The organism is Parabacteroides sp. MSK.9.14 (assembly GCF_019041495.1).
GTDB classification, from domain to species: domain Bacteria; phylum Bacteroidota; class Bacteroidia; order Bacteroidales; family Tannerellaceae; genus Parabacteroides; species Parabacteroides merdae.
Window position 1 is genome coordinate 1 of record NZ_JAHPXO010000015.1, and the last position, 115,343, is coordinate 115,343.

Genomic DNA, 115,343 nt, shown 5'->3' on the forward strand with positions numbered 1-115,343 from the left:
TCTGCGCGATTTCAAGCGTCTGTTCCGCCGTGAAGCCGTGCTTGGCGTTGGCTTCTTTCTGGAGCGTGGTCAGGTCGTAGAGCAAGGGAGTTTCCTCCGTCTTCTCCTTGCGCTCGGCTTTCGTGACAGTGGCGCAACCTGCCGCCTTTACCTTATTATATAGTTCCATCGCCGGTTCTTTCTCTTTCCATTTCTCGGAGGATGAGAATTTCACGACTTCGCCGTCGCAACCGTCCGTTGCGATATGGAGCTGCCAGAATGCTTCGGACGTAAAGCGGCGGTTCTCCCAGTAGCGTTCACATACCATAGCCAACGTTGGTGTCTGCACCCGCCCCACGGAATACGTGCCGTGTCCGGCGGCGATGGATAACGCCTGTGTGCCGTTGATGCCCACGAGCCAGTCGGATTCGCTCCGCGCTTTGGCGGCGAGGTAGAGGTTGTCGTATTTGCTGCCGTCTTCGAGTTTCCGCAGTCCCTCGCGGATAGCTTTGTCGGTGAGAGAGCTGATCCACAGGCGCACGAAAGGAGTGGTGCAACCCGTATAGTGGTAGAGGTAGCGGAAGATAAGCTCTCCCTCGCGTCCGGCATCGGTCGCCACGATGATATGTTCGCTTGTGTCGAACAGTCTTTTGATGACTTTTATCTGCGACACCACGCCGCTGTCGGGCTTGTAACCTTTCTCCGTCCTGACCTGACGGGGGACGAGCGTGAATGTGTCGGGAATAATCGGGAGGTTGTCACGGACAAATCCGCGCACGCCGTAGCCGTCGGGCATGGCAAGCTGAACGAGGTGTCCGAATGCCCATGTCACGGCATAACCGCCTCCCTCGAAATATCCTTCCTCTCTCTTTGTCGCGCCCACGATGCGGGCGATTTCACGTGCCACGGAGGGCTTTTCTGCAATGATTGTCTTCATGTCTTCTTCTTTTTTGTTGATACTTTGGATTTTATTTTGGATTCAGTGGCGGACACGGGATTACATTTTCATGCCCTTGCCCGTTTTCTTCTGCGGCTTCTCCTGCTGCTGTTGCTGGCGGGCGTCCTTCGGGTTGGTCTGACCTTTCTGCAACGGCTCTCTCAGATTCTTTGTAGCCTCGTTGGTCTTGCCATCGTTGTTCACCGCCACCTGCGTGCGGCTCTCGTTGGACGGAGCAACCTGCTGTGCATTGTCAGGGTTCGTGTCGTAGCGGTACGGGCGTCCCTTCTCCGGGTTGAACTTGATATACATCGTGGCATGGAAGCCCTGCTTGTCGGTCACGTTCTCCAGCTTCACGGCTTTACCCGCCACATAGTCGGCTTTCTGCTGGTCGGTGAAGCTCACGCCGCTCCATTTGCTGATGGGGCGGATGCTGCCGTCCTCGTTCGTCCACGTGTTGCGGCGTTGCTCCTTCTTGGTCTGTGCGGCATTTTCCCCGCCCTGCGCCTGACTTTTCGATGTGTCGCCTTTGGTTTCCTGTGTCTGTGCGGTACGGGGCGACTTGCCGGTTCCCGGCACGAACTCCACGCCGCGCTGCTCCACGTTCACTTGCAGGGTGGTGACGAACTTTCTGCCGTCGTTGCGCTCGATGAGCTTGTCGCGTACGGGCAGTCCGGCGCGGAGCATGTCCCGCTCCTGCGTGGTGATTTCCGTCTTGCCGATGCGCTCCGGGATGCGCACCCTGCTTGCCGGAATGTCCGTGATTTCATTCGTCTTGCGGTCGATGCTGATGTAGGAGGGGATGATCTCGCCCGTTTCCCTGTCCACAATGTCCACGACCCTACCGAGATTGCCCGTTTCGCGGAGGTTCTTCCGGTCATTGTCGGAGAATTTGTGTTCCTTGTACTCATCCAGCTTCTGCTCCTTGCGGATGAAGTGCGGCACGAGGCTGATGTTTCCCTCACCGTCCTTCTTGAAGGAGAGGCGGGCGTCCAGCTCGAATGATTCGCCGCCGAAGGTCGGTTTGACCTTTACCAAGTCGGACTTGCCATAGTTGAGCATCTTCGTAAGGTCGCCGGACTTTTCAAGGTTGTCCCGCTTTACGCCCCATCTGTCCTCCAGCTCCTGCCAGTTGATTTTACTCTCGTCGATGGGCTGGTAGCCACGTTTGCCCTGCATCTGTTCGGATTTGTCCTGTTGCTGTTCTTTCCGTTGTTCCATGTTCTCCTGTTTTTGAGGTTCTTGTTTCTCTGTCTGTTGTGCTGCCATCTCTTCCTGCACCTTCTTCTCATAGTCGGAGGTGTCCACCTTGTGAGGGGCGAGCAGCTCCTTGTTCGCTTCGGGGTCTTTCAGCAGTTGCTTCATCACCTCTAAGAGATTTTCAGCTTGGTCTGCCGCAATGCGGTAGAAACCGAAGCGGCTGGGTTCCTTGCACTGCCGGAAGAAGTTCTTGAAGAAGTTGTCCAGCACGTCGCCATGTCGGTCGAATTGCAGGAAACTCTGCGCGTTCTCCGCTTTTGCGGGGGTGCGCTTGGGTGTGCCGTCCGCGTTCAGCCCGGCTACCACGCTGATCTCGCCTGTCTTCTCGTCACGGACTACCAGCACGTCCTTTTCGTCTTTTTTCTTTGCCATCTGAAAAATGTTTTAATGGGTTATTTATGAAAGAAATTATGGATACGAGCCTTGTAGAAGGCTATATCTTCCTTTTTGAAGTCCTTGATATGGTTGGAAAGGAATGTCAGCACGTCCTCCTCGCTGTAATAGGTCTTCTTGCCCAGCGTCTTGTAGGGCAATGCGCCTACGCTGCGGTAGCGTTGGAGGGTGCGTTTGCTTATCTGGAGCAACATGCACAAATCCTGATTGTCGAAAAGGCGGATGCTTTCCGTGATAGTGGGCTGTTTCCCCTCAGCCTTCATCGCCAGCAGCAGTTCGTCCTGACGGTCGAGCCGTTCCATCAGCTTCTGCATCCAGCCCTCGAAGTTGTTTCGTGTGAGCAGTTCCATGACCTATGTCCTCCTTCCTTTTGGTTTGCCGCCCGTGCGCAGCGTGTGGTTGTGGAACAGGGTGTCTATTGTCCCTTCCTCGTTCCTTACTGTGTTGTCCTCCAATAGCCGCAGTATCTCGGAAAGGCGGTAGCGGCAGCTTCCGCGTACCACCACATACTCGATACGGTGGTCGGTGCGCATACGCTGCATGGTGCGCTTGCTCACGTTGAGCATCTTCGCCGCCTGTGCCGTGTCAAGCAGCTTGTCTTCGGTTTCCCGCTTCCGTTTCTTCTCGTCCCTTGCCTCGCGGATGTACCCTGCGATGTTCGCAATCTGCGCCATCATCTCCTTGTAGGCGGAACTTTCCATTGTTATCACTTTCATGTTCAGTCCTTTCTTTTTGTTTCTGCGACAAAATTCGGCAATAAACAAAAGGGGCTTTAACAACTCACTACGTGACTCACGTAAGATTTTTGCGGAAGATGGCTCCGTAACCCGGTCAAACGGCGCAACAGGCAGCCTTTCAGCGGAAAACGATACGTCTTGTATGCCGTTTCGTTACCTTTGCGGCAAACTCTAAATGACATGAATATGGAAATAGTATCTATCGAGAAAAAGACTTTCGAGATGATGGTGGCGGCATTCGGCGCACTCTCGGAGAAGGTCGCCGCCCTGAGGCGCAAAAGCGACACGGGGCGCATGGAAAGATGGCTCACGGGCGAGGAGGTCTGCGGGCAGTTGAGAATAAGCCCGCGCACGTTGCAGACGCTGCGTGACAGGCGGCTTATCGGCTACTCGCAGATAAACCGCAGGTTCTATTACAAGCCAGAGGAGGTGAAGCGGCTGATACCGCTTGTCGGCACGCTCTATCCGCACGGCAGATGATTTGATTTATTCACCCACTGAATCCGAAGTTATGATGAACGAGAACAACGATGTTTTTACGATGGAAGACGAGCCGATAGCCTCTGTGGTGCAGGATATGCGCAAAGGCTCGAAATGGCTGTCCGCATTTCTGGAAAGCTACCGTCCTCCGCTGGACGGGGAACGTTACCTGACGGACGGCGAGGTGTCGGAACTGCTCCGTGTGAGCCGGCGCACCTTGCAGGAATACCGCAACAACCGCGTGTTGCCCTTCATACTTTTGGGAGGGAAGGTGCTTTACCCGGAAACGGGGCTGCGCGGGGTACTGGAAGCGAACTACCGCAAGCCGCTGGAGTGAGGCGGTTTCATGAAAAAGTAAACGGGTGACACCTTTTGTGGTGCTACCCGTTTACTTGTCTTATGGGGTATGTGCAATCAGCAATACCCGGCTTTTCCGTTCTGTATGAACATCACGTATGTCTGCCGTTTCTCTTGTGAGAGTGCCTTTCCCACCAGCCATGTGCGGAACAGGTGGGTGTTGTAGGTATTCACCCTGAAAGCGACCGGGATGATGATTTCAAGGGCGTACACGTCCGCGTGCAGCCCGTTTTCAAGCTGCATGTAGCGGCACACCTCGTAGTCGTTCAGCACGTCCGACTTGCGGACGGCTCTGATGGCGGCGTTCACTGCCGGGACGGTCGTATGGAACAATCCGGCTATTTCGGTGGCGGTCATCCACACGTCGTTACCGGTTACGCTGACTGCCTTGTCCTCGATGATGATTGTGTCACGTTTCATGGCTTTTCTTTTTAGATGGTGCAACCTGCAAATTCCTCGACGCCGTTCAATCTTGCGGCAAGGTTCTCCATGTCCTGATTGAGCTTCTCTTTGGTTATCTTTGCGTAAATCTGCGTCGTCTTTATGCTCTTGTGTCCGAGCATGGAGCTGACCGTTTCGATGGGAACACCGTTGGAGAGGAATATCGTCGTGGCTGCCGTGTGGCGGCTCTGATGCCACGTGATATGCTTGGTGATGCCGCAACGCTTGGCGACGGCACGGATACCGGCAAGGCACGTGTTATAATGCGGAACGGGAAATATCCTGCCGTCCCCGCACAGTCCCCGGTATTTGCCGATTATGCGGTTGGCGATGTCGAGCAGGCGGATGTTGGACACCACGCCCGTTTTCTGGCGGTTGATGTTTATCCACTCGTGTTCGTCGAAGTAGGTGCGGATATTCTCTTCCGTAAGGTTGCGCATATCCGCGAACGACAGCCCCGTGAAGGCGCAGAACAGGTAGAGGTCGCGGTACAATTCCTGTTTGGCGTTTTTCAGTTTCCCCTCCATCAGCAGGCGGATCTCATCTTTGGTCAGGAAACTGCGTGTTGTTTCCTCCTTCTTGATTTCATACTCGCGGAACGGGTCGCGCGTCAGCCACTCGTTGTTGATGGCGATGAATACCATCGTCCGTAACGGGCAGACGTACAGCCACACGGTATTGGTGCAGCAGTGCTTGTCCGTGCGCAGGAACATCTCGAAGTCGGAGATGAAAGCCGGGGTAAGCTCTTTTAGGGCGATGTCCTTCACATGGTAGCGGATGTCGAGGAACTCTTGCATGTGCTTGTAAACGGTGCGGTACTTCAGCAGCGTGCCTTTGGCTTTCATGCCTGCCTCCACCTGCTTCTCGTAGTCCTCGTTGTGCTGGCGGAACACCTGCATCAGCGTGTGGTAGCGGTGTTCCAGTCCGAGAAAGGCGTTCTTCACCTTCTCCGCCGTGACGAAGTTGTCACGCTCCATGATTTCCTGATAATGCCTGTTGATGCGTACCCGCATCTTGTCAAGCATACGGTTCGTTTCGAGTGCCGCCGTGCTTCTGCCCGTGACACGTCCACCTTTGGTGTCCCACAGTTTCGGATCGACAGTCAGTTTGCAGCTGAACTGTGTCTGGCTGCCGTCCACCGTGATGCGTCCCATGACGGGAACTGTCCCGTCCTTTTTCACTACCTGACGCTTGAGGTAGTAGATTACTGAAAATGTACTCTTCATTGTCCTTAATTTTTGGGTTTCAAAATTAGTTGGTGAAGAGTCCGGTGTTGGTACGCAAAACGGGGAGGAACGGCGCAATCTTTTTCCGTAACCTGATTTTTCGCATGAGTTATGGATAACTCACTATTCCTTAGAGCCTTGTTTCGCTATTCGTACCCGTTTGTCGCATTTTCGGGCATGGTTACGAACAAGTAACGTAGCGGCGTCAGGATTTGGCTTCGGCAGGGATTGTAATGGCTTCACGGATTATCGCCACTTCAACCAAAACCCTTGTAACTCAATTCTATCACTATATCTTTCCGCATTTCACTTTTTTGTAGTAACTTTGCTTTTTATAAAACAACAAATTCATGTCAGGAGAGATCTATGTTCAGGATTTTGCAGCCTTGGAAACACTGTTCAAGCGTTTCTACAAACCTTTGCGGGCGTATGCTTTCCGTTTTGTGAATGATAAGGATTTGTCGGAAGATATTGTTCAGGATGTTTTTTATGAACTTTGGAAGCGGCGTGAAAGTATCCGTTTTGAGGATGAATCTGTAAAGTCTTATCTTTTCAAAGCCGTATATACGCATGCTCTGAATGCGTTGGATAAGAAACAACAGGATGTATACCCTTTGAAACCTGAGAGAGAGACGGATATATTGGATCAGTACGTTTCCTCTTATATGCAAAATTCCGAGCAGAGCTTGTTATTGAAAGAACTGGAAGAAGAAATCATGTCTTATATAAACACGCTTCCCCCTCAATGCCATAAAATATTTATGTTAAGCCGGAGCTATGGATTGAAGAACCGTGAGATTGCGGAACAACTGAATATTAGTATCAAAGCGGTTGAAAAGCAGATTAGCAAGGCTCTTTCTGGGTTGAAAGAATATCTTATCCAAAGGGACTTATTCCCTTTGTTAGTGTTGGCTGTCACTTGTCTTTCTCTTTAGACAGCCAGAGGGTGGAACGAAAGTTTCATGCCGGAGAATAAAAAGAAACGTTAATTCTTTGTAGGATGGAGGTAGGGTAAAACTACCTTTTTTTGTATTACTAATAAATGAATCTGTAATGAAAGAAGAAACACACGATATCAACGAAATCATAATCCGTTATCTGGATGGCTCGGCTGAACTGGAAGAGAAGAGGCTATTGCTTCGATGGCTGAAACAATCGGATGATAATCGGGATGATTTTATTGCAACTCGTGACCTGTGGCTGTCTTGTAATGTCGCTGCCGGAAACGAGCTGGAGATCGATATCGCTTTGGGGAAACTGAAAAACCGTATCTTGTTGGAGCAGGGACGGATGGAGAGGGACTTGCCTGCGAAGAGAAATACATTATCGGTGGTTTTGCGTTGGACGCGGGTTGCTGCCGTCTTGTTGCTTTTGCTGGGAATCGGTTATGGTATCGGCAGTTGGAGGGAGCATTCCGCTCCTGATGTCATCGTGCAAAACCAACTGATTACGGCAAAAGGAAGCAAAGGCCGGTTCACGTTGCCTGACGGATCGGTGGTTTGGCTGAATTCGGAAACTAAACTGACTTATCCGAATCAATTTGCCGATGACAGACGGTTGGTCTCTTTGGAGGGAGAAGCATATTTCGAGGTGGCGAAAGATGCGAAAAAGCCTTTTGTCGTACAGGCGGGAGAGATAGATGTAGAGGTCTTGGGGACCTGCTTCGATCTCGATAGCTATTCTTCCGGTGAATTTGTAAAGACCGCTTTGCTGAGCGGTAGTGTAAAGATATCGGGAAAAGCCATGAAAGATCCGGTTTACTTGAAACCGGATGAACTGTTCAGATACCGTAAGTCGGATCAGATCGCCTCTGTCGAAGAAGCCAAAGTCGGTTTATATACCGATTGGATCAAAGACCGCCTGGTATTTGACAACGACTGTCTGGCTGATATCTTAATCAGTATGGAGGGACGCTATAATATGGACATTGAATGCCCGAAGCAGTTTGCCGCTGCCACTCGTCTTTCTTTCACAATCCGGCAGGAGAGCATCGAAGAGGTGATGGAGGCGATGAGTCTGATTGCTCCGATTAGGTATGAGATAAAGAAAAATAAAGTATATATAACTCCTCGAAAATAAATGTTTAACTTTAAAAACAGATTGCTTATGGGAATAGACAAATGATGTTATTGTGAAAAAAGAGGATAGGTGTATGTGGGTTGCATTCGTCTGTCGAAAAAAATAATTAATCTATCGTCCGGTATTTGGTTTCGGCGATAAAGTTTAACTGAAAATCTATATAGAATATGATTTATTTTAACCGAAAGGGTCTTTTGTATTCTTTTATTCAAAAAGAAACCAGGGTGATGAATTTAGCCCTGTTTATGTTAACTTTCATGTTAAGTGGGCTTTATGCTACAGAGTCTTATTCTCAGACTGTCCGGATTAGCCTCAATATGAAAAACTCAACAGTCAAAGAGGTATTAAAGAAAATTGAAAATTGCAGTGAGTTTACGTTCTTTTATAATGACGAAATAATAGACGTGGACAAACGTGTCACATTGAATGCTGAGGATCTCAGTATATCAGATATACTGACTACAATTCTCCCGAATTGTAGTCAGTATATCAGATATACTGACTACAATTCTCCCGAATTGTAGTTATACGATATCGAATAAAAACATTATCATAACTGTCAAGGAGGCTGGCGTTCACCAGCAGGGAAAGATTGTCACCGGAGTTGTCCGCGATGTTAATGGCGAACCGGTTGTCGGAGCGAATGTTTCGGTAAAGGGCACTACCAACGGAACAATAACCGATATGGACGGGAAATTTACGCTGGAAGGCGTTTCTGCCGATTCTAAACTTTCGGTATCCTATATCGGTTACATGGCCCAAGAGATTGTAGTGGGTAATAAAGGGGCTTTCGAAATCGTATTGAAAGATGACACCCAAGCTCTTGAAGAAGTTGTTGTTGTCGGTTATGCTGCTCAGAAGAAGGTGAATTTGACCGGATCTGTAGCCAGTCTAAATTTTACGGATGAGAAGCTGAGCCGTCCGGTTACCACGATCGCCGCATCGTTGTCAGGTATGGCGGCTGGTGTCAATGTGATGAATACTAGTAGCCAGCCGAATGCCGAAGGTTCTTCCATCTTGATCCGTGGTGTGGGTACGATGAACGATGCTGGCCCACTGATCCTTGTGGACGGAATGGAGATGAGCCTCAATGAAGTGAATCCAAATGATGTGGCTTCGATCTCCATCTTGAAAGATGCCGCTTCTTGTGCCATTTACGGTAACAGAGGGGCTAATGGGGTAATCTTGGTTACGACGAAACGTGGTTCGGATGGAAAAATCAATGTGACCTATTCGGGCAAGTTTTCTTACCAGACTCCGGCCAAGCTGATTCGTCAGGTAACGGATTATGCGGATTATATGGAGTTTGTCAACGAAGGTTATCTCAACACGAACCAGGCGGCCAAGTTCTCCCAGTCGACGATCAATGAGTGGCGTGAAGCAGCTAATAACCCGAACGCGACGAATGTCGCTGGCATACCGAATTATGTGACGCATCCGAATACGGATTGGTATGATGTCGTTTATGACCCGAAATGGATGCAGGAACATACTATCAGCTTGACTGGTGCGGAAAAGCGTACTAACTATGCGATTTCGGGTACTTACCTGAATAATCCAGGTTTGGTTATCGAGTCGGGGGTAAAGAAATATTATTTGCGTAGTGACATCGAGTCGAGAGTAACCGATTTCCTGACTGTAGGAATGCGTGCTTGGGGGTATAACGCCGATCAGGATCGCAATAATCTGGGCGATATGTGGGGATTGAACATGCAGAAGGTGACCCCAGGTGTTTATCCTTATTATGACGGCAAATATGGTGGAATCGAAACTAACGAAGAAGACGGGCAGGCAGGAAACCCATTGCTGAATATGAGTAACTCGTATGGTTACTACAAGCAGAACAAATATTTCGTGAACCCGTATATAGAAGTGAAGTTCTTGAAAGACTTCAAGTTTACAGCCAACTTTTATTATGATCAGTTTACAAACCATCACAGATGGCAACCTTCTGATTATAAAGAACAGTACAGTTTCAACCGTACAATGACTTTGAGTACGCCTCCGACTTCTACGGATATGGCTACTTATAAGGTGTATGATTGGGAAAGACGTGAAAAGTACTGGAAAACCAATATGCTGGTGAGTTGGGCGCATACTTATGGAAAGCACGATGTGGGTGCATTGATCGGTTATGAAGAATCGCGTAACTGGGGAGACGAAGTGGATATTTGTAAGGAAGGTATGTCAAGTGTCAATTTGACAGACTTTGATGCCATGACGGATCCTTATTATATTAAGGGTTCTTCATACGAATATTCTTCTCGTTCTTGGTTCGGTCGCATCAATTATGCATTTGACAATCGTTACTTGTTCGAAATGAACATGCGTTATGATGGTTCTTCTCGTTTTTCTCCCGATTCTCGTTGGGGTCTGTTTCCTTCTTTCTCTGCCGGTTGGCGTATATCTGAAGAGGAATTTATGAAAGATATAGATTGGTTGAGTAATTTGAAGCTGCGTGCATCTTGGGGGAAGTTGGGTAATAATTCCATTGGTAATTACGAGTGGCAGGCACTTTACGGTTCAGGCTACAACTATGCGTTCAATAGCAATAAATCCAATGGTTTAGCCATGACTACTTTCTCCAACTACGCTTTGGAATGGGAGGAAACGGCTATTACCAATATAGGTCTTGATTTCGGTGTTTTGAACAACCGTTTGAACGGAACGATCGAAGTATATGACAAAAAAACGGATGGAATCTTATATCGCCCGACGCTTCCGGAATCTCTGAACCAATTTACTTCTCCGCTCCAGAATCTGGCAGGTGTTAACAACAAAGGGCTTGAAATTACTTTGGGTTGGAATGACCGTGTCGGAGATATCTCTTACTCAGTTTCAGGAAACTTTACTTATAATAAGAATAAAGTGACGAAATATAAAGGGGAGTTGGTCCGCGAATGGCGTACGGATGCCAACGGCAATAAAGTGTGGTATCAGAATGTTGGTACGGTAGCAAACGGTTCGTCCAACTTGATCGTGGAAGGCCACGAGATGAATGAATATTATATGATGAATCCATACAAAGGTAACGGTTCTTATTTCAATAGTGATGGGACAGTGAATATTAATGGGGGACCGAAAGACGGAATGATCCGTACTGAGGCTGATATGAAATGGTTGCAGGCGATGTTTGATGCTGGTTATAAGTTTTACCCAAACCAAGCGATCGGCAAAGATAAGATTTGGTATGGGGATATGATTTATGCTGACTATAACGGAGATGGTATTTATGGTAATGATGACGATCGCGATTTTCAAAGTGTTTCTTGGAGACCGAAATACTACTTCGGCTTGCAGGCAAGCATGACATGGAAGGGCTTTGACCTATCGATGAACTGGGCGGGAGCAGCCGGATTCAAGATCGATTATTACAAACAAACGCAAAACAGCGTCAGTGTTACGCACGGATATGGTCTCGGATATGACATTGCTTATGATCACTATTTCTTCGATCCTGAAAATCCGAATGATCCGCGTACGAACATTTATTCCGAAACGCCACGTCTCGTTGGTTATCAGAACAGCGGTCAGGCAAGTGCTACCAGTTCTTGGCATCTGAAGAATGGTAACTACATAAAGCTGAAAAACCTGACGATAGGCTATACCTTTCCGAAAGAATGGATGAAAGTAGCCTTCATTCAGAATGCACGAGTTTATCTGTCTGGCGAAAATTTACTGACAATCACTAAGTTCGAAGGTAGCGATCCGGAACGTATGGCCGGTGACGGTTATATGCCGATCCGCCAGTATACGGTTGGTGTTAATGTGACATTCTAATTAAATTGTGAAAAAAAGTATGGACAAGAATAATTTGGGAATTATAAAAGACATGGCAAAACTTTTTTCAGCAACAATTTTGTCAGGTTTGTTCTTTACAGGTTGTGTAGATATGGATTTGACTCCGAAAAACCAGCCGAGTGAAGGAGAGGTATGGGCAGATGCCACGATGGCTGAACAGACTGTTACCGGCTTATACAATGGATTGAACCATTTGTATAATGATAACTATAATATGTGGTTCGATTGCTTTTCGGCAGTGATGGATCGCGATGCGAACTGGCGTAACTTTGGTATGCTGTTTGGCAACCAGACGACATCAGGAGATGGTCCGAGTTGGATTTGGCATGACAACTATAAGTTTATCATCCGTTGCAATGATGTGATTGCTAATATGCCGGATGTGGTAGGGCTTCCGGAAGCGAAGAAAGCACGTTTGATTGCTGAAGCCAAATTTCTCCGTAGCTATTGGTATTATGAATTGAACTTGCTGTTTGGTGGTGTTCCTTATTATACAGAGCCAATCAAGAACATCGAAGAAGCGAAGGGTAGCCGTCTTTCTATGACGGATCTCTGGAATGAGTTGATTAAGGATTTGACTGATTGCATCAACGAGCCAAATTTGCCGGATAAATACAACAGCGGCGACAATGATTATGGTCACATTACGAAAGGTGCAGCGTATGCGCTCAGAGGCAAGATATACCTGTGGTTGGAGAACTGGGGGGCTGCTGAAGCTGACTTCAAAAAGGTCGGTGATTGTGGTTATCGCCTGTTTACTTCCGGTGCGAATGCCTATAAGATGTTGTTCAAGGAGGTCAATGAGCAGTGTGATGAGATGATCTTCTCTGTCCAGTGCATCGAAGAGGATGGTTATTGGAATTCTAAGAACCGGGGATTTGGTAATCGTTGTACTTATGGTTCCATGTGGAATAACTATTTGGTCAATCCGGATTTCGTTGATACCTATGAGTGTGCGGATGGAAGCAAGTTCGACTGGTCGAAGATCATTCCCGAGTATTATAAGTTGACGGTCAATGAACGCCGTGTCTTTTTCTTGCGTGATAACTTGACGGAATCAGAAATCGCAAATGCGAAAGAGCAGGGGGCCAATATGGATTATTATCTGCCGAGTGGCAATGAAGCTCGTATTCGCAAGGCCTACGAACAGCGTGATCCGCGTTTAGAAATGAGTGTCATTACGCCGTATGCCACCTATTTAGGAGGTGACGGAGGTGCTGATAATTACTTTACAAACCGCTATCCGTTCCGTAGCCAGTGGATAGAAACACAAAATGCGGATGGTACGATTACGCGTGAAGCGAGTGATTTGCGTACTGATACGCAGGCGATGTTTTATTATCTGAACCGTAAATTCGTGACGGAAGGAGTCGGTGAAGGTAGCCAAAAAGGTACTGGTATTGATATGCCGAAAATCCGGTATGCTGATGTTCTGTTGAACCTTGCTGAGGCATTGAACGAACAGGGCAAGATAGACGAAGCGGTTACTGTTGTCAATCAGGTACGTGCTCGTGCCGGTGCCCAATTGCTCAACTCCAATGTCCCAACGACCGTGATGGGCCAAGCTGATATGCGTGAACGTATCCGGAACGAACGGTATTGGGAATTGCTTGGTGAAGACCTGATTTACTTTGACGAACTTCGTTGGAAGACTTGGAAGGACAAAAAGTTTGCCACATATGACGACAACGGCAAACAGGTGGTGAACGGTCTGCGACAGGTTTGGGGACAGGCAACTTATCATTATGCGTGGGGGGGAGACCATTATTGGTTATATCCGATTCCGTATAACGAAACGCAGATGAACCCGAATATGGAACAGAATCCGGGTTGGAAGTAATGATTTTGTAAAGAAGAAGCTGTTGCAAAAGTTTATATTTTTGATATGTACTATTGTAATAGCTTCTTCATAAAAATAGATAGAAAATGAAGAATGTAAAAAAATTTTTCTTGTTGTCTTGTGCTATTTATTGCACTGCTTGTAGTGGAAATGGTAATACTGGAAATTCGGATGGGCAGGATATTCCGAAAGTTGATGATTCACAACTAGCTTATCATAATCCGGTGATACGGATTGCTGCACCTGATCCGACTGCCATGCGAGCAAAAGATGGTTATTTTTATTTATATGCGACTGAAGATATCCGTAACTTGCCGATTTTTCGATCAAGAGATATGGTGGAATGGGAAGAGATAGGAACTGCCTTCACTGATGAGACTCGTCCAGACTTCTTGCCCGACAACAAGGATGTCAAAGAACGTGCTCATCTTTGGGCCCCGGAGATTCGCTATGTGAAAGGCAAATATGTTCTTTTCTATTCTTTGGCGCAATGGGGTAATCATTGGGTTAGCACCGTTGGTTATGCCGTTTCCGATTCTCCCGAAGGTCCGTTCACACCGAAAGGCAAAGTATTTGACAGCCGTGAAGTGAATGTAGAGAACTCCATCGACCAGTATTTCTATGAGGAAGACGGCAAGTATTATATGCTTTGGGGGAGCTTCTTCGGAATTTATATCATGGAACTGGATGTGACAGATGATGTGATGATCACGCCTAAACTTGACACCAAGCGCCAGATCGCTGGCAACGCTTACGAAGGAATCAACCTGTGGAAACGCGACGGGTACTACTACCTCATCGGCTCTATCGGCTCTTGTTGCGAAGGACAGAAAAGCACCTACACCACAGTTGTGGCGCGTTCGAAAGACCTTTTCGGCCCGTATGTCGATAAACAGGGAGGACAAATGTTGGATAACAAGCATGAAGTAATCCTGCATAAGAATGACCGCTTTGTTGGGACCGGCCACAATTCCACCCTTCTCGAAGATGACGAAAAGAACACGTGGATGCTTTACCATGCTTTTGAACTGGAACGTTTGGATGCGCAACGGCAAGTTTTGTTGGACCGCATTTTGTGGGATGAAGACGGCTGGCCTTACGTTGATAAATTGGAGCCTTCTTACGGTGCGTTTCGTCCTGTTATTAAATAATTAAACTGATGATTTTATGAATAAGAAATGGATTACTTTATTGTTTTCGTTCTCCCTTTGTTTTTGCATGAGTTGTTCGGATTCCGAATCCGATAAAAAGGAAGAAGGAAAAGTAGAAGAAGAAAAGCCGGTAACTGTCTTGTCCAAGACGGTCCCTCTGGCTGATCCTTACATCTTGGTACATGACAGCCTCTACTATATTTACGGGACGAATGTCGGAACCGGTTTTGACGTCTATTACTCCAAAGACCTCGAATACTGGGAACGTGCCTCGGCTTTGTCGCTTAGCCATGCGAACTCGTACGGCGAATCGATGTTCTGGGCGCCGGAAGTCTATTATGTTGAAAAAGATAAGAAGTTCTACATGTTCTATTCGACGGAAGAGCATATTTGTGTTGCTACGGCAGATTCTCCTTTGGGTCCGTTCAAGCAGGACGAGCATAAGCCGATCCGCGAGGAAAAGAGCATCGATACTTCCGTCTTTTTTGACGAAGACGGAAAAGCCTATCTATATTTCGTTCGTTTCAACGACGGCAATGTCATCTGGTGCGCAGAGCTGAAAGAGAACCTGAAAGAGATCAAGGAAGAAACATTGACACAATGTTTCAAGGCCGAAGAACCGTGGGAATTGGTTCTTCCCAAAGTAGTGGAAGGTCCTTCCGTCTTTAAACAGAATGGCGTCTATTATCTGATTTATTCGGCAAACGGCTATACAAGCCAGGACTATGCGGTAGGCTTTGCCACATCGGATTCGCCTTTCGGCCCGTGGAAAAAGTACGAAGGCAATCCCGTGTTGCATAAGTGCGATGGGCTAGTTGGCGTCGGTCACGGTGCTCCTTTTGTCGATATGAAAGGTAAGATGCGCTATGTCTTCCATGCGCACAAAAGTGAGTCTGAGATACATCCTCGCAATTCGTTTGTCGTAGATATGTTTGTCAAGGATAGTATTGTTTCGTTAGGAGGAAATATTGTCCGTCCGATGGTGGTAGACAGGCTGCCATCCGGTAAATAAGGTATAGAAAGTAAGGCATCGCTTTACAAGTGCTAACCCTATGAGTTAGGATGGCTAATGCATAAGGTTAGCCATCGTAATGCAATTGATGCAAAATCCGGGTTATAATTCCCTTCTTATCCTGATCTGGGAAGGGAGTTATTGTATAACATTGTTTCGTTAACAACAAAACACATTCGTTTACTATAGGCAATTCTCCGGGAGTTCAGCTTTTCCACAATGTTAGGATATTCTGTTTTTTGAGCATAAAGGGATTTTGTTTTTCGATTTCCTGCTGTGCTCGTTTTGCTGGTTGCTTATTAATTCGGGTATAAAAGAGAAAAATGTCAGACACGGATTGCTTGGGTTTTCAATCCAAACAGTAAAACGTCCCAATAAGGGTTGTTGTTTGTTTTGCTAACATAGCTTATCCTCTTTTTTATGGCAAGCTTTTGAACCTTTCAAGATTATAACTCTCCGATGTAATAATGGGTATATCGGATATCTTTTCCGTTAAAAAAGGCCGAAATGGATAATATTTAAGTATATTAGCCCTTTGAGCATTGTATGCCTTGAATTAATTTTGGAGTTATGAATAGATTAAAGCTGTTAACGATTTGTATGTTTGTTTCCGGAGCCGTCTTTTCCCAAGAATGGAAGCCGCAAACATGGCCGGTTCTGAAACAATATGACCGGGAACATCTTTACCAGGTGGCATTGCCTTTGGGAGGAATCGGGACTGGAACGGTCTCTTTGGGAGGCCGGGGAGAGTTGCGGGATTGGGAGATTATGAATGTCCCTGGTAAGAAATATAGTACGGTGACGACCGGCAATAATGCACCTTTCTTTGCAATTTATGCAAAACCGCAGACGGGAGAGGCTATGACTACCCTGCTTGCAGGTCCTTTATATCCGCAGGAGTATTTGCATTATGAGGGGCGGCCGGTGAACCATCACGGTATGCCGCGTTTTGCCGATGCTACTTTCGAGGCGGCTTATCCGTTCGGACAAGTGCATCTTTCCGACCGGCAATTGCCGGTGAAAGTGACGGTCAAAGGATTCAATCCGTTGGTACCGGGAGACGCAGATGCCAGTGGCATGCCGATTGCCGTGTTGGCTTATGAGGTGACAAATACGACCGACCGTCCTTTGGAGGTAGCCGTTTGTGGTTCGATGCGCAATTTTATCGGGAAGGACGGCAGTAAGTTCAGGACTGACTGGAAAGGAGATTACATTCCGACAGGCGCGAAAGACAATAAAAACCAGTTTCGTAAAAAGAACGGCTTGCAAGGCCTCTACCTATATTCGGACGGGGTAGATAAGAATGATCCGGCTTATGGAACGGTGGCCTTGACCACTCAGGCAGTAGAAGGGGTCACCTACCGGACTTCTTCGCGGGCGGATAATTGGAATAATGGTATTCTTAACTTTTGGGATGATTTTAGTGCTGATGGCGAACTGACGGAGCGGGACAGACAGGAGGATGAAGACCCGATGGCTTCGCTGGCGGTAAAGAAGACAGTGGGACCTGGCAGTACGGAAACGTTTACTTTCTACCTGACTTGGAATTTCCCGAACCGGAAAGCTTGGTCGGAAACAATTGTCGGGAACTATTACAGCACTCGGTTCCCGGATGCCTGGGAAGCGGCCGAGGCAATCGTACCTCAGATTCCGGAAATGGAAAGGCAGACGCTCTCTTTTGTGCATGCCTTCCTGAAATCGACTTATCCTGATGTTGTCAAAGAGGCTGCTTTGTTTAATCTGGCAACATTGCGTTCGCAAACGGTCTTTCGTTTACCTAGCGGACATTTGATGGGATGGGAAGGCGTGATGGATCGTTTCGGTTCTTGTGCCGGCAGCTGCACGCATGTTTGGAACTACGAGGTGGCGACACCGTTTCTTTTCGGTGAATTGGCAAAGACGATGCGTGATGTGGAATTCAACTATGCGACGAAAGAAAACGGGCTGATGAATTTCCGGGCTTCCTTGCCTTTATCGGAAGCAGCGAAAGGTAATTCGGCTGCGGCGGACGGCCAGATGGGATGTGTCATGAAGATTTACCGGGATTGGCAGTTGTCGGGAGACGATGAGTTCCTGCAAAAGAATTGGGGGCAAGTAAAGAAAGTGCTTGCTTATGCCTGGACCGACAAAGGTTGGGATGGCAATCAGGACGGCATCATGGAAGGTTCGCAGCATAACACGATGGATGTGAACTATTTCGGTCCGAATCCTCAAATGGGCTTCTGGTATATGGGAGCCTTAAAGGCGGCTGAGAAAATGGCTTTAGCCATGAAGGATAAGACGTTTGCCAAGAAATGCAATACTTTGTTCCGGCAGGGAAGCATCTGGATGGATGCCAATCTGTTTAACGGGGAATATTATGAACATAAGATAACCGATCCCGAAACATTTGAATATCTGGATATGCGGAATCCGGACGTGAAGGTTCCGCCGTTTCAATTGGGAAAAGGTTGCCTGGTCGATCAGTTGGTCGGACAGTATATGGCCCATATATGCGGTTTGGGATATCTGGGAGATAAGGAGCATATCCGTACGACATTGGGAAGTATCATGAAATATAATTATGTGAAGGATTTCAGCCGTTACTTTAATAATATGCGTTCGTATGTGATGGGAGATGAGTCCGGTCTGCTGATGGCCTCCTGGCCGAAAGGACGACTGGAAGTCCCTTTCCCTTACTTTGCCGAAGTGATGACCGGTTTCGAATATTGTGCCGCTGTCGGCATGATATACGAAAGTATGGAAAAGGAGGCCTTGACTTGCATCCGTGCGATTCGTGACCGTCATGACGGGGCGAAGCGGAATCCGTTCAGCGAGGCGGAGTGCGGACATCACTATGCCCGTTCGATGGCAAGTTGGGCAGCAGTAATCGCGTTGAGCGATTTCCAATATTCAGGAGTGGATCGACGGATGCATTTCACGGACCGGCCGGGATGTTATTTCTGGAGCAACGGTTATGCCTGGGGTACTTGTACCGTTACAGATGATACTGCTACGATCGAAGTCCTGAAAGGTTCTTTACAGTTGGACAAGTTGGTTATTGGAGATAAAGAGAAGCGGTTGAAGAATTTCAGACTTGCTTCAGGGGAAAATCGTATAATAAAATTATCATGAAAAATTCAAGAAGAACATTTTTCAAGCAGGGGCTTGCAGGTGCGTTGGCTTTAGGTTCGGCCTCTCTTCCCATTCCTGCTGCTGCTATGACGGATGGGGTTGGCAAAGCGAAAGCCAAGCGTGTGGTCCTGATATCTCTCGATGGTATTTGTGTGGAAGGATTTCTGAAAGCAAGAACTCCGAATTTGGATGCCTTGCTGGCTGATGGTTCCCTTTCGCTTGATACGCGGGTGGTTATGCCTTCGGTGACTTTGCCCAATTGGACAAGCCATTTGACGGGAAGTGGTCCGGAACAGCATGGAGTTGTTGACAACAGTTGGGAAATATCCAAATTCAAGCTGCCTGCCATCCATACGGACAGTGATGGTTATTATCCATCGGTATTTAAAATCCTTAAGGATGCAGTTCCGCAGATGAAGACGGCTTTTTATTATAACTGGATAAATCTGTTCTATCCGTATAACAAGAAGTATTTGGATGAAGTCAGCTATTTGGAACAGGATGCTTATGTCCCGAATTATGAAAAGGCATTTTCTTTTCTGAAGGCTAATGAAGGTAATCCCACTTTGGTATTTCTTTATTCCGTGCATACCGATCATGCCGGGCATAAACATAAATGGATGTCTCCGGAATATATCAAGTCTATTGAAGAAGCGGATGTCGAGATCGGGAAATTTCTTGAAAAGATGAAACGGGACGGCTTGTATAAAGACACTCATTTTATGTTCCTGACGGATCACGGAGGTATTGAATACGGACATGGCGGAGTCAGCACGAATGAGATGATTGTTCCCTGGGGGATCACCGGTCCCGGAATACGCAAAGGGTTCAAGATCACGGAACCCAATAATACCGTGAATACGGCAGCTACGATCCTCCGTTTGTTTGATGTGGAGAAACCTTTACCTTGGACAGGGGAGGTATTAAGTTCTATATTCAAGTAAACAGTATTCGTAAGTAAGCCTAAATAAAAAGAGAGTATCTGGAAAAACCGGATACTCTCTTTTTTATGAATAAATAGTCTGTTTTTTAGTTCTGTTCCTTCAAGATCACGTCATGCGCTCCGCCTTCCACGATACTGGTTGAGGAAACCAATGTGATTTTGGCGTTCTTCTGCAAATCGGGAATGGTGATAGCTCCGCAGCTGCACATCGTGGCGATTATTTTGCCTAATGTGAGGTTGAGGTTGTCTTTCATCTTTCCAGCGTATGGCACATAGCTGTCGACACCTTCTTCGAACTTAAGTGCTTCGCTGCCGCCCATGTCGTAACGCTGCCAGTTCTTGGCGCGGTTCGAACCTTCGCCCCAGTATTCCTTTACGAAATTGTTACCGATCTTCATCTTCTTCGTCGGAGATTCGTCGAAGCGGGCGAAATAACGTCCCATCATCAGGAAGTCCGCACCCATCGCCAAAGCAAGAACCATGTGATAGTCATGCACCAGACCGCCGTCGCTGCAAATGGGCACATAGATACCTGTCTTTTTCATATATTCGTCGCGTGCCTGTGCCACGTCGATCAATGCGGTAGCCTGTCCGCGGCCGATACCTTTCTGTTCACGGGTGATACAGATGGAACCGCCACCGATACCTACCTTGATGAAATCGGCTCCGGCTTCGACCAGGTAGTCGAAACCTTCCTTATCGACAACATTTCCGGCACCGACCAGCACCTTGTCACCATACGTTTTCTTGATCCATTGCAGTGTTGCCTGCTGCCATTCGGAATAGCCGTCGGACGAGTCGATACACAATACGTCGACACCCGCTTCAACCAGCGCAGGAACACGTTCCATATAGTCGCGTGTGTTAATCCCCGCGCCTACGAGCAGTTTCTTATCGCTGCCGGACAACTCTTTCGGATTGTCGCGGTGGCTGTCGTAGTCTTTGCGGAAGACGAAATATTGCAAGTTCTGTTCCTTGTCGATGATCGGCAACGTGTTCAGTTTGTGATCCCAGATGATCTGGTTGGCTTCACTCAATGTCATGCCCAGTTCGCCGACGATCAGTTTGGAGAACGGAGTCATGAATTCTTTCACCTTCTTGTCGGGAGAATCCTTTTCGGCACGATAGTCGCGACTGGTCACCATACCCAGCAATTTACCGTTAGGAGTACCGTCGTCCGTCACACCGATCGTAGAGTGTTCGGTGCGCTGTACTAGAGCGATTACATCTGCCAACGTATTTTCAGGCGTCAGATTGGAGTCGCTGATTACAAAACCGGCTTTGAACTTCTTTACTTTCCGGACCATTTCGGCTTGGCTGTCGATAGGTTGTGAACCGAAGATGAAAGACAGTCCTCCGTTGCGGGCCAGTTCGATGGCCAACTTGGGACCGGACACGGATTGCATGATCGCTGAAACAAAAGGAATGTTTAGTTCGATCGCAGGCTTTTCGCCCACTTTGTGTTTCACAAGCGGAGTTTTCAGCGAAACGTTGGTTGGCACACATTGTTTGGTTGTTAAACCTGGAATAAGCAAGTATTCGCCGAATGTTCTTGATACATCGTTTAAGTAAACTGCCATAGTGTTTATATTTACGGGATGATTTTATTAGGGTACAAAAGTACTCAATTCTCTTGTATCATGTATTGTCGAGACTAAAGAAAATTATGTTTTTGCCTATTTTCTCTCTTTCGTGTATGGGGAAGTCAAGAATATCCGGACATCGGTGCCAGCCCGTATCAGCAACTTTTCCATAATCCGGAGTGTTATATGGATGAAATTAACAAAGGAGGATTATTTATGAAAACAGTAGTGGATAAAGCCAATACTCGCGGGTATGCAAATCATGGATGGCTGAAGACCCATCACACTTTTAGTTTTGCCAATTACTACAACCCGAAGCGAGTACATTTTGGCATGCTTCGGGTCCTGAATGACGACTCTGTCGCTCCGGGAGAGGGCTTCGATACACATCCACATAAGAATATGGAAGTCATCTCTATTCCGTTGAAAGGATATTTGCGTCACGGCGACAGTATCCGGAACAGCGAAGTGATTACTCCGGGCGATATCCAGGTGATGAGTGCAGGTACGGGGATTTTCCATAGCGAGTTCAATGATAGCGGTGAAGAGCAGCTGGATTTCCTCCAGATCTGGGTGTTCCCGCGTGAGGAGAATACAGCACCTCATTATAAGAGCTATGATATCCGCCCTGTTCTGAAGAAGAATGAGCTGGGAATGATGATTGCGCCGGACGGCTCCGCCCCGGCTTCCATCAACCAGGATGCCTGGTTCTCGATGGGTACGTTGGATGCGGGACTGGTGAAGGAATACAAACTGCATGGCAAGAAGAACGGCGTTTACCTGTTCGTGATCGAAGGCGAAGTGGAGGTTGCCAACACAGTCCTTTCCAAACGTGACGGTGCCGGTTTCTGGGACACCGACAGCATTGCCATAGAGGTATTGAAACATGCGACCGTGCTTTTGATGGAAGTTCCGATGGTATGATCTTTGTCAAAATGACAAAACGTCAAACAGGCTCCGGTTTTTATTGGCTGTAGCCGGGATAAGGATCGGACGGCTGTGTTTATCGTATTCTCGCGGAGATAAGGATTTCCGTTCTGCCACCGGAATGGAGTCATATGAATCTTTTTGTCTGCTGAAAGGATGCCAATCAGCTTATGTCTGCCGGCCGTGATAGAAATAGTCGAGGATAGCAGGCAAAATGATTGTCCGGAACTATCCGTCCGGCAAATGCTTCCAGACAAAATAGAACGTTTCCGGCAATGTTTTTTCTCAAAATAGGGGACCGGATCTTATAAAAGTGCCGACTTTCTTGCATGAAGGTCGGCACTTTTGTTGTAAAAGGTCCTTATCTTTCTGTCTGTATGTGCCTATGTATGCTCGAATACATGCTTATGAAACCTGGAACATATGCCTATGGAGCAGGGAATACATGCAAATGTAGCTTGATTTACCTTGCGGGAGAGTCTGTAAGGGCGGACTTGCTATATTGAAGTGTCAGCCTAATTGTTTGAATCGGTAATAAAATGTCCGGTAAGATAGAGACGGGGTGTTATTTTGATTTATCAGAATACTTGTGCTGGCAGAAGTACAGAAAAGCCTTTTCATCCCTTTATAAAAAATCAATCGGAGAAACTTCTTGTTGGAAAGAAAAGAACTACAGTCTTAATAGAACTACGGTATTTTTACAAACCTACCGTGTATTGTGATTGAAAATTCATTAAAAACACATTACCAAACTCTTACCTCGGATATGTTTTAACAATACCATTCTGTTGGGCGTAAAATTAAACAAAAATATCCAAATAAAAAGATTGATTTCCAAAAAGTTTCAAAGGAAGAGACATTGGAAAGTTCTCAAACTGCTTATAATGTACTACTGCAGATATACTTATTTATTTGAAAAACTTCGTTTGAGGGGATGAAAAGTAAGACCTATATCCACTTCTGTTAATATTCAAACCATATCATAAAATCCGAAAACAAATACCGTAGTTCTATTAAGACTATAGTCATTTTAACTGCCTGTATTAATTAAAAATAGTTTATATGGACAACTTAAATATATAGGCCTATGAGATAGGAATAGAGAAAACTGACAGAAAGACTTTAAGTCTTGTTTAGAGTGTGATAAGCCTCAGGCTTAGATCGATTTATTATTAACCTTTTTATAATAATACAGAAAATGCAACAAAAACAGAATTGTGGCCATCCTCTAAGAAGGAAAGGTTCAATATCTCGAGTATCGAAAGTCACTTGCGGACTGCTCTTTTGTCTGACGACAGGAGTATTTGCGGCTGGTGAGAATGTTGAATTGTTAACCTCGGATCGGATAGAGAATGCAGTGCCTGATCAAGTAGGAAAGACCGTGACAATTATGGTTCAGGATGAAATGGGACCGGTAGCGGGAGCTAATGTTGTTGTGAAAGGAACTACGAACGGAAATATCTCGGATATGGACGGAAAGGTCGTTTTGCAGAATGTTCCCAACAACTCGACTTTAGTGATTTCCTTTATCGGTTATACAACCCAGGAAGTGAAGGTCAGCAACCAGGCAACCATCCATGTGAAGCTGGTTGAAGATGCCAAAGCATTGGAAGAAGTTGTGGTGATCGGCTATGGTTCTTTGGACAAGAAGCAGGTGACCAGCGCCATCACCTCGTTGAAGGCCGATGACCTGATGGTCGGTGTGAGCGGGGCGGATATCTCGGCGTCCTTGCAAGGCAAGATCGGCGGTTTGGTGATGAACAACTTGGGAAGTGCCAATTCCGGTACGACATTCCAGCTTCGCGGTATGACTTCCATCAATTCAGGAAAAGCTCCTCTTATCGTGATCGATGGTTTTCCTGGTGGCGATATCCGTTCGTTGACGCAGGATGATATCAAGTCTATCGATGTGTTGAAAGATGCTTCTGCCGGTGCTATCTACGGAACACGTGCAGCCGCCGGTGTGATCCTGATTACGACCAAGAGCGGCTCGGATACGAACGGGAAAGTGAGACTCACGTACAGCAACGAGTTTACGAAAAAACAAAACTACAATGCTCCCGAAATGTTGTCCGGCCGTGAATATGCCGAACATAATATCGGTACGGATTACGGTTCCGATACAAACTGGTGGGATGAGTTGATTAATAAGGGCAACTTCTCCCAAAAACACCATCTTGCATTGGAAATGGGTACGGAAAAGGCACAGGTTTATACTTCTTTCTTCTATGAAAAGAACCAGGGTATCGCGTTGCAGGACGAACGTCAGGATTATGGCGGACGTGTGAACGCATCTTTCAAGTTGTTCGATGATTGGCTGGAAGTCCGTCCGGCCGTGGATTATCGCCAGGCTGCCCGTAACAACCACTATCCGAATTTCCAGCAAGCCATGCGTAACAACCCTACCCGCTCGCCGTACGATCCGGATAGCGAAACAGGCTATAACGTGTGGATCAACGAATCGTTGGACTATAACGTCGTTGCGGATGCCATGCTGGAAGATTACTACGGATTGGATAAATGGTTCAAGCCGGAAGTAAACCTGAAGTTGAATATCAAGCCTATTCCGGGTTTGAATTACCAGCAGGTTGTCGGGTATGAAAACCGTCAATGGGAATTGCACCAATATTGGCCCAGCACACACCGAAGCGAGATTGACAATTCGCGTAAGGGGCATGCCCACCTGGCTTTCAGCAAGACGGAAAACCTGACTTCAGAAGGATATTTCTCCTATGTAAAAGACTTTAAAGGAGGACATAATCTGAATGCAACGGCCGGTTATTCTTATTTTGAAGTCAACGGAGAAAACTTCGGTATGGATAACTATAATTTCTCGGTCGATGGCATCAAGTACTGGGATATAGGCCAAGGCAGCTACCTGACGGATGGCAAGGCCGGCATGAGCTCCGGCAAATCGGTTACGGAACGTCTGTTCTCTTTCTTTGCCCGTGCCAATTATTCCTACCAGGATAAATATATGCTTTCCGCATCTATCCGGCATGAGGGCTCTTCCAAGTTTGCGGCCGACAACCGTTGGGCGAACTTCTGGTCTGCAACGGCAGGATGGCGTATCTCGAACGAAGAGTTCATGAAAGACTTTGACTGGCTGGACGACTTGAAGATCCGTTTCGGTTACGGTGTGACCGGTAATAATGACTTTAGTGCGACTTATATGGCCAATATGTTAGGCTCGGACACGAACTGGATGATGCCGAACGGAACATGGGCGTACTCATACGGTAAATCGCAAAATGTCAATCCTAATTTGGGATGGGAAGAAAAGAAGGAGTGGAACTTGGGTGTCGATTACTCTTTCTTCGAAGGACGCTTGTATGGCAAGTTCGACTACTATCGGCGTGAGGTGGATAACCTTCTGTTCAGTGTGAAGGTCCCGCAACCACCTTATACGCAGGGCAGCCAGATGCAGAATATCGGTAGTATGGAAAGTAAAGGTTGGGAGTTCGAAGTCGGTGGCGACATTATTCGTACAAAAGATTTCACTTGGTCTTCCAGCATGAACCTGAGCCATAATACCGGAAAGATCCTGACGTTGGAGGGTGACAACTCCTATCATAACGGTAATGGTTTCGTGGCTCCGGGAACTCCGGGCGATGCAGCCCGTATGGAAGCCGGTTCGACAATCGGTTCTTTCTATATGTGGAAGTTCGCAGGGTTCGATGACGAGGGCAGTTTCTTGCTGTATAACAAGGATGGCGAGGTGATCCCGGCTGCACAGAAAACGGAGAACGACAAACAGTATATAGGCAACTATACTCCGAAACTGATTATCGGGTGGAGCCATACCTTGACTTATAAGAACTTCGATTTAGGCATCAACCTGCGTAGCTGGATCGATTTCGACGTGTATAATACGATCAATATGTATTACGGCATCCAGGGACAGGGCAACCTGAATGTTTTGAAAGACGCTTACGGCAAGTTCAACCACATCAAGGGCGAAAAGCAGATTTGCGACTATTTCCTGGAAGACGGTACATTCCTGAAAATCGATGCGATCACGCTGGGTTATACGCTTCCGATGAAGAAGTACACGAACAACCTGATCGACCGGATCCGTATTTATGGTACGGTGGGTAACGTTTGCACGATCACCGGCTATAGCGGCATGAACCCGGAGGTGGATATCACGGGCTGGGATAAAGGAACGGAAAAGTTCTGGAGCGATTTTTATCCGGTCGTCCGTACTTGGACATTAGGTATGCAGTTTAACTTCTAATACAAGATTGTAAGATGAAAAAGAAAAATATATTCCAATTGTTTTTATCCGGAGTGATCTGCCTGCTATGCACTACTTCCTGTAGTGTCGAACCTGATTTTTATTCGCAGGTGGTCCCGGAGACTTTTTATAGCTCACAAGATGCCGTATGGCAACGTTTCAACCGTCCGTTTACTCACTGGCGCTGGTACATTGCCCACGACAGTCCGCGTTGGTTGTTGCAGGAACTGGGGACGGACGAGTTCTGTCTGCCTACGCGTGGTAGCGACTGGTATGACGGGGCCGTCTATCAGAAATTCCATCATCATGAGTATACGGAAGACATGACGCGTGTCGAGACGGGCTGGACCAACTTTGCGATGGGAGTCGCTTTGGCTTGGGATGCATTGGAAGATTTGGAAAATGTCGATTTCGATGCATTGGGCTTTGAAGAGGGTACGCGCGAATCCATGTTGAACCAGCAACGTACGCTGGCAGCGTCCTTCTATTTGGACGGTTTGGACTTCTTCGGAGGGGTGCCTTTGTACACGACGACACAGAGCGAAGTGAAAGGACGTTCGACGGATGTCGAGACATTTAACTTCATCGATTCCTTATTGAAAATAGCCGTTCCGAATCTTCCGATCAAAGAAGAACTGGGAGGGATGGAAACCGGTTCGATCCATCGTGCAGCCGGTGCAGCCTTGCAGGCTCGTTTGTATTTCAATGCCAAGTCTTATATCGGCAAGGAGATGTTTACCGAAGCCGCCCAGATCTGTCAGGACATTATCGACGGTAAGTACGGACAGTATGCATTGGAAACGGATTGGACGAACATATTCGGATTTGACAACGAACGTTGTCCTGAGCTGATCTGGTCCGTACCCAGTCAGAATGCAAAGACCGAGACGGATGCCATGTATTGGGGTATGATGGTTCCTTACAACTATAAGAACTACCTGGGTGGACTGGAAGGTTCCGGTTCGGACAATGCCCTCGGACTGGTGCCGAGTCTCGATCCTACGGGTAAGCGTTATCCATATAAGCTGGGTGGAGCGTACGCGAAGTTCAATGATAAGGATATCCGTAAGCAACCTTATGTATATGAAGGCAATGGCAAATATCGCGGTATGTTTATCGTTGGCGAATTGGTGAATCCGTTGAATCCGGAATGGGTTTGTACGGGTACGCGCGAGTATGCCGGAGAGGTGATCACGGTTGTCGACCAGATCGCTCATTTTGCCAAGGTCGGAAAAGATCCGCTTTATCCGGATGTGGCTTCGTTACCTTCGACGGTTGCGACGGCAGAAGAAAACTCCGGGGTACGTGTGACGAAACGCAGTCCGCGTCCGACTCAGGAAGAGTTCAAGCGGAAAGGCGATCCGGACGTACCTGTGATCCGTCTGGCCGAGATCTATTATATGCTGGCCGAATGCAAGATGCGTGCCGGTGACAAACAGGGGGCTGCCGATCTGATCAATACAGTCCGCAAGCGTTATTTCGAAGACGGAGTCGATCCCGATCCTGTAACGGCTGCTAATCTGGACAAATACCGTATGCTGGACGAATGGCAATTGGAATTCTTGGCCGAAGGGCGCCGCCGTACGGACTTGATCCGTTGGGATGCCTATGTGACGGAAGACTGGTGGGATCATAAGGCGACGAACAATCCGAACCTGAATCGTTTCCCGATCCATTACAGTCTGATCGGTGCTAATAACCTGCTGGAACAGAACCCGGGTTACGGCAGTAAGTAGAATGTGAAAGACTATAAAGTATAATTTTACTCTTTAGACCGGGGGAGAGAGGAACAGTCGTCAAAAGGCGACTTCCTCTCTTCTTTTGTTTCATTTCCTTTTAACGAAAACGATGAGATTATGACTGGGAGGACGCTTGTATTTTGGCTGTTCGTATTTATCGGACTTTGGTTTTTCTTTTGGTCGTTCGGGACTTCCACGTTCCAACGGCAGGAAGAGGTGCAGTTGTTTATTCCCGAATGGGTGGTTATCCGGGATATGCTGTCTGTCCCCGGTGGCTTTTGTACGGTGGTCGGGCAGGCTTTGGTTCAATATTATACTGCTTCCCTGTTTGTCTTGTGTGTTAACAGTATTTTCTTGTGTGTGGCCGGTTTCTTGTGTTATCTACTTTTACAGGAAATCGCACCGCGCGGATATAATTTGTTGCTTGCCCTGTTTCCTGTTTTAGGATTGCTGAAGGTCCATACGAGCTCTTTTTACGTGTTGGACGGGACGGTCGGGCTGATCCTGCTTCTGCTATTCTCTTATGTTTTTATCCGTATACGGAGAATGAAGGTGCAGTTGTTTTATGGTGTGGTGAGTGTGTTTCTCGTCTATGGTTTGACTGGCCAGTTGGCGGCACTTTACGGTCTGGTCGTGGTTTGCATGAGTCTTTTGTGCCGAAGGAGGAAATGGTCTGGTTCGCTTGCTGTGTTTTTGGCTGGGGTGTTGTTGACTTATATCGGTATTCGTTTGGCTACCGGTATTCCGTTGACAGACGGGATTTATTCGGAAAGGTATCAGGAGTCTCAGTTGCAGCCGGACTCTTATGTCTATTTTATCTGGATTCGTTTTGTCGTCTTGCTTTTGACTCTATTGGTGGCGGCCTTCGCGATGAAGTTTCTTCCCAGAGGAAAGCGTTCGGTCGGAGTTGTCGTTACAGGCAGTTTGTTGGTCGTCCTGTTTTGCTTTTCCGCATTTTGTCTGCCCGGACCGTATGAAGTCCGGAACAACCGGATGAACGAGTTATCCGTTTGGGAGCAAAGGAATGACTGGGACACGATTATCCGCGAACATCCGGAGAAGGAGGTGACGGATTATGTCAGCCTTAACTATTTGAATATGGCATTGGCTCAAAAGGGCGCTTTGGGCGACCGGTTGTTCCATTATGACCAGAAAGGGCCGCAAAGCCTTCTGGCTTCCTGGGACCGGACTTATTATATGAGTTGCCTGTTGAGTGATATCCATTATATGATCGGGGATATCAGCCTTTCGGAAGGATATGCGATGGAAGGCCTGACACTTGCCAAGCGGGGAGGAAGCCCTCGTATGCTTCAACGATTGGTGAAGATTAGCTTGATACGGAGAGATTTTGCTTTGGCGGATAAGTATCTGGGTATACTCGGCCGGTTGCCGGGATATCGGCGTTGGGCGGAAAAATATACCGGCTATGTTCGTCATTCCGAAAGGATCGGGCAGGATGGAGAGCTTGCCGCGAAGACAATACCGGCCTTCCAGCCGGACAATTTGCTTTGCCTGACCGGCATCGACAGCCTTTGGGTTGGACATCTTTCGGAACCAGGCGTAAACCGGGTTGCATGGGAATATTTAGGTTGTTCCTATCTGCTGGCGAAGGAAATGGAGAAGTTCAAGATATTCCTGTCCCATGCCGGTAGATTTTTGCCGGGACAGTCCCTTCCTGTTCATTTTCAGGAGGCGGCATTGGTTTTGGCGACTGAGGACCTTTCTGTCCTTGACTGGGTTTCCATCCGGCCTGAGATAGTGCAACGCTATAAACAATTCCAGAAAGATATTCTGAAGATCAAGAATGGCGCAGACGGGCTGCCTTGGCTTTACCGGCAATATGGAGACACTTTTTGGTTTTATTATTATTGTAAGAATTTGAATGGATAGTCTATGAAGTATTTATATTCTCTGTTGTGGCTTTGTACGGTTTTCTTTTTCTCTTGCAATGGTGGATTGCCCGATGCGGAGGAAACGGAAGGTGAAATAGAAATCTTTCCCGATTATAAAGGGGTCGCAGTCCCTTGTAATATCGCTCCGCTGAACTTCAAACTGAAAGAACCTTGCGAAGCAATCGCCCTATTCTCCGGCAAAGATCAGCAAATACGGGTGGATTCGGATAACGGTTCTTTCCAAATCCCGGAGAAGAAGTGGCGCCGGCTGTTGGACGCATCGGTTGGAGGGAACCTTACGGTCGGGATCTATATATGCAAAGATGACAGATGGTTTCGATATCCTCCTTTTTCCATTCAAGTAATCAAAGATAAAATCGATCCCTATTTGGTCTATCGCCGTATCGCACCAGGCTACCGGATGTGGAACAGGATGGGGATTTACCAGCGTTGCCTGGAGGATTTTACGGAAGAAACCTTTCTCGACAATAAGCAGACGAATAATAATTGTATGAACTGCCATTCCTTCTGTATGCAGAATCCGGATCGGATGCTTTTCCACCAACGTGCGCTACATGCCGGGACCTACATACTGACGGATGGTGATATCGAGAAGCTGGATACGAAGACCGAACGGACTATTTCCGCTTTGGTCTATCCCGCCTGGCATCCGTCCGGGCGATATGTTGCATTCTCGACGAATGATACGAAACAGGATTTTCACCTTTCGGATGCGAACCGGGTGGAAGTGTTCGACAATCGATCGGATGTCGTGGTCTATGATGTGGAGAAACATGAAATCGTAACAGCTCCCCATTTATCTTCGGAGGAGAATATGGAGACTTTTCCGGCATTCTCTTCGGATGGCAGACGGTTGTATTTCTGTTCCGCACCGGCGTGCCGGATGCCTGAGTCATATCGGGAAATCCGCTACAACCTGCAAAGCATAGCTTTCGATCCGGAAAAACGGAGTTTCGGCCAGACGATAGATACGCTTTACAACGCTAATGAGGAAGGACGGAGCGCGAAGCTGCCGAGAGTATCTCCCGATGGCCGTTTTCTGATGTACACGGTTTCGGATTATGGCAACTTCTCGATCTGGCACAAGGATGCGGATTTGCGACTATTGGACATGTTGACAGGTAAAACAGATTCCCTTCTCCAAGTGAACAGCAACGATGTCGAAAGCTATCATTCCTGGAGCAGCAACAGCCGGTGGTTCGTTTTCAGCAGTCGTCGGGATGACGGGCTGTATACACGGCCTTACATTTGTTATCTGGGTGCAAATGGTGTTCCCGGCAAACCTTTCCTGTTGCCTCAGAAAGAGACGGACTATTATGAACGTTCTCTCTTCTCTTTCAATATTCCCGAATTCATTCGCGGTAAAATCAAGGTCGATACTTATAAATTGATCGATATTAGCAAATATGGGGAAGCGGTACGGTTAAAATAATTATATCTTATAATGAATTTTCCCGTAGCAGACACTTCGTCTCCTCGGTGAAAGATGACAGATAATCAATCATGGCGTTTTTCAACACTCCCGTTCGAAAAGACATTCGACACGAGAAAAGACCACCATAAAGCTATGCTTTGGCATCCGTAACCCATAGCTTTACAGAGGCTAAAGCTATGGGTTACGGTTTGCTGGGCGCCTATAGATTTTATTACTTGTCTGTCAAGAAATCGACCATCTGAAGAATGGCTCGTGAGCAAGCCGGACAGAATGGGGCGTAGTCGCGCATCATACAGTGATCCATCGGGCGATAAATGCCTTTCGACAGGTAACCGCCTCCTTCGAACACGCCGGCTCTGTCCTTATGTCCGGCATCGAGTGGGGTAGGAATAGGAGTGTCTGCGGGCAATAAGTCTTTCCATTTGCTGCCGAAATCGACTAAAGTTGTGATATTCGGTTCCCACGGTTCGTATTTCAGGTTATAGAAATCCTGGTAGGCGACTTCCGAAGAAAAATATTCGTCTGCCAGGCCGGCGAAGCTATGTCCGAACTCATGTGTAAAGACGACAGGTGTCCGTGGGTTGTCGGCTGTCCCGCAGGCATAGAAGTTGTACATGCCGCCACCGCCGTACATATCTGTGTTTATCAGCAGGAATATTGCATCACATGGTACGTTCCAGACGGCATCGCGGATCGATTTCATATCCGGTGTTGTCAGATAACGGTCTACACCGAATGTATAATAACCGGAATTGAGGGCAGTGTTCTTGAAGATACCTTTACCCGAAACATCCGTGCCCGATTCTTCCGATACCAGGCAGACAGCCCATACGTTGAAGTCGTTTCGACGTGTCGTGAAAGGAGGAGTCGCGAACAAGGCTTCTGTAAACCTGTTTGCATCTGCTACGAATTTCTCCTGTTCATCCGCCGTGTATCCTTCAGCAATAAAAACAAGGTCCACTTTTTCTGTCGAGTCGCCGCTTTTCTGTATCTGATGCACTTTATTGGCTTTCAGTTTTCCCCGGTCGATGAAGATACTTTTGGGATCGATCTCTTGTTTCAGCAACGGATGGAATTGCATGTCGGCCTTGTCGCGTGCCGTGATCTCGACATAGATAGGTACTTTCGGGAAAGGAACGGAAGCGCTGTTTGTCCACGATTGTGTTTCTGTCTTAGCCTGTTCTGTCGAGCGCCATTCTTCGAACAACGTATTGAAGCCGCGTGAGTAAATCAGCTTATTCGTAGCTTTGTCATAGACATTAATATAATAACCTCCGTAATTGAACTTATCGATCAGGTTCTTGACCGGACCTCCCCATACCGGTTCTTCACGCAACCCTTGGATAGCAGCCGATTGTGACTTTAGATTACCGCTCAAGGCAAAATCCACCCGGAGACTTTTCTTTTCGAAATATTTGTCGAAGTCACTCTGGGCAAATACGGAGAAGTTGCATAGAATGGCAAGAAGTAAAAGTGAAATCTTTGTTTTCATATTAGTATGCGTTATTATGTGTAATTCTTACTCGCAAATATAAGACTTTTTGTAGATTCACCGGTCGATATCGTTTAAATATGTAGCTTTTTTGTTCCTTCTGTTTTCTGCCTGTAACGTAATTGTAAAAAGAATGAAGTGTTGCTGTTATCCGCACCTTCTACTTTTGCGGCGGAAAAGAAAAACAAATAATGAAGCAATTACTACTCGTTTTATTTTTGACTTTGACTCCGGCTGCTTATCTGACCGCTGCGACAGTTAAAGGTTGGGTTAAGGATGCGCAGACCGGCGAAGAACTGATCGGTGCTGCTGTGTATGTGAAAGAAAATCCGGCGATGGGAACGACAGCCGGGCTGGACGGGACATTCGTCCTGAAAGATGTGCCGGAAGGAAAAAACATCACGTTGGTTTGCAGTTATATCAGCTATGAGACACAGGAACAGAACGTAAACACGCTGTCCGGCCGGGATGTACTGTTTAACATGAAGCCTTCGGCCATGAACCTGGAAGGTGTCACGATCATAGCCGCCAATCCGGGACGTACCGAAGCCGGTGCCCGCGGGATTGAGAAGCAGGCGATGAATGTGGTCAACGTCATGAGTGCGAAAGCGATCGAGCTGTCACCGGATATTACGGTTGCCAATGTGATCCAGCGTATGTCCGGCGTGACGGTCGAGCGTAACAGTAGCGGAGAAGGTCAGTATGCCATTTTACGGGGTATGGACAAACGGTATAACTATACGTTGGTGAACGGTGTGAAGATTCCGAGTCCCGATAATAAGAACCGCTTTGTGCCGCTTGATATCTTCCCCTCCGAGATGCTGGACCGTCTGGAGGTGACCAAATCCTTGACGGCGAATATGGAGGGAGACGGCATTGGTGGCGCTGTCAATCTGATCATGAAAGATGCTCCTTCCGAACGCCAATTTACGGCCAACTTGTCTACCGGTTATAACGCGATGTATTTCGGTCGTGACTTCCAATCGTTCAACCGGGGCGGTATCGTAAAGAAATCTCCTTACGAAGCGTTGGGGAAACCGGAAGATTACAAAGTGACGATGGAAGACTTTACGACTTCGAACCTACGGATGAAATGGAAGAAACCGCTGCCGGACCTGACTGCCGGACTTTCGTATGGCGACCGCTTTTTTGATGATAAATTGGGCGTCATGTTGGCGGGGAGTTTTCTGAGTACCAGCCGGGGAAAGGAAAGTCGGCTCTATTATCAACCGGGAACGAGCCATAACGGGATAGAATACCGTAATTATTCATCGGAACAGACACGTATCGGTGTGCATGCCAAACTGGATTACTCCTTGAACGACAACCATAAGCTGACTTGGTATAACGGTTATATGGATATGAGCGAAGCCGAAGTGCGCGATGGGGAAGATGAAAAGGAACGGGCTGTCCGTATGCGTTGGAACCACCAGTATATCATCAATTCGACCTTAAAAGGCGAACATTTGTTTCTGTCTGGCGGAGCGTTGCGGTTGAACTGGTCGGCTGTCTTGTCCAAAGCATTCAGCGAAACGCCCGATAATGCGGAAATATATCTGTTGGGTTCCCACGTGTCTACTACGGATGCGGCCAAACGTCGTTGGGAACATAACTCGGATAAGGACAAAGCCGGATATGTCGATCTGGTATATAAGTTGAAATTGGATGGCGGGGCGATCCTGGATTTCTCGGCCGGAGGTATGTACCGGGATAAGAAGCGTGACAGTTTCTTTAATGAATATACGTTCAACTCGGCTACCGGTTCCAAGAATCCGCAATATATCAATAAGGACTGGTTTAATTTTGACGAGATACAGTTCGTCCCCCGTCCTTATGGCAACATAGGGGACCCTCTGAATTACGATGCAACGGAAAAGATCGGTGCCGGATATGGAATGGTGAAGTATACCTTGAAGGAATGGGAATTGATCGCCGGGGTGCGTGTCGAGCATACGAATCAGGGATATGTACTGAAATTTCCCCGCGATGTTGATCCGGAAGGAAACCAGGACTATACGGATGTATTGCCGAGTTTCCATGCCAAATACGGTATCCATCGAAATGCCAACCTGCGTTTCTCGTATGCGCGTGCCATCAATCGTCCGAGCTTTTTCGAGATCGTGCCTTACAGCATCATTAATGAAGATTATAAGGAAAAGGGAAATCCGGACTTGAAGCATACGGTTGCCGACAATATCGATTTACGTTATGAATTTTTTCCAAAGTCTTCCGAGCAGTTTATGGTCGGCCTGTTCTATAAGAATATCCAGGACCCTATCGAATACGGGTTGTTGAACGAAGGCCAGGATACCTATTATAAACCGATGAACTTCGGTGACGCCAAGAATCTGGGGATGGAAGTCGATGTGATGAAATACTTCAACTGGTTCGGTATTAAGGCAAACTATACCTATACACATTCGAAGGTCACGACAGACAAGCGTATCATGGAAGGATCGGAAGTGAAGTCGGTGCGCCAGTCCCGTCCACTGTTCGGACAGGCGGCCCATGTGGCAAATCTCTCCCTGCTTTTCAAAGAGACCAGGCACGGCTGGGAGGGCCAGGTGTCTGCCAGCTATACGGGAAAACGTCTGAGCGACATTTCGAACTGGTATGAAGATGATATATGGGAGGACGGCTACGCCCAGCTGGATGCTTCGATAGAAAAAAGTTTCAAGAACGGCATCAGTATCTTTGGCAAGGCCTCCAACCTGTTGGATATCCCGCTCTTGCGCTACATTCAGAAAGGACCGCATACGGAGAGTGTGGATTCAGACCGGCATAATGGGAATGTGATCGAACGGAAAGAATGGCACGGTCAGTCATTTATGCTCGGCATCCGGTATAAACTTTAACATAGCAATTATATTAATATTTACATTAAGCATTTATTTTATGAAATTCAATGCATTATTAGTGAGTGCAGCCATGATGGTCATGACTTTGGCTGCTTGTGGTGACGATGATCCTGTTAATCCGGATAATAATCAGGGTGGAAATGAAGATACGGAGACTGTGGAGGGGGATGTCGAGGGGACTTGGAAAGCCAATTCCATCATATTGGTATCAGGCCATATCACAGTACCGGCCGGTAAATCCCTGACAATAGAGGAAGGTGTGCAGGTTATCTTTGATGACAAAGGTGTCGGAGCCAACCATGTCCCTGTTGAATTTACGGTAGACGGCAATCTTTACTGTAAGGGAACAGCTGAAAATCCGGTCCTTTTCTCCGTAGCTGAGGAAAATCGCACGAAAGAGAATACGTTTGCCGGCTTATGGGGTGGTATCGTCGCTTCGAACAGTTGCGAGGAAATGTTGATCGACCATACCGTTATCGAATATACGGGTGGCCAAGTGGTGGAAGGTTCTCCGGCTGCGGCCAACGGTGTATATACGGCCGGTGACGACGCTTATCCGCAGATCACGACTAACAATATCAAGGGGAAATATGTCATCACTAATTCTGTTCTTCGTAATGGCTGGTCTGACGGTATTTATTTGATGGGCGGACAGGCAATCATAGCTGGCAATACGTTTGCTGCCAACGGATATGACGGGGCGGAAGCTGTCAATGTAAAAGCCGGATGTACGGTGGATGTCGCCGGTAATATCATGTTCAGCCCGAACACTAACGGATTGAAACTGTCCAGTTCAGGCCAGAGCGAAACGCGCGGCCAGGCTAAGGTTCAGGCCTACAATAATACAATCGTCAATGCCGGTTGGCGTCGCGACGGTGAGAAGGGTGGTTGTGTATATGCTGAAAAGAATGTGTTGGCGAATGTTTTCAACAACTTGATGGTAAATTGCAAGTTCCGTGCCATGACCCCGAGCTTCAAGAACCCGAACGACCCTGAAGAGGGTTATAGCGACCAGTCTGTGATCGATTATAATTTTTATGCTTCCGGCAGCCAGAAAAGCGATATTGTATATGAAGAGGAAAGCGGTGTCGCCTATGCATGGGCCGGTTATAACTACGAACATAAGAATTACAACTCCGGAGTAGTGGATGTGCATAGCATTATCGCTACTGAAAATGATTTGAAGGACCCGCTGTTCGAAAACTTTGCCGTTAACGAAGTCGCTTTGACCGAATATGTATATGATGAAGGATGGGATTTCCATGTCAAATCCGGTTCTCCGGTATTGGCAGGCGCTAATAGCGGAACAGATGCCAACTTAGTTCCCTACTTTTCGACAAACGGGCTTTCCGTAAATGGTGTCACTTACCATTCGCCGGCGGTGAAAGCACAATTCGGAGCTTTCGGTTTAAAATAAAAGAACATGATGAATAGAAGAATTTATTTACAGACCTTATCGGCTTTGTTCGCAGTCTCCGCTTTCGGGGGCTGCACTTCTGCCGGTAAGCAGAAAGGAGCGTCGAATTCGGAAACGGATATTGCCGGTCCTGCTTTAGCAGGGGAGGCATTCGACGTTCCGGCCGTATCGGAAGAAAGCAAAAATTTTTATCTGGTCAGCGACTTGGGACGGAACGGTTATTACGAACAAAAGACGATTGCCGAGTTGATGGGAAATCTGGCGGAAAAGATAGACATCGAATTTATTGTCGCGGCCGGGGATACTCATCATTTCGAGGGGGTAGCCAGTGTCGACGATCCGTTGTGGATGACAAACTACGAGCTTGTTTACAGCCATCCTGAGCTGATGCTGGAGTGGTTTGCCGTCAACGGGAACCATGAGTATCGCGGTAATACGCAAGCGGTATTGGATTACGGCAAGAAAAGCCGTCGTTGGATCGTCCCTTCCCGTTATTACTCAAAAGTCGTGGAGGCGGGTGAAAATGAGAAAGCCTTGTTGGTATTTATAGATACTTCGCCTCTGATTGACAAATACCGTGAAGATACGGAGAAATATCCCGATGCCGGCAGACAGGATATGGAAGAGCAGCTTCAATGGATCGAAAAAACGCTTGCCTCTTCTGCTGAGAAATGGAAGATCGTAATCGGCCATCATCCTGTCTATGCCGATACGCCGAAAGAGGAAAGTGAACGTGCCGATATGCGTAAACGTTTGGAGCCTCTGTTGGACAGATATGGTGTCGATATGTATTTTTGTGGTCATATTCATAACTTCCAGCACATCCAGCCTGCTGACAGCAAGGTTGACTATCTGGTAAATACATCCGGTTCACTTTCCCGTAAGGTAAAGACTGTCGAGGGTACGAAGTTCTGTAATCCGGAAGCCGGGTTCACTGTAGTCAGCATGGAAGATAGTAAGTTATCCTTTTATCTGATGAATGGAAAAGGGAAAATACTGTACGAGTACAGCCGAACAAGATAATACCATCGAAAAAGAACATATTTATTCCTTGTTAGTCCGGAAATCTCCTTGTATTTCATATGCAAGGCGATTCCGGACATTTCCTTTTGATCGAAAATATGAATGATTGATTCTTTTGATTTTGTTGTTTTATTGTTTGATTATAAGTGATTTATTATACTAATAAAGACGAGCGAAAAACCGAACTTATTGTCTTTTTTAAACTAAACGCGTTTTTCCCTGTTTATTAAATAGACACCACATGCCCGGTCCTGGGAATTACTTCTAAACATGACCAAATATAATTTTTAAAATATGACGAAAATAGAAATAAAAGACTTATCGATTCTTTTCGGACCTGAGAAGGCCAAAGCGAAAAAGATGGTTAAGCAAGGTAAGAGCAAACAGGAAATTTTAAAAGAAACAGGCTGTACCATAGCTGTCCGTAATGCCAATCTGGAAATAAAGGAAGGAGAGATGTTCGTGATAATGGGGCTCTCCGGTAGTGGTAAGTCGACGTTGGTGCGTTGCATTAACCGGCTGAACGAACCCTCTATGGGAGAGATATGGCTGAGCGGTAGGAACATCACATCTCTGTCGGATAAGGAACTGTTGCAAATACGCCGTAAGGAGATGGCGATGGTATTCCAGCATTTTGGACTGTTGCCTCACCGGACTGTATTGAGCAATATAGCTTTCGGGCTTGAATTGCAGGGAGTGCCTAAAGAAGAGCGCGAAAAGAAAGCATATGAAAGCATAGCCGTTGTAGGATTGAAAGGATATGAGAACCAGCGTGTGGACGAACTCTCCGGAGGTATGCAGCAGCGCGTCGGGCTGGCACGTGCTTTGGCGAACGACCCGGAAGTCCTGTTGATGGACGAGGCTTTTTCTGCCCTTGACCCACTTATCCGCGAACAGATGCAGGACGAGTTGCTGGACTTGCAGGAGAAGATGAAACGTACCATTGTCTTTATCACACATGATCTGGACGAGGCCATCAAATTAGGCGACCGTATTGCCATTATGAAGGATGGCGAAGTCGTACAGGTCGGGACGCCCGAAGAGATATTGACCGATCCGGCGAACGACTATGTCACCCGTTTTACCGAGAGTGTGGATCGTGGGCGTGTCGTTACGGCCTCTTCCATCATGCTGACTCAACCGATCGTTGTCCGTATCCGCAAAGATGGTCCGGAGGCCATAATCCGCAAGATGAGGGAAAAACGTTTGTATGCATTGCCCGTGATCGGTGCGGACGAGCAGTTCCTTGGTGAAATACGGTTGAAAGATGTGCTGCGGTTGCGTAAGGAAGGGGCGCGGGATATCAGTTCGATTGTCATGAAAGAGGTCCCTTCCGTATTGGAGAGTATGACAGTCGAAGATATGTTGCCCCTCTTGCCGAAAGTCCAGCAGGCTTTGCCGGTGGTCGATGAGAATAACCGTTTGAAAGGTGTCGTATCGACTTCAGCCATCATTATCGAGATGACCGGAAAAGATCAGAAAGAAATAGAAGAAATCATTCAAAACGCAATAGATTTATGATAAATATCGGAAAATATATAGAAATGGCCATTAATTGGCTGACAGAAAACTTTGCTGGCCTTTTTGATGTAATCAACCACATCGTAGGCGGCTTTATCGACGGCTTCCAGGGAATACTGATGTGGGTCCCGTTCTACCTGATGATTGCGGGAATAGCAGCTTTGGCTTGGTGGAAAGCCGGAAAGGGAACTGCTGTCCTGACCTTGCTCGGTTTACTTTTGATTTGGGGGATGGGGTTTTGGGTACAGACCATGCAGACTGTGGCGCTTGTCTTGTCGTCGACGATCATCGCCTTGTTGTTCGGTGTCCCGCTGGGAATCTGGACCGGGCGAAACGATAAGGCGGCTAAGGTGATCCGTCCGGTTTTGGATCTGATGCAGACGATGCCCGCTTTTGTCTATTTGATTCCGGCTGTCCTGTTTTTCGGACTAGGACCTGTTCCGGGCGCTTTTGCCACCGTGATATTTGCCATGCCTCCGGTTGTCCGTCTTACCGACTTGGGAATCCGTCAGGTTCCGGAAGATATTGTAGAGGCGACCCGTTCGTTCGGGGCCACTTCGGGACAGCTTCTTTTTAAAGTACAGCTCCCGTTGGCTTTACCTACCATTATGGCAGGAGTGAACCAGACAATCATGATGGCTCTCTCTATGGTTGTGATTGCGGCCATGATCTCGGCTGGCGGATTAGGTGAGATCGTATTGAAAGGAATCACACAAATGAAAATCGGACTTGGTTTTGAAGGCGGCATAGCCGTCGTGATTCTAGCGATCGTTTTGGATCGTATTACACAGGGCTTTGTCCGTAGAAAGTAAAACAGATAAAAAGAAAAGTATTTATGAGAAGATTGATTATCATTATAAATTTATCCCTTATTGTAGCCTTCATGATGATGTTCGCTGATTGCAGCGATTCCTCGAATGGCAGGAAACAGGTTTCGATCGGTTATGTAAACTGGTCGGAAGGCATAGCCATGAGCTATCTGGCGAAAGTCATGCTTGAGAGCAAGGGGTATGATGTGATGCTGCGAAATGCGGATATTGCACCGGTCTTTGTCTCGATGGCGGCCGGTAAAGTCGATGTTTTTATGGATGCATGGCTTCCGGCTACACATGCCGATTATATAAGGAAATATGGCGATAACTTGGAAGCGTTAGGAGTAGCCTATAAAAATGCCAGGATGGGGCTGGTAGTCCCTTCGTATGTCACGATCCGTTCCATAGAAGAATTGAATGAGCATAAAGAGAAGTTCCGTAACGAGATCATCGGTATCGATGTCGGGGCCGGCTTGATGAATGAGACTGAGCGTGTCATCCGGGAATATCCGGTCGAGCTGACGTTAAAACCTTCGAGCGGTGCGACAATGGTCGCATTTCTCCAGAAATCGATTGAGAACAAAGAGTGGATCGTGGTAACCGGCTGGACTCCCCACTGGATGTTCTCCCGCTACGACCTTAAATTTCTAGATGATCCGCAAAAACAGTACGGCGATGCCGAACAGATTCAGATTATGGCAACCAAAGGCTTTTCTGACAAAGATCCGTATGCAGCCGCTTTTTTCCGGAACTTTTCTCTCGATAATGACCAATTGAGCGAATTGATGGATTTGGTGGAGGCTTATCCGATGCACGAGGAAGAAGGTGCTAAAATTTGGTTATCGGAACATCCGGAAGTGAATGAATTTTTTCCTACATTCGCAGAAAAGTAGAAAAATTGAATTATGAAGGATATCCGGAAAGTTATAGGTTTATTGTTGTGTATGACAATCTGTTGTTATATGACGGGCGAGGAAAAGAAAAATCTGAATATAGTATTTATCGGAAACAGCATAACGCAAGGCGCTTTGTTGGAAAATCCGAGACATGAGGCTCCCCCTGTGAAGGCCGCTTTGTATCTGCGCAGGCAGCCGTCTGTCGGAACTGTCCGCTATTCCAACCAGGGGGTAAGTGGAAGTACGACTTTTGATTTTCTGCCTCAAACCGATTTGCTATTCCCGAAGGTGGTCCGGGTCGCCGACCAGTTCAAAGATGAAACTTGGGCGACTTTGATCTTTTCTATTATGCTTGGGACGAACGACAGCGCTATTACAGGACCGAACGGAGCTCCGGCCTCACCTGCCAAGTATTATGAGAATATGAAAACGATTATCGATAAGTTGCTGGCACTCTATCCGGAATGCAAGATCGTATTACACCGGCCGGTATGGTACAGCCCGAATACATACAACGGAGCCAAATACCTGGAAGAGGGATTGAATCGTCTGCAAAGTTATTATCCTGAATTACAGGCGTTGGTTCTCGATTATTCCAAACATTTTCCCGGACAGGTCTTTATGGGAGATACGGATGGTTTCGATTATTTCAAGACGCATTATAAAAACGAACTCTTCCCCGAAAAGGGAAATGCAGGAACTTTCTATCTACATCCTAACCGGAAAGGGGCTTCTGCTTTGGGAGAGCTGTGGGGGAAAGCGATACTTGGGGCAATTGACAATTGACAATTAATAAGAATGTGTCAACTAATTGTCAATTGTCCATTATCAATTGTCCATTGTTTTTATCTTTTGCCCAATCTGTGGTCAAGGATACCAACATGGCATTCGCCATAGTTCTTCAACTGTTCTACGATTTCTTTAGCTGTAGATTCTTCTTCAACCTGCTCGCGAACGAACCCAAAGAGGAAGTCTCTTGATGCATGGTCTTTATCTTCTTCTGCGATATCGACCATTTTGTCGATCAGTTCGGAAACGTAGCATTCGTGTTTGTAAACATGTTCGAATAATTCTGTGACGCTGCCCCATGCAGTAGGAACGACATTGATCTGCCCGATTGTGATATCACCGCCGCGGTCGATAGTGAAGTCGATCATTTTGTGGGCATGCTCCATTTCTTCTTCTGCTTGCTTTTTCATCCAGTGGGCGAAACCGTTTAATCCCAGTTTCTGGAAGTGCACGGACATGGACAGATACAAGTTGGATGACCACATTTCTGCATTAACCTGTGCGTTAAATGCTTCGGATAATTTCTTGCTTAAAATCATAATTTTATTTCCTTTCTTTCAATTAGATTTATAATACGATACAATGTTTATATAGGCAAAGATATAGATAAAAAGATAATGGTTTGCTTTAACCGGATAATATTTTTCCAATAAAACAAACCATTATAGCCTTTAGTTTATATGAGACAACAGATTATTTGATTTCGATAATCTTTTCAGCTTTCTTGGCTGCTTCCTCGCTCATTTTCGGGATGATGATGTTCAACACGCCATTCTCGACTTTTGCTTCGATCTTTTCTTTCTCTGCGTTTTCGGGAAGAACCATTGTCTGCTGGAATTTGCTATAGGAGAATTCGCGTCTCAGATAGCGTCCTTCTTTTTTGTCTTCATTCTTTTCTTCTTTTTTCTCCATCGATACGACCAGATTGTCGTTCTCGTCGATGCGGATGTTGAAATCGTCTTTTGTCATACCAGGAGCAGCAACTTCTACCCGATAGTCCTTTTCCGATTCAATCACGTTGATGGCGGGAGCTGTAGAGTTCGCTTTAATCATCCAGTCGTTGTCAAATAAATCATTGAATACATACGGTAACCAATTTTGACTTCTTCTCATCGGTGTCATAATACAGTCCTCCAATTATTTAGTTAAACATTTATATTCTTTTTCGCTCTCGTCTCTTCTAACCCGAAAGCACTATACCAACTTCAAAAGACATGCCAAAACAATATGTCCGGCGTTAATATGAATAAAGGATGATAAACGAAGTTGAAAATCCTTTCCGGAGGCCATGATTTTAGGTAAACAGGCTTACTCGTATGGATATATGTGTTTGAAAATGGGATTGTTAATGGAGAGTGTCTGTAGGAAAATTTGGCAGAAAAGGAACCATTTTGGCATGTAAATAGTGGCAGAAAAGCAATAACGCTTATCTTTATGGCCTAATTATAAATATTGAAGGTATGAAAAAGAAAATAGAGGCTCTTCTCAAACGTTTACAGATAGCAGTGCGGCACAATCCGGCCGAAGTAGTTCTGTCTGTTTTATTTTGCTGTTTCGGTTGCGCGCTGTATGAGACATCTTGGGCAAGACTGGCTGTTGTCGTTTATTACTTCCCGGTCTTATTCCTGATTACCTGTACATTGAATTCGATGACGGAAGGATCGCGCTGGCGTTTTGCCTATTATCTGTCTGTGTTGTTCTTTATTCCGTTTTTCTGGAAGGAGAAAGATTTCTGGTCTGTTTTCTATTGGGTGACGCTCGTAGTAGTGCAACTGCTATATCTGGTGTGCGACTGGAGACGGGATAACGATAGGTTTGTCAGGAAAGGGCTTTGTTACCTTCGGGCGATGCTTTCTGCCGGATTGCTGGCCGGGATTGCCTGGCTGCTTTCTATCTCCATCTATTATTCGATCCAGTATATTTTTGAGATATGGCAATATGGGGAACGGCGGTTTATGGCCTATTCGTCCAGTATCGCATTTGCAGGGATATTGCCGTTGTTGTTCCTTTTGTTTAACCGGGAGAAAGAGGAGGAGGAAGGCGTGAACAAACTGTTCGATGTATTGCTGAATTACGTCCTTTCGCCGGCCTTGCTGATATATGCGGTTATCTTGTATCTCTATTTTGTCAAAGTGGCCGTTTTGTGGTCCTTGCCCAAAGGTGCGGTTGCTTATATTGTCGTTAGTTTTATTTCGGCTACATTCATTCTGAAAAGTTGCCAGCCGTTCCTGGAGAGAAGATATTATGATTGGTTTTACCGCTATTCCGGTTGGGCTGTACTTCCGGCGTTGGTCATGTATTGGGTGGGAACTTTCTACCGGATCAACCAGTACGGATATACGGAAGCGCGGGTGTATCTGGTGGTGGTAGGCGCTATCCTGACGGGGACTGTCCTGCTGTTCTTTTTCCGACGGACCGCACATTATTTGTATGCGGTTGTGCTTGCCGTCGTTTTGTTGTCCTTTGTCACGTATATACCGTGCATAACAGCGAGGGACATAGAACGGATCTCGCAGGAAAAGCGCGACAATTATCCGATTCCGGCAAATCCGGGCAATTATTATGAATATGTAACCATTACCGATTATTCACCTTTGGATATTACGGGATATGAAACGCTCCAGGCTGTCGGCCGCTATGACGAAGGCCCGATAAACAGCATGATACAGATGGACACCTTCTATTTATGCGATAAAAACTCACTAATTCTTTTTGAAGCAGAAAGAGATTCTTTGCTTTTCCGCCAGATGGAGAAGGTTGGGTTGGCTCCGTCCGATTCGATCCCGGATGATTTATATCCGGATATTCTCCGGCTGGATCTGGATTCGGCTCTGTATGTGTTCGGCGAGATTTCTGTCTACCGCAGTTCGCCGGATTCGGCTTATACGGTCTCTTATATGGGAGGAGGGTATTATCTGAAAAAAAGAGTATCTTTGCCGACTCGTAATAAATAGCAAGCATGAAAAAGAATAATCAGAAAACTTTGTTTTCCGCTCCCGGAGGGAAGTCTTATCTTGTCCCGTTTATATTGATCACCAGCCTGTTCTTGTTGTGGGGTTTTGCTCATGGTCTGTTGGACGTATTGAATAAGCATTTTCAAGGTGTCTTTACGATGACGAAGGCGGAGAGCGGCCTTGTGCAGTTCTCCACTTATATCGCTTATTTCCTGATGGCGCTCCCTGCCGGTATGTTCATGAAGCGGTTCGGGTATAAGAAAGGGATTATTTTAGGGTTATGCCTGTTTGCTGTTGGTGCGTTCGCTTTTATTCCGGCGGCTTATTTGCATTCGGCATCTCCATTCCTGATCGCCCTTTTTGTGATTGCCTGTGGGCTTTGTATTCTGGAAACGGCAGCCAACCCTTATTCCACGATTTTAGGGCCGGAGGAATCGGGGGCGCAACGCCTGAATTTGTCTCAATCGTTTAACGGGTTAGGTTGGATATTAGGCCCGCTGGTCGGTGGCATGCTGATATTCGGTGGCGAGGAGAGCGATCCGTTTACGCTGACGAAACCATATATCCTGGTTGGCTCGGTTGTTTTACTGGTAGCCATTCTTTTCATCTTTACCAAGCTACCCGAAGTACAGGTGGAAGAAGATACGGATGCGGAAGAAAAAGAATATGTACCCGCATCCGGTACTGCCTCCATGTGGAGACATCCGCAGTTTGTCCGGGCTATTATTGCACAGTTTTGCTATTGTGCTGCCCAGACGGGAATTTTCAGTTTCTTCATTAATTATGTGACGGAAGTCGATACTTCGATGACGAATATTGAGGCTTCGCGTATCTTGGCTTTCGGAGGAATGGCTTTGTTTATGATCGGCCGTCTGTCCGGCAGTTTTACGATGAAGTGGATGTCTCCGGCCCGTCTCCTGACATGGTTCGCTTTGGCGGATGCTGTCTGTATGGCGTTGGTCGTCGTGTCTGTCGGTACGGTTTCTTTGTATGCGCTCTATCTTTCTTTTTTCTTCATGTCCATTATGTTCCCGACAATCTTTGCACTCGGCCTGGAAGGTATGGGTTCTTCTACAAAGAAAGCATCATCCTATATCGTTATGGGAGTAGCAGGCGGAGCCTTTGCCCCAATGCTGATGGGATATATCGGGGCCGATAACATGGCGATTGGGTTTGTGATTCCGTTGTTGTCTTTCCTGTATATCCTGTATTTTGCTTTGCGGTGCAAGAAGAAATAACATAAAAAAAATCTCTATTTATACTGTCATACTATCATACTTTGCCTTCTGCCGATTGAATATTAAGGTGTACAAAAAATGATAGGAGGCATGATGGTTGTTTTTCCACTATCATATTATCATAAAGACAAGCACATTTTTTATCAAAGCATATAGCTTATTTTTAAGTAACTACCTATCTATTCTTTTTGAGACCCGGATCTCGGTTCCTCTGATACCTGGGTCTCGATACCGTGCAGATGGGGGTCGGAATCCTGCTGGAATAAGGGTTTTCACGAGAAAACTTGCTTGCTTTTTGTTAAATTTGTCCGTTACTTTTGAAAGAAACAAAGGTAACGGACAAATCGCGGTAGCTGCCTTCCTATGAGTGCTATTGGTTCAACATTTGATATAACTTATCCAGCTTCGGAGCCATGATGATTTCGGTACGGCGGTTTTTAGCACGGCCGTCGGCTGTCTCATTGTCGGCAACAGGCATGAATTCGCCGCGGCCGCAAGGTTGTATCTGCAAAGGTTTGACACCGTAGTCCTTTGTCAGGATGCGGACGACCGAAGTGGCGCGGATGACACTGAGATCCCAGTTGTCTTTAAACTGGGCGGTGTTGATCGGCTTGCTATCGGTGTGCCCTTCGATATAAACGTCGATGTCGGATTGTTTGTTAAGGACTTCGGCGAGTTTGGCCAAAGCCTCCTTGCCACGCTTGTCGACACGGGCGCTTCCCGATTCGAAAAGAAGTTTGTCTGACATGGCAACGTAGACTTTTCCGTCTTTTTCGCGGACGGTCAGTTCGTCGCTACTGAAACCCAGGAGGGCATCCTTTACACTGTTGAGCAAGTTCTGTACCCGTTCAGTCTGTGCATTGATCATATCCTGTAGTTCGTTGATCGTCCGTTCGCGTTCATCCAGTTCGTTCATCTTCTGGCTCAGGAGTGAATTCAATTTTTCCTGCTCCGTCATGTTGGTGTTGAGCATGCTTTGATAGTTGCGGATGTTCTTGCCCATGCGGGTGGTATCCCGTTCAAGTGAAGCAAGACGTGAAGTGAGGCCGTCGTTGTTGTCACGGCAGTTTACAAGCTGATTCTGCAGGTCGTCTCCCCGGGCAATGGCTTCCAGGCGTCCGTTTTCGGCTAGCAGATACTTTTTTTTCGTTACACAAGAAGTGCAGACAAGCAGTACGGAGACTGCAACTAATAGAACTTTTTTCATTTTGTAGACAATTTTAGCGAATGTAATATTTATTACACATAACTAGTACTGGGTTTAGAATATTTGCAAATAATTAAACTATAATTAAGGTAGTATGAAAGTAGGGGAAATAATGGACACCTCTGAATAATATGCTATATTTGCTTCCTCATAGCAGAATAAGAAGATGGGAAAAGTATTGATTATCGATGATGAGAAGCAAATTTTAAGCCTCCTGTCCCGTATTATCGGGCTGGAAGGTTATGAAGTGTTCCAAGCAACCAACTGCAAAGTAGGTATCAAGCAGCTCGAACAGAACGATCCCGAAGTGGTGCTCTGTGATGTTTGCCTGCCAGACGGGAGCGGTGTGGAGCTTGTCTCTGAACTGAAACGCCTGCGTCCCCTTTCGGAAGTGATCTTGCTTACGGCCCACGGTAATATCCCCGACGGAGTACAAGCTATCAAGAACGGTGCGTTTGACTATATCACCAAAGGTGACGACAACAATAAAATCCTTCCCTTGATTGCAAAGGCGATGGAAAAGGCTACCGTTGCCTACAGCCAGCAGAAGGCTGTAGGCAAACAGTATTCGTTTGCCACTGTCATCGGCCGTTCGCCTGCTATAGAGGAGGCTGTTTCTTTGGCACGCAAGGTTGCCGCCACGGATGTTCCCGTCTTGCTCACCGGAGAGACCGGGACTGGCAAAGAAGTGTTTGCACAGTCCATCCACCAGCACAGTTCCCGCAGTGATAAAGCCTTTGTCGCTATCAACTGCTCCTCTTTCAGTCGCGACCTGTTGGAAAGCGAGATGTTCGGGCATAAGGCGGGAGCTTTCACCGGTGCACTCAAAGAGACGAAAGGACTGTTTGAGGAAGCGGACAACGGCACGATCTTTCTCGACGAGATCGGTGAGATGGCGTTCGATCTTCAGGCCAAGTTGCTCCGTATTCTCGAAACCGGTGAATTCCTCAAGATTGGAGACACGAAACCTGTCAAAGTGAATGTGCGTGTGATAGCCGCCACCAACCGTGACTTAGCAAAAGAAATTGCCGACGGTCATTTTCGTGAGGACTTGTTTTACAGGCTTTCTGTTTTCCATATTCACCTGCCGCCGCTCCGCGAACGGGTGGACGACATTCCTCTGCATGTCGAGGCGTTTGTTTCCGCACTGTCTTCCAAGATAGGAAAGACCATCCGCACGATCTCGCCGGACTATGTCCGTATCTTGAAACGGTATCCTTGGAAAGGGAATGTCCGTGAACTGCGCAATGTCGTGGAGCGCAGCCTCATTATCTCCGATGGAGACACCTTGACTGCAGACACCTTGCCGCTCACAATACAGAACCCTCAAGATAATACCGACAGCAGCTATTCCGGCTTCGACCTTGACGGCGTAGAGAAGATGCATATTCAAAAGGTATTGAAGTATACCAACGGCAACAAGACGGAAACCTCCCGCCTGTTAGGTATCGGCTTGACGACCCTCTACAGGAAGATCGAAGAATATGGCCTTTGATTGTGAAATAGAATTGGCGGTAGGGCGAAAAGGCGCTGGTGTGTTGAGAGTGTCGAATGCATTTTGGAATCCCCGGTTGGAAGATGCATATTCAAAGTCTGCATCGGTATGACTGCCGGTGTAGACGAGTCGTACCGGGTGCTGTCGGTTTTCTGATACAGGATGTTGCTGGACAGTTTGTTGCAGTTGAATATTGACCTGATAATAATAGCATAAGCGTATGGATAAGTTCTTAAGACTGAAAATAAAAACGAAACTGACCTTCGGGATCGGCCTTTTGTTTACGATGATCGTTCTGCTGGGCGGGCTGGCTGTGCAGAATATTACGGATATGTCTTCCGACACGCAGAATATCTTGGCGGATAATTATAATTCGCTTCTTTATTCTCGCCGGATGCTGGATGCTCTCGAACGGATCAAGAACGATCCGCAGGCACGTGCGGAGTTTGAAAAGAACTTGGATTTGCAGCAGAAGAATATCACGGAGATCGACGAGAATGTGGCGACGGCGCATCTGGTCGCACAATACGAGGCGATGCACCGGGACCTGAACGATACGACTATACAGCGTGTCAGGATGGCACTCAACGATATCATGAGTCTGAATATGGCGACGATCTACCGGAAAAGCAAGGTAGCCGAGCGTACGGCGGACCAAGCATTGTTATGGATTTGCATTATCGCGGTGGCTTGTGTCCTGATTGCTTTTGCTTTCCTGATCCGCTTGCCCCGTTCCATTACGTCGCCGATCCGTAAACTGACCGACGGGATCTTGGAGATTGCCAACCACAATTACGAAAAGAGACTCGACTTGGGCGATAACCAGGAGTTTGCCGAAGTTGCCTCCTCGTTCAACCGGATGGCGGAACGCTTGACGGAATACAGGAAGAGCACGTTGGCTGACATTATCCAGGCCAAAAAATATATTGAAGCGATTGTCAACAGCATCACTGAACCGATAATCGGGCTCGATCGGGACCGTTCCATTCTTTTTGCTAATGATGAGGCGCTCACCATCCTGAATCTGAAACGTGAGAACGTGATGGGAAAGTCTGCTACCGAACTGGCGTTGAAAAACGACTTGCTGCGCCGGCTGGTACGCGAACTGATACAGCACGACAAGAAAAAGGAGCCTTTAAAGATCTATGCAGATGATAAGGAAAGCTATTTTCAGGCCAAATATATCCCGATCCATGTGATGGATGGTGATGGACGTGAGACAGAGTATGCGGGCGATGTGATCCTCCTGAAAAATATTACCGAGTTCAAAGAGTTAGACTCTGCCAAGACGACTTTTATCTCTACTATCTCCCATGAATTGAAAACCCCGATCTCTGCTATTCTTATGAGTCTCAAATTGTTGGAGGATAAACGTATAGGAGATATGAACGATGAGCAGATCGCGCTTGCCGGAAGTATTCGAGAAAGCAGCGACCGCCTGCTCGAAATTACCGGTGAATTGTTGAAAATGACACAGGTGGAGGCAGGCAAGTTGCAACTGAATCCGAAGATCACGAAGCCGATTGAACTGATCGATTATGCGATCAAGGCGAACCGTGTGCAGGCGGAGCGCTTCAATTGCCATATCGAAGTGGAGTATCCTGAAAAAATATCCAAGCTCTTTGTAGACAGTGAGAAGATCGCCTGGGTACTCACGAACCTCCTTTCCAACGCCATCCACTACACGCCGGAGAATGGCCGTATCGTTATCGGTGCGCATCAGGTGGACAAGAAAGTGGAAATATTCGTGCAGGACTTTGGGAAAGGAATTGACCCGCGTTACCATCAGAGTATCTTTGACCGTTATTTCCGCGTTCCCGGCACGAAAGTACAGGGAAGCGGCCTCGGTCTTGCCATCAGTAAAGACTTTGTCGAAGCCCACGGCGGCACGATTCGTGTGGACAGCGAAGTCGGCAAGGGAAGTACTTTTGTCATAACCTTTGATGTTTGATATCGCTTGGAAGTGACAAAAGATCTCTACATTAAAACAACTGGATCATCAACAGTCCCAACGCCACCGACACTCCGGTAGCGACCAGTCCCGGCATCATGAACGAATGGTTTAGGACATATTTGCCGATATGCGTCGTTCCAGTACGGTCGAAGTTGATGGCGGCGACCACGGTCGGATAGTTGGGAATGAAGAAGTAGCCATTGACTGCCGGGAAAAGGGCGATTAGCATATAAGGAGAGATTCCGAGGGCGATTCCTAACGGCAACATGGCACGGATGGTTGCTGCCTGGCTGAACAAAAGTATGGACATCACGAACAGGGCCAGACCGAAAAGCCATGGCATTTCTGTTACGATATGTTCGATCGAGCCTTTCAGTTCCGCCATGTTCCCACCGATAAAGGTATCACCCATCCAGGCGATACCGAAAATCGCGACGACTGCTTGCATACCGGCGGAGAAGACGGAACCTTGTACGGCTTTTATCCCGTCTGTCCGGGTGACGAGCAGGATAAGGGCGGCAGCCGAGAGCATCAGAATCTCGATGATATGCGCCATCTGCATTTGTCGGAGACTGCCATCGGGCAGGCTGAACCAAGGGCGCAGTTCTGTCATCGAGCCGAACAAGACGATACCGATTGTCGCTGCTATGAATATAATCACCGACAGGAGGGCTGCATGATGGTTTTCGACTCCTTTCGCCCTATATTTGTCACTTGTGAATTCCTCGTTTGCGACACGGCGCAGGTATTCGGGGTCTTCCGCCAGTTCCTTTCCGACATGTAGCGAGCAGAATGCTCCTACCAGGACACCGATCAACGTGCAGGGAACGGAGATCATCAGAATGTCCATCAATGATATATTATGTCCCGACAACATACTGAGCAATGCTACGGTTGCCGCCGAGATCGGGCTGGCCGTAATTGCCTGCTGAGACGCGATCACAGCAATCCCCAACGGCCGTTCGGGACGTATCTTTGTTTCCGTTGCCACTTCCGCTATCACGGGAAGGACCGAATAAGCCACATGTCCCGTTCCCGCAATAAATGTGAAGATATAAGTAACCAACGGGCTTAGGAGCGTAATCTTGGAGGGATTCTTGCGCAGCAATTTTTCCGCCCACTTCACCATCAGGTCCAGTCCGCCGGCTGCCTGCATGCAACTGGCAGCGGCGATGACGGCAACGATCATCAGCATTACATCGATGGGAGGGGAAGTCGGTTCCAAGCCGAATACGAAAGTGAGGATGGCCAGTCCTAAGCCACCTAATACTCCTAAACCGATACCGCCGAGACGGGCTCCGATGATAATTGCAATTAAAACGAATAGTAATTGTAACAACATGTCTTGTAAAATGCAGATTTAGTTTGTAAAGGTTGCAAATTTAATTATTTTTGTTGCGCTAAGTACTACAAAAAACAATTAATACGAATGAAAAGAATCTATTTTGCAGCTTTGGTAGGCTTGTTTGGGTGCGTGTCGGCATTGTCGGCACAAGGACGGAGTGAGCTTCTGTTGGAAAAAAACTGGAAGTTCACCCGCGAAGACAACAATGAGTTTATAAAGCCAGCTTTCGATGACAGTAAGTGGCAGTCCGTGACTGTCCCCCATGATTGGGCGATCTACGGCCCTTTCAGTTCCCTGAACGACAAACAGGAGGTCGCTATCTCGCAGGACGGCCAGAAGGAAGCGATGGAGCATGCAGGACGTACCGGCGGGTTGCCGTTTGTCGGTGTGGGTTGGTATCGCACCGAGTTCGACGTTCCGCAGTTTCAGGCAGGCAAGCGGGCAACGATCCTGTTTGACGGGGCGATGAGCCATGCCAATGTCTATATCAATGGACAAAAGGTCGGTTATTGGCCGTATGGTTACAACTCCTTCCACTTCGATATCACGAAATATCTGAAGCCGGGCGAGAAGAACACGTTGGCTGTACGTTTGGAAAACCTGCCGGAATCTTCCCGCTGGTATCCAGGTGCCGGACTTTACCGGAATGTTCATCTGATCATTACCGAAGACGCCTATATTCCGGTTTGGGGTACCTATATCACGACTCCTTCGGTAAATGAGAAGTTTGCTAAAGTGAACGTGCGCACCAAAGTGGTGCTTCCCGAAGGCGCCGATCCCGCCAAATATAGCGTGGAAACCAGCGTGTGGAATCCGAACAAGCAGAAGCTGACGGCTGTCCGCACTTCTCTTGCGCAGATGAAATATAACAACAATCAGGCAGAGCAGGAGTTTGTCATCCAAGCCCCGTCTTTATGGTCTCCTGAAATGCCTGCATTGTATTCTGCGGAAACCCGTCTGTATGAAGGCGACAAGCTGAAGGATATTTATACAACTCCTTTCGGTATCCGCTCGATTGAGATAATCCCGGATAAGGGTTTCTTCCTAAATGGTAAGCGTACTGTCTTTAAGGGCGTTTGCAATCACCACGATCTCGGTCCGTTGGGGGCGGCCGTCAACGATGCTGCTATCCGTCGCCAGATACGGATCCTGAAAGACATGGGGTGTAATGCGATCCGTACTTCCCACAATATGCCTGCTCCTGAATTGATAAGGGCTTGTGACGAAATGGGTATGATGATCATGGCGGAGAGTTTTGACGAATGGAATGTGGCTAAATGCAAGAACGGTTATAATCTGCTCTTCGATGAATGGGCGGAGAAAGACCTTGTGAACCTGCTTCATAATTTTCGCAACAACCCGAGCGTTGTCATGTGGTGTATCGGTAACGAAGTGCCCAACCAGTGGAACGAAGGGGATTGCAAGATTGCCAAATGGTTGCAGGATATCTGCCATCGTGAAGATCCGACACGTCCGGTAACTCAGGGAATGGATGCTCCTGATGCCGTGGTCAACAATAATTTTGCAGCCGTGATGGATGTGGCCGGTTTCAACTATCGTCCTTTCAAGTACAAGATAAACTATAAGAAGTTGCCGCAGCGGATCGTTTTAGGCAGCGAAACAGCCTCGACAGTAAGTTCCCGCGGCGTTTATAAATTCCCGGTCGAACGCAAGGCGATGGCGAAATACGATGACCACCAAGCTTCCTCTTACGACGTGGAACATTGCGGCTGGTCCAATCTTCCGGAAGACGACTTTATCCAGCATGAAGATTTACCGTATTGTATCGGTGAGTTTGTGTGGACTGGCTTCGACTATTTGGGTGAACCGACTCCTTATTATACGGATTGGCCAAGTCATAGTTCCCTGTTCGGCATCATTGACCTTGCGGGTATTCCGAAGGATCGTTTCTATCTGTATCGTAGCCATTGGAACAAAACGGCACGTACGTTGCATATCCTGCCTCATTGGACCTGGCCGGGACGTGAAGGGGAGGTGACGCCTGTATTTGTGTACACGAATTACCCTTCTGCCGAGCTGTTTATCAACGGTAAGAGTCAAGGAAAACGTACGAAAGATCTGAGTGTTGAATTGGACAGCAGCTATACGGAGGCCGCCCAAAAGAGCTTCGAGCGCCAGAAACGTTACCGCCTGATGTGGATGGATACGAAATACGAGCCGGGAACCTTGAAAGTGGTTGCTTATGACAAGGATGGCAATGCTGTTGCCGAAGAGGAAGTTCATACAGCCGGCAAGCCTCATCATATCGAACTGACTGCTGACCGCGACCGCCTGAAAGCCGATGGCAAGGATCTCTCTTTTATCAATGTCCGTGTTGTCGACAAGAACGGTAACCTTTGTCCCGACGCCACCCACAAGGTGAAGTTCAACGTCCGCGGTTCCGGTTCTTATCGTGCGGCCGCTAACGGTGATCCTTCGTCACTCGAATCTTTCCAAGCTCCGCAGATGTCCCTTTTCAAAGGACAGCTGACGGCAGTCGTACAGACAGAAGAAACACCGGGTGTCATTGTCTTCGAAGCCTCTGCTTCGGGTGTGAAAAGTGCAAAAATAGAACTGATCAGCGAATAAGTCGAATTTCGTGATCATCCCGATAAAAGCGAATAGGCATCGGATTGGAAACGGGCAGGTATCCGTTATGAATCCGATGCCTATCTGTTTTTTATTTGTTGGTAACGATATTTCCAAACACATCGAACTCGACCGTTACGGCCTGCCCGTTGTGGATGACATTGAATTTGTGGAATGCACCGTTGGCATCGGTAAACATGTAAATGGATTCCACTTGGTCATTTCCGTATTCGGAAGCCTTGAATGCATCCATGATAACTGTCGGGACTTCCTGCTCTGAAACTTTCCAGGTCGTACTTTTCCATGTATATATCTGGGTTAATTCGACAATCTTTAAAGTCTTCCCGTCGAGGATTGCCAACTGTACACCGAAAGTCGTGTTTTCTATATCCAGCAACTCAGCTCCCTGGAAGGTCAGTTCCATCAGGTCGGCCACTTTTTCGGGGACGGAGATAGGTCGGTCAACATCATCTTTAGCATTATCGACCGCTTTGATCAGGTCGCCGTATAAAGTGTAATACAGGTCGGTCTCCTGTTCTGCCTTTTCTACTTCTACTTTATATACGGTTCCCATTCCGGCTCTGCCGATGGTATCGGCTTCCTCGATCTTCCAACCGGCATATTTGCCTTGTTTGATATCGTTCGAGATAGCCGTAGGCAACTGGTTAAGCGGCAAGTCCGTCTTAATCATGGCCCATACTCCGAGATGGTCGAACCAGGCGGTGTTATCGAGCGAGTTGTTTTCAAAGTCAATTACATAATAATCGTCATTGACTGTCCATTCTGTGTCGCGGGCATCCGGATATTTGGCATTGAAAGCGTCCAGGATGGTTTTAGGAGGTTCGATGCCGCCCGGTATGTTTTCGTCGTCTTTGCTACAGCCGGCAAAGAGCAGGGCGAACCCCACGAAGATCGTAAAGACTGAAATTTTAGTGTTCATAATTTATCGTTTTAATTTGTTACGAATAAACAACAACCGGGATGGAAAAGTTTTCTCAAAACCGAACACACTGTCCGATATTGAACACTTGTTTTGAAGTGTATTCCCATATAATCAATGATTTATGTTTTTGGCACGGAGTTTGTCCTGTGAAAGCCGTCAAGGTAGAAATGCCGGGAAAAGAAGAATTAAAGCAATATTAAATATGGACAGAGAGATTTCAAAAGAAGTACAGAGAAAGGAGCAACGTAAACAGTTTATCAGGATAGGGACAGCTGTCGGCGGTTTTATCGTCCTGATCGTAGTCGTGATCTCCATGCTTCAGACCAGCCTTAAACGGAAAGACCTCAATATTTCGACAGTCGATAAGGGAGTGATAGAAGTTTCGGTCAGTGCGTCTGGCAAAGTGATCCCCGCGTTTGAGGAAATCATCAATTCACCGATCAACTCTCGTATTGTGGAGGTGTATAAGCGAGGCGGGGATTCGGTCGATGTCGGCACGCCTATCCTGAAACTGGATTTGCAGAGCGCCGAGACGGAATATAACAAGCAGTTGGACGAGGAACAGATGAAGAGCCTGCAACTGGAACAGCAACGCGTGACGAACCACAACAAACTTTCGGAAATGGAAATGAACCTGAAAGTCTCCCGCATGGAGCTGGATCGTAAAGCGGTCGAACTCCGTAACGAACGCTATTTAGACAGCTTGGGAGCCGGTACGACCGATAAAGTCCGCCAGGTGGAACTCGATTATAATGTGAGTATCCTCAAACTGAAGGAAGACGAGCAGAAATATAAGAACGAACAGGCGCTGGCCGAAGCGGATCTGAAAGTAAAAGAGCTGGAACTGAATATCTTCCGTAAAAGCCTTGCCGAAACTCGGCGTACGTTGGAAGATGCCCAAATCCGTTCACCTCGTAAGGCGATCCTGACCTATGTGAACAACGAGATCGGCTCGCAGATAGGCCAGGGAGCGAAGGTGGCAATCGTTTCCGACTTGTCTCATTTCAAGATCGAAGGTGAGATTGCCGATACCTACGGAGACCGTATTGCTGCCGGCAGTAAGGCGGTTATCAAGATCGGCAGTGAAAAACTGGACGGGACGGTCAGCGATGTTACTCCTTTGTCGAAGAACGGCGTGATCTCTTTCACGGTCCAATTGGAGGAAGACAATCATAAGCGTCTTCGTTCCGGTTTAAAGACCGATGTCTATGTGATGAATGCTGTGAAAGACGATGTGCTCCGCATTGCCAACTCTTCTTATTATGTGGGAAAAGGAGAATACGAACTCTTTGTCGTAAACGGAAACCAGTTGTTGAAACGCAAAGTGCAGTTGGGAGACAGTAATTTCGAATATGTAGAAGTGGTTAGTGGCCTGCAGGAAGGTGAGCAGGTCATTGTCTCGGACATGAACGCTTATAAAGACAAGAACAAATTGAAAATAGAAGATTAACGTGTAATAGTAAGTTTTATGATCAAGCAATATATCAAGCAATCCATTCAGATGCTGAAGGAGAATCGTCTTGTCAGTGTCATTTCCATAGCGGGTACAGCCATCTCCATTGCTATGATTATGGTGGTAGTCCTGGTGTTCCAGATACAGTTCGCCAATTTTTATCCGGAGAACAACCGCGACCGGATGATGTATGTGGATAGTGGGACGGAAGTGAAGACCAGTAATGGATGGAACCGGGGAAACATGTCTCCTGAAGCAGTGAAGGAATGTTTCTATTCATTGGAGATACCGGAAGCGGTTTCTGGTTATGCCATGCAGTTGAAGCCTTTATCCATACCAGGGAAACGGATGTATAAAGGATATCAGATCAAATATACGGACACCGGTTTCTGGAAAGTCTTTTCTTTCCGTTTTCTGACCGGTAAACCATTTACGCAAGCGGATTTTGATTCGGGGATTACACAAGCAGTCGTGTCCGAGAGTGTGGCCCGGAAATTATACGGAACGACAGACGTTGTAGGAAAAACTGTGATAATCGATTTGACAACCTATACGGTTTGCGGTGTGGTGAAAGACGTCAGCCGTGCCGCCGATACGGCTTTCGGTGACGTGTGGGTCCCCTATACGACCGACCGTATCCTGATGACGAATACCAGTTCCGAAAATATGGCCGGCTGGTTTTCTATCTGCCTGTTGGCAAAGGACAGCCGTGATTTCGAAGCGATCCGGCATGAATTGTTGAAGCAGATAGAACGTTATAACGGGATGAAGCAGGATGCGAAGATTAATTTCTTCGAGAATCCTATTACACGTTTTGACATAGCGATCGGTTCGATCGGGCAACGTAAGGTGGATGTGAAAGATTATCTTTTGGAAACTGGTAGCCTTTTGTTGTTTCTGCTGCTTGTGCCTGCTTTGAACCTGTTGGGTGTAACACAGTCTGCCGTGCAAAAACGACGTGCGGAGATGGGAGTGCGTAAAGCATTTGGAGCGACTTACGGCGTGTTGGTTCGCCAGATATTGTACGAGAACAGTGTGATTACGTTGATCGGCGGTCTGGTTGGTCTGCTCCTTTCCCTGTTGCTTTTGCCTGTTTGCAAAGATTTTTTGCTACAAAGCCGTGATACGGCTTTAAGCGGGGATATGATTTTCCAGCCGGCTGTGTTTTTATTGGCTTTGTTTTTCAGCTTACTGCTGAATCTGCTTTCGGCAGGCATACCGGCGATGCGCATTGCCCGTCAGAAAATTGTCATATCCCTGAAAGACGGAGAATAGTTTAACTTATAAATTAAGAAGACGATGATCAAGCACATATTGAAAATAATCTGGCATCAACGGCGGAATAACGGTTGGATATTTGTGGAACTATTATTGGTTTTTGCCGTGTTATGTATTATGATGGATTCTTTGTTAGTGAATCTGTATACCTATTACAAGCCGTTGGGTTTCGATATAACGAATGTTTATAAGGTGAATATCGGCAAGATGAGCCCTGAAATACCGGGATATGTCCCGGATTCGTTGCTTACGACTACCGATGGAGAAGATCTGGTCCGTTTGGTTGACAACATCCGTCGGGCTTCGCAGGTGGATGAAATATGTTTGGCGATGAATTCTTGTCCGTATACCTGGTCGAACAGTTGGTCCCAGTTGGTACGGGCGGATGCTGATACAAGCGTAAAGGCCAATTATTACCAGATGTTTAATGTGACTGTTTCTTATTTCGATGTCTTGCGGATTAGTGACAGGGAGGGCCGTCCGATACGTCCGATCGTGGAGGAAAGTACAGGCGATATTGTCATATCGGGGGATATGGAGACTGATTTCTTCCAAGGGCAGTCCGGCAAAGGTAAGCAGGTGAAATGGGGTTCCAAGAGTACGACTTCCGAAACGGTTGCTGCCGTTACCTCTCCCATCCGTCAGAACGAATATGTGAAAAGCGAACCTTGCTTCTATTATTTGATGAGGACTGACGAAGATATTGCCAAATCAGCTTCCGATGCAAAGCCTCAAAATATGGACTGTCTGGTCCGCATGAGAAACGGGTTTCGTATGGAAGATATGGATAGTTTCCTGGAGAAAATGGGTGAACGGCTGTCAGTGAATAACCTGTATGTATCGAGTGTCATCCCGTTGGAGGAACAACGTCCGGTTATACTGAAAAGCAGTATAGACAATCTGAAGAAGAAAATAGCTCTTGTCGGTTTTATGCTGGTGAATGTCTTTTTCGGTATTGTCGGCACATTTTGGCTCCGTACGCAGTATCGCCGCGGTGAAATGGGACTTCGTTCGGCTCTTGGTGCTTCCCGTGGCACATTGAAATGTTTTTTGAACGTAGAAGGTCTTTTCTTGCTGATCTTTACGATTCCGGTGGTTTTGGTGTTTATATTCAATATGCTTTATTTCGATTTGCCGGACACAGACCGATTGGCTTACACCTGGTGGCGTTTTCTTGTCACTTTCGGAAGCAGTTGCCTGTTGCTGGCCGGTATGATCTGGCTCGGTATCTGGTTCCCGGCACGCAGGATTGCAAAGATGAATCCGGCGGAGGCTTTGCATTATGAATGAAAAGATTTATGGGATGTTCATCATTGGCCATAAGCAAGAAATCATAAATTATAAATCGTAAATATCTTTTCTCATGTTCAGACAGTATTTTAAACAAGCTATCCAGATGTTGAAGGAGAATCGCCTTACCAGTGTGATCTCGATTCTTGGAACGGCACTTTCGATTGCGATGATACTGGTGGTGATTCTCCAGTTCCAAATCAAGCTGGTCGGTTTTCGACCGGAGTCGAACCGGGACAGGATGCTTTATATCATGGGGATACGGGCAGATTCACGGGATAGTGAAACCCGGAATTCGACCGCCATGTCCGATGGTGTCGTGAAGGAATGTCTTTATCCGCTTCAAACCCCCGAAGCGGTGACGGCGATAGCGAGTGGCAAGGTGATCGTCTCGCTGTCGGACCGCCAGCTGTTCGAGGAGTATGTGATAAAGTATACCGATCCCGGTTTCTGGAAGGTCTTTGATTTCCGCTTCATTTCCGGCAAACCGTTTACGGAGGCGGATTTCATTTCCGGCTTGCCTCGTGTGGTCATTACGAATACGTTGGCCCGCAAGCTTTTCGGATCGGAAGACCCGATCGGAAAAGAGGTGTTGATGGGCTATGTGCCGTATGCCGTTACGGGAGTGGTGGAAGCTCCGACGCGGGCAGCCAACAGTGCTTATGCGGATGTTTGGGTTCCCTATACCAGCAATACGAATTATGTGAACGGTAGGTCGTGCGGTGGTGTCTGCGGTAGTTTCCAAGGGGTTATCCTAGCTTATTCGGCAAGTGATTTCGAGGCGATCCGTGCGGAAATCAAACAAGCGGTCAGCCGTTATAATGCTGCCGGCCGTGAGTTTGTCTTAGGAATGAACTTCGTGTTTTCCCGCTTGGACGTAGCGTTGGGATCGAATGATATGGACGGAGGTATCCGGAGGGGATGGAAAGAATATCTGACGCAAACGGCTCCTTTGTTGTTGTTCCTGTTGTTGGTGCCGACATTGAACCTGACAGGTGTCGTCCAATCGTCCGTTCAAAAACGCCGCTCCGAGGTGGGGCTTCGTAAAGCGTTCGGGGCAACGAAAGGACGTCTGTTGACGCAGGTCTTATGCGAGAATCTGATTATCACTCTGATCGGGGGCTTGATCGGAATCGTCCTGTCTGTTATCTTGCTCCAACTCGGCAAGTCGTTCCTTTTGACAAAGGATACAGTGGTTACTTTCGAGATGCTTTTCAAGCCTGTCCTGTTTGCTGCCGCCCTTTTCTTCACTCTGCTGTTGAATCTGCTGAGCGCCGGCCTTCCGGCAATCCGGATCTCCCGTGAACAAATTGTGGAAGCATTGAACAATAAATAAATCCAATACAATGATCAGACATATTTTAAAGATAATGTGGAACCAGCGCCGCAGCAACGGCTGGATATTTGCAGAGTTGGCGGTGGTGGCTGCAGTGCTCTGGATGATGATAGATACGTTCTGGGTGGATTACCGGACATATCATGCTCCTTTAGGCTTCGATATCGGAAACGTATGGCGTTTTAAGTTAAGCGATTTGGATGCAAAGGCGCCGGGCTACATGCCTGATTCTCTCTATCATTCGTCCGATCCGGAAGATTTGACGCGGTTGATGACTCAGATCCGTCAGAACCCGGAAGTGGAGGATGTTTGTGTCACTTTCTATTCTTGTCCCTATTCGAACGGCAATTCCTGGAGGGAAGTCAAGCCGGTGGATGGCGACACGATCTATGCGGCCCATATGGAGTCGTTCCAAATGCGCAATGTCACACCGGAATATTTCCGCCTTTTCCGTATCCGGACGGTCGACGGAGAACCGGTCTACGACAAGGTTGCCGGACGGCATAACGTGATTGTGATCACACCGGAAATGGCGGAAGGTTTCTATCACGGTGCCCCGAATATTGTCGGTCGTCGCGTGTATCATGGCGGTCATGATCTGTCATCCGAGATCGCTGCGGTTTCCACTTCCATCCGCACGAACGAATACGAACGTCCGGAAGCCTCTTATTTCCAGTGCTTGGAAGGTGAAACTTACAATTCAACTGTCAGTAGCTTCGGTGCCAGCAGCGCAGAGTTCTGTGTTCGGATGAAACGTCCTTATACGCAGAACGAGATGAACCTGTTCCTGGACGGAATGGGAGAGAGGCTGAAGGTCAACAATCTTTATGTCTACGGCATTACCCCGATCTCCTCTTTCCGTGAACAGCAATTGAGTCAGAAAGAACGGGAGGCGAATAACAAAATCTCCTTGATGGTCTTTATGTTGGTAAATGTCTTCTTTGGTATCATCGGCACTTTCTGGCTTCGTATGCAGAACCGCAAAGGAGAGATCGGGCTCCGGATGGCTTTGGGGGCTCACCGTATCACGTTGGAACGCTATATGTATACCGAGGGACTTTGTTTGCTTGCCTTTACATTGCCCTTGTTGATCATCTTTGCCTTTAATATGGTTTATATGGACCAGCTCGATTCTTACCGCCAACCGCTTACATTTATGCGTTTTCTCATGACTTTCGGTTTTACCTATCTTCTGATGGGGGTCATGATCTGTATAGGTATCTGGTTCCCGGTACGCAAGGCGGTACGGTTGGCTCCGGCGGAGGCGTTGCATTATGAGTGATTTACTCCTTTTGATACGCAATTTGCCGATTGGAAGCATATACGAAAGAATATAATAACAACGGGCAGTCTCTTAACCCTGTCCACAACAAACAATAACGATTATGATAACACTTACAAATCTTGAGAAGATCTACCGGACGAAAGAAATCGAGACGGTTGCCCTGGAGAACGTGAACCTGACGGTCAATAAGGGAGAATTCCTGAGTATCATGGGGCCTTCCGGTTGTGGTAAATCTACGTTGCTGAACATCATCGGGCTACTGGACGCTCCGACTTCCGGCACGGTCGAGATTGCCGGAATCAATACGATCAATATGAATGACAAGCAACTGGCTGAGTTCCGTAACCAGAAGTTAGGTTTCGTCTTCCAGTCTTTCCATCTGATCAATTCGCTGAACGTACTCGATAATGTCGAACTGCCCCTTCTTTACCGTAAGGTCAGCGCCAAGGAACGCCGTGAAGCCGCCGTCGCCGTGCTCGAAAAGGTCGGTCTCTCGCACCGCATGCGCCACTTCCCGACGCAGCTCTCCGGCGGCCAGTGCCAGCGTGTCGCCATCGCCCGTGCCATCGTCGGCAACCCCGATATCATCCTTGCCGACGAGCCGACCGGTAACCTGGACTCCAAGATGGGAGCCGAAGTCATGGAATTGCTCCACAAATTGAACAAGGAAGACGGACGCACCATCGTCATGGTCACCCATAACGAAGAGCAGGCGCGCCAGACCTCACGCACCGTGCGCTTCTTCGATGGGCGGCAGGTGATGTAAAGAGCGCAAAGTGTTGCGCAGTTCTCTGAACACAGATATCTTGCAGGCTCGATGGTTACCTGCATCCGACATGCCTCATTGCTATGAGGTGATAAACCTCAAACCTGTGAGGTGTGTAGCCTCAAACCTATGAGGTAATAAGCCTCATAACTATGAGGCATACTCAATGCAGGTAACCATCGAGGTGTCACACAACGGTAAAGGTGAGATAGCCGTAACGTTCCTTCTTATATAAATGATAAGTAGGAGTGTACTGGCTACCAATGATCGCTTCCCATTCACCGGGCGTAAAATCGATGTCGGTGGGGAAGCAAAGGCGGTTCACCGAGTTGACGGACATCTTGCTGGAGGGATAGAAATATTCTTCATCGGTAGCGACGCACCGGAGCCTGACGCCGACGCCGGGCAGGCCGCCCATCAGCGTCAGGCGGCTGCCGTAGATCGAGATGAACGGATGGCGTCCGGCAGGAAGCTGATTGTAAGGTTCGGTGCTGTCAGCAGTGCGAGGTTCGATCTTGAGGCTGACATAGGCCGGACGCGGAGCATTGGCGAACGTTTCCTGCGTGATGTTTTCGACCGGGATGCGTGCCGTGCGCTGCTTCAGTTGAGGCGAAGGACGGAGACAAGGCGTGAGGGTATGTTTCTTGCGGTTGAACTTCTCGCCCAGGCTTTCGAAGCTACCGCTTGCAGTGATCTCCGTACGGCCGAAACCGAAGTCGACGTTAAAGCCTTCTTCGATGGCCTCATAGATTTCGTTTTTGATTATATTGAAAGCCGTGACAAGGGTTTCTTTACCGTATACGTTTCTTTTCTTGACAATACGTTCGGCGATCGTTTCAATGCCGATCGTACTGCGGAAGATGACACTGGCTTTATAGCCTTTGTAGCCAGGTAGATTACTTTTGCTGACGCGGATATACGACTTGGGAGGCTTGATGCCTAATGCTGATTCAGGTAATTCTTTATCCATAATCGTTTGGATTTCAAAAGCTCAAGGCTTAATATGGCTCACTGTTTGTATGAAAAAGCCCGGCTTTATGATCTCTGTGAAGCCGGGCTTAATTTTCTAAAATGTCATGGAAGCATATATGCCGAAGTGTTTATCACTCGCAACAGGGCTGATAGACAGGTTATGCTTCGTGGCAAACGGACGGGTAAAAATGTAAGCGCTTCCGGCTCCGAGAGCGGCTCCCGCCACAACGTCCCACCAGTCGTGCTTTTTGGCATACGTCCGGCTCCATCCGACATACGAGGCAATCGCATAGGCCGGAATTCCCCATTTCCAGCCATAACGCCGTTGGATGAATGCAGCTCCCGTAAATGAAACTGAGGTGTGCATGGAAGGAAACGAATGTTTGTCGCTACCGTCCGGTCGCTCTTTCTTGATCAGATATTTCAGGGCGTATGTCATACCTATAGTAGAAACTCCTGCCAAAGCGCCTTGCTTCAATCCTTTCCAATCCTGCAACACCAATACGGTGGTCAAACTCGCTACAGGCGTTACAAACGCCAACACGTCACCTGACGTACGGACAGCCTTGCGGCTTCCGCTTATCTCAACCTCCTGCGCCTTTCCCGATAAACAAACGAATAATATGAAAATCAGGGTAAGAATTCGTTTCATTTATAGATATGTCTTATTTGCGTTTATTTGCTTTTTTCAAGAATAAGGCGGCTGATACGTGCCTGTACTTGCATTAGTGTTACAACGTCGATATTTTCAAAGTCAATGTCAATGAGTTTGATTTTGTCTTTTTTAGACATTCTGTGTGGAGAATGTCCCATTTCCTTTACTAAATCATCAATCATTTCTTTAATTTTTTCCGCTCTTTTCGGATAATTTACTGTGCGTGCCATAATCTCCTGTTTTAATGTTTAATTAATAATGGCACAAATATAGGAAAAGAGAATTGTAAAACAATGAAATAAAGGACTATTCTTTTAAATAGTCATTCAGAATCCCAGTTTAGGGAAAAAAATAATCGATCCGACTATGGCGGCTGCTATTGCCATAATTAAGACGGCTCCTGCCGCGAGGTCTTTCGTTTTTTTTATTATTTCGTTGTATTCGGGTGAGACTAAATCTGCCAATGATTCGATGGATGAATTGATTGCTTCTGCCGATAATACGGCTCCGATTACGATCACGACCGCTATCCATTCTGTCTGGGATAAACCGAAGAAAAAGCCGGCAATAACCACACAAATAGCCGCAAAACAATGTATCCACGCATTGTGCTCTTTTTGTATCAATAAACGGATGCCGTTAAAAGCATACCGGAAACTGGCTAGTCGTTTACGGAAAGTGAAGCCGTTGTTTTTCATATTATTTATTGTTTTGAGAGAACGAGACAAAGATACTAATAATACTTCGAAAACGGACACTATGTTCATTTTCGGACACTGTTGTTTGGAACATGTTGCAGATAATCAGTTATATATCTTTTTGGCATAGCTTTTGCCAATGGTGGGGCAAAACATTTATTACGATGAAAAAGATCTATATAGCCATCATTTCTCTCCTGTTATCGGATGTCGGATTGCAGGCACAGGAACAAGATACTGTCAGGCTGACCCTCAAAGAAGCGATTAACTTGGCGCAAATGCAATCGGTGGATGCTGCAGTTGCCTTAAACGAGTTGAAAACTGCCTATTGGGAATACCGTACACATGTTGCCGACCAGTTACCGGAGATAAACTTCAAAGGGACGCTTCCAGCTTATAGTAAACAGTATACCAAATACCAGCAGTCCGATGGTTCGTACACTTTTGTCCAAAATAATTCGCTCGGCTTGAACGGAGAGATTTCGATTGATCAGAATATAGCTTTGACAGGTGGTAAGATATCGTTGAACTCTTCTCTCGATTTCAACCGGCAGTTGGGGAAAGGGGCTTTCAACGAATATATGAGCGTGCCTATCGGGTTGACGCTTACGCAACCGATTTTCGGTGTGAACGATCAGAAATGGAAAAGGCGTATTGAGCCTGTACGCTATCAGGAAGCGAAAGCCGCTTATATCGAGAGTGTGGAAGGGGTGACGATCAACACGATCGGTTATTTTTTCAATTTGTTGCTGGCGAATGAGAACTTGCATATTGCCAGGCAGAACCTTGAAAATGCCGATAAATTGTACGAGATAGCTGTTGCCAAGCGTAAGATCGGTCATATCTCCGAGAGTGAACTGATGCAGCTGAAGTTGTCTGCCTTGCAGATGAAAGGGAAGTTGACTGAGGCGCAGTCCGGTCTCAATGCCAATATGTTTCAGCTCCGTGCTTTTTTGGGGTTGAGCGAACAGGAAGTGATCGAGCCGATCCTGCCGGAGTCCGCTCCTTCTCTACGGATGATTTATGAGGTTGTGTTACAGAAAGCACAGGAAAACAATTCGTTCGCCAAGAATATTCGTCGTCGTCAGCTGGAAGCCGATTACGAGGTCGCGGCTGCCAAAGGAAACCGCCGCAGTATCAACCTTTTTGCCACGATCGGTTATACCGGAAAAGACCATACGTTCGATGCTGCCTATCACCGGTTAAAGGGAAACCAGGTGGTGGAAGTCGGCATGACGATCCCGATTCTCGACTGGGGTAAGCGCCGGGGCAAAGTGAAGGTTGCCGAATCTAACCGCGATGTGACATTGTCCAAGATTCGCCAGGAGGAAATCAGTTTCAATCAGGATATTTTCCTGTTGGTGGAAAACTTTAATAACCAGGCTGCCCAATTGGAGATCGCTCAGGAAGCTGATGTGATTGCCGAGAAGCGCTACAAGACTTCTATCGAGACATTCATGATCGGAAAGATCAATATTCTGGACCTGAACGATGCGCAACAATCTAAGGATGAGGCTAAACAGAAGCATATCCAGGAATTGTACGACTATTGGAACTACTATTACAATATACGCAGTGTCACTCTTTATGATTTCATTAATGACCAGACTCTTGATGCGGAATTTGAGAAGATCGTGAGGCGATGATTGATTTAATTCTATAAATTTGCAAATCATAAATCATAAATTTGAAATCATAAATCAATGATCTTGATAATAGACGATGATGCTGCCGTTCGTTCTTCGCTAACTTTCTTGTTGAAACGAGCCGGGTTCGAACCGGAAGCTGTTCCGGGGCCGGAAGAGGCGTTGGTTGTCGTACGCCAGACGACGTTGCAGCTTATCCTGATGGATATGAACTTTACACTGACTACAACCGGTGAAGAGGGTATACAACTACTGAAGCAGGTGAAGGTATTCCAGCCCGATGTCCCGGTTATTCTGATGACGGCATGGGGATCTATTTCGCTTGCCGTACAGGGAATGCAAGCAGGAGCTTTCGATTTTGTGACTAAACCTTGGAATAATCTCGTACTGCTGAAATCTATCCGTACGGCGATCGAACTAAGTGAACAGAAGAAGGAGCAGAAAATGCCATTGAACCGCCTGGATGCCGATAATAAATTTCATTTTGACAAGATCATAGGCCAGAGCGCTCCGTTGATGGATGTGCTGGGGACGGTTTCCCGGATTGCTCCGACCAACGCTTCAGTCCTGATAACCGGAGAGAGTGGAACGGGCAAAGAACTGATTGCCGAGGCGATTCATACGAACAGTTCACGTGCGAAGGAGCCGTTCGTAAAGGTCAACCTTGGCGGACTTTCGCAAAGCCTTTTCGAGAGTGAGATGTTCGGGCATAAGAAAGGAGCGTTTACCGATGCTTATATCGATCGTACCGGACGTTTCGAGATGGCAAATAAAGGGACGATCTTTCTCGATGAAATCGGCGATCTCGAACTGTCTTGTCAGGTGAAGTTGTTACGTGTTCTGCAAGACCAGACGTTCGAGGTTTTGGGCGATAGCCGTCCTCGCAAAGTCGATATCCGTGTGGTTAGCGCGACAAACCGTAACCTGCGTGAAATGGTGGTAGAGCGCATGTTTCGGGAAGATTTGTTTTATCGCATCAACTTGATAACCGTCCACCTACCTGCGCTTCGTGAGCGTAAAGACGATATTCCTCTGTTGGTACGCTATTTTGCCGACAAACAATCGGAGATAAACGGCTTGCCTACCGTCCGCTTTTCGTCGGAAGCCTTGACCTTCCTGCAAAAGCTGCCTTATCCTGGTAATATCCGTGAGTTGAAGAATTTGGTGGAACGGACGATATTGGTATCAGGCAAGGCTGTTTTGGAAGCCTCTGACTTCGAGAGCCAGTGCTTCCATACGATGCTGTCGGCAAAGGCTGAGGCTGCTTCTTCGCTTGAAGGCCTGACGTTGGACGAGTTGGAAAAGCAAACGATTCTCCAGGCACTGAAGACACATGCCGGTAATCTTTCACACGTTGCTACGGCGCTCGGCATCAGTCGGGCAGCTCTGTATCGTCGTCTAGAGAAATATGATATACCTGTAGACAAGTAAATCGTCCCGGCTGATGAGAATAAAAGGACTGTTTTGGATATTGACTGCATTGCTGTTGTCTGTATTGGCAATCATTACCTATCATGCTTTCTATACGGAATCGGTTTCCCTGTTCTTCTTGGTGGAAGGACTCGTACTTCTGACGGTTCTCTATTTGTCTGTGTTCTATCGCCGTATCATCAAGCCGCTTCATATCATTGGGAACGGTATGGAGCTGTTGAAGGAACAGGATTTCAGTTCCCGTCTGAGCCGTGTGGGACAGAAGGAGGCAGATCGTATTGTCGATATATTCAACAAGATGATGGAACAGTTGAAGAACGAACGACTGCATTTAAGGGAACAGAATCATTTTCTGGATCTGCTGATCAATGCTTCACCGATGGGAGTGATTATGTTGAATCTCGATAAGGAAGTCCTTTCGGTTAATCCGGCGGCTCGTAAGATGTTGGGGATCTCTTCCTTGCCGGATATTGTGGGTAAGCGTCTGTCGGAATTGGATTCACCTTTGGCGGCAGAGCTGGAGCCGATCCCCTTGTATGATTCGCAGACAGTTCGCCTGAACGATGCCAATATCTATAAATGTACGCATTCATCGTTTGTGGACCGTGGCTTCCATCATTCGTTCTATCTGGTGGAAATGTTGACGCAGGAGGTCTTCAAGGCCGAAAAGAAAGCGTATGAAAAGGTGATCCGCATGATTGCCCATGAGGTGAATAACACGACTGCCGGCATTACTTCTACATTGGATACGCTTGAAGCGACCTTCAGCGAGATGCAGGATACGGAAGATATTTGTGAAGTTTTGCGCGTTTCGATAGAGCGTTGTTACAGTATGAGCCATTTTATCACGAATTTTGCAGATGTGGTCCGCATACCGGAGCCGCAAACCAAGACACAGCCGCTGAATGCAGTTGTCTTTTCTTGCAAACGTTTTATGGAAACGATCTGTCTGAACCGGAATATCCGGATCGTGATGGAGCTGGACTCCGTCTCGCCGATTGTCAATCTGGACAATTCACTCTTCGAACAGGTATTGGTCAACATCATCAAGAACGCCTCCGAGGCGATCGGCCACGATGGCGAGATTTATATCCGTACCTCCCGTAATCCGGTTTGCCTGGAGATTGCCGACACTGGTAAAGGCATTGATAAGGAAACGGAGGCCAAGTTGTTCAGCCCTTTCTTTTCCACCAAACGCGGTGGTCAGGGCATCGGCTTGATCTTTATCCGCGAAGTGCTTCAAAAACACAACTGTTCTTTTTCTCTTAGGACGTATGCGGACGGATTGACGAGGTTTAGAATTTTGTTCGAGTAGTATCGGACTTACAGGCTTGACCGGACGGAATGATAATAAGTAACTGTAATAAAATATAGATAAACCTACATTTATGATTGAAAATATGACTACTGAACTGACTATGCTCGGAACAGGTAATGCTACCGTTACAAAATGTTATAACACCTGTTTCACGATTAAGACCGGAAAGAACATCTTACTGGTCGACGCCGGAGGTGGCAACGGTATATTGGGACAGTTGGAGAAAGCGGGAATCGCGATAAGCGAGATACATGATATGTTTGTGACACATGCTCATACCGACCATATATTGGGGGCTGTCTGGATGGTCCGTATCGTTATGCAGAAAATGCTGTCCGGACAATATACGGGCACTTTCCGGGTGTATGGACATGATAAGGTGTTGGAAGTGCTGGATTGGATCTGCCGGAAATTGCTGCCGGCAAAGATCGTCGCATTGATCGGGAGCGCAGTCGAGTTTCGTGAGGTGAAGGATGGAGAGACCTTTGAAGCCGGAGGTTTATGCCTGCAATGTTTCGATATCGCATCCACCAAAGAAAAACAGTTCGGATTTCGAACGCAGCTGCCGGACGGACAGTCGTTTGTCTGTCTGGGAGACGAACCTTATAATGTGATAAACCGCTCTTATGTGGAAAATGCGGACTGGCTTTTATGCGAAGCCTTTTGCTTGTATGAGGATCGGGAAGTTTTCCAACCTTATAAGAAGCACCACAGTACGGCATTGGACGCCGGGAGATTGGCTGCGGAATTGGGAGTGAAGAATTTGGTCTTATATCACACCGAAGACCGTAACTTGGATACCCGCAAGCAATCTTATATGCGTGAAGCTGCACAAGCATTCTCCGGAACCGTTTATGTACCGGACGATTTGGAAAGGATTAACATTTGAATAAACACCGGTCGATAGTTGTTCCGAGTGTGGCTGATATTATGCCGGATCTCTGTCGTACGGATTTATATGATTCGCTTTTTGTATAAATAAAAAAAGAGGACCGAAGTCCTCTTTTTAATTATTGCGTTATATTTTATTTTGCAGCAGCATTGATAGCATCCAGAATCTTTTTGGAATTAGCATCGGCTGCGTTCAAAGCGACTGCCTGTTCCAGATAACCTTTTGCTTTTGCCATTTGAGCATCTGCTTTTTTCTTTTCAGCAGCGTATTTGTCTGGATCGGATGTTGCGATCGGGTTGGCATCGGCCAGAATTTTTGCACCTGCATTGTAGAACATAACGCCAAGGCTGTACAGAGCATTGCCTTTATATTTGGCGTTACTTACAACTAATACGTCTTTGAACAGTTCTTCTGCTTCTTCTGTCTTACCTGCTTTCTGGGCTGCTTGTCCTTTCTTCATGCAATAAGCATACAGAAGTTTTTCGAGGTTTGCGTTTTGGGCATTTGCTTTCAGACCAGCTTCAACTGTTGCTGTAAAATCAGCAGCTTTGTCCTGACTACGCAAAGACATCGCTTTGCCTACATAGGCGTCGTCCGCTTTATAGCCCTTTTGAATGGCCATGTCGTAGAACTTGATGGCATCGTCATACTTTTTGGCATTGTAAGCTGCAAATGCACAGTTAAAGATACGGCTTTCATCTTCATAGTTTGTAAGTTTCAAGTATTCGCTGTACTTTGCTACAACTTCGGGATAGTTTTTTGCAGTCATGGCTGCGTCTCCTTCTTCACGCAGTTTGTCTGCGTTCGCATCTTGTGCGAATAAATTGCCTACACTCAGGCAAAAAGCCAGTAATAAGATAATTTTCTTCATGGTGATTAAATGTAATATTTAAATTAGTTCGACTAAGGTAGTAAGTGTAATGTAAGAGACAAAAGGATTTTATGTTTTTTTAGATTTATAAAGAAAACAAAGGCGACCTTCAGAGCCGCCTTTGTTTTGATCTTACAGGATAGGATTATAAACCTTGCCCGTGGCAATTCTTATATTTCTTACCGCTTCCGCAAGGACAGGGGTCGTTGCGACCTACGCGTTTTTCGGCGCGAACTGGTTCCTGGCGCGGTTGTTGCTGGGCACGTTCTTCCGGATTGTTGTTACCGGAGATATCGGTCTTCTCAGTACGATATTTGCTCATGTCCTGGTGGCGCTCGGCTTCAGCTCTTTGGATAGCGATACGCTGACGGGCAGCCTCTTCCATAGCTGCTTGACGGGCAGCCATAGCCTGCTTTTCTTCTTCGGTCGGTTCTTCGCGAACAGGGATCTGCCCGCGCATCAGGACAGCAGCAGTCTTACGGTTCATCATATCCACCATGTTCTTGAACAGGTTGTAAGACTCTAACTTGTAGATCAACAGGGGATCTTTATTTTCGTAACTGGCGTTTTGTACCGAGTGACGCAGTTCGTCCATTTCACGCAAATGTTCTTTCCAAGCTTCATCGATAGTATGCAGGACGATCGATTTTTGGAATGCTTTCGTGATAGCTTTGCTTTCTGTTTCGTAAGCTTCTTTCAAGTTGCAGGAAACATTATACATACGTTTACCGTCCGTAATAGGGATCATGATGTTTTCATACATCGCACCCTGATGTTCGTAAACTTGTTTGATCACCGGATTGGCAACCTGAGTCATACGTTCCATGCGGCGTTTGAACAGCTGCAACGCTTCATCGAACAGTTTATCGGCCAGCTTGTCGGCTTTGCCGTTCTTGAATTCTTCTTCCGTGAACGGACATTCCATTGCGAAAGTCTTGAACAGTTCCAGCTTGAAACCTTCGTAGTCACCATCGGCATGCTGGTCGACGATTGCAACGGATGTATCATAAATTGTATTTAATACGTCCAGACCGATACGTTCTCCCATCAGAGCATGACGACGGCGGGTATAGATTACGTTACGTTGCGAGTTCATCACATCGTCATATTCCAACAGACGTTTACGAATACCGAAGTTGTTTTCTTCCACCTTCTTCTGAGCACGTTCAACAGATTTGCTCAGCATGCTGTGTTCCAACACTTCACCTTCCTTGAACCCTAATTTGTCCATCAATCCGGCTATCTTTTCAGATGCGAACAGACGCATCAAATCGTCTTCCAGAGAAACAAAGAATACGGAAGAACCCGGGTCACCTTGACGTCCGGCACGACCACGTAACTGACGGTCTACACGGCGGCTTTCGTGACGTTCCGTACCGATGATGGCCAAACCGCCGGCTGCTTTTACTTCCTGCGATAGCTTGATGTCAGTACCACGACCGGCCATGTTGGTGGCGATCGTCACCGTACTGCTCTGTCCGGCAGTCGCTACGATTTCAGCTTCTTTCTGGTGCAATTTCGCGTTCAGGACGTTATGTTTGATCTTACGCATAGTAAGCATACGGCTCAACAATTCGGAGATTTCGACGGATGTCGTACCGACCAGTACCGGACGTCCTGCTTCGGTCAACCGGACGATCTCTTCGATTACGGCGTTATATTTTTCGCGTTTCGTCTTGTAGATGCGGTCGTTCATGTCGTTACGGGCGATCGGGCGGTTTGTCGGGATTACGACAACATCCAGTTTGTAGATGTCCCAGAATTCACCGGCTTCCGTTTCTGCCGTACCGGTCATACCTGACAGCTTGTGATACATGCGGAAGTAGTTCTGCAGGGTGATTGTTGCAAATGTCTGTGTTGCAGCTTCCACTTTCACACGTTCTTTTGCTTCGATAGCCTGATGCAGACCGTCGGAGTAGCGGCGTCCGTCCATGATACGGCCCGTTTGTTCGTCGACGATCATGACCTTGTTGTCCATCACGACATATTCGTCGTCTTTCTCGAACAAAGTGTAAGCCTTCAACAACTGGTTGATCGTATGTACGCGTTCGCTCTTGACGGAATAGTTGGCCAGCAATTCGTCTTTCTTAGCCTGTTTTTCTTCTTCGTTTTGGATATGTTCCAGTTCGGAAAGCTGGGAGGTGATATCCGGCAATACGAAGAATGTCGGATCATCGGTCTTGCCGGTCAGCAAGTCGATACCTTTATCGGTCAATTCGATACTGTTATTTTTTTCGTCGATCACGAAGTACAGTTCGTCTGTCGCTTCATGCATGTGACGCATGTTTTCTGACATGAAATATTCTTCCGTCTTCAACATCTGGGCTTTTACGCCTTGTTCGCTCAGGAATTTGATCAGTGCCTTGTTGCGCGGATATCCTTTGAAAGAACGGTACAGTTGGATAGAACCTTCTTCCACCTCTTTCTGATCGCTGCTTGCCATTTTCTTCTTGGCTTCGATCAGCATCTTGGAACAAAGGTCTTTCTGTGCGTTTACGACTACTTCCACGTTCGGACGGAACTGTTCGAACAGCTGCTCTTCGCCGCGAGGGATCGGACCGGAAATAATCAACGGTGTACGGGCATCGTCGATCAACACGGAGTCGACCTCATCGACGATGGCGTAGTTGTGTTTGCGCTGTACCAGGTCGTTCGGGCTGATCGCCATATTGTCACGCAGATAGTCGAAACCGAATTCGTTGTTCGTACCGAATGTGATGTCGGCATTGTAAGCGGCACGGCGGGCATCAGAGTTCGGCTGGTGCTTGTCGATACAGTCTACCGACAGTCCGTGGAACATATATAACGGGCCCATCCATTCCGAGTCACGTTTTGACAGGTAGTCGTTCACGGTTACTACGTGTACACCGTTGCGGGTCAATGCGTTCAAGAATACCGGCAGAGTAGCCACCAATGTTTTACCTTCACCGGTCGCCATTTCGGCAATCTTGCCTTTGTGCAGTACGACACCACCGAACAACTGTACGTCGTAGTGGACCATATCCCAGGTGATTTCGTTGCCACCTGCCACCCAATGGTTGTGATAGATGGCCTTGTCGCCGTTGATTTCCACAAAGTCGTATTTGGTAGCCAGGTTACGGTCGAAGTCATTTGCCGTTACTTCGATCGTTTCGTTTTCAGAAAAACGGCGAGCCGTATCTTTCATGATAGAAAAGACTTCTGGAAGTACCTCTTCCAGTACCACTTCCATCTTTTCAGTGATATTCTTTTCGATCTTGTCAACTTCTGCCCAGATCGCTTCACGTTCTTCCAGTTCCTTGTTGTCGATGCCTTTGCGCAGTTCTTCCACTTTAGCGCGTTCATCGGCTACGTAATCCTGGATACGTTGTTTGATTTCATCAGTTTTTGCACGAAGCTCGTCATTCGAGAGCTTTTGGATTGACGGATATACGGCCTTGATCTTGTCCACATACGGGGTGATTTCTTTCAGGTCACGCTGCGACTTATTGCCGAACAGCTTCGTCATAAATTCATTAAATCCCATAACTTATTAAATTGACAATTGACAATTGACAATTGACAATGCAATTGACGATTTCAATTGGATGGTTACTAATTTTATTTGTTTGTATTTGTCAATGGATATTTATTTAGATGGAATTGTCAATTGTCCATTGCCAATTGTCAATTCTCTAAGTGGTAGACTGAGGGACGCATTGGGTGGCCTGATCCTCAGCACATGGGTTACCGTTGGGGCTACCTCTGTGGCTTTTACTTCGCGGTAGATATGTTCCGGCTTGATACCGTTGCCCATAAATACCAACGGGGTTATAACTGCATTATTTCGTATTACTTTTACTTTCGCTTTCGGATCGTCGTTGTTGATGGTCCATCCGGGCTGTAACTCGATGATCAGGTCGCCACGGCTTGAAAGGTGGGTGCCGTGCAGGTATTTGGAAGTCTTTTCATTCCAGTTGCCCGTACGAAGGACATTCTCGGTTGCAACGAATTGCACGCCGCTGAATTCGCGCAAGAATTCGGCCGCCTTTTCCTGTATGACCGTCAGTTCCAGCTTCGCGTCTTCTATCGCTTTGCGGTTCAGATAGATATGGTTGTTATAGAATCCTTTTACCCAATTCGTATGTTGGCCGTAGATCGCCATCAAGTACATATTGAGTAAGGCGACGCAACGTTTCGGATGGAATTCGCCATTTGTCAGCTGCATGCCGTCAGGATATTCTTCTTCACTCTTATAATATCCTGAACCGGTAAAGACGATCAGCGTGTTGTTCAGTCCGACCTTCTTGTCGATCTTGTCCAACAACTGCTCCAGATCCTTGTCCAACTGATAATAGGTGTCTTGTATCTCGCGGGTGTATTCCTTATGCATATTGCCGCGATAATTACCTGCATAATAAGTGATGGCAAGCATATCCGGACAGGAACGTGTACCGAAAGCCCCGTATTCGAGGAACTGAAGCGCCAAGCGGTTGATTTCCTTATTGATAAAAGGGGAGGTCTTCAAGTTGAAGAAACACTCGTTTGTATTTTCCTTGAATGTGTATTTGAAAGGAATTTCATCTAACACGTACGGAAATGCATTGAACTTATCCAGTGACAGGGAGGGAGTCCAAGTCATCTGCTCCAAACGTGCCGACAGAGATTCCGGGCCGTTGTTGTAGCGGTCCACATACCAAGGAAGCCCTTTGTAGTAGGTCGTTGTTGCCCATTTGCCGTTGTAATCGTCCATCCAGAAAGCACCGTTTGCCGCATGTCCGGCAGAAAGGATCGCACTTTCGGGGTTGGGAGCAATGGCATATACGTCACTTCTGCCTTTGGAAGCGATTTTCAGTTCGTCTCCGATTGTGGAGCTGATCAGTTTCCGGGGAGAATAATGCTCTTTCGTATAATTGCCGATATAGTCCGGGTCATATAAGACCGAAACTTCCTTTTCCTTGTCAAAATCGTAGATATTCTTTCCCGCTATTCCATTGAAGTTAGGATTGCTTCCGGTGAATAGGGTGGCAAAGGCACTGGCTTCATCTATGTCTGAGAATTCGAACCGTATGTTGTTATACACCAGTCCTTCATTCATCAACCGCTTGAAACCACGCTCGCCGAATGTATTATAAAAGTATTCTATATAATCACCCCGCAATTGATCGACAGTGATGCACACGACCAATTTGGGAGTGCTTTGTTGAGCCTCCAGGTTGGTTGCTGCCAGAATTGCGATGAGCGATGTTAATATTTTTCGTACCCGATGTTCCATATTTTTCTGTAAACGCCATATCCCGAACGGAGCCAAAGGCTCATTACCAACGGAATAAATGCTGTATTTAAATGCTGCGGAATGAAATGCCAGCCAGCCAGCATCAGCGTAAGCGCCGCAAAGTTAATAAAATGATAATAATATGCGGCCTTTCTTAACTTTTTTACTGTAAACAAAATAACAGCTGCTAAGTCAAAAGGTTGTAACCAGATAATATTCCAGTTCGGGCAAACGCATGGATGTGTCGAAACGAAACTCAGGAAAAACAGTACGATTCCTGCTATTCCAGCTGTGAAAAACAAGATGCAATCAATAATCCTGAAATAGGATTTATGTCGCCATTCAACGAATGTGACAGCCAGCACAACCAGGAAAAAGGCCCAACAGCAGACAAGCGGCGTAAAGAAGCCCGTATCCGGTTTTACCTCATCGGTGAGCCCGTTTATCAATGTTTTGGTTGAACTTACCAATTCCTTCCGGGAACCGTCTGCACCGGTAATGCTTGCCGTACCGAACGCTTCTTTCAGGTAGGGCGGTAGGAACATCATTTCATGGGGAGTCGCGATCCGGTCGGTCGGACTGCCAAGTGCCAGGTCACATCCGAACGTAAGCCAGGGTTTGTTACGCGTACAGTAGTTGATGAGATCGCGGAACGTCTGCTGCTTGAACGGTATGTTATAATCTATTTTTCCACCTGCCAGCTTCTCGATGATGGCAGCGGGTCTCGTTGCACAATTGTCGAAAAAGAAATTATAACGGTATACGCGGTTTTCCGGCCGGTTATTGATCATCAACGCTTCCCATATCCGTGCTTTTCCTGCGGAATCGATATCCAGGATTTGTTCGGTGACTTCGCTTCCCCGCATCTCATATTCGATTAGGAAGTCGCGTGTATATTGCGCTGCCAGTCTGTAATCGGTTTCTCCTTTTGCAAACCGATAGATGAAGTTGGGCTTCGAGAAGTCGAATATCCCGTAATTAAATACGGTATCGAGTTTTTTCGATGCATCTCTTACCCGCAAAGCTGTATGTCCGTAGACCGTGTACACTTCGTCTTCCGATGGCGAAACTGTCAATAGGCTGATCTCGGCATCTTTGCTGAGCAACGGGTATTGCGCCTGAAGCGAGACGGCGGTAAAGAGTAGAAAGAGTAGGAATATATATTTTTTCATAAACAGAAAGTTATGTGTATGCTGAATTGAATTGCCATTGCTTCTAATAATTAAACTACAAATATACGACAGGCCGGAGGAAAATGTATTGGGAATGTAGATTATTTTAAGAAAAGACAGACATTACAGCGTAAGAGCCATTTTGTAAATCCTTCTATCACTCTATCACTGCGAAGGTTATAGTTATTGATATTCAATCGTTAGAGGCTGTGATACAGGACGTTTTCCTCTATCACTCCTCTATCACTTCTGAAACATATGGAATTTATTATATAATTGATAGCTAATATGTTACCTTCTTTTGCTTTTGAGAAAACATATAAAATAATCGAATAAACAAATGTAAAAACGAATATAATAGGTATTAAATAGGTGAAATACGGTTCTTCATCTCACAAAAGCCCTCTCTTTTTTTAGCAAAGACAAGCACATAATTCCGTAAACACCCCCGTGTTGTCATCCTTTACACCCGGATGTACCGGCCCTCTACACCCGGGTGTAAAGGATGGCAACATGGGGATGTCTGGCAACTAAAGTACCATGCCAGACAATAAAAACCACCCGGTTTTACCTATTTTATAGCCGTTTTTGCAGAAAATAATAGAGTGATTTGCAGGGATGGGAAACGGGATTTCCGAATTTTGGTGCGGTTACCCTGGAAGTTCTTTTATATGCTGTGTTAATTTTGTATATTTGTGAACGATTTGGCATGTCTAAGAATGAATACACAAATAAAATCTATTATTCCTAAAATGAACATCATGAAAAAAATCTCGTTAGCCTTAGCGCTTTGCTGTGCTTCTTTCTATAGCATGGCTGATCAATTGCCGCTTGGGGGATTTAGTTACGGACCGGTGGAAGCACCGACCGGTAAAGAGTGGGAGTCGCCTGAGAACCTGGCTCTGAACAAAGAACAACCGCATGCTTATATTTTCCCTTTCCAGGATGTGGAAAGCGCTCGTAAGGTATTACCGGAAAACAGTAAATTTTGGCAGTCTTTGGATGGAGACTGGAAGTTCAATTGGGCGCCTGATCCCGATTCACGGCCGAAAGACTTCTATAAGACGGAGTTTGATGTATCCGGCTGGGATAATATCCCGGTTCCTTCCAGTTGGAATATTTATGGAGTCCAGAAAGACGGTAGCCTGAAATATGGAGTTCCGATCTATGTGAACCAGCCGGTAATCTTCCAGCATAAAGTGGCGGTCGATGACTGGCGCGGAGGTGTGATGCGTACTCCGCCAGCAAACTGGACGACTTACAAGCACCGGAATGAAGTCGGTTCTTTCCGTCGTAATTTCGAGATACCGCAGGATTGGGACGGACGCGAAGTTTTTATCAGTTTCGATGGAGTCGATTCTTTCTTCTATCTCTGGATCAACGGTCAATATGTCGGTTTTTCCAAAAACTCCCGCAATACGGCTAATTTCAACATCACTCCTTACCTCCGTAAAGGGACGAATGTGGTGGCCGCTGAAGTATATCGCAGTTCCGACGGTTCTTTTCTGGAAGCGCAGGATATGTTCCGCCTGCCGGGTATCTTCCGGACGGTCGCTCTGTATTCGGTTCCGAAAGTGTATGTGCGCGATTTGGTGGCGATTCCGGATTTGGATGTGACTTATACGGATGGTTCGCTGGCAATCTCGGCCGATGTATGCAACTTGGATAAAAAGGTTGCGAAGGGATATAAACTGGAATATGCGTTGTATGCCAATGAGTTGTATTCGGATGAAAACGTCAAAGTGGAAAATGTGCTTGTTTCGGCAGCGGTGGATGTAGTAAATCCCGGACAGATACAGACCACGAAAGCTGTCTTGAATGTAAAAGCTCCCCGGAAATGGTCGGCAGAGTTCCCATATCGCTATACGCTGGTTGCAGAGTTGAAGAATGCTAAAGGGAAAGTGGTGGAGACAACCTCTACGATCGTCGGGTTCCGTAAGGTCGAGATCAAGGATACACCGGCTGAAGAAGATGAATTCGGGCTAGCGGGACGTTACTATTATATAAATGGTAAGACCGTCAAGCTGAAAGGCGTGAACCGTCATGAATCGAATCCGGCGGTCGGACATGCCATCACGCGCGATATGATGGAAAAAGAGGTGATGCTGATGAAACGTGCCAATATCAACCATGTGCGTAATTCGCATTATCCGGATGATCCTTACTGGTATTTCTTATGTAATAAATATGGTCTTTATTTGGAAGACGAAGCCAATATCGAGTCGCATGAATATTATTACGGGGCCGCCTCCCTTTCACATCCGGTAGAATGGAAAAAGGCGCATGTCGCACGTGTGATGGAGATGGTTCATGCTAATATCAACAACCCGTCTATCGTGATCTGGTCGTTGGGTAACGAGGCGGGACCTGGTGAAAACTTCGTGGCTGCTTATGATGCGTTGAAGCAGGTGGATAAATCCCGTCCCGTCCAATATGAACGTAATAATGATATAGTGGATATGGGGTCGAACCAGTATCCGTCTATTGGCTGGACGCGTGGTGCGGTGAAAGGTGATTATGATATCAAATACCCGTTCCATATTTCCGAATATGCTCATTCGATGGGGAACGCCTGTGGTAACCTGGTGGATTACTGGGAGGCGATAGAATCGACAAATTTTTTCTGTGGCGGTGCTATCTGGGATTGGGTGGACCAATCGATGTATAACTATGATAAAAAGACCGGTAAGCGATATCTGGCATACGGTGGGGATTTCGGTGATACTCCGAATGACGGTCAGTTCGTGATGAATGGCATTGTGTTCGGTGATCTGGAACCGAAACCGCAGTATTATGAAGTGAAGAAAGTCTATCAGCATATTGGTGTGAAAGCGGTCGATGTCAGGAAGGGGCTTTTTGAGATATTCAATAAATATTATTTTAAGGACCTTTCGGATTATGATATAAGATGGTCGCTTTATGAAGACGGAAAGGAGATTCGATTCGGTTTTGTTAATTCCGGGATGATCCCTGCCCGTGCCAAAGCACAAGTGTCAATACCTATGCCTTTTGACAAGTTGAAGAATGATTCCGAATATTTTGTAAAGGTGCAGTTCCTTCTTAAAGATGATATGCCGTGGGCTGAAAAAGGATTTGTGACGGCGGAGGAACAAATTTTGTTGCAGGAAGCTATGGCGCGTCCTTCCATCAGTGCCGTGACGGCTTCTGCCGGAAAGGTGAAGTTGGATAAATCGGATACTTCGATTAAAACGGTGAGTGGTGACGGTTTCGTTGCTAAGTTCGATATGGAGACGGGTACGATTTACAGCCTGGCCTACGGAGGCAAGACGATTATAACCGATGGAAACGGTCCGAAGCTCGATGCTTTGCGTGCTTTTACCAATAATGACAACTGGTTCTATTCGCAGTGGTTTGAACACGGCTTGCATAACCTGCAACATCGGGCAACGAATAGTACGGTTTTGGAAAGAAACGACGGTACGGTCATCTTGGCTTTCACTGTCGAATCGCAGGCGCCGAACGGTGCTAAGATCAAAGGTGGAACCAGTACGGGAAAAAATAGTATAGAGGAACTGACAGATAGGAGATTCGGGGAAAATGATTTCAAGTTTACGACGAATCAAATCTGGACCGTTTATCCTGACGGGTCTGTCGAGTTGCAGTCGAGCATCACTTCTAACCGTCCGAGTCTGGTATTGCCACGCCTAGGATATTTAATGAAAATCCCGCAGCAGTATGCAGACTTCACTTATTACGGACGTGGCCCGATCGATAACTATGCTGACCGCAAGAGCGGACAGTTTATCGAACAGCATAGGAATACGGTGGCTGGCGAGTTTGTGAATTTCCCGAAACCGCAAGATATGGGCAACCACGAGGATGTACGCTGGTGTGCCCTGACCGATCCGGATGGCGAGGGTGCTGTGTTTGTGGCTACCGACCGTTTGTCTGTATCGGCTCTTCAATATTCTGCGTTGGATTTGATTCTGGCTTCTCATCCCTACCAGTTGCCGGTTGCAGGGGATACGTATCTGCATTTGGATGCGGCTGTGACCGGGTTGGGTGGTAACAGTTGCGGACAAGGCGGACCGTTGGAACAGGATCGCGTCTTTGCCGGACATCATGACATGGGCTTTATAATCCGTCCTGCCGGAAAAGATGTAACCGTTACGGCAAATGTTGCACCCGCCGGAGAAATGCCGTTGACAATCATGCGTAATCGCGCCGGATCCGTTGAGCTCTCATCGGCTCGTAAAGACGCTGTGATTTGCTATACGACCGACGGGAAAGGAAAAGCGAAGGAATATTCGGAAGCCATACCGTTCCGCAATGGTGGTACCGTAAAAGCCTGGTTTAAAGATAATCCGAAAATCAATGCAACGGCTTCTTTCAGCAAGATCGAGAGTATTCAGACGGAAGTGGTCTATACAAGCAGCGAAGAGTCCGGTTACGGAGATGCCAAGAACCTGACGGATGGTGATCCGAATACGATCTGGCATACGATGTTTTCCGTTACCGTTGCCAAATATCCGCATTGGGTGGATTTGGATGCAGGGGAAGTAAAACAGATTAAAGGTTTTTCATTCCTTCCCCGGCAGGACGGATCGAATGGTAATATCAAGGATTATTCGATTAGTGTCAGCCTGGATGGTAAAAACTGGGGTGAACCGGTCTTGAAAGGTACTTTTGAAAATAACCTGAAGGAAAAGAAAGTGCTGTTCGATCAGCCGGTCAAAGCCCGCTATATCCGTTTTACAGCATTGAGCGAGCAGCGCGGACAGGATTTTGCATCGGGTGCTGAATTGGTGATTCTGGCTGATTAATTGAACTTTATATTATGTGATGGAACAGGAGAGGAAGTCATTCCTTTCCTGTTTTTTATACTTTGTGCCTTCGATATGTCTGTTATCTCATCATTTTTGTTTTTCTTTGCGGAAAAATTCAGACACGTGAATCTCATTATAGAACAAGGAAACACATCGTCGAAAGTGGCTGTATACAATAAGAGGCATATGGAGGCTTCTTTTGTGTTTAAGAAATTCGACGTGGAGGTTGTCTCTTCTATCTTTAAGAAGTACCCGCTGACGAAAGGGATATTCTCGACAGTGATAGATAAAGATGACGAATTGGTTGAATACCTGGGAAGCAATCTTCGGAATTTTGTGTTTTTGGACGAAACGGTATCTCTTCCGATCAAGGTGCAATATAAAACGCCTAAAACGTTGGGTAAAGACCGGCTGGCTGCCGCTGTCGGGGCTAATTACCTGCAACCAGGAAAGGATTTGCTGGTGATAGATGCCGGAACAGCTATTACATATGAACTGATCGATGCTTCCGGTTCTTATTTAGGAGGGAATATTTCACCTGGAATGACAACCCGGTTCAGAGCATTGAACCTGTTTACGGAGAAATTGCCTTTGGTTGTCGAACAGGAATACATTCCTTTGGTCGGAACGGATACGGAAACAGCCATCCAGGCTGGAGTAGTAAATGGTATAGTGTGCGAGATGGATGGATATATCGAAATGCTTCGGCTAAAATATCCTAACCTTTTGGTTTTTTTAACAGGCGGTCATTCGTTTTATTTTGAAAGACGACTAAAAAACTCCATCTTTGCAGACATTAATTTAGTGTTGACAGGATTAAACAGAATCTTAGAGTATAATGTTGAAGATTAATAAAGTACTAATAACAAGCGTTCTTATATTCATGCTGTTGCCTTTGATGGCGCAAAACAATACAAACTCGCCCTATACCCGTTTCGGGTATGGTGATTTGGGAGAACGTTCGTTCGGCGCAGGTCGAGCCATGGGCGGTGTCGGTTACGGATTACGTTCGCCGAAACAAATAAATCCGATGAACCCGGCATCATACAGTTGCATGGACTCCCTGACATTTCTCTTTGATTTTGGTGTAGCCGGTCAGTTGTCGTGGTTTGATGACGGAAATGCCCGTCAGAACGATATCAACGGAAACGTGGAATATATTGCAATGCAGTTTCCGATTCATCGCCGGATAGCCTTGAGTTTCGGTTTGTTGCCTTATTCTTATGTCGGTTATAAGTTTGGTGCTTTGCGTAACGACGAAGGAGTTACATTTACGGAAACTTATAACGGCTCAGGCGGTTTGAGTGATTTCTATGGAGGTGTCTCTATTGATATCTGGAAAAAACGTTTAGCCGTGGGAGCCAATTTCGGTTTCCTGTTTGGGAATATCAAGCATGAACAAGTTGTAATCATGAGTGGTGAAGGAACAGGAGCATATAATACGAACCGTAATCAGGAATTGAGGGTGCGTGACCTGAAAATGGATTTCGGATTGCAGTACACACATCCGTTAAGCAAGACGGAGAGTGTGACGTTAGGTCTTGTTTTTTCTCCTAAAAAAAGTTTGCATGCAAAATCCTATCAATTGACTCAGTCTTATACATCTTCTGGTTCAGATGGAGAAGTGCTTCAGTCTGATACTATCAGCGGGAAAGCGTTTGCGTTGCCAAATTCGTATGGAGTGGGGCTTTCTTATGTGAAACAAAATAAATTAACGTTAGCAGCCGATTTTTCCTATGAGGATTGGGGAAAAATGCCTTACTTTGGGGAGAAAGATAATTTCAAGAATCGTTATCGGGTAGCGGTTGGTGGCGAATATATACCGGATTATATGCGCAAATCATATTTCAGTAGGATTCGTTATCGCGCAGGTGTTCATTATGGCAATTCTTATTTGCGTATGAACCGGACAGATGCCAATCCTTCCGGAGACGGTTATAACGAGATCGGAGCAAGCCTTGGTCTGGGATTGCCGTTAATTGATAACCGTTCGTTGATTAACATATCGTTTGAGTATGTGAAAAAGAAACCGGAAGTGAAGATGAACATGATTGATGAACAGTATTTTCGTTTTACAGTGAATTATACGTTCAATGAAGCATGGTTTATGAAATTTAAGGTTGATTAACTAAATAGCTAACTTTAATAGAAATAAATATGAAGATCAAAGTATTATTATTGGCTTTCGGATGCTCTATGATGTCGTTCGGAGCTTATGCACAAAAAGGTGTGGATACTGGTACTCCGTTCGGTTCTGGTGAAGATAGCGTACGTTGTATTACCAATATCAGCTTATTTGTCCCTTATGCCAAAGCAGGGAATTTCAAGGATGCTTATGAATTCTGGTATCAGGCTTATACCGAATGTCCGGGAGCTCATAAGGATATCTACTTGTATGGTGTGAGGATCATGGACTGGAAAATCAATACCGAGAAAGATCCGGCTAAGAAAGCTGCTCTTATCGATGATTTGATGAAGGTGTATGATACGCGTGTGAAATATTTCGGTAATGACCGAAAGTATGGAAAGGATTGGATTATTGCTCGTAAGGCTGCTGATTATATCCGCCTTAAGGGAGATAATGCAGACCCGAAAGTGTATTATGCTTGGTTGGGTGAAGTGATCAATGAGTTTGGTGAAAACTCTGAAGCAATGGGAGTATCTTTGTATATGATGGGGTCTCACCGTCAACTGTTGGCTGATCCTAATTTCAAAGAGACTTATTTGGAGGACTATTTGAAATGTTCAAAGATCATTGCAACTCAGTTAGCCGCAGCTCAAGCAGCAAATAATGAAAAGGAGATAAAGAACCTGACTACCTACAAGTCTGCCATTGATGGTGGTTTTGCAGGTAGTGGTGCTGCCGATTGTGAAACGTTGCAGAATATGTATGCTTCCAAAGTTGAAGCTGCAAAGGATGATTTGCCTGCGTTGAAAGAAATCGTATCTCTGTTGAGACGTGTTCGTTGTCAGGAAATCGATGCTTTTTATACAGCTGCAGGTTATGCCTATAAACTGGAACCGAGTGCAGATGCCGCTCTGGGTATTGCAAAACAGGCTGTAAAAGCTAAAGATTATGATAAGGCTATCCAGTATTTTGAAGAAGCAGCCAATATGGAAACAGATGCAGTTTCAAAGGCTGAAGACTATTATCTGATCGGTGTACTGTTGTTCGAACAGAACAATATGTCAAAAGCAAGACAATATTGTCAGAAAGCAATTGAAACCAATCCTGATTACGGTGCGCCGTATATACTGATTGGCAATATGTATGCTAAATCTGCAAAATCTATCTATCCGAATGATGCCGTTTTGGCCAAAGCTGTTTACTATGCAGCTATCGATAAATTTGAAAAGGCAAGACAGGTAGATCAGAATGTGGCAGAAGACGCTGGTAAATTGGCTAATACTTATCGTGCTCACCTTCCTTCTACGGAAGAAGTTTTCATGCATCCGGATCTGGAAAAAGGAAAAGCTTTCAAAATCGGGGGATGGATTGGTGAGACTGTCACAATCAGATAATTATGATTAAGAACCGTTTTCTTTGTAAAACGAACGAACAAGGCATAACAACTATCTTTGCGGTAGTTGTTATGCTTCTTTTATTTACTGCCTCTTGTAATGGAGATAACAAGGAGGTTGTTGTGGTTGCTTTCGATCCTGAAACAACTTATACGTTGAGGACTACTGATTATACTACTCAGTTCTCCGATTCGGGGATTACACGCTATCGTGCTATCGCTAAAGAATTTTTGAAATTCGATAAGGCAAAAGAGCCGTTCTCATATTTTCCTGAAGGTATTTATGTGGAAAAATTCGATACTTTATTTAATATTGAAGCGAGTCTTAAAGCGGATACGGCTTATAATTATGAGAAGAAAGGACTATGGAAGCTGATAGGCAATGTGAGGGTTGAGAATCTGGAAGGGAAAAAATTTGAAACTTCCTTGCTTTTTTGGGACCAGAAAGAGGAAAAGGTCTATTCTGATAAATACATTCGGATACAAGAGGATGATAAAATCATAACGGGTATCGGATTCGAGTCGAATCAGAATATGACTCAATATAAAATATTTAATTCTCAAGGAGTATTCCCTGTCAGTGAATCGGTAACGACTGATTCAACCCAAAATATTGTTCCAGTAGATTCTATGCCCATAGCTGCCAACCCTGCTATGGAGACTGTTCCGCAGAAGCAACCGGCACAGAAGGAAAAAGTGGTTCCACGAAAATTGGTGCCGGCCGGGATGGATAAAACGAAGTAATGGGTGCACTTACATACATATTAATATCATTGGCTTTTTCTGCATTCTTTTCAGGAATGGAGATAGCCTTTATCTCTTCCAATAAGTTACGTTTCGAACTTGATAAAAAGGAAAAAAGCTTGACGAGTAAGATTCTGGATATATTTTACCGGAACCCGCATCAGTTTATATCTACAATGCTGGTCGGAAACAATATAGCGTTGGTGGTCTACGGTTTGCAGATGGCGATTATACTGGAACCTCTTATTGCTCGTGTGGTAAATAACGAGGCACTGATTGTTTTGACTCAGTCTATTATCTCGACTATCCTGATATTGTTTACCGGAGAATTTATTCCAAAAACTGTTTTTAAATTGAATCCGAACTTTTCGCTTACGTTGTTTTCGGTACCTTTGTTAATCATATATGTTGTTTTGTATCCGGTTTCTAAATTTTCTTCTTTGCTTTCTTTCCTGATTCTGAAAATTGCTGGTGTAAAGAATGTGACCGGTTCGACGCAACGGGCGCTGGGCAAAGTCGACCTTGATTATTTTATCCAGCAGAGCATTGAAGATGCGCCTCAAAATTCGGATATGGATACGGAGGTAAAGATTTTTCAGAATGCACTTGATTTTTCGAATGTGCGTTTGCGTGATTGCATCGTTCCCCGTACGGAAATTGTGGCTTGCGATAAGACGGCTGCTCTTGAGGAACTACGTTCCCGTTTTGTAGAGACTGGACTTTCTAAGATTCTTGTTTATAATGAAAATATAGATGATATTGTCGGATATATCCATTCTTCGGAAATGTTTAAAAACCCGGAAGATTGGACACAAAGTATCCGAAGCGTCTCGATTGTTCCGGAAACGATGGCTGCCAATAAATTGATGAAAGTCTTGATGCAGGACAAGAAAAGTATGGCTGTTGTGGTGGATGAGTTTGGTGGAACTTCGGGAATCGTAACCTTGGAAGATTTGGTGGAAGAAATATTCGGAGAGATAGAAGATGAGCACGATATCAAGTCGTATGTAGCCAAGAAGGTGGGAGATGACGAGTATCTATTGTCCGGTCGTATAGAGATCGATACGCTGAATGAGAAGTTTGACTTGGAATTACCGGAGTCGGACGATTATGTGACAATAGCCGGTTTTATATTGCATTTTTATCAGAAATTTCCGAAGTTGAATGAAACGATTGTAATTGATAAATATTCTTTTAAAATCGTAAAAGTGACAGCTACGAAAATCGAATTAGTTCGTATGAAAGTAGTGAGTTAATTAAAAAAAAAGCATAAAAAGATGCGGCAATCTCTTTTTTTCGTATCTTCGTGCCCTTAAAATGTGGAATAATAAACTTTAAAATAGATAAAGATAAATGGCTACGCTGGAAAAAATCAGAAGCAAAGCAGGACTGCTGGTACTCGTTGTGGGGGTGGCATTGTTCGCTTTTATCATCGGTGACTTTTTAAACTCCGGTTCTACTTATTTCAGACAATCGCAGGAGACGGTTGCGGAGGTAGACGGAGAAGTTATTAAAATTCAAGAATTTCAGGATCGTGTAGACGAAATGACTGAAATGTACAAAATGCAGACAGGTTCCACCAGTCTGCCCGAAGAATACCAGACTCAAATCCGTCAGTCTGTATTCGATGGTATGGTTCAGGATATCGTTTTGAATGAAGCAACTTCCGAGTTAGGAATGGGAGTAGGTCCGGAAGAACTGTTCGATATGGTTCAGGGTGAAAACATTTCTCCGATGATCCAACAGATGCAGATGTTTGTGAATCCGCAGACAGGTGCATTTGACAAAACTGCATTATTAAATTTCTTAAAGACTATCGATGACGATAATATTGCCAACTATCCCGCTGACCAGCAGGCACAGTTGTTGCAGGGGCGTCAGTTCTGGATGTTCTGGGAAAAGAATATCAAACGTCAGCGTTTGGAACAGAAGTATACAACTCTGTTGAGTAAGGCTGTTTCTGCTAACAAACTGGATGCAAAAGATGCTTTCGATGGCTCGGCTGTAAGCTCTGATATCGTTTATGCAATGCAATCTTATGCTTCTATTCCTGATTCAACTATACAGGTAAGCAAGAGTGATATCGAAAAGCTGTACAATCAGCGTAAGGAGTTGTTCAAGCAGAAAGAAGGAAAAGTAATCAAATATATCGCTGTCGATATCCGTCCGAGCAAAGAAGACTACGACAAAGCAAGTGCTGAAATCGAATCTTTGAAGAGCGAGTTGGCTACTTCTGAAAAAGTGGCTGATTTGGTGACGGAAAATTCTGAAATACCTTATATGGACGCTTTCTTTACAGAGAATGCATTGGATCCTGAAATGAAGCAATTTGTAAAGACTGCAAATGTTGGTGACGTATACGGCCCTGTTTTTGAAAACGATAAATACAGATTGTTTAAGTTGGTCGATAAAACCGTTGCTCCTGACTCTGTGAAGGTCAGTCATATTATGTTGGCAAATATAGGCGATGAAGCTGCTATCAAAGCAAAAGCCGATAGTTTGTTGAATGTACTGAAGAAAGGTGGTGACTTTGTTGCCTTGGCAAAGGAATATTCAGCTGACCAGGCTGCTGAAAAAGGGGGTGAACTGGGCTGGTTTACTGAAGCGACAGCTTTGAGAGGTGTAAATGATGATTTCAAAAAAGCTGTTTTCTCGACTCCGGTCAATGACTATTCAATTGTAAAATCTTTGTATGGTACACATATCATCAAAGTTACCGATAAGACTACAAATGTAGACAAATACAAAGTAGCAGATATTGATATGACCGTATCTCCGAGTACAAAGACTTATGGTAACATCTATAATGAATTGAACCAGTTCATTTCAAAGAACCAGAATATAGATAAATTGGATGATGCCGCTAAAGAGGCCGGTTACAACTTGTTGTCAAATGTGACAGTAACTGCTAACGACCAGTTGCTGGGTTCTATCAAGAATTCCCGTCCAGTAATCCGTTGGGCGTTCCAGAACAACAAAGGCGATATTTCTGAAATTTTTGAATGTGACGATAAGTTTGTGATCGCAGCTATTCAGGGTACGTTGCCGGAAGGTTATCGTTCTTTGGAATCTGTTACTCCGATGTTGAAATCAGAGTTGATCGCTCAGAAGAAGGGTGAAAAGATCGCACAAGACCTGTCTGCTAAAAATCTGAGTTCTGTCGATGCTTATGCTCAGGCTATGAATTCTTCTGCAGATTCTGTTAAGTTCGTTAGCTTTGCAACACGCCGTATCGCAGGTATCGGGGTTGAGCCGAAGTTGAATGCAATGGTTTCCTTGGCTCAGAAAGATCAGTTGAGCGCTCCGGTTGTCGGCAACAACGGTGTATATGTGTTCAAGGTATACGAACAGAACAAGGACGCCAAGAATTATGACGAAGCTGCTGAAATCAAAGCATTGGATGCTTCTAACGCTTACCGTTTTGGTTTCCAGGCTATTCAGTCATTGGTTAACAAAGCTGATGTGGAAGATAACCGTATCCGCTTTTATTGATCGTTGAACTGTTTGCGGCAGGAGAGACTGCCGTCCATTATAGGGAACCGCCAATCGCAACCGATTGGCGGTTTTTTTATATCTTTGCATGAAAGAAACACAAGAAGGATCATGAATGAGAAAAGACGTTTATTGGGAATGACTTTGGATGAACTGAAAGGAGTGGCTTTTGAAGCCGGACTTCCAGGCTATGCAGCTAAGCAGATGGCTGACTGGCTGTATAAAAAAAAAGTGACTTCTATTGCAGCGATGACGAATATAGCCTCGGCGAAACGTGCCTTGTTGGAGAAAAACTTTGAGGTGGGGGCCGTACCTCCTTCCGACTTGATGAAGTCGGTGGACGGGACGATCAAGTATTTGTATCCTGCCGGTCCTGGTAATTTTGTTGAATCCGTGTACATCCCGACGGAAGACAGGGCGACATTGTGTGTTTCCTCCCAGGTCGGATGTAAAATGAATTGCCTTTTCTGTATGACCGGTAAACAGGGGTTTACCAAGAATTTGTCAGCTAATGAGATTCTGAACCAGATACAATCCTTGCCGGAAACGGAAGAATTGACTAATATCGTTTTTATGGGAATGGGCGAACCTCTAGACAATGTGGATGAACTGTTCAAAGTATTGGAAATCTTGACCGCCTCTTACGGATATGCCTGGAGTCCGAAGCGAATCACGGTTTCAACTATAGGGGTAGCCAAAGGGTTAAAACGGTTTCTTGAAGAGAGCGACTGCCATTTGGCTGTCAGCTTGCATTCGCCTTATCCGGACGAACGGCGATCTTTGATGCCGGTTGAAAAGGCTTTTCCTGCGTGTGATATTATCGAGACGATCAAGCAATATGATTTTACGCATCAACGTCGTGTTTCATTCGAATACATTGTTTTTAAAAATTTGAATGATGATCTTCAACATGCGAAGGCTTTGGTTTGTTTATTAGATAAAGTCCCCTGCAGAGTCAATCTGATCCGTTTTCATGCAATCCCTAATGTGTCGTTGGAAAGTTCGGACTTGGCAAGAATGGAGGCGTTCCGGGACACGTTGAATGCAGCCGGTATCGTTTGTACGATCCGAGCATCACGAGGAGAAGATATATTTGCCGCATGCGGGATGCTTTCTACGGCGAAGAAACAACAAAAAGAATAGAAATGGTTTCTTTTGAGGGAAAAGAAGCTATATTTGTATAACAAAAAAATAAACGGGTATGAAAACACATTCTTTATTGATCAGCTTTTTAATGCTTCTTGTCATTATGGGAGCATGTAGTTCGGGCCCAGTGATGAGAAATGCTACCGGTTTCGCCTATGAAATTGTTGTGACGATGGATAAAGCTGACTGGGATGCTCCTGCCGGAAAGGCTATCAAAGCCGAATTGACTTCCGATATTCCAGGATTGCCACAGGCTGAACCTGCCTTTAAGATCACCTATGTGACTCCTGACCAGTTTAACGGTTTGTTAACATATGTGCGCAATGTTTTGATTGTTAGGATAGATAAGTCTCAGTATACGAAAGTTTCACTGAACTATGAGAATAATCGCTGGGCGAAAGGTCAGGTAGTGATGACATTGACAGCTCCTGACGATGCAGCCATTCTTGAATACGTAAAGGCTCATCCGCGGAACATAGTGGAATTTTTTACCAAGTGCGAAAGAAACCGTACGATCGGACAATTGGAGAAGGAACATAGTCCGGTGGTTATGGATCACGTGAAGGACCGTTTTAACGTCATGTTGAGTGCTCCGGCAAATATGACCTATTTCCGTGACACGACCGGCTTTTTCTGGGCTTCCAATAATGCCAATACTGGGCGTACGGATATTGTTGTCTATGATTTCCCATATAAGGATGCTGATACTTTCACAGCCGACTATCTGATTGCAAAACGTGACTCTGTCATGAAGCTGAATATGCCGGGGACGTTTCCCGGATCTTATATGGCTACGGATACAGCTTGGGTAACTTATAATCCGACAACGGTAAATGGTAAATATTGTGGTGTGTTGCGCGGTTTATGGCATATGAAAGGCGATATGATGGGAGGACCATTTGTCAGTCATGCACGTTTGGACGAAAAGAACAACCGGGTTGTAGTCGTTGAAGGCTTTGTATTCGCCCCGGAGACGGATAAGCGCAATTTTATCCGCCGTATCGAATCTGCATTGTATACCTTGCGTCTGCCTGGTGAATTTGAAGAAACACAGGTAGAGAAACTGGATGTTTCCGAAGAAAAGTAACAAAAGATTTGTGGTTTGTGATTTAGAGCAGCGATGGAATAAATCATAAATCATAAATCATAAATCAAAATATATGGAAGAACGATTGGTTAAGGTGGGCATAACCCACGGAGATATAAATGGTATCGGTTACGAGGTGATACTGAAAACATTGTCGGATACTCGTATAGCCGAACTTTGCACGCCGGTCATTTACGGCTCGTCGAAGATTGCCGCTTATCACCGGAAGGTCTTGGAATTGCCTGCTGTGAATTTAAGCATCATTGCACAGGCTGAAGATGCCGGGGCAAACCGGGTGAATATTATCAACTGTGTGGATGACGAGACTAAAGTAGAGTTGTGTCAATCTACAACTGCTGCCGGTGAAGCCGCTTATCTGGCTTTGGAGGCTGCCGTTACCGACTTGAAACGCGGTGCGGTGGATGTATTGGTAACGGCTCCGATCAATAAGCACAACATACAGAATGAACAATTTCATTTTCCCGGTCACACAGAATATCTGGAACAATGTTTCGGTGGTTTGGGAAAAAAGGCATTGATGATTCTGATGAAAGATAATCTTCGCGTTGCCTTGGTAACGGGACATATCCCATTAGCACAGGTCGCATCAAAGATTACTGTTGAAGATATTGTGTCCAAATTGCGTATTTTTAATCAGTCACTTAGGCAAGATTTCGGAATCGTGCGTCCCCGTATAGCTGTCCTTGCTTTGAATCCGCACGCTGGAGATGCCGGATTGTTAGGTAAGGAGGAAGAAGAAATCATTATTCCGGCTATCCAGGAAGCAGAGAAGAAGGGAGTAATGCCTTTCGGACCGTATGCTGCTGACGGTTTCTTTGGTTCGCAATTGTACGATAAATTCGATGGTGTACTGGCTATGTATCATGATCAGGGCTTGGCTCCGTTTAAAACGCTGGCGATGGATGACGGTGTTAATTATACGGCAGGTCTATCAATCGTACGGACTTCACCGGCTCATGGTACGGCTTATGATATTGCCGGCCAGAATGTGGCCTCTGAAGAATCTTTCCGCCAGGCCCTATATGCTGCATTGGATATTTACCGGAATCGTATCCGTTATCGTGAGGCAACAGCCAACCCTCTGCGCAAGCAGTATTTCGATAAAGGAGGTGACAATGAAAAGCTCGACCTGACAAAAGAGGAAGACGAATAACCGGAAGCCCGGAAATCATTTGAATACTAAAAAACCATTTCTTGCTTTATGGATAAAGCAGGAAATGGTTTTTGTTTTTTGTCCGTAGTCGAAAAGTAAGAGAGAGGTATTTTTGTTGTAAGAGCCTGTTTAGTCGTTCGTTAGTTGAAGTTGTGTCATTTTTGTATTTTACTTAAGTATATAGTTGTGGATATGAAGCGGAGAGAGAGAATGCCCAAACTGAATCAGGACGAGAGTCCTTTTTACCGCCATTTTTTTTTTGATAGGAAAAGTTTGTGTAAGTTTGCGGTTTCAAAAGGATATTAAGTATTATGTTTAAGGATAAAACGATTGTGTATACATCAGGAACATTTGATATGTTCCATTACAACCATCTTCGGATGATAAATTATGCCCGCAGCCTTGCGGATATTTTGATTGTGGGGGTGAGTACGGATGAATTGGTGTCTTCTTATAAGGCGAAGCCGATCATTCCTTTTACGGAACGTCTGCAAATCATCGAAGCATTGAAAACTCCCGATATTGTCATTCCACAACATACGTTGGATCATTCCGAAATAGTCAAAAAGCTGAATATCGACGCTTTTGTCGTGGGAGACGATTGGTATGGCAAGTATGATTATTTGAAAGACTTGGGCGTTCAGGTATTCTATTTCCCTTACGGGACAGGAGTGTCCTCTTCCAACTTGAAGAAAACGATCCATGATTCATATGAAGCGAATTTGAAGTCTCAACGGCAATCCAAACCTGAATCTGTTAAAGGCTTCGGTGAAAAAGAATAAGGGTGATGATGGAAAAAAGGGTATTGATTACCGGAGGGACGAAGGGGATAGGCAGAGCGGTTGCCGAATGTTTGGCAAAAGCTGGCTACAGCCTGATTTTGACTTATGCTTCGGATAAAGAAGAGGCTCTTCGGGTGGCAGACGGTTTGCTGCAGCAATACAAAGTGGAGGTTCTTACGCTTCAGGCCGATATTTCCGATCGGAAATCAATCAAAAAGATAGAATCATTTCTAACCGGGTGCTCTATGCGCTTGGATGCGGTGATCTTTAATGCCGGCCTGACCTGTCGTGACTCGTTTGAGGATTTGGATATAGTAGAATGGGAACGGGTGTTTTTTGCCAATGTGCATTTCCCTGTCTTCCTGTTGCAACGCATTGTCGGTTTGATTAATAAGGGAGGAAGCATTGTCTTTACCGGTTCTCTGATGGGGATACAGCCCCATTCGGTTTCACTGGTGTATGGCGTGACGAAGAGTGCCGTGCATGCGTTGGTGAAGAATATGGTGAAGTTCCTGGTTCCGTATGAGTTGCGTGTGAATGCTGTGGCTCCCGGTTTTGTGGATACCGAATGGCAGAAAACGAAACCCGCTGAAATACGTCGTAATATAGAGAACAAGGTTTCATTAGGGCGTTTCTGTGATCCGGAGGAACTGGCGGAAGTTTATAGAATGTTAGTAGAAAATAGTTATTTTAATGGCGAAGTGATCGTCGTCGATGGCGGTTATTCGTATAAATAGAAGATAAATGAGCGACTTGGATAAAGAGTACGAGGCTTCGTTGAAGTCGATAGAAACAGAAAATAAGATTGACCGGATTTTTTATCGTCCTATCGGTTTTCGTATTGCCCGTATGTTAAGGGGTACAGGTATTACGCCTAATATGGTGACTGTTGTCTCTATTTTTGTAGGGGCGGCAGTCGGTTTCTTTTTTTATCATGATGATCTGATTTACAATGTTTGCGGTATCCTGTTGCTGGTATGTGCAAATATCCTAGACTGCGTGGACGGGCAGTTGGCCCGCCTGACGGGAATCAAATCGGCGATCGGTCGTATCTTGGATGGTTTTGCCGGGGATATCTGGTTTACGTGTATTTATGTCGGTTTCGCCCTTCGTCTGTCTCATGATTACGGAACGGACTGGTTCTTTGCCTTGGCGGTTCTTTCTGGTTTGTCACATTTGGTACAGGCGAATATCACGGACTATTACAAGACACTTCATTTGTATTTCATCAGCAAGGATAAAGGTGCGGAGTTCCAGTCGCTGGAACAGGTACGTGCCCGCCATAAGGAAATGAAATATGGTATCAATAAATTTTTCTATTTCCTCTATCGTGGCTATACGCTTTTGCAGGTGAAAGCTACTCCGTCCTTGCAGGGTATGCTTCGCAGCTTGCATGCACGGTATGGAGATGATATTCCGGAAGATATCCGTATCCGTTTCCGCAAACAAAGCAAGGAACTGATGCACATGGTAGACCTTTTGACTTTTAACGGACGTACGATCGTGATGTTCGTCGTGGTTCTGGTCGGTGAGGTTTGGGTTTATTTCTTGTATGAGATAATCGTATTGAACATCGTTTTGTTGCTCGCCATGAGAAAGCATGAACAGATGTGTGCAACATTCTATAAATAAGAATTTATGAAAGAGAGCGTTGTAGACATACATGATTTACAGGAAGCTGCCCCGTTCTTTAAAAGTCGTTTCGGCTCTTTTCTGGGGAAAGTGCTGATCAAATGGTTGAGTATCGATAAGGTAAACAAGGCTCATGCCCATAACTGCCATTTGCGGGGAGCGGAGTTCACAACGGCCTTGCTGAACGACCCGTTGATCGATATTAAATATGATCTACATAACGCCGAGGTGCTGGATCATCTGCCCGAAGGCGCTTTCGCTACTGTTTCGAACCATCCTATCGGATCGATAGACGGGATTATGTTGATCGATATATTCGCTTCACGCCGTCCGGATTTCAAAGTAATGGTAAACGGCGTATTGACCAAAATCGGGGCCATGGGAGATAATTTCGTGTCCGTCAAGCCAGACTCCAATAACCAGGGGGCTAATCTGAAGAATATAAACGGGGTCCGTATATCCCTGCAACAACTGAAAGAGGGGCATCCGATGGGTTTTTTCCCTGCCGGGGGGATCTCGATGTATAATAAGAAGACGAAGAAAATACAGGATTTGCCTTGGACGCACAGTGTGATTCGTCTGATCCGGAAAGCGAAAGTGCCTGTATATCCTGTTTATTTCGATTTCCTGAATTCCCGCTTTTTCTATTGGCTGGGCCGGATTGACTGGCGTATCCGTACGTTGCGCATACCAGCCGAGGCCTTTAACAAGCGCGGGCGTACGGTCGATGTTTATATCGGTGAGCCTGTTTCTCCAGAAGAAATCCAAAATATTGCCGACGACAAAGACCTGGCCGAGTTTTTATATCAACGTACGTACGCTGCTAAAAAATAACAAACCTGTATAGAAACCGCCTTCGGATTTCGGTTAATTGGATTAAGATTTGTAATTTTGGCAGATAAAACTGAAATAATTACAGATAGTAGAAGAAATATGATAAAGGTTGACGTGCAGCAGATAAAACAGCGTTTTGGAATTATCGGTAATAATGCCGGGCTGAACCGGGCTATCGATGTTGCCCTACAGGTCGCTCCGACAGATTTGTCTGTGCTGATTACCGGTGAAAGTGGTGTCGGTAAAGAAACTTTTCCTCAGATTATACATCAGAACAGCCCGCGTAAACATGGGCAATACATAGCGGTGAACTGTGGTGCCATTCCTGAAGGTACGATTGACTCGGAATTGTTCGGACACGAAAAAGGTTCTTTTACAGGAGCGTTGTCTGACCGTAAAGGCTATTTCGAGGTTGCGGATGGCGGGACGATCTTCCTGGATGAAGTAGGAGAGCTGCCCACTCCTACGCAGGCACGTTTGTTGCGTGTTTTGGAGACGGGAGAGTTTATCCGTGTCGGTTCATCCAAAGTCCAAAAGACGAATGTCCGTATCGTCGCGGCGACAAACGTCAATCTGACGCAAGCTGTAGCGGAAGGAAAATTCCGTGAAGATTTGTTTTACCGTCTGAGCACGGTGCCTATCCAGGTTCCTCCTTTACGTGAGCGCGGTGAGGATATCATCTTGCTTTTCCGGAAATTTGCCAGCGATTGCGCGGAGAAGTACCGGATGCCGCCGATCCGTTTGGATGAGGAAGCCCGCCAGTTGATGCTTTCCTACCGTTGGCCGGGGAATGTCCGGGAACTGAAAAACATAACGGAGCGTATTTCTGTTATCGAGGAAAACCGGGATATCACCGCTTCAGTGCTTCGCTTGTATCTACCCGATCTGAATATCGAGAAATATCCGGTCCTAGTCAAACAGGATTCCGATCAGAAGATATTCAACAGCGAACGGGAGATTCTATATCAAGTGCTGTTTGACATGAAGAAAGATGTCAACGAACTTAAGAAGCTGGTACACGACATCATGGGAGGCAAGATGCCAATCGAGATGCCGGAAGAGCCGGCGGCTTATCCCCATCCGATCCATACCGTCCATCCGGTTCCTTCTATTCAGGAAGCCGAAGCAGTGGAAGAGGAGGAGAGCCTGTCGCTGGAAGAAGTCGAGAAAGAGATGATCCGAAAGGCCTTGGAGAAACATAACGGTCGCCGTAAGAATGCCGCTGCCGACCTGAAGATATCGGAACGGACACTTTACAGAAAAATAAAAGAATATAATCTGGAATAAAAGATGTTGAAGATTAATAAGATATGGCTTTTCTGCCTGATCGGGCTGATTGTGACGGCTTGTTCGATCTCCTATAAGTTTAATGGAGCTTCTATTGATTATACGAAGGTCAAGACGATCACGATCAAGGATTTCCCGAACCAGGCTCCGTTAGTCTATCCGCCCCTTTCGCAAAAGTTTACGGAAGCATTGAAGGATATTTATATCCGTCAGACCCGTCTGCAGTTGGTGGGGAGCAACGGCGACTTGGACCTGGAGGGTGAAATTACGGGCTATGACCTGACTCCTATGGCTGTAAAAGAAGATGCTTATGCCTCACAGACCAAGTTGACGATTACGGTTCGGGTTCGTTATGCCAACCGGGTGAATCCGGATGAGGATTTTGAGCAGAGCTTTTCGGCATACCGTGAATTCGATGCGACTCAGATGTTGCAACAGGTACAGGACCAGTTATCGGAAGAGATTATTGACGAGCTTGTCGATCAAATTTATAATGCAACGGTTGCCAACTGGTAAAAATGAAAGCTGCTGATCTATATCGACTAATGGAGAGCCCGGCCCTGCTGACTGAGGATACACTTCAGCAGTTAAAGCAGATCGTCGATGAATTCCCATATTTCCAGATTGCCCGGATGCTTTACCTGAAGAACCTGGCGGTCTTGAACGATATACGTTTTGGCGCAGAATTGAAGAAGATGGCAATCTATGTCCCTGACCGTAGGAAGTTGTTCACCCTGATAGAAGGTGAACGGTTCGGTTTGCAGCTCCAGTCAGCGAAAGAGGAAAATCCAACCCGTGAAGATGCTTTTTCACTGATCGATGCTTTCCTGTCCAATCGTGAGGAGGAAGAACCGAAGACGGATGCGTCTCTTCTGTTCCAGCCGTCCGTTTCGTCGGATTACATCTATTGGTCATTGACGAAGGAAAACGGGCAGGTGGAGGAAAAAGAAGAGGAAGAAGAAGTCCGTTTGCAACATCACGATCTGATCGATTCTTTTATAAAAAATGAAGAACAGCGGACTCCCGGCAGTGGTCTGAACCTGGATATGGAGACAACCGGAGCACCTGTTCCCGGAAATCTGGCGGAGTTGGAGGAGAACCAGCATAAACCGCTGGATGACTCCTATTTTACGGAAACATTAGCTCATATTTATGTAAAACAGAAGCGATATGAGAAGGCATTGCAAATAATTAAAAACTTAAACTTGAAATATCCAGAAAAAAATGTTTACTTTGCAGACCAAATCAGATTTCTGGAAAAGTTGATTATTAACACTAAAAAATAAAACAAAGATGTACGTATTTATTTCTATCTTAATCCTGATCGCATCTATACTATTGATCTTGATTGTATTGATTCAGAACTCGAAAGGTGGAGGTCTGGCTTCAGGATTCTCTTCTTCCAACCAAATTATGGGGGTACGCAAAACCACAGACTTTCTTGAAAAAGCAACCTGGACTCTTGCCGGCACTGTTGTTGTTTTAAGTATTGTGATTACTGCTTTTATTCCGAGAGCTCAGCACGCGAATCAGTCTGAAATCAAAGAACAGATAAATAATGCCGTAACAATCGATCCGAATACGGTTGCTCCTGACTTTGGCACTGCCCAGCAACCTGCGACAGCTCCCGTTTCTTCTTCTGAAGAAGAAGCTCCAGCTAACTAATAGAAAACGGATTTTCGATATAATGAAGAGGTTTCCTGCAACAAGGATGCCTCTTTTTTTGTTTTGTTTGATAGAATTATCGATAAGTGGATAGAAATAATTTATCATGGACGATACATATTTCTTCGTATCTTTGTCATTACAGGCAGATAGGCCTGTCTTAAATCGTAAACAAATATGGACATGATTAACTTTGATGGATTGTTGATAGGTATTGCTACCTTTTTGATTATCGGGCTTTTTCATCCGGTTGTGGTGAAAGCGGAATATTATTGGGGCACGAAATGCTGGTGGATCTTTCTTGTTTTGGGAATAGCGGGAACTGTCGCTTCCCTGCTGGTTGAAAGCGTTTTCGTCTCGGCTATCTGCGGCGTCTTTGCCTTTTCCTCTTTCTGGACGATAAAGGAAGTTTTCGAGCAGGAAGAGCGCGTCTTGAAAGGCTGGTTTCCAAAGAATCCCAAACGTACTTATCCGGAGCAAAAGCCTTAATCAGGCTTTTCAAGCAGAAGAACTGGTTACGATATCTTACCGACACCGCCTAAAACCAATCCTCAGGTAACCGGTAGACTAAGCCGTTTCATGCCATCAACTAAGTCAAAACACCCCAGAAACTAAATGATAACATATCGTAAAGTATCTGTTGGTAGTTACTATTTATAGACGATACGTAGTACTACCAATAGACGATATGTGGTACTACGTATCGTCTATTGGTAGTACTACATATGAATAATATGAAGTATGTCTTGAATTAGTTTACTATGACTTTTGAGATAGTTTACGGTATGTTACGGATCAGTTGCTCCATGAGAACAGGCGATAGTGTCGGGGCTTTTTATGTATTTCCGTACATTTCAGGAAAGACTGAACCAACTTCAGATATTATCCGTACCTTTGTCACGTTAAATATTATTCGTATGAAAACAAAGAAAAAAGATTCATTTATGGATTACATCAAAGCGAACCGAAAAGGAAGTAGGGAAGCGGAGATTGAGAATCACGGTCATCCGGTCAGTTTCAACCGGGTACATGTATCGAAAAAGGTTTATAACCGTAAAAGAGATAAGGCAGATGCCCGGAGGCATCTGCCTTATTTGTACATTGTCGTTTGCGACAATTAGTGCTGGTGGTTGTGTACCGGATATTTTTCCTTAAACCACTCAACCAATTTTCCGTCTTTGAAACTTAACAGGTAATACCCTTCCGTATTTTCAGTCATGGAAGCTGTCTTGTAGCTGATGGTTTCGATCGAACCTTCGGAGGTCATGCGGGCACCTGCCGATTCGAAATCTTTTCCCAATATGGAGATCACTTTCTTTTTGGTCATGCCTAATTCGATGTCTTTCATCTTACTATCCATTTGATAGGGTTGCATGAGCGTTCCGCAACTTGTCAGCAGGAATGTGGCCAGTAGTACATACAGCCATTTCATCTTTTTCATATATCCTTGTTTTTGTAGTTAGTAAACACAATGACAAAAGTAGTGATATTCATTGAAGAAAGGAGTGTTTTTACTTCAATATCTTTAGAAAATGAAAGATGAAACCAATCAAGGGGTGGGCAAGTCATATACATATATGGCATCTTCAGTGTCTCCGTCTACGGCATATAGTTTTTTTTCTTTTCTTTTTCGGATATCGCCCCAATAGATGATGGATGGATCCTTCCAAAAGAATGTAAATAAATGCAGACTGCCAAATAAAAAAAGAGGAAAACCTTTCGATTTTCCTCTTCTTGAGAGCGGAAGACGGGGCTCAAACCCGCGACCCTCAGCTTGGAAGGCTAATGCTCTATCAACTGAGCTACTTCCGCAATTAATTTGTGGGCAGTGATGGATTCGAACCACCGAAGGCGAAAGCCAGCTGAGTTACAGTCAGCCCCATTTGGCCACTCTGGTAACTGCCCCCGTTATTTTCAATTGCAGTGCAAAGGTACGATTATTTTTGAAACCTGCAAGCGTTTAGGCAGAAAAATTTACCATTTTAAGAGCTGTTACTGCCGCTTCATCTCCTTTGTTTCCGTACTTGCCACCTGCACGGTCTTCGGACTGTTGCATAGTGTCTGTCGTTAACAAGCCGAAAATGAATGGAATATCGTACATAAGATTTAATTCTGTAATGCCCTGCGTAACGCCTGAACAGACATAATCGAAATGAGGAGTATCTCCTCTTACGACGCAGCCCAAAACGATAACGGCATCCACTTCTTTTGTTTCAGCCATTTTTTTTGCGCCAAAAGTCAGTTCGAAGCTGCCTGGTACTCGTTTTACAAATATGTTTTCGGCTTTGACGCCATGTTTTTCCAATGTGTTGCAGGCGCCTTCCAATAGCTTTTCGGTGATGTGCTTGTTCCATTCCGCTACGACGATTCCGACAGTCACTTCCGATCCGTCAGGAACACTGTTAAAGTCGTACTCCGATAAATTCTGATAAGCTGTTGCCATATTTTTTGTTCTTAAAAGAAGAGGATGCCTTGTTTGACGAGACATCCTCTTATATGATTATAATAATGTGTATACGTTATTTGTTCAATGCCGAAGCACGGGTGATATATTTGTCGATATCGGAAGCTTCCATTGAATTGAAGTATTTTTCCTTAATCGTCGTGTATGCCTTAACAGCATCACCATATTGTTTCAGGCTTTCATAAGCGATACCGGCTTTCTTCAGGTAAGTCGGGCTGATCACTTCGTTGCTTGCCTGCTTGGCTGCTTTTTCGAAATAGCTGATACCTTCTTTTACGTTGCCCATATTTACATAGCAGTCACCGATCAGGCCCGTGATAGCCGGCGAGATCATGTCGTCGCTGCCGCTGAAAGATTTCAGCAGATCCAATGCTTTTTCATTGTCGCCCATCTTGAAATAGCAGATACCGGCATAAGCCTTTGCCAAGTTACCGGCCGATGTGCTTCCGTATTGGTCGATGATAGCTTCGAATCCTTCATAATCCGCACCGTTTCCGTTCAGTGCCAGGTTGAAAGAGTCTTTTGCAAAATATTGTTCGCCTTTGAACATAGCTGCTGCGGCTTTTTTCTCCTGCGGAATCAAATATCCGTGCTTGATACCCAAAACAGCTCCAACAACGAGAGCGAGTGCTATAATACCATAAATGATTTTCTTTGAATTGTTTTCAATGAACTGCTCCGATCTCGAAACAATTTCTTCGACCTCTAACTCTTTGTTGGTGTCTTTTTCCTTAGTAGCCATAATGTTTTATAGTTGTTATTATTTTATCATTGTTTTATGCCTGTGGCAATTCAAGTCGCAAAAGTAGTTTTTTTTACTGAGAAAATCTATACTTAGAAGTATATTTTTTAATTTTGTGCAACTAATATAGCGTGGATGATACTTAAAAAGCTTTCTATACTCAATTATAAAAACATTCTCCAGGCAGAAGTTTCTTTCTCTCCCGAAATAAATTGTTTTTTCGGGAATAACGGAATGGGAAAGACCAATCTGTTGGATGCCGTTCATTATCTCTCTTTTTGTAAAAGCCATATCAATACGCCCGATTCCCAGCTGATCAACAATGGTCAGGATATGTGCGTGTTGCAAGGTAACTATGACTATGAGGGGCGTGAAGAGGAGATCTTTTGTGCTATCCGTCGCCGGCAGCGGAAACAGTTCAAGCGGAATAAAAAAGAGTACGACAAACTGTCGGAGCATATCGGTCTGTTGCCATTAGTGATGGTTTCGCCAGCCGATTCGGAACTGATACAAGGCGGGAGCGAAGAACGTCGCCGCTTTCTCGATGTGATTATTTCGCAGCAGGACAAGCCTTATCTGCATGCGTTGATACAATATAATAAAGCCTTGCTTCAGCGGAATTCGCTGTTGAAGGACCAGTGTATCGACGCTTCCCTTTATGAAGTGCTGGAAATGCAGCTGGACATGTACGGCCGGATGGTGTACGAGAAGCGGCAGATGTTGGTGAATGATTTTATCCCGATCTTCAACGAATATTACCAGACGATCTGCCGTTCGACCGAACAGGTCGGTTTGCGGTATATCTCCCAGTTGGAGAAGGGGAGCCTGGCGGATATGCTGGCTGCCAATCGGGAACGTGACCGCATACTCGGTTATACCTCGACCGGCATTCACAAGGATGAACTGGAGATGACGTTGAACGGCCACCTGATCCGCCGTGTCGGTTCGCAAGGGCAGAACAAGACGTATCTGATTGCCCTCAAGCTGGCTCAGTATGTGTTTCTTTCCTGCAGGGGGCAAGCGCGTCCGATCCTTCTGTTGGACGATATTTTCGACAAGCTGGATGCCGACCGGGTGGAGCAGATCGTCAAGCTGGTGAGCGGCGACCAGTTCGGGCAGATTTTCATTACTGATACGAACCGGAAATATTTGGACGCCATCCTGCAATCGATCAATCACGGCTACGCTCTGTTCAGGGTCGAACAGGGTGAAGTGCAACCGATGGAGGAAGCGGAATGATGCACCGGAATGCACAGACGTTGGGCGATGCGATCCGGGAGTTTTTCGAGGATAATGCTGAGTTGAGGGGGAAGATACTGGAAATCCGTGTCATGCGGGCCTGGGGCGAGATACTGGGGCCGATGGTCGCTCAGTACACTCGTAATATATATGTAAAAGACAAAGTGCTGTATGTTTCCCTCACTTCTTCCGTCTTGAGAAGTGAATTGGTGTTGTGCCGGGAACGTCTGGTGAAGAGCTTGAACGATTATGCCGGTTCGGAAGTTATACAAGATATAGTTATCAGATAAAAGAGTTGAATCATTATGGATGCAAAAAAGATAGAAGAAGTTCCGTTTGAAGAGGTTTATGAAGTGGAAAAGTATGGCACATACTATTCTGAAAATAAATTCTGGCAAAAAGTACAACGGGTTGCAAAGAAAGTCGGTGCGACGGTGATACGCCCTGTCTTCCAGCTTTATTATCTGCTGCACGATAAAGATGTTCCGTTACAACATAAGGCTTATATCATAGGAGCTTTAGGCTATTTTATTCTGCCGTTCGACCTGATACCGGAAGGTCTTCTTCCGGTGATCGGCTTTACTGACGATGTAGCCGTGATGGGACTTGTCCTGAAAATCGTGAAGGATAGCATCACACCGGAGATAAGAGCCAAGGCGGATGCTAAGGTTATGGAGCTGTTGCAAACGGATAAGATCTGAATCACAATATTTCTTTTTCAGTTATGATCAAGTCCATTTTCCGGTCGAACGGCTCGGCCGGAATCTGATCCTTTAACTGGAAGTCATAGCAGATTCCGATTTTAGGAACATCCAGTGTCGAAAGCAGTCGGTCATAAAATCCTTTTCCCCGTCCGAGGCGGTTATGCTGGCGGTCGAAGGCGACACCCGGAACAATGATCAGGTCTATTTCGCTTTCCGGTACGGCTTCACAATCTTCGCTTGGTTCCAATATCCCGAAAACACCCGTTTTGAGTGATTCTTTTCCTGCATACAAGAGCAATTGAAGATCATTCCCTTTTATAAGAGGGAGCAATAATCTCTTTTTCCGGTACCATTTTTCGATCAGTCCGGCAGTCTGCACTTCGCCGGGGATGGCATGGTATAGTGCAATGCACGAAGCTTGCTGGAAGAGGTCTGTCTCTTCCAGCCGATCCATTATCTTAGCAGAGAGATCCAGCAATGTAGTCTTCGTATATGATCTCTTTAAGGAAGCCATATCCTCTCGAAGCGTTTGTTTGGCTTTGCGCAATTCCATTGGGCGTATTGTTTTTGTTCTCCAGTGTCGGGAATGATTTGCCTTCGTTCAGGACTTTGACGGCGCGTTTCAGCGTGATGTCATCGTTCTGGAATATTGGATAGAAGCCGGCTTCGTCGAAGAAGTTACGGACGATGTAGGCCTGGATCTGTTTCTCGATCAGTTTGCCTGATATGTTGATCAGGTGCGGACGTTTCTTGATCCCTTTTGCTGCGGCATAATTGGTGAAATCGGAAAGCAGTGGTTGTTGTTGCAGGTATTTGTGTAAGTCCTGATAGGTCTTGAAAGAAGCCAACTTGTCGTAATTGCGATCCGAGTATTCGAGTGCATATAGGTTCAACATACCGGAATTGACTACGTTGGAGAAATAGGAAGTCACACCGCTTGTGTCACGCGGGATGAAGATATCCGGCATGATACCGCCGCCGCCGTAAACGGGGCGTCCCATCACGGTTTCGTATTTTTCGCTGTTGTTCAGCTTGATGCTGTCGGCAGAATCAAATTCACCGTGCATGAAACGTTGGTAGATGTCCTGTTCGTATTCGCTGTCTTTACCCAGTTCGTACTTTTTCTGGATACAACGTCCAGACGGCGTGTAATAGCGTGCGATCGTCAGGCGGATTTCCGAACCGTCGCTTAACTGGATCGGCGACTGGACCAAGCCTTTTCCGAAAGTACGGCGGCCGATAATCAGCCCGCGGTCATTGTCTTGGATAGCTCCGGAGAAGATTTCACTGGCGGAAGCCGAGAACTCGTCTGTCAAGACTACAATCGGAGCATCCTGGCAAGTACCTGTGCCGTTCGTATAGACATCGTTGCGCGGGAATGCTTTTCCTTCCGTGTATACGATCAGGCGGCCTTCCGGCATGAATTCGTTTACCATATTGATGGCGGCATCCATATAACCGCCCGTGTTACCGCGAAGGTCGATCACGAATGAGGTACAACCTGCCTGTTTCAGCTTGGCGATTGCTGTGATAAATTCATTATAAGTGGTACGGCCGAATTTGCTTACCTTGATGTAGCCGATTCCTTTGCTTACCTCGTAAGACACGTCGACCGAACTGACGGGGACATCGCCGCGCGTCACGTCGAAATACAACAGTTCCGGTTCGTTTTTACGTTTTATGCCTAACTTGACCGTACTGTTCTTCGCACCACGCAGAGTCTTCATGATGACTTCCTGGTCACTTTTGTTGCCGGCATACAGGGAGTCGTTGATCGTGATGATACGGTCGAAGGGCTTCAAGCCGGCCTTCTCTGAAGGTCCCCCCGGAATGACGTTGATAACCAGAATGGTATCGGTCTGTATATTGAATGAAACCCCGATGCCGCTGAACGATCCTTCCAGGTCTTCATTTGCCCGTTGGGCATCCTTTACCGGTATATACACGGAATGCGGGTCCAGTTCGCTGAAGACCTTAGGAATGGCATCTTCCACTAATTGTTTCATATCGACTGTATCGACATACTGTTCGTCGATAATGTCGAGGATGGCATTGATTTTATTTCCACTGGAATAAATATGCCTCTTTCCTTGTGTCAGTCTGAGGTAATGATTCCCTACAAATATCCCGAGAGCAATACTTAATGCTATAATCACAGGCAACCATACAGCCAGCCTTTTGTTCTTGTCCATAAAACGTATCTTTAGTCGTTTATTTCTATATAATCTATAATAACACCAGCGCGACGTAATAGGTTGCAACCATCTTCCACCCTATATTTTTCAGAGTATACCACCCGCTTGATCCCAGACTGGATGATGAGCTTGGCACATTCGATGCAAGGGGCGGAGGTGACGTAGATCGTTGCACCTTTACTGCTGTTGGACGAAGCGGCCACTTTCGTAATGGCATTGGCTTCCGCATGCAGAACGTAAGGTTTGGTAACATTGTTCTCGTCTTCGCAAACATTCTCGAAACCGGATGGCGTACCGTTATATCCGTCAGAGATAATCATTTGGTCTTTTACTATCAGTGCCCCAACCTGGCGTCTCTTGCAATACGAATTTTCAGCCCATACGGCCGCCATTCTGAGATAGCGCTTATCCAATTCGAGTTGCTTTTCCTTCTTATCGCACATCGTCTTCTGATTTTATATACCTTAAATTATATAAATAGTAGGCAAAGGTACATATATTTGGGATAAATGGAATAGGTTCGAAGTTTTTTTGTTCAAGCGTGTATCATAAAAATACCATAGAAGGCAACCTCGAAAACAAATCAGACTTGCATCCGGCTCTGGACGGATGCGGATGGTCCGCCTGGTTCTATTCCGTTTCTTTTTAACAGGGCACCGATTTCCGCATCTTTTCCCCGGAAACGTTTGTACAGGATATCCGGATCTTCGGTTCCGCCTTTCGATAGGATGTTTTTACGGAAAGAACGGGCTGTTTCCCGGTTGAAGATTCCCGTCTCTTTGAAGACCGAGAAAGCATCGGCATCCAGGACCTCTGCCCATTTATAGCCGTAATAGCCGGCTGAATATCCACCGGAGAAGATGTGTCCGAAACTGCTGCTCATCAAGGTTCCGGGAACTTCGGGGACGATCACGGTCTGTTTCCAGGCTTCCTTCTCGAAAGAGATAACATCTTCGCCGAATGGTTCTGTTCGGGTATGCCAGGCCATATCTAAGAAACCGAAGCTCAGTTGACGGCAGCAGGCATATCCTGCGTTGAAATTGGAAGCGTCTATTAATTTCTGTACTAATTCTTGCGGGATTTTTTCCCCGGTTTTGTAGTGGATGGCGATCTGATCCAGAAACTCTTTCTCTGTCAGCCAGTTTTCCATCAGTTGGGAAGGAAGTTCCACAAAGTCACGATAGACATTTGTACCGGAAAGGCTCGCGTATGATCCTTCGGCAAACATACCGTGCAGGGCATGCCCGAATTCGTGCAACAGCGTGTTGACCTCGTCAAAAGTCAACAAAGAAGGCTTCGTCTCGGTCGGACGTGTGAAGTTCATTACGATAATGATTTGGGGCCGGCTGTCTTTGCCGTCTTGATCCCGGTATTGTTCCTTTATGCTGTTCATCCAGGCACCCGACTGTTTCCCGTCGCGCGGATGAAAGTCTGTATATAATATGGAAAGAAACTTCCCGTCGGCATCGTAGACCTCGTATGCCTCTACTTCGGGATGATAAACCGGAATCTCTTTATTCTCTTTAAAAGTGATGCCATATAATTGCGTAGCCAGACCGAACACGCCTTTCTTTACATGATTCAGTTCGAAATAGGGACGCGTCATTTCATCATTCACGTTGAAACGGATGTCTTTCAGTTTTTCGGAATAATAGCTCCAATCCCAAGGCATGACCGTTATGTTTTCTTTTTCCGTTTCCGAAGCAAATCCTTGTACGGCCTCGTATTCGTTCCGGGCTACCGGCTTGTAGGCATCCAATAACTCATTCAGCAGTTTATAGACGCGTGCGGGAGTTTTGGCCATCGTATGTTTCAATTTGTAGTCGGCATAGTTGGCATATCCCATCAGTCTTGCGATTTCCAGGCGGATATTGACGATTTTCCGTATGATTTCCTTGTTGTCGTATTCATCCCCTTTGTTACCTATGCTCATATATTCCCGATACATCTTTTCCCGTAACCCGCGCAAAGCTGAGTAACGCATGAAAGGCACGTAGCTTGGGGCCGAGAGATTGAACAGCCATCCGGTTTTTCCTTTTTCTTTAGCCCTGAGTGCGGCAGCTTCGCGTATGCTTTCCGGTAGTCCTTCCAGTTCGTCTTCTTTTGTTAGCAACAGTTCGTAGCGGTTCTTGTCTTTCAATGCGTTCTGATCGAATGTGAGGGAAAGAAGGCTTAACTCGGAACTGAGTTTACGGTATTTTTCTTTCTCTTCGGGTCCGAGTGCGGCGCCACGTGCGCAAAAAGCTTCGAATGTCTTCTCCAGCAGACGTGCGTCTTCCATCGGGAGATGCAGTTCATCTTTCCGGTCGTAGACACTCTTTACGCGTGCGAATAGTTGTTCGTTCAAATAAATATTGTTGGAGCTTTCCGACAGTTTGGGGGATACTCGTTGCGAGATATCCATCATCTCGTCGTCTGCTTCTGCATTCAATACGTTGAAGAAAGCCGAGATGACTTTATCCAGCAGCTTGCCGCTGCGTTCGAGTGCTATGATTGTGTTCTCGAATGTAGGAAGTTCCGTATTGTCGGCAATGGCTCGGACTTCCTCGTCCAATTGCCAGATTCCTTCGTCGAAAGCTGGTTCATACTGTTCTGTTTCGATCTGGTCGAACGGAGGAGTTCCGAACGGAGTCCGATAAGTCTCGAAAAAGGGATTTTCTCTATTTTGTTTCATGTTCTTTCGTGTTGATTTATTATATAACAAAGGTACGGAATAATCGGCAAATAAAAATGCATTGATTGCCAGACGATGCCAAACTGCCGGATTTGGAAGTTTTTAACAGCTTGGCATGTGTTTGACAACACATATATCCACTTTGGCATATTTGTAACAGATTATCAATCAAACTGTTTTTAAATCGTAAAAATGAAATTTCTAAATAAATATGAAAGTGAATTTGTTTTTTTATTTTTTAAGTGATACTTTTGGTCAAGATACAAAAGCAATTTATATGTTATCACGTTAAAGCATAAACTTAAAACCAAATATAAAAATATGAGTTATCTTAAATTTGACAAGACTCTTATGACGAACCTGGAAGAAGCGCTGCCAAGAGAAATTCTTCGTACGAATCGTTCGGGAGCCTATCATTGTACAACTATCGTTGATTGCAACACAAGAAAATATCACGGATTACTTGTAATTCCGGTTCCGGAACTGGATGATGAGAATCACGTATTGTTGTCGTCATTGGATGAAACTGTCATACAGCATGGTGCCGAATTTAACTTGGGGCTTCATAAGTATCAGGGGGATAATTACAGTCCGAGAGGTCATAAGTACATTCGTGAGTTCGAATGCGAGAAAGTTCCTACGACGATCTATCGTGTAGGAGGTGTTATTCTGAAAAAAGAGAAGTTGTTTGTGCATCATGAGAATCGAATCTTGATCCGTTATACGTTGTTGGATGCCCATTCGGCAACAATATTGCGCTTGCGTCCGTTTTTAGCGTTTCGCAGTGTCCGTGAATATACACACGAGAATGCCCAGGCCAGTCGCGAATATCAGGTTGTGTCGAATGGTATCAAAACCTGTATGTATCCGGGCTATCCTGAATTGTATATGCAACTGAACAAAAAGAATGAGTTTCATTATCTGCCTGATTGGTATCGGGGTATCGAATATCCGAAAGAGCAGGAGAGAGGCTATGACTTTAACGAAGATCTGTATGTTCCCGGATATTTTGAGGTTGAGATAAAGAAAGGGGAAAGCATCGTCTTTTCCGGTGGGGTTTCTGAAATAGGAACTCGTTCGTTGAAAAAGACTTTTGAAGACGAGGTTGAAGAACGTACACCTCGCGATACTTTCCGACATTGCCTGATCAATGCAGCACATCAATTCTTAAATAAGCAGGAAAATGAATTTTATATTTTAGCCGGTTATCCGTGGTTCAAGTGCAGGGCACGCGATTTGTTTATTTCTTTGCCGGGGCTGACTTTGGCTATCAATGAGGTTTCCAAGTTTGAAATGGTAATGGAAACGGCCTGTAAGGCGATTTATAATTTTATCCGTAATGAACCGAGCCAGATCAAGATTTATGAAATGGAGCATCCCGATATCTTGCTTTGGGCTGTTTGGTGCATTCAGCAATATGCTAAAATGGTTTCACGTGAGGCATGCCGCGGGAAATATGGTGTATTGTTGGAAGATATCATGAGGTTCCTCTGTCAGGATAAACATCCGAATCTGATTCTGCATGATAATGGATTGCTTTATACCTATGGGACGAATAGGGCTGTAACATGGATGAACTCGACGGTTAACGGACATCCCGTTATTCCGCGTACAGGATATATTGTTGAGATCAATACATTGTGGTATAACGCTTTGCGGTTTGCAGGAGAATTGTCGGGTGAGGCCGGAAATAATGCTTTGGCTGAATCATTGGGAGCTTTGGCCGAGAAAAGCGGGAAGTCGTTTGTCAATGTGTTCTTGAATGAATATGGCTATTTGCTCGATTATGTCGATGGTAACATGATGGAGTGGAGTGTGCGTCCGAATATGATATTTGCCGTGGCATTTGATTATTCTCCTTTGAATTCCAGCCAGAAAAAAGGTGTACTCGATATTGTGACGAAAGAGTTGCTTACTCCTAAAGGACTCCGTTCCTTGAGCCCGAAGAGCGGTGGGTATAATCCTAATTATGTCGGTCCTCAGATCCAGCGTGATTATGCTTATCATCAGGGAACGGCCTGGCCTTGGCTGGCAGGTTTCTATTTTGAGGCATATCTTCGTATCTATAAGATGAGCGGTATAGGGTTTATCGAACGTTATCTGATTGGGTACGAAGATGAAATGTCGTCTCATTGTATCGGGTCCATTTCAGAATTGTTTGACGGTAATCCTCCGTTCAAGGGGCGTGGAGCTATATCATTCGCAATGAATGTTGCAGAAATATTGAGAATATTATACTTATTAAGCAAATATAACTATTGAAAGGAGGAGCCTGTATGAAAGTGTTAATGTTTGGATGGGAATTTCCTCCCAAAATATATGGTGGTCTTGCGGTTGCCTCTTATGGTATTACTAAAGGTCTGAGTCTGCAGAATGATGTGGAAACGACTTTCTGTTTGCCGAAGCCTACCGGTGAAGAAGAAGGTTTCCTGAATATTATAGGTATGAATCAAGTACCTGTCGTATGGCGGGATATCAATTATGATTATTTGAAGTCCAGGCTTCCCAATTATATGACGCCGGAGCAGTATTATGCTTTCCGTGACCATATCTATGCCGATTTCTCATATCTGAATGTAAATGATTTGGGGTGTATGGAGTTTGCCGGAGGGTATCCTGCTAACCTGCATGACGAGATCAATAATTTCTCGATTATAGCGGGTGTCGTTGCTCGCCAGCAGCAATTTGATATTATTCATGCCCACGATTGGTTGACATATCCGGCCGGCGTGCATGCTAAGATGGTGAGTGGTAAGCCTCTTTGCATTCATGTTCATGCAACCGATTTCGACCGTTCACGCGGAAAGGTTAACCCGACCGTATACGCAACGGAAAAGAACGGTATGGATTATGCGGATTGTATTATGTGTGTATCTGAATTGACACGGCAGACGGTTATCCGGGAGTATCATCAGGATCCGCGGAAATGTTTTGCCATGCATAATGCGGTTTATCCGTTGTCGCAAGAACTTTTGGACATTCCTCGTCCGGAGCATAAAAAGGAAAAGGTCGTGACTTTCCTGGGACGTATCACCATGCAAAAAGGACCGGAATATTTTGTCGAGGCAGCAGCGCTTGTTTTGAAACGTACACGTAATATCCGCTTCATTATGGCAGGTTCGGGTGATATGCTGGACGCTATGATTAATTTGGCCGCCGAGCGTGGAATTGCCGACCGTTTCCATTTTCCCGGGTTTCAACGTGGAAGGCAGGTATATGAAGCTTACAAGAACAGTGACGTCTTTGTGATGCCTTCTGTTTCCGAACCGTTCGGGATTGCCCCGTTGGAAGCCATGCAGTGCGGAACACCTTCCATTATTTCCAAACAGTCCGGTTGTGGGGAAATTCTCGACAAGGTGATTAAGACGGACTATTGGGATATTCATGCAATGGCTGACGCTATTTATTCGATCTGCACGAATCCGTCTTTGTTCGAATATCTTCAGGTGGAAGGAAAGAAAGAGGTCGATGGCATCACATGGGAAAAAGTCGGCTTGCGTATTCGCGCTCTTTATGAGAATGTCTTAAAGAATTACGGTAAATAATAAAACAACATTAGATATGAAAACAATCTGTCTTTATTTTGAAATACATCAAATCATACATCTGAAACGCTATCGTTGTTTCGATATCGGTACGGATCATTACTATTATGATGATTATGAAAATGAACGCAGTATCACGGAGATTGCAGAGCGTTCTTATATTCCGGCATTGACCACTTTGCTTGAAATGGTAAAGAATAACGGAGGAGCTTTTAAAGTCGCTTTTTCTATTTCGGGTGTGGCTTTGGAACAGTTGGAGATCTATTCTCCCGCTGTGATAGACCTGTTGCATCAATTGAATGACACAGGTTGTTGCGAATTTTTGTGCGAACCTTATTCTCATGGGCTTTCTTCTTTGGCTAATGAAGAATGTTTCCGTGAAGAAGTTTCCAGAATGAGTGCGAAGATCAAACAAGTTTTTGGACAAACTCCCAAGGTTTTCCGTAATTCCAGCTTGATTTATTCGAATGAGATTGGATCGGTTGTTGCAAGTATGGGATTTAAGGGTATTTTGACCGAAGGTGCCAAACATGTGTTGGGATGGAAGAGCCCGCATTATGTGTACCATTGTGCCTATAATCCTAATTTGAAGATTTTGCTTCGTGATTTCAAACTGTCGGACGACATTAGTCTGCGTTTCTCTAATTCGGATTGGAGCGAATATCCGTTATTTGCAGATAAATATATCGGTTGGATTGCGGGGTTACCGGAAGAAGAACAGGTTATCAATATTTTTATGGAGCTTTCTGCCTTGGGTATTGCACAACCGTTGTCTTCGAATATCCTGCAGTTCATGAAGGCTTTGCCGGCTTGTGCGAAAGAAAAGGGCATTTCATTCTCGACTCCGTCTGAAATCGTGACAAAGTTCAAGTCTGTAGATCAAGTCGATGTTCCTTATCCGATGTCATGGGCCGATGAGGAAAGAGATACGAGTTGTTGGCTGGGTAATGTGATGCAGCGTGAGGCGTTTAATAAATTGTATAGTGTGGCTGGTCGTGTTCATTTATGTGATGATCGCCGCATCAAGCAGGACTGGGACTATTTGCAGGCAAGCAATAACTTCCGTTTTATGACAACCAAGAAAACTGGAATTTGGCTTAATCGTGGTATTTATGATTCTCCGTATGATGCGTTTACCAATTATATGAATATATTAGGTGATTTTATCAGCCGTGTAGATGCTTTGTATCCTGTTGAGATAGAGAACGAAGAGTTG

Annotated in this window: 91 protein-coding genes and 2 tRNA genes (1 of these 93 running past the window's edge); 63 read left to right on the forward strand and 30 right to left on the reverse strand. The window is 45.9% G+C overall.

Translation table 11 applies throughout. The annotated features are described in order from the left end of the window. The 4 genes from KTG12_RS09530 to KTG12_RS09545 form a co-directional block, all read right to left on the reverse strand. A partial coding sequence (locus KTG12_RS09530) for a DNA topoisomerase (RefSeq protein ID WP_254189039.1) occupies positions 1-916 on the reverse strand: 916 nt, incomplete at its 3' end. Positions 917-976: 60 nt separating this feature from the next. Beyond that, positions 977-2,548 carry a DUF3945 domain-containing protein gene (locus tag KTG12_RS09535; protein WP_004291455.1) on the reverse strand — a complete coding sequence of 524 codons (1,572 nt, stop codon included), beginning with the start codon at positions 2,546-2,548 and terminating at the stop codon, positions 977-979. Positions 2,549-2,568: 20 nt separating this feature from the next. After that, positions 2,569-2,919, reverse strand: a complete 351-nt coding sequence (locus KTG12_RS09540) for a helix-turn-helix domain-containing protein (RefSeq protein ID WP_004291454.1) — start codon at positions 2,917-2,919, stop codon at positions 2,569-2,571. Between the two features lie 3 nt (positions 2,920-2,922). After that, on the reverse strand, positions 2,923-3,285 hold the full coding sequence (locus tag KTG12_RS09545) for a helix-turn-helix domain-containing protein (protein WP_004304264.1): 363 nt from the start codon (positions 3,283-3,285) through the stop codon (positions 2,923-2,925). Between the two features lie 201 nt (positions 3,286-3,486). On the opposite strand from KTG12_RS09545, the gene KTG12_RS09550 reads away from it, so the two are divergent. Continuing rightward, the gene (locus KTG12_RS09550; protein WP_004291426.1) at positions 3,487-3,786 is read left to right on the forward strand and encodes a helix-turn-helix domain-containing protein; all 300 of its coding nucleotides are present in this window, start codon (positions 3,487-3,489) and stop codon (positions 3,784-3,786) included. Positions 3,787-3,817: 31 nt separating this feature from the next. Further along, positions 3,818-4,123 carry a helix-turn-helix domain-containing protein gene (locus KTG12_RS09555; RefSeq protein WP_004291424.1) on the forward strand — a complete coding sequence of 102 codons (306 nt, stop codon included), beginning with the start codon at positions 3,818-3,820 and terminating at the stop codon, positions 4,121-4,123. A gap of 77 nt (positions 4,124-4,200) precedes the next feature. Here the strand turns inward: KTG12_RS09555 and KTG12_RS09560 are convergent, their stop codons facing one another. Next, entirely contained in the window at positions 4,201-4,563 is a 363-nt protein-coding gene (locus KTG12_RS09560; RefSeq protein WP_004291423.1) for a hypothetical protein, read from the reverse strand. An 11-nt stretch (positions 4,564-4,574) separates the two neighbouring features. Next, entirely contained in the window at positions 4,575-5,810 is a 1,236-nt protein-coding gene (locus KTG12_RS09565; RefSeq protein WP_004291422.1) for a site-specific integrase, read from the reverse strand. A gap of 350 nt (positions 5,811-6,160) precedes the next feature. On the opposite strand from KTG12_RS09565, the gene KTG12_RS09570 reads away from it, so the two are divergent. From KTG12_RS09570 to KTG12_RS09605, 8 genes are all read left to right on the forward strand, one after another. Next, on the forward strand, positions 6,161-6,745 hold the full coding sequence (locus KTG12_RS09570) for an RNA polymerase sigma-70 factor (protein ID WP_005636233.1): 585 nt from the start codon (positions 6,161-6,163) through the stop codon (positions 6,743-6,745). A 118-nt stretch (positions 6,746-6,863) separates the two neighbouring features. Beyond that, positions 6,864-7,889: a FecR family protein gene (locus tag KTG12_RS09575; RefSeq protein ID WP_216945427.1), complete on the forward strand. Its 1,026-nt coding sequence runs from the start codon at positions 6,864-6,866 to the stop codon at positions 7,887-7,889. A gap of 552 nt (positions 7,890-8,441) precedes the next feature. Then, the gene (locus KTG12_RS09580; protein ID WP_227225745.1) at positions 8,442-11,669 is read left to right on the forward strand and encodes a TonB-dependent receptor; all 3,228 of its coding nucleotides are present in this window, start codon (positions 8,442-8,444) and stop codon (positions 11,667-11,669) included. A gap of 19 nt (positions 11,670-11,688) precedes the next feature. Further along, a complete protein-coding gene (locus KTG12_RS09585; RefSeq protein WP_005636239.1) occupies positions 11,689-13,530 on the forward strand; it encodes a RagB/SusD family nutrient uptake outer membrane protein in 1,842 nt (613 codons plus the stop codon). Positions 13,531-13,616: 86 nt separating this feature from the next. Continuing rightward, complete coding sequence (locus KTG12_RS09590) at positions 13,617-14,681, forward strand: family 43 glycosylhydrolase (protein WP_046452157.1); 1,065 nt, start codon at positions 13,617-13,619, stop codon at positions 14,679-14,681. 16 nt (positions 14,682-14,697) lie between these two features. Then, positions 14,698-15,693, forward strand: a complete 996-nt coding sequence (locus KTG12_RS09595; protein ID WP_138272751.1) for a glycoside hydrolase family 43 protein — start codon at positions 14,698-14,700, stop codon at positions 15,691-15,693. Between the two features lie 570 nt (positions 15,694-16,263). Further along, the gene (locus KTG12_RS09600) at positions 16,264-18,807 is read left to right on the forward strand and encodes a GH116 family glycosyl-hydrolase (protein WP_046452156.1); all 2,544 of its coding nucleotides are present in this window, start codon (positions 16,264-16,266) and stop codon (positions 18,805-18,807) included. Further along, positions 18,804-19,751, forward strand: a complete 948-nt coding sequence (locus KTG12_RS09605) for an alkaline phosphatase family protein (protein ID WP_122115863.1) — start codon at positions 18,804-18,806, stop codon at positions 19,749-19,751. Before KTG12_RS09600 ends, KTG12_RS09605 begins: the two co-directional genes overlap by 4 nt. 85 nt (positions 19,752-19,836) lie before the next feature. Here the strand turns inward: KTG12_RS09605 and KTG12_RS09610 are convergent, their stop codons facing one another. Next, complete coding sequence (locus KTG12_RS09610; RefSeq protein WP_005646461.1) at positions 19,837-21,330, reverse strand: IMP dehydrogenase; 1,494 nt, start codon at positions 21,328-21,330, stop codon at positions 19,837-19,839. A gap of 219 nt (positions 21,331-21,549) precedes the next feature. On the opposite strand from KTG12_RS09610, the gene KTG12_RS09615 reads away from it, so the two are divergent. The 5 genes from KTG12_RS09615 to KTG12_RS09635 all read left to right on the forward strand — a co-directional run bounded on the left by KTG12_RS09615 (position 21,550) and on the right by KTG12_RS09635 (position 31,581). Then, positions 21,550-22,257 (forward strand): pirin family protein, encoded by a 708-nt coding sequence (locus tag KTG12_RS09615; protein WP_138272750.1) that lies wholly within the window; start codon positions 21,550-21,552, stop codon positions 22,255-22,257. A 1,201-nt stretch (positions 22,258-23,458) separates the two neighbouring features. Continuing rightward, a complete protein-coding gene (locus KTG12_RS09620; protein ID WP_005636258.1) occupies positions 23,459-26,497 on the forward strand; it encodes a SusC/RagA family TonB-linked outer membrane protein in 3,039 nt (1,012 codons plus the stop codon). A gap of 14 nt (positions 26,498-26,511) precedes the next feature. Then, the gene (locus KTG12_RS09625) at positions 26,512-28,233 is read left to right on the forward strand and encodes a RagB/SusD family nutrient uptake outer membrane protein (protein WP_005636260.1); all 1,722 of its coding nucleotides are present in this window, start codon (positions 26,512-26,514) and stop codon (positions 28,231-28,233) included. A 120-nt stretch (positions 28,234-28,353) separates the two neighbouring features. Continuing rightward, positions 28,354-30,126: a DUF6057 family protein gene (locus tag KTG12_RS09630; RefSeq protein ID WP_138272748.1), complete on the forward strand. Its 1,773-nt coding sequence runs from the start codon at positions 28,354-28,356 to the stop codon at positions 30,124-30,126. A 3-nt stretch (positions 30,127-30,129) separates the two neighbouring features. After that, positions 30,130-31,581, forward strand: coding sequence for a PD40 domain-containing protein (locus tag KTG12_RS09635; protein ID WP_138272747.1), 1,452 nt, complete (start codon positions 30,130-30,132; stop codon positions 31,579-31,581). A gap of 214 nt (positions 31,582-31,795) precedes the next feature. Here KTG12_RS09635 and KTG12_RS09640 read toward each other — a convergent pair whose 3' ends face one another. Continuing rightward, on the reverse strand, positions 31,796-33,076 hold the full coding sequence (locus tag KTG12_RS09640; protein WP_122115867.1) for a M64 family metallopeptidase: 1,281 nt from the start codon (positions 33,074-33,076) through the stop codon (positions 31,796-31,798). 191 nt (positions 33,077-33,267) lie between these two features. Here KTG12_RS09640 and KTG12_RS09645 point away from each other — a divergent pair, with 191 nt between their 5' ends. The 7 genes from KTG12_RS09645 (at position 33,268) to KTG12_RS09675 (ending at position 42,389) form a co-directional block, all read left to right on the forward strand. After that, positions 33,268-35,931 (forward strand): TonB-dependent receptor, encoded by a 2,664-nt coding sequence (locus KTG12_RS09645; protein WP_138272746.1) that lies wholly within the window; start codon positions 33,268-33,270, stop codon positions 35,929-35,931. 40 nt (positions 35,932-35,971) lie between these two features. Continuing rightward, positions 35,972-37,351: a hypothetical protein gene (locus KTG12_RS09650; RefSeq protein ID WP_005646470.1), complete on the forward strand. Its 1,380-nt coding sequence runs from the start codon at positions 35,972-35,974 to the stop codon at positions 37,349-37,351. A gap of 6 nt (positions 37,352-37,357) precedes the next feature. Then, positions 37,358-38,374 carry a metallophosphoesterase gene (locus KTG12_RS09655; RefSeq protein ID WP_138272745.1) on the forward strand — a complete coding sequence of 339 codons (1,017 nt, stop codon included), beginning with the start codon at positions 37,358-37,360 and terminating at the stop codon, positions 38,372-38,374. A 294-nt stretch (positions 38,375-38,668) separates the two neighbouring features. After that, positions 38,669-39,895, forward strand: a complete 1,227-nt coding sequence (locus KTG12_RS09660) for a glycine betaine/L-proline ABC transporter ATP-binding protein (protein ID WP_138272744.1) — start codon at positions 38,669-38,671, stop codon at positions 39,893-39,895. Then, entirely contained in the window at positions 39,892-40,707 is an 816-nt protein-coding gene (locus KTG12_RS09665; RefSeq protein ID WP_005636276.1) for a proline/glycine betaine ABC transporter permease, read from the forward strand. Before KTG12_RS09660 ends, KTG12_RS09665 begins: the two co-directional genes overlap by 4 nt. Positions 40,708-40,730: 23 nt before the next feature. Beyond that, the gene (locus KTG12_RS09670) at positions 40,731-41,600 is read left to right on the forward strand and encodes a glycine betaine ABC transporter substrate-binding protein (protein ID WP_005636278.1); all 870 of its coding nucleotides are present in this window, start codon (positions 40,731-40,733) and stop codon (positions 41,598-41,600) included. A gap of 69 nt (positions 41,601-41,669) precedes the next feature. After that, positions 41,670-42,389: a GDSL-type esterase/lipase family protein gene (locus KTG12_RS09675; RefSeq protein ID WP_005636280.1), complete on the forward strand. Its 720-nt coding sequence runs from the start codon at positions 41,670-41,672 to the stop codon at positions 42,387-42,389. Positions 42,390-42,448: 59 nt separating this feature from the next. On the opposite strand, the gene KTG12_RS09680 is transcribed toward KTG12_RS09675, so the two are convergent. Then, on the reverse strand, positions 42,449-42,931 hold the full coding sequence (locus KTG12_RS09680) for a ferritin (RefSeq protein WP_005636282.1): 483 nt from the start codon (positions 42,929-42,931) through the stop codon (positions 42,449-42,451). Between the two features lie 154 nt (positions 42,932-43,085). Then, positions 43,086-43,514 (reverse strand): Hsp20/alpha crystallin family protein, encoded by a 429-nt coding sequence (locus tag KTG12_RS09685; protein WP_005636284.1) that lies wholly within the window; start codon positions 43,512-43,514, stop codon positions 43,086-43,088. A gap of 338 nt (positions 43,515-43,852) precedes the next feature. Here KTG12_RS09685 and KTG12_RS09690 point away from each other — a divergent pair, with 338 nt between their 5' ends. Continuing rightward, positions 43,853-45,346, forward strand: a complete 1,494-nt coding sequence (locus KTG12_RS09690; RefSeq protein ID WP_138272743.1) for a DUF4153 domain-containing protein — start codon at positions 43,853-43,855, stop codon at positions 45,344-45,346. A 5-nt stretch (positions 45,347-45,351) separates the two neighbouring features. Further along, complete coding sequence (locus tag KTG12_RS09695; RefSeq protein WP_005636288.1) at positions 45,352-46,584, forward strand: sugar MFS transporter; 1,233 nt, start codon at positions 45,352-45,354, stop codon at positions 46,582-46,584. Positions 46,585-46,954: 370 nt separating this feature from the next. On the opposite strand, the gene KTG12_RS09700 is transcribed toward KTG12_RS09695, so the two are convergent. Then, on the reverse strand, positions 46,955-47,791 hold the full coding sequence (locus KTG12_RS09700) for an OmpA family protein (protein ID WP_005636289.1): 837 nt from the start codon (positions 47,789-47,791) through the stop codon (positions 46,955-46,957). A gap of 166 nt (positions 47,792-47,957) precedes the next feature. Between KTG12_RS09700 and KTG12_RS09705 the strand changes: the two genes are divergently transcribed. Continuing rightward, positions 47,958-49,286: a sigma-54 dependent transcriptional regulator gene (locus KTG12_RS09705; RefSeq protein WP_005636291.1), complete on the forward strand. Its 1,329-nt coding sequence runs from the start codon at positions 47,958-47,960 to the stop codon at positions 49,284-49,286. A gap of 220 nt (positions 49,287-49,506) precedes the next feature. Further along, positions 49,507-51,237, forward strand: a complete 1,731-nt coding sequence (locus KTG12_RS09710; RefSeq protein WP_046452146.1) for an ATP-binding protein — start codon at positions 49,507-49,509, stop codon at positions 51,235-51,237. Positions 51,238-51,268: 31 nt separating this feature from the next. On the opposite strand, the gene KTG12_RS09715 is transcribed toward KTG12_RS09710, so the two are convergent. Continuing rightward, positions 51,269-52,582, reverse strand: a complete 1,314-nt coding sequence (locus KTG12_RS09715; RefSeq protein ID WP_122115876.1) for an anaerobic C4-dicarboxylate transporter family protein — start codon at positions 52,580-52,582, stop codon at positions 51,269-51,271. 87 nt (positions 52,583-52,669) lie between these two features. Here KTG12_RS09715 and galB point away from each other — a divergent pair, with 87 nt between their 5' ends. Beyond that, a complete protein-coding gene (galB, locus tag KTG12_RS09720) occupies positions 52,670-55,174 on the forward strand; it encodes a beta-galactosidase GalB (RefSeq protein WP_005636301.1) in 2,505 nt (834 codons plus the stop codon). A gap of 91 nt (positions 55,175-55,265) precedes the next feature. Here the strand turns inward: galB and KTG12_RS09725 are convergent, their stop codons facing one another. After that, complete coding sequence (locus tag KTG12_RS09725) at positions 55,266-56,114, reverse strand: PepSY-like domain-containing protein (protein WP_005636303.1); 849 nt, start codon at positions 56,112-56,114, stop codon at positions 55,266-55,268. Between the two features lie 205 nt (positions 56,115-56,319). Between KTG12_RS09725 and KTG12_RS09730 the strand changes: the two genes are divergently transcribed. From KTG12_RS09730 to KTG12_RS09755, 6 genes are all read left to right on the forward strand, one after another. Then, positions 56,320-57,567, forward strand: coding sequence for an efflux RND transporter periplasmic adaptor subunit (locus KTG12_RS09730; RefSeq protein ID WP_122203784.1), 1,248 nt, complete (start codon positions 56,320-56,322; stop codon positions 57,565-57,567). 18 nt (positions 57,568-57,585) lie between these two features. Continuing rightward, positions 57,586-58,845, forward strand: a complete 1,260-nt coding sequence (locus KTG12_RS09735; protein WP_005651031.1) for an ABC transporter permease — start codon at positions 57,586-57,588, stop codon at positions 58,843-58,845. Between the two features lie 24 nt (positions 58,846-58,869). Then, entirely contained in the window at positions 58,870-60,138 is a 1,269-nt protein-coding gene (locus KTG12_RS09740; RefSeq protein WP_122342824.1) for an ABC transporter permease, read from the forward strand. Positions 60,139-60,211: 73 nt separating this feature from the next. Further along, the gene (locus KTG12_RS09745) at positions 60,212-61,474 is read left to right on the forward strand and encodes an ABC transporter permease (RefSeq protein ID WP_046452142.1); all 1,263 of its coding nucleotides are present in this window, start codon (positions 60,212-60,214) and stop codon (positions 61,472-61,474) included. 10 nt (positions 61,475-61,484) lie between these two features. Next, positions 61,485-62,756 (forward strand): ABC transporter permease, encoded by a 1,272-nt coding sequence (locus KTG12_RS09750; RefSeq protein ID WP_138272742.1) that lies wholly within the window; start codon positions 61,485-61,487, stop codon positions 62,754-62,756. Between the two features lie 103 nt (positions 62,757-62,859). After that, positions 62,860-63,525 (forward strand): ABC transporter ATP-binding protein, encoded by a 666-nt coding sequence (locus KTG12_RS09755; RefSeq protein WP_005636316.1) that lies wholly within the window; start codon positions 62,860-62,862, stop codon positions 63,523-63,525. Between the two features lie 187 nt (positions 63,526-63,712). On the opposite strand, the gene KTG12_RS09760 is transcribed toward KTG12_RS09755, so the two are convergent. From KTG12_RS09760 to KTG12_RS09775, 4 genes are all read right to left on the reverse strand, one after another. Further along, entirely contained in the window at positions 63,713-64,495 is a 783-nt protein-coding gene (locus KTG12_RS09760; protein ID WP_005636317.1) for a DNA-binding domain-containing protein, read from the reverse strand. Positions 64,496-64,591: 96 nt separating this feature from the next. Further along, positions 64,592-65,149, reverse strand: coding sequence for a phosphatase PAP2 family protein (locus KTG12_RS09765; protein WP_005636323.1), 558 nt, complete (start codon positions 65,147-65,149; stop codon positions 64,592-64,594). A gap of 23 nt (positions 65,150-65,172) precedes the next feature. Next, a complete protein-coding gene (locus tag KTG12_RS09770) occupies positions 65,173-65,382 on the reverse strand; it encodes a hypothetical protein (RefSeq protein ID WP_005636325.1) in 210 nt (69 codons plus the stop codon). A 96-nt stretch (positions 65,383-65,478) separates the two neighbouring features. Further along, positions 65,479-65,850, reverse strand: coding sequence for a diacylglycerol kinase family protein (locus KTG12_RS09775; protein ID WP_081582788.1), 372 nt, complete (start codon positions 65,848-65,850; stop codon positions 65,479-65,481). A gap of 164 nt (positions 65,851-66,014) precedes the next feature. Here KTG12_RS09775 and KTG12_RS09780 point away from each other — a divergent pair, with 164 nt between their 5' ends. From KTG12_RS09780 to KTG12_RS09795, 4 genes are all read left to right on the forward strand, one after another. Beyond that, a complete protein-coding gene (locus KTG12_RS09780; protein WP_005636328.1) occupies positions 66,015-67,496 on the forward strand; it encodes a TolC family protein in 1,482 nt (493 codons plus the stop codon). A 57-nt stretch (positions 67,497-67,553) separates the two neighbouring features. Continuing rightward, complete coding sequence (locus KTG12_RS09785; protein WP_005636330.1) at positions 67,554-68,927, forward strand: sigma-54 dependent transcriptional regulator; 1,374 nt, start codon at positions 67,554-67,556, stop codon at positions 68,925-68,927. A gap of 13 nt (positions 68,928-68,940) precedes the next feature. Next, positions 68,941-70,242, forward strand: a complete 1,302-nt coding sequence (locus KTG12_RS09790; protein ID WP_005651035.1) for a PAS domain-containing sensor histidine kinase — start codon at positions 68,941-68,943, stop codon at positions 70,240-70,242. 73 nt (positions 70,243-70,315) lie between these two features. Then, positions 70,316-71,134, forward strand: a complete 819-nt coding sequence (locus KTG12_RS09795; protein ID WP_005651037.1) for an MBL fold metallo-hydrolase — start codon at positions 70,316-70,318, stop codon at positions 71,132-71,134. A 136-nt stretch (positions 71,135-71,270) separates the two neighbouring features. On the opposite strand, the gene KTG12_RS09800 is transcribed toward KTG12_RS09795, so the two are convergent. The 4 genes from KTG12_RS09800 to KTG12_RS09815 form a co-directional block, all read right to left on the reverse strand. Then, complete coding sequence (locus KTG12_RS09800) at positions 71,271-72,008, reverse strand: hypothetical protein (RefSeq protein ID WP_005636339.1); 738 nt, start codon at positions 72,006-72,008, stop codon at positions 71,271-71,273. Between the two features lie 145 nt (positions 72,009-72,153). Beyond that, positions 72,154-75,513: a preprotein translocase subunit SecA gene (gene secA / locus KTG12_RS09805; protein WP_005636340.1), complete on the reverse strand. Its 3,360-nt coding sequence runs from the start codon at positions 75,511-75,513 to the stop codon at positions 72,154-72,156. Positions 75,514-75,615: 102 nt separating this feature from the next. After that, positions 75,616-77,241, reverse strand: coding sequence for an alkaline phosphatase family protein (locus KTG12_RS09810; protein ID WP_005651040.1), 1,626 nt, complete (start codon positions 77,239-77,241; stop codon positions 75,616-75,618). Beyond that, the gene (locus tag KTG12_RS09815) at positions 77,214-78,413 is read right to left on the reverse strand and encodes a DUF4105 domain-containing protein (protein ID WP_005651041.1); all 1,200 of its coding nucleotides are present in this window, start codon (positions 78,411-78,413) and stop codon (positions 77,214-77,216) included. The genes KTG12_RS09810 and KTG12_RS09815 overlap by 28 nt, the downstream gene beginning before the upstream one ends. Before the next feature lie 761 nt (positions 78,414-79,174). Here KTG12_RS09815 and KTG12_RS09820 point away from each other — a divergent pair. The 20 genes from KTG12_RS09820 (at position 79,175) to KTG12_RS09915 (ending at position 101,685) form a co-directional block, all read left to right on the forward strand. Next, entirely contained in the window at positions 79,175-83,197 is a 4,023-nt protein-coding gene (locus tag KTG12_RS09820) for a glycoside hydrolase family 2 TIM barrel-domain containing protein (RefSeq protein WP_138272740.1), read from the forward strand. A 75-nt stretch (positions 83,198-83,272) separates the two neighbouring features. Beyond that, a complete protein-coding gene (locus KTG12_RS09825) occupies positions 83,273-84,052 on the forward strand; it encodes a type III pantothenate kinase (protein WP_081446981.1) in 780 nt (259 codons plus the stop codon). Next, positions 84,039-85,328, forward strand: a complete 1,290-nt coding sequence (locus KTG12_RS09830) for a hypothetical protein (RefSeq protein ID WP_005636347.1) — start codon at positions 84,039-84,041, stop codon at positions 85,326-85,328. The genes KTG12_RS09825 and KTG12_RS09830 overlap by 14 nt, the downstream gene beginning before the upstream one ends. A 29-nt stretch (positions 85,329-85,357) precedes the next feature. Then, entirely contained in the window at positions 85,358-86,722 is a 1,365-nt protein-coding gene (locus KTG12_RS09835) for a lipopolysaccharide assembly protein LapB (RefSeq protein WP_005636348.1), read from the forward strand. Positions 86,723-86,724: 2 nt separating this feature from the next. After that, entirely contained in the window at positions 86,725-87,465 is a 741-nt protein-coding gene (gene lptC, locus KTG12_RS09840) for an LPS export ABC transporter periplasmic protein LptC (protein WP_138272739.1), read from the forward strand. Continuing rightward, complete coding sequence (locus tag KTG12_RS09845) at positions 87,465-88,721, forward strand: hemolysin family protein (RefSeq protein WP_005636350.1); 1,257 nt, start codon at positions 87,465-87,467, stop codon at positions 88,719-88,721. The genes lptC and KTG12_RS09845 overlap by 1 nt, the downstream gene beginning before the upstream one ends. A 97-nt stretch (positions 88,722-88,818) precedes the next feature. Further along, the gene (locus KTG12_RS09850) at positions 88,819-90,957 is read left to right on the forward strand and encodes a SurA N-terminal domain-containing protein (RefSeq protein WP_022321988.1); all 2,139 of its coding nucleotides are present in this window, start codon (positions 88,819-88,821) and stop codon (positions 90,955-90,957) included. Positions 90,958-91,068: 111 nt separating this feature from the next. Further along, a complete protein-coding gene (rlmN, locus tag KTG12_RS09855) occupies positions 91,069-92,100 on the forward strand; it encodes a 23S rRNA (adenine(2503)-C(2))-methyltransferase RlmN (protein WP_005651051.1) in 1,032 nt (343 codons plus the stop codon). 58 nt (positions 92,101-92,158) lie between these two features. After that, a complete protein-coding gene (locus KTG12_RS09860) occupies positions 92,159-93,190 on the forward strand; it encodes a DUF4837 family protein (RefSeq protein ID WP_005651053.1) in 1,032 nt (343 codons plus the stop codon). A 73-nt stretch (positions 93,191-93,263) separates the two neighbouring features. Further along, a complete protein-coding gene (pdxA, locus tag KTG12_RS09865) occupies positions 93,264-94,364 on the forward strand; it encodes a 4-hydroxythreonine-4-phosphate dehydrogenase PdxA (protein ID WP_138272738.1) in 1,101 nt (366 codons plus the stop codon). Positions 94,365-94,675: 311 nt separating this feature from the next. After that, positions 94,676-95,146 (forward strand): adenylyltransferase/cytidyltransferase family protein, encoded by a 471-nt coding sequence (locus KTG12_RS09870; protein ID WP_005636362.1) that lies wholly within the window; start codon positions 94,676-94,678, stop codon positions 95,144-95,146. 8 nt (positions 95,147-95,154) lie between these two features. After that, entirely contained in the window at positions 95,155-95,883 is a 729-nt protein-coding gene (locus KTG12_RS09875) for an SDR family NAD(P)-dependent oxidoreductase (RefSeq protein WP_036724584.1), read from the forward strand. 7 nt (positions 95,884-95,890) lie between these two features. Beyond that, positions 95,891-96,778, forward strand: coding sequence for a CDP-alcohol phosphatidyltransferase family protein (locus KTG12_RS09880; RefSeq protein ID WP_005636366.1), 888 nt, complete (start codon positions 95,891-95,893; stop codon positions 96,776-96,778). Positions 96,779-96,784: 6 nt separating this feature from the next. Beyond that, positions 96,785-97,612 (forward strand): lysophospholipid acyltransferase family protein, encoded by an 828-nt coding sequence (locus tag KTG12_RS09885; protein WP_005636368.1) that lies wholly within the window; start codon positions 96,785-96,787, stop codon positions 97,610-97,612. Between the two features lie 99 nt (positions 97,613-97,711). Next, entirely contained in the window at positions 97,712-98,899 is a 1,188-nt protein-coding gene (locus tag KTG12_RS09890; RefSeq protein ID WP_005636370.1) for a sigma-54-dependent Fis family transcriptional regulator, read from the forward strand. Positions 98,900-98,902: 3 nt separating this feature from the next. After that, complete coding sequence (locus KTG12_RS09895) at positions 98,903-99,415, forward strand: LptE family protein (RefSeq protein ID WP_005636371.1); 513 nt, start codon at positions 98,903-98,905, stop codon at positions 99,413-99,415. 2 nt (positions 99,416-99,417) lie between these two features. Beyond that, the gene (locus tag KTG12_RS09900) at positions 99,418-100,185 is read left to right on the forward strand and encodes a hypothetical protein (protein ID WP_005636373.1); all 768 of its coding nucleotides are present in this window, start codon (positions 99,418-99,420) and stop codon (positions 100,183-100,185) included. Between the two features lie 7 nt (positions 100,186-100,192). Next, on the forward strand, positions 100,193-100,564 hold the full coding sequence (gene secG, locus KTG12_RS09905) for a preprotein translocase subunit SecG (RefSeq protein WP_005636375.1): 372 nt from the start codon (positions 100,193-100,195) through the stop codon (positions 100,562-100,564). Between the two features lie 177 nt (positions 100,565-100,741). Beyond that, positions 100,742-101,053, forward strand: coding sequence for a DUF4491 family protein (locus KTG12_RS09910; RefSeq protein ID WP_005636376.1), 312 nt, complete (start codon positions 100,742-100,744; stop codon positions 101,051-101,053). 428 nt (positions 101,054-101,481) lie between these two features. After that, entirely contained in the window at positions 101,482-101,685 is a 204-nt protein-coding gene (locus KTG12_RS09915) for a hypothetical protein (RefSeq protein WP_005646539.1), read from the forward strand. Here the strand turns inward: KTG12_RS09915 and KTG12_RS09920 are convergent. The 5 genes from KTG12_RS09920 to KTG12_RS09940 all read right to left on the reverse strand — a co-directional run bounded on the left by KTG12_RS09920 (position 101,682) and on the right by KTG12_RS09940 (position 103,770). Further along, positions 101,682-102,005 (reverse strand): hypothetical protein, encoded by a 324-nt coding sequence (locus tag KTG12_RS09920; protein ID WP_005636380.1) that lies wholly within the window; start codon positions 102,003-102,005, stop codon positions 101,682-101,684. The two genes, KTG12_RS09915 and KTG12_RS09920, sit on opposite strands and share 4 nt — an antisense overlap. Before the next feature lie 298 nt (positions 102,006-102,303). Continuing rightward, positions 102,304-102,376, reverse strand: a tRNA-Gly gene (locus tag KTG12_RS09925). A gap of 10 nt (positions 102,377-102,386) precedes the next feature. Then, a tRNA-Tyr gene (locus tag KTG12_RS09930) sits at positions 102,387-102,469 on the reverse strand. Between the two features lie 55 nt (positions 102,470-102,524). Further along, a complete protein-coding gene (gene ribH / locus KTG12_RS09935; protein ID WP_005636387.1) occupies positions 102,525-103,007 on the reverse strand; it encodes a 6,7-dimethyl-8-ribityllumazine synthase in 483 nt (160 codons plus the stop codon). 76 nt (positions 103,008-103,083) lie between these two features. Beyond that, the gene (locus tag KTG12_RS09940; RefSeq protein WP_005636389.1) at positions 103,084-103,770 is read right to left on the reverse strand and encodes a tetratricopeptide repeat protein; all 687 of its coding nucleotides are present in this window, start codon (positions 103,768-103,770) and stop codon (positions 103,084-103,086) included. 135 nt (positions 103,771-103,905) lie between these two features. Between KTG12_RS09940 and KTG12_RS09945 the strand changes: the two genes are divergently transcribed. From KTG12_RS09945 to KTG12_RS09955, 3 genes are read left to right on the forward strand one after another with little or no spacing between them, the layout of a single operon-like run. Next, positions 103,906-105,009, forward strand: a complete 1,104-nt coding sequence (locus KTG12_RS09945; protein WP_005636391.1) for a DNA replication/repair protein RecF — start codon at positions 103,906-103,908, stop codon at positions 105,007-105,009. Then, entirely contained in the window at positions 105,006-105,299 is a 294-nt protein-coding gene (locus KTG12_RS09950) for a DUF721 domain-containing protein (protein WP_005636393.1), read from the forward strand. Before KTG12_RS09945 ends, KTG12_RS09950 begins: the two co-directional genes overlap by 4 nt. A 15-nt stretch (positions 105,300-105,314) precedes the next feature. Beyond that, positions 105,315-105,710, forward strand: coding sequence for a YkvA family protein (locus tag KTG12_RS09955; protein WP_005636395.1), 396 nt, complete (start codon positions 105,315-105,317; stop codon positions 105,708-105,710). Between the two features lies 1 nt (position 105,711). Here KTG12_RS09955 and KTG12_RS09960 read toward each other — a convergent pair whose 3' ends face one another. The 4 genes from KTG12_RS09960 to KTG12_RS09975 form a co-directional block, all read right to left on the reverse strand. Next, positions 105,712-106,227: a 5-formyltetrahydrofolate cyclo-ligase gene (locus KTG12_RS09960; RefSeq protein ID WP_005651057.1), complete on the reverse strand. Its 516-nt coding sequence runs from the start codon at positions 106,225-106,227 to the stop codon at positions 105,712-105,714. Then, complete coding sequence (locus KTG12_RS09965) at positions 106,172-107,905, reverse strand: S41 family peptidase (protein ID WP_216945428.1); 1,734 nt, start codon at positions 107,903-107,905, stop codon at positions 106,172-106,174. The genes KTG12_RS09960 and KTG12_RS09965 overlap by 56 nt, the downstream gene beginning before the upstream one ends. A gap of 11 nt (positions 107,906-107,916) precedes the next feature. Beyond that, positions 107,917-108,351: a dCMP deaminase family protein gene (locus KTG12_RS09970; protein WP_022321553.1), complete on the reverse strand. Its 435-nt coding sequence runs from the start codon at positions 108,349-108,351 to the stop codon at positions 107,917-107,919. Between the two features lie 140 nt (positions 108,352-108,491). Next, positions 108,492-110,582: a M3 family metallopeptidase gene (locus tag KTG12_RS09975; RefSeq protein ID WP_046452134.1), complete on the reverse strand. Its 2,091-nt coding sequence runs from the start codon at positions 110,580-110,582 to the stop codon at positions 108,492-108,494. A 321-nt stretch (positions 110,583-110,903) separates the two neighbouring features. On the opposite strand from KTG12_RS09975, the gene KTG12_RS09980 reads away from it, so the two are divergent. The 3 genes in view from KTG12_RS09980 to KTG12_RS09990 are tightly spaced (at most 16 nt apart) and all read left to right on the forward strand, a layout consistent with a single transcriptional unit that may run on beyond the window. Then, positions 110,904-112,844, forward strand: a complete 1,941-nt coding sequence (locus KTG12_RS09980) for a glycogen debranching enzyme N-terminal domain-containing protein (protein ID WP_046452789.1) — start codon at positions 110,904-110,906, stop codon at positions 112,842-112,844. Between the two features lie 14 nt (positions 112,845-112,858). Then, a complete protein-coding gene (locus KTG12_RS09985; protein ID WP_046452790.1) occupies positions 112,859-114,127 on the forward strand; it encodes a glycosyltransferase in 1,269 nt (422 codons plus the stop codon). Positions 114,128-114,143: 16 nt separating this feature from the next. After that, positions 114,144-115,343: the 5' portion of a glycoside hydrolase family 57 protein gene (locus KTG12_RS09990; RefSeq protein WP_005636409.1), read on the forward strand. It continues 108 nt past the right edge of the window; the window shows 1,200 of its 1,308 coding nt (coding positions 1-1,200); its start codon is at positions 114,144-114,146; the stop codon falls past the right edge of the window.

Coding starts and splice junctions, on each gene's coding strand:
- KTG12_RS09535 (WP_004291455.1), bottom strand. CDS start 2,548: ATGGCAAAGAAAAAAGACGAAAAGGACGTGCTGGTAGTCCGTGACGAG.
- KTG12_RS09540 (WP_004291454.1), bottom strand. CDS start 2,919: ATGGAACTGCTCACACGAAACAACTTCGAGGGCTGGATGCAGAAGCTG.
- KTG12_RS09545 (WP_004304264.1), bottom strand. CDS start 3,285: ATGAAAGTGATAACAATGGAAAGTTCCGCCTACAAGGAGATGATGGCG.
- KTG12_RS09550 (WP_004291426.1), top strand. CDS start 3,487: ATGAATATGGAAATAGTATCTATCGAGAAAAAGACTTTCGAGATGATG.
- KTG12_RS09555 (WP_004291424.1), top strand. CDS start 3,818: ATGATGAACGAGAACAACGATGTTTTTACGATGGAAGACGAGCCGATA.
- KTG12_RS09560 (WP_004291423.1), bottom strand. CDS start 4,563: ATGAAACGTGACACAATCATCATCGAGGACAAGGCAGTCAGCGTAACC.
- KTG12_RS09565 (WP_004291422.1), bottom strand. CDS start 5,810: ATGAAGAGTACATTTTCAGTAATCTACTACCTCAAGCGTCAGGTAGTG.
- KTG12_RS09570 (WP_005636233.1), top strand. CDS start 6,161: ATGTCAGGAGAGATCTATGTTCAGGATTTTGCAGCCTTGGAAACACTG.
- KTG12_RS09575 (WP_216945427.1), top strand. CDS start 6,864: ATGAAAGAAGAAACACACGATATCAACGAAATCATAATCCGTTATCTG.
- KTG12_RS09585 (WP_005636239.1), top strand. CDS start 11,689: ATGGACAAGAATAATTTGGGAATTATAAAAGACATGGCAAAACTTTTT.
- KTG12_RS09590 (WP_046452157.1), top strand. CDS start 13,617: ATGAAGAATGTAAAAAAATTTTTCTTGTTGTCTTGTGCTATTTATTGC.
- KTG12_RS09595 (WP_138272751.1), top strand. CDS start 14,698: ATGAATAAGAAATGGATTACTTTATTGTTTTCGTTCTCCCTTTGTTTT.
- KTG12_RS09600 (WP_046452156.1), top strand. CDS start 16,264: ATGAATAGATTAAAGCTGTTAACGATTTGTATGTTTGTTTCCGGAGCC.
- KTG12_RS09605 (WP_122115863.1), top strand. CDS start 18,804: ATGAAAAATTCAAGAAGAACATTTTTCAAGCAGGGGCTTGCAGGTGCG.
- KTG12_RS09610 (WP_005646461.1), bottom strand. CDS start 21,330: ATGGCAGTTTACTTAAACGATGTATCAAGAACATTCGGCGAATACTTG.
- KTG12_RS09615 (WP_138272750.1), top strand. CDS start 21,550: ATGAAAACAGTAGTGGATAAAGCCAATACTCGCGGGTATGCAAATCAT.
- KTG12_RS09620 (WP_005636258.1), top strand. CDS start 23,459: ATGCAACAAAAACAGAATTGTGGCCATCCTCTAAGAAGGAAAGGTTCA.
- KTG12_RS09625 (WP_005636260.1), top strand. CDS start 26,512: ATGAAAAAGAAAAATATATTCCAATTGTTTTTATCCGGAGTGATCTGC.
- KTG12_RS09630 (WP_138272748.1), top strand. CDS start 28,354: ATGACTGGGAGGACGCTTGTATTTTGGCTGTTCGTATTTATCGGACTT.
- KTG12_RS09635 (WP_138272747.1), top strand. CDS start 30,130: ATGAAGTATTTATATTCTCTGTTGTGGCTTTGTACGGTTTTCTTTTTC.
- KTG12_RS09640 (WP_122115867.1), bottom strand. CDS start 33,076: ATGAAAACAAAGATTTCACTTTTACTTCTTGCCATTCTATGCAACTTC.
- KTG12_RS09645 (WP_138272746.1), top strand. CDS start 33,268: ATGAAGCAATTACTACTCGTTTTATTTTTGACTTTGACTCCGGCTGCT.
- KTG12_RS09650 (WP_005646470.1), top strand. CDS start 35,972: ATGAAATTCAATGCATTATTAGTGAGTGCAGCCATGATGGTCATGACT.
- KTG12_RS09655 (WP_138272745.1), top strand. CDS start 37,358: ATGATGAATAGAAGAATTTATTTACAGACCTTATCGGCTTTGTTCGCA.
- KTG12_RS09660 (WP_138272744.1), top strand. CDS start 38,669: ATGACGAAAATAGAAATAAAAGACTTATCGATTCTTTTCGGACCTGAG.
- KTG12_RS09665 (WP_005636276.1), top strand. CDS start 39,892: ATGATAAATATCGGAAAATATATAGAAATGGCCATTAATTGGCTGACA.
- KTG12_RS09670 (WP_005636278.1), top strand. CDS start 40,731: ATGAGAAGATTGATTATCATTATAAATTTATCCCTTATTGTAGCCTTC.
- KTG12_RS09675 (WP_005636280.1), top strand. CDS start 41,670: ATGACGGGCGAGGAAAAGAAAAATCTGAATATAGTATTTATCGGAAAC.
- KTG12_RS09680 (WP_005636282.1), bottom strand. CDS start 42,931: ATGATTTTAAGCAAGAAATTATCCGAAGCATTTAACGCACAGGTTAAT.
- KTG12_RS09685 (WP_005636284.1), bottom strand. CDS start 43,514: ATGACACCGATGAGAAGAAGTCAAAATTGGTTACCGTATGTATTCAAT.
- KTG12_RS09690 (WP_138272743.1), top strand. CDS start 43,853: ATGAAAAAGAAAATAGAGGCTCTTCTCAAACGTTTACAGATAGCAGTG.
- KTG12_RS09695 (WP_005636288.1), top strand. CDS start 45,352: ATGAAAAAGAATAATCAGAAAACTTTGTTTTCCGCTCCCGGAGGGAAG.
- KTG12_RS09700 (WP_005636289.1), bottom strand. CDS start 47,791: ATGAAAAAAGTTCTATTAGTTGCAGTCTCCGTACTGCTTGTCTGCACT.
- KTG12_RS09705 (WP_005636291.1), top strand. CDS start 47,958: ATGGGAAAAGTATTGATTATCGATGATGAGAAGCAAATTTTAAGCCTC.
- KTG12_RS09710 (WP_046452146.1), top strand. CDS start 49,507: ATGGATAAGTTCTTAAGACTGAAAATAAAAACGAAACTGACCTTCGGG.
- KTG12_RS09715 (WP_122115876.1), bottom strand. CDS start 52,582: ATGTTGTTACAATTACTATTCGTTTTAATTGCAATTATCATCGGAGCC.
- galB (WP_005636301.1), top strand. CDS start 52,670: ATGAAAAGAATCTATTTTGCAGCTTTGGTAGGCTTGTTTGGGTGCGTG.
- KTG12_RS09725 (WP_005636303.1), bottom strand. CDS start 56,114: ATGAACACTAAAATTTCAGTCTTTACGATCTTCGTGGGGTTCGCCCTG.
- KTG12_RS09730 (WP_122203784.1), top strand. CDS start 56,320: ATGGACAGAGAGATTTCAAAAGAAGTACAGAGAAAGGAGCAACGTAAA.
- KTG12_RS09735 (WP_005651031.1), top strand. CDS start 57,586: ATGATCAAGCAATATATCAAGCAATCCATTCAGATGCTGAAGGAGAAT.
- KTG12_RS09740 (WP_122342824.1), top strand. CDS start 58,870: ATGATCAAGCACATATTGAAAATAATCTGGCATCAACGGCGGAATAAC.
- KTG12_RS09745 (WP_046452142.1), top strand. CDS start 60,212: ATGTTCAGACAGTATTTTAAACAAGCTATCCAGATGTTGAAGGAGAAT.
- KTG12_RS09750 (WP_138272742.1), top strand. CDS start 61,485: ATGATCAGACATATTTTAAAGATAATGTGGAACCAGCGCCGCAGCAAC.
- KTG12_RS09755 (WP_005636316.1), top strand. CDS start 62,860: ATGATAACACTTACAAATCTTGAGAAGATCTACCGGACGAAAGAAATC.
- KTG12_RS09760 (WP_005636317.1), bottom strand. CDS start 64,495: ATGGATAAAGAATTACCTGAATCAGCATTAGGCATCAAGCCTCCCAAG.
- KTG12_RS09765 (WP_005636323.1), bottom strand. CDS start 65,149: ATGAAACGAATTCTTACCCTGATTTTCATATTATTCGTTTGTTTATCG.
- KTG12_RS09770 (WP_005636325.1), bottom strand. CDS start 65,382: ATGGCACGCACAGTAAATTATCCGAAAAGAGCGGAAAAAATTAAAGAA.
- KTG12_RS09775 (WP_081582788.1), bottom strand. CDS start 65,850: ATGAAAAACAACGGCTTCACTTTCCGTAAACGACTAGCCAGTTTCCGG.
- KTG12_RS09780 (WP_005636328.1), top strand. CDS start 66,015: ATGAAAAAGATCTATATAGCCATCATTTCTCTCCTGTTATCGGATGTC.
- KTG12_RS09785 (WP_005636330.1), top strand. CDS start 67,554: ATGATCTTGATAATAGACGATGATGCTGCCGTTCGTTCTTCGCTAACT.
- KTG12_RS09790 (WP_005651035.1), top strand. CDS start 68,941: ATGAGAATAAAAGGACTGTTTTGGATATTGACTGCATTGCTGTTGTCT.
- KTG12_RS09795 (WP_005651037.1), top strand. CDS start 70,316: ATGATTGAAAATATGACTACTGAACTGACTATGCTCGGAACAGGTAAT.
- KTG12_RS09800 (WP_005636339.1), bottom strand. CDS start 72,008: ATGAAGAAAATTATCTTATTACTGGCTTTTTGCCTGAGTGTAGGCAAT.
- secA (WP_005636340.1), bottom strand. CDS start 75,513: ATGGGATTTAATGAATTTATGACGAAGCTGTTCGGCAATAAGTCGCAG.
- KTG12_RS09810 (WP_005651040.1), bottom strand. CDS start 77,241: ATGGAACATCGGGTACGAAAAATATTAACATCGCTCATCGCAATTCTG.
- KTG12_RS09815 (WP_005651041.1), bottom strand. CDS start 78,413: ATGAAAAAATATATATTCCTACTCTTTCTACTCTTTACCGCCGTCTCG.
- KTG12_RS09820 (WP_138272740.1), top strand. CDS start 79,175: ATGAAAAAAATCTCGTTAGCCTTAGCGCTTTGCTGTGCTTCTTTCTAT.
- KTG12_RS09825 (WP_081446981.1), top strand. CDS start 83,273: ATGTCTGTTATCTCATCATTTTTGTTTTTCTTTGCGGAAAAATTCAGA.
- KTG12_RS09830 (WP_005636347.1), top strand. CDS start 84,039: ATGTTGAAGATTAATAAAGTACTAATAACAAGCGTTCTTATATTCATG.
- KTG12_RS09835 (WP_005636348.1), top strand. CDS start 85,358: ATGAAGATCAAAGTATTATTATTGGCTTTCGGATGCTCTATGATGTCG.
- lptC (WP_138272739.1), top strand. CDS start 86,725: ATGATTAAGAACCGTTTTCTTTGTAAAACGAACGAACAAGGCATAACA.
- KTG12_RS09845 (WP_005636350.1), top strand. CDS start 87,465: ATGGGTGCACTTACATACATATTAATATCATTGGCTTTTTCTGCATTC.
- KTG12_RS09850 (WP_022321988.1), top strand. CDS start 88,819: ATGGCTACGCTGGAAAAAATCAGAAGCAAAGCAGGACTGCTGGTACTC.
- rlmN (WP_005651051.1), top strand. CDS start 91,069: ATGAATGAGAAAAGACGTTTATTGGGAATGACTTTGGATGAACTGAAA.
- KTG12_RS09860 (WP_005651053.1), top strand. CDS start 92,159: ATGAAAACACATTCTTTATTGATCAGCTTTTTAATGCTTCTTGTCATT.
- pdxA (WP_138272738.1), top strand. CDS start 93,264: ATGGAAGAACGATTGGTTAAGGTGGGCATAACCCACGGAGATATAAAT.
- KTG12_RS09870 (WP_005636362.1), top strand. CDS start 94,676: ATGTTTAAGGATAAAACGATTGTGTATACATCAGGAACATTTGATATG.
- KTG12_RS09875 (WP_036724584.1), top strand. CDS start 95,155: ATGGAAAAAAGGGTATTGATTACCGGAGGGACGAAGGGGATAGGCAGA.
- KTG12_RS09880 (WP_005636366.1), top strand. CDS start 95,891: ATGAGCGACTTGGATAAAGAGTACGAGGCTTCGTTGAAGTCGATAGAA.
- KTG12_RS09885 (WP_005636368.1), top strand. CDS start 96,785: ATGAAAGAGAGCGTTGTAGACATACATGATTTACAGGAAGCTGCCCCG.
- KTG12_RS09890 (WP_005636370.1), top strand. CDS start 97,712: ATGATAAAGGTTGACGTGCAGCAGATAAAACAGCGTTTTGGAATTATC.
- KTG12_RS09895 (WP_005636371.1), top strand. CDS start 98,903: ATGTTGAAGATTAATAAGATATGGCTTTTCTGCCTGATCGGGCTGATT.
- KTG12_RS09900 (WP_005636373.1), top strand. CDS start 99,418: ATGAAAGCTGCTGATCTATATCGACTAATGGAGAGCCCGGCCCTGCTG.
- secG (WP_005636375.1), top strand. CDS start 100,193: ATGTACGTATTTATTTCTATCTTAATCCTGATCGCATCTATACTATTG.
- KTG12_RS09910 (WP_005636376.1), top strand. CDS start 100,742: ATGGACATGATTAACTTTGATGGATTGTTGATAGGTATTGCTACCTTT.
- KTG12_RS09915 (WP_005646539.1), top strand. CDS start 101,482: ATGAAAACAAAGAAAAAAGATTCATTTATGGATTACATCAAAGCGAAC.
- KTG12_RS09920 (WP_005636380.1), bottom strand. CDS start 102,005: ATGAAAAAGATGAAATGGCTGTATGTACTACTGGCCACATTCCTGCTG.
- ribH (WP_005636387.1), bottom strand. CDS start 103,007: ATGGCAACAGCTTATCAGAATTTATCGGAGTACGACTTTAACAGTGTT.
- KTG12_RS09940 (WP_005636389.1), bottom strand. CDS start 103,770: ATGGCTACTAAGGAAAAAGACACCAACAAAGAGTTAGAGGTCGAAGAA.
- KTG12_RS09945 (WP_005636391.1), top strand. CDS start 103,906: ATGATACTTAAAAAGCTTTCTATACTCAATTATAAAAACATTCTCCAG.
- KTG12_RS09950 (WP_005636393.1), top strand. CDS start 105,006: ATGATGCACCGGAATGCACAGACGTTGGGCGATGCGATCCGGGAGTTT.
- KTG12_RS09955 (WP_005636395.1), top strand. CDS start 105,315: ATGGATGCAAAAAAGATAGAAGAAGTTCCGTTTGAAGAGGTTTATGAA.
- KTG12_RS09960 (WP_005651057.1), bottom strand. CDS start 106,227: ATGGCTTCCTTAAAGAGATCATATACGAAGACTACATTGCTGGATCTC.
- KTG12_RS09965 (WP_216945428.1), bottom strand. CDS start 107,905: ATGGACAAGAACAAAAGGCTGGCTGTATGGTTGCCTGTGATTATAGCA.
- KTG12_RS09970 (WP_022321553.1), bottom strand. CDS start 108,351: ATGTGCGATAAGAAGGAAAAGCAACTCGAATTGGATAAGCGCTATCTC.
- KTG12_RS09975 (WP_046452134.1), bottom strand. CDS start 110,582: ATGAAACAAAATAGAGAAAATCCCTTTTTCGAGACTTATCGGACTCCG.
- KTG12_RS09980 (WP_046452789.1), top strand. CDS start 110,904: ATGAGTTATCTTAAATTTGACAAGACTCTTATGACGAACCTGGAAGAA.
- KTG12_RS09985 (WP_046452790.1), top strand. CDS start 112,859: ATGAAAGTGTTAATGTTTGGATGGGAATTTCCTCCCAAAATATATGGT.